Raw genomic sequence first — 81,754 nt, forward strand, 5'->3', positions numbered from 1 at the left:
CAAATTCTTCGCTTTAATTTTTAAAATTACCATATTGCCTTTTACTGTTCCACCGACAGCCTTGTCAACCGCGTCGTAAAAAGTGATGTTTTCCGAACCGGAAACCGTAAATTCTTTTCCGCCATAACTTACCGTATAATTCACTTCGGTAAAATCGTTTTTGGCCAAATCGATCTTAAAATTCTCGGGATCCCGCGTCAAAATCAAACCATCGCTCGTAATAATAACTCCGTTAAAGTTTCGGTTTTCAATGCTTGTTTTCGGCTTTACGCCGGCTTTTATTTTGGCAGCTGAAAGTTTTTCTCGAAATACGTAATTTGCCGTGATCTTAACCACCGATGGGCTCACTTTTCTGATGCTTTCCAAAATAGCCGAATCATCGGAAATTATTACATTGTTTGTTTGATTGATAATACTGGTGCGGTCGTTAACAGATTTGAAAAAAGCATAATTATTAAACGGCGCTTGCGCTGCCAACTTCGGCATTATTGATTGTTCCATCCAGACCCCGCCGGCTCCGCCAAGAAAAAAAATCAATAAAAAGAACGCCAGCTGATTCAATCTTTTTATCAGTCCTTGCGGCTTATATTGATTATCGGTCGGGATAAAGATCGGATTATTCGCCCCTCGGTTGTTTCCAACCAAAAACTCTTCCATTTTTTTATCTCTGTCTTCTTCTCCGGTGTTCTGTCCGAATTCTTCGCTCTTAACTGAAGTTATTTTTATATCGTTTGTATCTTTCACCCCGTTAGAAAATTTCTGTTTTTGAATATCCATAATAATTTATATGCTTAAATTTGATTATTCTAATCTTTGTTAAAAAATATAATTTCTAACGGGGTTCATAGAGGAAGCCATTTGGTATAATTAAAAATTATAATTATTATTAATGCTGCGAATGCCAATTCGGCTATCACATATTTTTTTTCAAACCGGCCAAAAAGATATTCTTTCAAAACAGATATGATCGTATAGTAAATTATAGTGATTATAAACGCCGCTGTCAAATAACCAAAAGGCCAAAAACCCACTATCCAGCTTATCTGACCGATAACCAATCCGCTCGTCCAGGCATAAAGCAAAAATTCTTGATTAAGATCGGCCTTGTCTGAAATAGAATAGACTTTTAAAACAAAAGAGGACAAAAAGAAAGTAATGGAAAAAATCACCAGCAGCGTAATATAAAAAGGCAGGCCCAAGACCGAATAAATAATAAAAGCATCGGTATACCAAATAAAAGCGACCAAAAAAAGAAGCGCTAAAATCAAGTTTCTTGCGAACTCGTATTTTTTAATAAAATCCTGCGAATCTTCTCCGGTAATATTCGGCAATATTTTATACAGCGAAGAAAAATAATTACTGACGCAAAAAGCAATAAAAAAAACTCCGCCGGTGACAAATAAAAATCCCTTGCCGATAATTTCGCCTGGCGTCAGATAGAAAAATAAAAACCATCCGATAATAAAAAGAAAAGGCAGCCGCGCCAAAGTAAAGCTTTGCCCCCCGACGCTCAAAGACAGGAAAAAGCTCGCTCCCAAAAACAATACCCCGATAAAAAAATCGGAAATATTGGTTATCAATAAGAGTTCAATGATCGCCACAAGCAAAACCGAGAAAAAAATATTTTTGATAATATAATTCATTGCTAAAAGATTTTGATGTTTGTCTTAAAACCCTTCAAAAAACTCGGTATAACATTAAATTGTCATGGTGAGCCTGTCGAACCATATTTCATTTTACTGCTTCTTTATTAAAATTACCCAATCCTCCTAAAATCAGTAATAATCCCCCGATTACATAAGACCATTTTTTAAGGATTGGCGGATCATACGTTATATATTTTATTCGGTAATAGATATAGCCAGATGCCACTATAAAAACTAAACCAAGAGGCCAAACAGGAGAAACCAACATAACAATACCCATAATTCCCCAAAAAATGATTAAAATTTTGAGAAAAGAACGCCCAATTCCCATAGTAGCTATTTTTTCTTTCTCAAGTTGCTTTTGCAAGAAATTTTTCATATTTTTTACATTTTTAAATTAATTAATATTATGAATATTCCAATTTTATTTCTTCTTCCTATGCCCCCCAATCGCCTCGTGCAGAGCTTCAACGGAGAGATAAAACATTTCACCTATTTATTAGACTCATTTTTTGCCCTATCGACCATAAACTTTACCGCTTCATTCATATTTTCTTCCTCAAGTTTGATATCCGGATGTTTTTGCTTAAATACTCTGAATATCTCATCGGCAAATGCCTGACCAACCATAGGTACCTTATCAAAATCAAATAAGATAACTTTAAATTTTTCCAAGCCTGACAAAATTCGGCGCGCCTGCGAACGAGAAACATGAATGCCGCCAACAACATAAAGCTTAACTCGTATTTCTGTTTTATCAAATCCATGATCGCTACCATTGCCAATATTAGTATATTCTTTAAAAATATCATTCAAATGTCGGCTTGAAGCTATGTTTATCTTAAAAATAACTCCAGTGCCTTTTTTAATTTTCTTTACTTTTTGGACAAATACATCGGGAAGCTTATTATTAAAAATCAATCTATAACCGTAACTATCTAAAATAAATTCATCGGCTGACCTCGAAGTGAAAAAAATTCCTTCGCCGGAATGCGACTTGGGCATAGTGGTTGTTTTACCTTTTAAAATATCTTGTATTGCTTCAAGCTCTGAATTTAAATGTTTTTTTTGCATCACGCTTCTCCAAACCCCCATACCTGAATCTTTCACCATAAAAGACAAAACGCCATCGCGAATCAAAACTTCTACTGTAATAATCTTAGATCGTGAATGTTCAATCGCATTATTCAACATTTCAGAAAAAGCATAAGTAAAAATGCTTCGCACGTTTTCCGGCAACTTAGAAAGCAGAGGCGATTTTTTTTCAACTTCATCCAGAACTTTGTGCTCTTCCAACGATACATTTTTAAATGATTTTATAAAGCGCACAGGAAAAATCTCTTGGTGTTTTTGGGCATATTCGGGCAATACATAAAAAGCCTTTCTGGTCGAACCGATCTTTATAAGTTTATTTTTCGATACGAGCAAACCTATGATGCTATTCACATATTGCCTGGAAACGCCAAAAGAAGCGGTTATATCCTTGCTTACCACTTTTCCCTTTGTTTTCGCTATTTCCAAGATCTTTTCTCCTGTTAACATATTTTAATTCAACTGATTGTAAACTAATTATAAACCAATAATATTTAATTGTCAAGTGATTGACAAGTGACCTAGAAACAATTGTCAAGTGATTGACAAGTGACATTTACCCAATAAAAAACATGGAAACTCAGTCTCCATGTTAGTAAAAAACTCTTTGTTATTTCTTCTTCCTGTATTCCTCTATCGCCTTATGCAGAGCTTCGGCAGCCAGATTTGAGCAATGCATCTTGATCGGCGGCAAACTGCCAAGCTCATCCGCCACTTGCATTCTCGTGATCTTCATTGCGTCTTCCAAAGTTTTTCCCATAGCCAATTCAGTCACCATTGAAGAAGTGGCGATCGCGGCCGCGCAACCAAGAGTTTCAAATTTGATGTCTTTGATAAACTCTTCGGTTTTGCTTGCTTCGACTCGTACTCGAGGCGAGCCGGCTACCTTTCTTTTCCCGATCTTAAGATAAATTGTCATTAAATCCCCGCAAACGGGATTTCCCGCCTCGCCCGCCGCGTCCGGGTTTTTCATTTTCCCAATATTACGAGGGTGGGTAAAATGATCGATGACTTTTGATGAATAAACCATAGGTTTAACAAATTTTCAATTTACAATTCTCAATTTTCAATCAAATCCCAATGAATCAATTTTCAAACATTCAATTAAAATTGAAAATTAAAACATTGAAAATTCATTGTAAATTGGTACTTGATGCTTGAAAATTAAATTATTACTTCTTCATTATCTCAATAAATACGCTTTGCGGGATTTCCACGCGACCCATCGCTTTCATTTTTTTCTTGCCTTTCTTTTGCTTTTCAAGTAATTTGTTCTTTCTAGTCACATCTCCGCCGTAAAGTTTTTTGGTCACATCTTTCCGGTAAGGACTGATCGTTTCGCGCGCGATGATCTTTCCTCCGATCGCCGCCTGGATCGGAATGACGAATTGCGAACGAGGAATTGCTTCTTTTAATTTTGCCGCCATGGCGCGGCCGATCTCCATCGCCGATTTTTCCACGACAATCCTCGAAAATGCCTCAACCTTGTCTCCTCCTACCAGTATATCCAAGCGCACCAGATCGCCTCTGCGCCAACCGATAATGTCGTAGCTCATGGAAGCAAAACCGGAACTGACTGATTTTAAATTATCGTGAAGATCAGTGATGATATTGGCCAGAGGAGCTTCATACTGGATGATCACATGAGCATCGTTGATATAATCGGTTTTTATATAAATGCCGCGGATAGATTCCATTAAGGTCATTACTTTCCCAATATAATCCGCCGGTGTGATCACGTCAACTTTCGCCCACGGCTCATGCATTTCGGCGATCACTTCGGGCAGCGGCAAATGGCTCGCGGAAAAGATCTCTTCCAGCTCGCCCTTCTCGCTATTCCTTCTCTTTATTTTATAAATTACGCTTGGCGCTGTCAAGATGAAATTAATATTGTATTCCCGCTTGATGCGCTCCGCCATAATTTCCAAATGTAACAATCCCAAAAACCCGCAACGAAAGCCTTTTCCCAGCACCGAGGAACTTTCCGGCTCAAAAGTAAAAGCAGCATCGGTCAATTTTAACTTGCTCAGCGCTTCCCGCAAATAAAAATAGTCATCACCTTCGGCCGGATAAAAACTGGCATAAACTACCGGTTTGGGCTCATGATAACCCGGCAACGGCTCGATTGTCTGATTGTTTTGAATATCTTGATCTTCCTTTTCTTCCTTATGTTTTCCGCTCTCCGCTTTCAAACTTGTGATCGTATCGCCGGCCCGGCACTTTTCGATCGCTTTCAACCCCGTCGCGATCCAACCAATTTCTCCGCTGGTCAAATTATCTTTCTTTTTTAATTCCGGAATAAAAATCCCGGTTTCCAAAACATCGCCCTTAGCGCCTGACGCCATCAAATAAACAGAATCTTCAGCGCGAACAACCCCGTCAACAATTTTTACGTAAGCAATCACGCCTTTGAAGGTGTCGTAATATGAATCAAAGATCAGCGCGCGCAAAGGCTTGTCGTCATTATTCTTTGGCGAGGGTATTTCCCGGATAACCGTTTCCAGCACCTTATCCACTCCCATACCGCTTTTGGCGGAAATTTTCAAGATCGAATCGCTCTCGCAACCTAATAATTTTACTATGTCTTTTTCCACCTGCTCCACGTTCGCCGTCGGCAGGTCAACTTTATTGATCACCGGAATAATCACCAAGTCTTGTTCCATGGCTAAATATAAATTCGATAAAGTCTGCGCCTGAATTCCCTGTGTCGCGTCTACTAAAAGTATCGCGCCTTCCACGGCTGCCAAACTTCTTGAAACCTCATAATTGAAATCCACATGGCCTGGAGTATCAATCAGATCCAAAATATATTCCGTGCCGTTCAAAGAGTAATTCATCCTGACCGGCTGAAGTTTAATCGTAATCCCGCGCTCTTTCTCCAGATCCATGCTATCCAAATACTGTTCGGACATTTTTCTTTTATCAACTGTTCCGGTAATTTCCAATAACCGATCGGCCAAGGTCGATTTTCCATGGTCTATATGGGCCACAATTGAAAAGTTCCTAATGTTATTTTTTACTTCTGTCATATAAGTTTTGTAAACACTCATTTAGATTTCTTAATCTTTTTTTGTGTTTTAAGTATTTTTTAACTATATTTAATAAAATTATCAAAGATTCCTGCTTGCTTACCCTAATTCTCCAAAGATCTTTATTGTATTTATAACCAAAGATTTTATTATAAATTTGATTTTTTACCGCTATTCTGCTTGGCGCCGGACAATAAATTTTATTTTTTATAAACCAATCATAAAACCAAAAAATTATATTTTTATCATAACTATCTATTTTCAACCTCGCTCTACCGTCATAAACGCCAATATTACCTTCGGCATCAATATAGCCAGCGGCAAAAGCTGTAGAATAATTATTATCTTGAGAAATCCAATCTTCAACCAAGTCTACCTTGGGCAATAAAAAATTAAAACTTTCATTTAAAAAACAATTTATATGATAAGATTTATTTTTTTTGTTTTCTGCGATGCTAACTTGTCCGTATTGGCAAAAAAGCGCCTTCATAATTTCAACCTGATCAATATTCGTAGTATGGCACCGAACAATTACCACCTCAGACAAATTTGTTGTTTTGTAAACATTTAAATCTCCTAATCTAAACCCAACGATATAGGCTTTTTCCTCGTTAGTGCCGGAAAAATTTTTCTTCTCATATTTACTCTGTATAATAGACCTCGATAATGGTTCCATTCCATATTCTCTCATTCTATTCAATACGGTTTTAAAACTACAATTATATATATCCCCAATTTTATACTTGGATTTTTTTTCTTTATAATACAAGTTCTCTAGCTCTTTTTTGGAAATTATAATTTTTTTTCTACTCATATTAAATTAATATAGCATAAATGTTTAAAATGTGCAACCATGCAAACCTACTATTGTTTTTACAGCTTTTGTGTTTTAAATTTGTAAAAACGCTTGGAATTTGATATTATAATTAAAAGTTGAAACCAGAAAGTTCGTATAATAATTGTTATCCAAGTATCGCTTCGATCACTAGCTAAACAAAATTATTAATTTAATTATTTTTTTATGTCACAAATTACATGGTACGAACCACTAGAAAAGATCACCCCTTTTGTATTTAAAATTAAAACGCCCAGCGGAATAGGCACAGGATTTCAAATTTCTTATATTGAAAGGAATGGATTTTGCGGGATTGCCACTGCTGACCACGTTATCGCTCATGAACATGAATAGGAAGAACCAATAAAAATTATCCATCACCAATCGGGTAAATCGCTACTTCTTAAAAGTTCCGACAGAGTAGTTTGGCGTTATCCAGACAAAGACCTTGCTTTCATTCTATTTCAAAAAAAGAGTTTGCCAATCTTACCTAAGCCCTTATCGCTAATTAGCAAAGGTCATACAGTGAAGCAAGGGGTAGAAGTAGGCTGGTGCGGATTTCCATCAGTAGCAATTGATCAGCTGTGTTTTTTTGCTGGCTACATTAGTTGTCCAATTCGACAAGAAGAATCTTATTTAGTAGACGGGGTTGCAATAAATGGTGTTAGTGGAGGACCGGCTTTTTATATTGATCCTCTAACCAAAGAACCCAAATTTTTTGGGGTCATATCTGCGTATCGCGCCAATAGAGCGACTGGTGAAGCTTTACCTGGATTATGTATAGTAAGATCTGTTAACTCTTACCAATCCACACTCGAACAGATAAATTCTATTGAAGAAGCGAAACGCAAAGAAGAGGAAGAAAAGAAAAAGTTGGAAGAAGAAGCGAAACGCAAAGAAGAGGAAGAAAAGAAAAATAAATCCGTAAAAATATAACATAACAAAAAAATAATTAAATTATTAATTCTATCTTGCCCTTTGGATTACGATACCTGAGATCTCTCGTTCACATTTAATACAGAACGAGCAACTTTACTTTTCCTTTCGATGGTTGCCCTTCACTCATACTAATTCTTCTTGCCAACATGTCGGCCGCAATATCAAATACACGCAAATATTATCTAAAAACATAAATTTAATCAATACAAAAAACCGCCTTCACCGGCGTTTTTTTTTGCCCAAGCGCACAATAGCAATTTTTAATATTTTGGCTATATTTTTCCGCTTCCTCCATCCACTTCCGACGCGCTAACGGTAAAAATATTAACCAAGCGCCTTTTGACCGCACGGACAAACAGCGAAAGTTCGCGAACCTGGAAAATCCAGGCAAAAAACGAAAAAGCCAGCGCCAGAGCTGCAAAGCCGGCCGTTAAACGAATCGCCAGCGCCAAACTGTTCATTTTATAAAAATCGCCCGGGAATAAACTCGTCAAAAACCAAACCGCGGCTCCGCCCAAGGCGCTGGCAACAAAAATTTTGCCAAACGATTTCACAACACGCGCTTCGTCCAAGTAATTTATTTTTCTTCTCAAGAAAAAATACAGCATAAAAAAATTAACAATATTCATCAACGAAAAAGCGATCGCAAGCCCCACCACGCCGAAACCGGAATAAAAAACAAACCAAGTCGCCGCCCCGACATTCGCCGCCAAGCCGAACAAGCTGGTGTAGAAAGGGGTTTTTGTGTCGCCCAGCGCCCAAAAAGTTCTCACTACTTGCGAGACCAAAGATTGCGCCGCGAGCCCCAAAGCCAGAAAAACCAAACTGGTTTCCGTGGTCGCATAATCGATATCTGCTCTTCTCCCGATAAAATGGACGATCTCGGATCTAAAAATAACAAGAAATGCCGTTGCCGGAATTATAAAAAAAATAATTTCCCTCATCGTGCGGGAAAAAACAGCGGTAAATTTTTCTTTCTCGCCATTGGCCAAAAAAGCGGAGAGCGCGGGAAAAGCCGCGACTGAAAAAGATATTCCAATAAGGCCGAAAAATATATTATGGATATTGCCGGCAAGATAAAAAATAGACAGGCTTCCTGAAGCCAAAAATGAAGCAAAGATCGTAATAATAAAAAAATTTATCTGATTCACGCCCAAGCTCAAGGTTCTGGGCAGCATTATCCTGAAAATCCGCCGGACATCCGGGTTTTTCCAGTTAAAAGAAATTTTGTATTTATATCCGAGAGAAATTAAAACCGGAAGCTGCACTAAAAAATGCAATATTGATCCCAGTATCACTCCCAGCGCTACGCCATAAATTCCCATTGATTTCGCAAAAAAAACCGCTCCAATGATTATTCCCGCATTATAGACGACCGGCGCGAAAGCAAACATCATAAATCTTTTGCTGGATTGCAAAGCCGCGCCAACAACACTACTGATAGTAAGAAATATCGGACTTAAAAGCATAATTCTCGTAAGCGCCAAAGTAGTTGCGAATTTTTCTCCGCTCCATCCCGGAACAATAAATTTCAAAAGAACCGGAGCGAATACCGCCAAAAGAAAACTGCCCAGAATCACGCTAAATAAAAATATATTCATCACGTCATTGATCGTCTTCCAGGCAAGAGCGTCTTCCTTCCTGTAAAAATATTTGGAAAGTATCGGCACAAAACTGGCCGACAAAGCTCCGATTATCAAAAGATTGAATATCGTGTCGGGGATCCTGAAAGCGGCGTAATATATATCCAATTGATCTCCCGTGCCAAAAGTGCCGAATAAAATGCGATCCCGCACCAAACCTAAAAACTTGCTGGCTAAAGAAAAAAAACCGAGGACAATCGCCGCAGAAGCCAGGCTATCGATTTGATTGAAAAATATTTTTTTTAATATGTTCATTTTATATAAATACAATTACGGCACATATTGAAAGCGAAGCCAATTTATTTTTGATTGTACAAGGGGATTCAGGGGTTCCCCTATACTCGCCTCGATTCGTCGAGTCGAAGCGGGCAAGAAAAAATAATTGGCGAGCTTTGCCAAAAAAAGATTCAAAATCCTTATTAATAAATTATTTTCCAAAAATAACACCAGAAAATTTATCGCTTTCCATGTCTATAACTTTGGATATTTTTCCGTTTTTTATCGTAAAATCGGCGTAATTACCGATTATTCTCCAATTTTCAGGAAAAGAAATTTCATGATTTATCGTTTTCAACCTCGCTCCGGATTGTTTTTGGAACAAAATACTGTAAGAACCGGTGGCTTGCGGAGCGTCAAAATCAACTTTGAATGGCAATCTGTAGCGGTACGAAACGGTAACGCTCTCGCCAAGGCTGACATAAACCCAGGAAGCAAAAACCGTCTTTTCCGCTTCGCGCAAAATTTCCACGTTATTTTTCAAATCAACTTCTTTGCTATTTTCTGTTTCTGTCAATAATTCATCTTTTACAAAATTACTGTAATCAACCGCGGAGTCTTTGACAAAATGATCATCCTTTGTCATTCCTGTCGCCTCGATAAGTTCACTGCCGCGGGGAACGTAAATCCTGAGATAATCGCTATTTACTCTCTTATACCAATCATCCATGCTTTCATCCCCTTTGTGCGCGCGCGTGATCGTCAGCGTATTAATTACGGAACCGTCTTCTTCTATCTCGCTCGTCAAAGTCGCGGCCTCATCCATCACCGCATCGGTCTTAAAGCCATTAATGCTCGAGTGCACGATGGCCAAATAATCTTTTTCGGAATAATTGGCTTTCCCCGCCCAATTATGGTCTTCAACAAATGCCTGCGCTCCGCTATCTTTAAAATTCACTTGAATATCTTTTTGATCCAGATTAACAATGAAATTTTTGGCAATGGAAATCTTTTTATACGCTGGCAAACTATCAAGCTTTTCTTTCAGCACCTTAAGAAAATCCGCCAAAAAAAGCTTGGGCTGATTGACGGTTTTGTCGTATTCGCTTTCCACCTGCCGCGATGTCAGCTCAATGAAATTCTTCTCGCTTAATTCAACGCCATATTTTTCAACCTTTACCGGTCCGATCGCTTTCAGCAGATCCAAAACAACTTTCGGGTTTATCGCGATTATGCCGTCCATCGTCTCTCCTCCGGCTCTCTCGTAAAACCAGTTTATTTTTTCCGACGAAGTGGGAAAATCAAAAAACCAATTAGAGTCATGCAGGCTCCAGGCAGCGCTTATTTTTTTTATCGGCCGCGGGGGCTCAATGTTCCCGATAAGCTGGCCATCGATATTATAAACATCGTTCAGTTTTATGCTTTCAACTTTTCCCCCGTCGATTTTTAAAACCCCGACGCTCCCGATAAATCCGCCGGTGGCTCTGGATTCGGACGGGTTTTGAAAGACGAGAAGATATTTCTTGGGCCAATCAAAACCCAAGATACTCTTGAATTCTTCGAAACTGCCCGCCAGCTCTTTTATTTTCTTGGTTTCCTTGGTTCCGGGAAGAAAATTTACCGCTTCCAAAAGCCTGCCAAGCTCCGCAATATTTTCTTCGCTCATGGCGCTCGCCGTCAGATAATTATTTTTTATTTCCCTAAAACTTTTGTAAAGATCCGTGCTGTAATTCGCGATGCTTAAAAACGCCGCGAGAATTATACCGGCGATCATTTTTTTAAAAGGAAATCTGCTTTTTACCGGTTGCGCTTCGCACAAGACTTCTTTCTCTTTTCTCGACAAGTCCAGCACATAAGGACCCAAATCATTGCCATTTTCCTTTTTATTCATTCCGTTGGAAATATTATATTTTTGCATTTTATAATTTTCTTTTAAATCTTATGGCTTCTCGGGAGATAAGTTTTTTTCTAAAATTTTGCGATAGATTTTATAAGTTTCTTCCGCCATGCGGCGCCAAGAAAAATCTTCCAGTCTTCTATGTCCACTCTTGATCATTTTTTCCCTTAAATCACTGTCGGTTAAAACTTTTTTCATCGCCTCTGCCATTTCTTGATGATCATTGGGATCAAAATACAATGCGCTTTCGCCCAATACCTCGGGAAGCGAAGTTATTCTAGAAGCAACTACCGGCGCGCCGCTAGCAAACGCTTCCAGTCCCACCAGCCCAAAACCCTCGTAAAAAGACGGGATGACAAAAAGCGAGCAAATATTATAAAACTGGCACAATTCGCCGGCAGGAATAAAGCCGGGACAAATTATATCGTTTTCCAAATTTAAACTGCGAATTGTTTTTTTAACCTCCGGATAAAAAGGATCTTCTTTGCCGCCAAGAACCAGCTGATAAGCGCTTCCAAAATCTTTTTTAAAAATCGCAAAGGCCTTGATCAGCCCAACAATATTTTTATGATTGCGCCAGACACCGGTATAAAAAATGAACGGCTTCGCGATGCCATATTTAGCGCTTAGCTCTTCTCTTATTTTATCACGATTTGGCAAAATCCTGAAATCGTCGCTAACCCCTTCATAGGTCACGGTTATTTTGCTTTCCTTGGCGCCAAAATGCCTTATTATATCACGCTTGGTGGAAGCGGAAACGGCGATAACCGCGCTGGCTTTTTTGATCGAGGCGGCAAAAACCAGCCTGAAAGCCAATCTTCTTATCAATGAGTTCATTTTATTTCCCGGAAAGAAAAAAGGAGTAATGTCGTGGATGGTCACTACGGACCTTCCGGGATATAAAACCGGGCTATTGAAATGCGGAAAATGCGCGAGATCCAGCCGCTCGCCCAAAAGGTCAAACGGCAAGGCGATTTGTTCCCGCCATGAATACCAATGAGACCCTGTTTTTATTTTTTTAAAATTCTTTCCGGGCAATTGGAATCTATCAAACTCTTTCTCCGATAAAAAAATCACATATTGATTATTTTTATCAATTTCCGCCAAATTGATGATCAAATTCCGGATATAATTGCCAATACCGGTCTGTTCCGCGCCATACATTCTGGCATCAATACCGATTTTATGCGGTTTAATCTTCTTATTAATCAACAGCTCTGTTTTATTCATACTTTGACGAAAAAATTGTTTTATTAAGTGATTTTAAGTTTTTTCTAATGGCCATTGATTTAAGCTGAAATATGTTCTTTGTATCATCCCGAACTTGTTTCGGGATTTATCGCGAATTTTCGGCTTGATCTAGATGCTGAAACAAGTTCAGCATGACAAAACTTAAAATGAGTTCTATTGTTTATATTATAACACGAGAAGGAATTCGAGAAAACGGCCAAAATAAAAAAGCGCTCTTTGGAGAAGCGTCAAAAAGTCTTTGTATAAAAGGATAATGAAATTTATAAGTGATGTTTGCTAAAACGCGCTTTTTTCCGCCAGCATTCCCAAAAGATTTTTTACCGCTTCCTGCGAATCTTTTTCGCCTGGGCTGTCAATAAATTTTTTCCACTGGGCTAAAATTTCCGCGTCGCCTAAATTCCGCACCGCATTCTCCAATTCCAAACGCGTTTCAATATCCACTGTGCCGTTCGCTTTCAGTATTTTATCAATAAACATCTTATTGAAATCCAAATACTTTTTATTGGATTGAACTGCTTCCAAAGAACTTTTTGCCTGATTCAATTCTTTTTGCTGAGAAAAATATTTAATGGCGAAATAAATGTTGCCGGCTAAGAGCAAAATAAAAACCATGAGGCATGCGAATTTTTGATTATTAGACATAGCTGTTGATTTAATTTAAAATAATAAATTTAAAAATAATTCAAAATGACTAATTTAAAAACTTTTAAATTTTCCTGCACAATTTTTTAATTTGTTTTAATATTTTTAATTTAAAATTTATCATTGTTTTTGAATTTTAAATTTTGAATTTGTTATTTACAGCTTTAACCTTTTCTTCTTCTATCTTGATAAAAATTATATGCCAGAAAATAAGCAAGGATAAGCGCGACAATAGCCAGTCCTGCTATCGCTATCATCTCCCAATCCCTTGCCAGCGAGAATTTAGGTTTCAATTCCAAATTCATATGAACATTGCCGGCTTCGGAAACGGCAAAATTATCGCTTTGATGCGGATAATAGCCCGGGGCTTCGGCTTTGAGATAATAAGAACCGGCCGGAACCAGGAAAGAATATTTGCCGGTAGCATCCGTGGTCTGGGGATTTTTTTGATCAAAGTTTTGAGCCGGCCAGAGTTCATACTGGTTATTGGCAGGATTTAATCGGTAAATTGAAACTTTCACATTCTTAACTCTCGTTTCTTCTTCATTGGCTTCTTTGCGATACACATACCCTTCCGGATCAATCACTGTGATTAAGCGGATTTCTTTGGCAGGAATTGATTGATTTTGGTAGCTGATTAAAGAAATAATTTCGTATTCACCGGTGACAGCCGGAGTTTGGATGTCAGCAGTCCAGATGCCGTCTTTGTCAGAGTCAGAGTATTGAAATTGAGCCAGGACAAATCGCTGCTCGACTTCTTGGGGTTTGGATTCTTGAGCAGAAGCGGAAGAAATTAGAAAAGAAGAAATATCATCCCAAAAAGAGAGACCTTCTGGCGCGGGATTGGCGGAATACGCGCTTTTTTTCAAAGCTATATAACCGCTGATGGAGCGGGCCGGTTTATCCGGCTTAAAAGCGATACTTAGATTGGTTGAGGAAGGAGCGGAGATTTTTTGCTTCAGGGAATTCTCATCCATCACCAAGGAAGAATCAAGATTGATTTTTCCCGAGGCGGCGGAAACAAAGACGACTTCCGAGGGTATTTGTTCCTTTAAATTGGCGGGAAGATCAGCTAAAGGCGTTGGATTGCTGTCCGCCGGCTGAAGCTTGAGAATTTTCCAGAGATTGGGAATGCTAAAGCTGACGGATGGAACGCGGGAAGCGATATCGGAAATTTGAGAGATGCCAAGCTTTTTAAAAGTTTCGGCCAAAGAAGAAAATTTTTCAGTGAAAAAAGATATTTCATTGGTTTGAGGAGAAAAGTTTTTAACTTCCGGCAATTTTATAAGGTTCCAATCGGGATTAACGGGCTCGGGCTTTTCCGGCGGGGTTTCAAAATATGGAGGAGGAGGAGCGGGCTGGGCTTCGCCCTCCGCAGCCTTTGGTGAAGGATGTGGAGTTGCTTCGCCTGCCGCGGCTTTTGGCGAAGACTGAGGAGAAACTTGAGGAATTACAGACGGCGCGGGAATAACCGGCAAAGAGGCAATAATAATTATGGAATCGGAATAAACTTGCGAGCTTACGCCATATTGGGTGTAAAATTTTGCGTATAAAATTCTTTTTATCCCTTGTTTGGGAATTTGGCTATTGGGAATTGGCAATAACTCCCATTTTATTTCTTGTTGAAAAGGAAACTGGCTGGCATTTTTAAAATCAGGAAATTCGGAAATTGCCATTCTAACAGTGTCCGAGCCGACAATTAAAGTAAGATTAACTGTGGAACTATTTGTATATTCAGCGCCTTGATTAATGGAAATTTTAAATCCGGCTTCGGGATTAGTTGGCGGATTGTAAGCCGCGGGAGGCAAGCCGCCGCCGGAAGAGCAAGTTTGGCTTAAAATCGGACTTCCTCCGCTGCATCCGGAAGGAGATGACGAAATAATAGTTCTGGTTTGCTGGCCGACAGAACAACCGCTCCAGTCGGAATATGTCCAAGATACACAAGGCCTCGCGCTTTGCGGCCGCCAGTCGGTCTTGACTTTATAGTCCCCGCCGAAAATAATCCAGCCGATATTTTCGCTCAAAGCCGATCCGGTGAATTCGCCCGATGAATTAATAATCACGCCGCCATTAGCCGGATTGAATTTTATCCAGCCGGTGTTTTCGCTCCATCCATAACCTGATAAATTTCCTTCGCCATCGTTAATAATATTGCTTAAATTTATCCAGCCGGCAGTTTCACTTAAAGCATATCCAGTCATCCCGGAATCCGTCACATGGACATTGCCGTTAGCGGTACCGAAATTTATCCAGCCAATGTTTTCTTCCCAAGCGTATTTATAAACGCTGTCAATAGTGCCGTCAGTGGTTGAAGCGGAAACGGGAAATGCAAAAATAGCGCTTATAAAAACAAGCCCCGTTAGAAACGCGAAGAAGCTTAGAGCGCCAGCACCAATGATATTTTTTAATTTATCTTGTTTTTTTACTTTCATAATTTCTAACGGGGTAAATGGTATAATGAAATAATGCATTAAGTTTTTGAAGCCTTTGTTTTTATTCATATTTATATTAATATCTAATGAAAATTGTATCACTAAATCCGAATACCGCAGAGAGAGAGAGAGAGAGAGAGAGAGAGAGAGAGAGAGTAAATCCGCGCTCGGATATTCCTGCCCCGTCAAATCCGCAGGATTATTCGGGGTTTTCTTTTGAAAATCTCCTAATCGCTTATTACCAATGCCGGAAAACTAAAAGAAAAAGCTCAAGCGCGGCAAAATTTGAAATAAATTTTGAAAAAGAACTTCTTGAAATGTCATTGCAGCTCAAAAACAGGAATTACCGGCTTGGAAAATATACTTGTTTTGCCATCACTGATCCCAAAATCCGCGAGGTTTGGGCGGCTGACTTCCGCGACCGAATCATCCACCATTTGCTTGTCGGCTATCTTGAGCCTATTTGGGAGAAAAAATTCATTTTCCATTCCTACGCTTGCCGTAAAGAAAAAGGCGCGCATAAAGCTATAAAAAATCTCAGGCAAGCACTTAATATTCAATCGCCGAATATCCATAAATTATGGTATTTAAAAATAGACATAGAAAGTTTTTTTATGAGCATTAATAAATTCGTCCTTTTCTCGCTCGTTCAAAAACATATCAATAATACCGATATTTTATGGCTCTCCAAGCTTATTATTTTCCAGAATCCAACCGACAATTATCTCATCAAGGGAGACAGAAAAATCCTAGCCTCTATTCCAAAAAACAAATCTTTTTTTCATGCCCCGCCAAGCAACGGACTGCCTATTGGCAATTACACTTCACAATTTTTCGCCAATGTTTATCTCAATGAAGCCGATCAATTTATAAAACATAATCTTAAATGCCGCCATTATTTCCGCTATATGGATGATTTCTTGCTGCTTCACGAGGACAAAAATATTCTCCTGAAATGGCGAGATAAAATTTCAAATTTTCTTGAAAACCGGCTAAAACTCACGCTTCATCCTAAAAAACAGTTTCTTCAGCCAGTTTCGCGCGGCATTGATTTTCTCGGTTATATCGTAAAACCCGATTATATTCTCAGCCGAAGAAGAATTATCGCTAATTTCAAAAAGAAACTGCATTATTTCAATAAACTGCTGAATAATGATGCCGAGCCTTGGCCAGAAAAACAAAATTTTCAACCCGCTCTACCCTTAATATTCCATAATCAAACGCCGGCTTTGGAATTTATCCTTGAAACGCAGGCAACTATCAATTCTTATTACGGACATTTCAAGCATGCCAATTGCTCATATCTTCGGAAAAATCTCTGCCAAAAATATTTTAAAGAGCTGAATAACTTTCTGGATCCTGCTGATAAAACTTTTTCATCTTTCATTATCAACCCCGCAATCAAAAAGTTCTACCAAGAAAAAAATAAAGAATATTAACGGACGGAAGACAGCGCGAAATCTGTTGCTATTGTTGACATTATTATTATTGAAGTTGGAACAGGCGTTATTGCCCGCTATCCTCGCATTATTGTTGTTGTGCTGCTCCGAAAGCAAATGTCCGTCCACTTGCTAAAATCCGGAAGCCATCGCAATAGTGTGCGTAGGCCGCCTGTCATATATCCTGTCTTCTGCATAAAACAGAGGAATGGACTAGAATCTCCATTTTCCACCCTCTCCCTTTTGCCGTGGCAAAAAAGGACTCTGGCAGGAATAGAATAATCATAATTTATTGATTAGCCCATTTCTGCCAGCCACCAAGCTGTTTCCCTATTTCTTCTATTTTTTCATTGAACACCCCCAATTGCCCTCTGCTTATAACTTTCAAATCAAACGCCAAACGCAGATGAATCCTCAGTACTTCTTTTTTATAATCTATCTCGGCTATTCCTGATAATTTTTCTTTCCCCGTCATCGCGTTGGTTTTCATCACCAAGTCCAAAATTCCATGAGCGGTATTTTTCAAGCGCTCTCCCAGCGTATATTTATATTCTTTGCTGAAATTTTTTGTTGTTTTGTATATTTCCAGCGTGAGAATATACGCAGATTGAAATATGGATATATGATCATAACGCGCCATAAAATTAAATCAAATAATTCAAATATCCAAATTGTCTAATCATCAAATTGGAAAATGGAGAAAACTTACGGACGGAAGACAGCGCGAAATCTGCTGCTACCGTAGACAAGATTATTATTGAAGTAGGAACAGGCGTTATAGCCCGCTATCCTCGCACCCTTGTAGTAGTGCTGCTCCGAAAGCCATTCCCAAGAACCGCTATTAGACAAATCTAAAAATTCATCAGTCCTGCCAACTTGCCCGCCATAATTACCATAGGTTTTATCAGCCGTGTATGCCCCTATAGTACTTTCATAATTAGAACCGCCGTCTTTATATCCGCAAAATCCGAAAAAATCGCTAGCCGTAGGCAATCTCGTGCCTTTCCAATTATTCAAAACCTCCTGTGTTAGCGGACCATTATTACCGTTTAGTTGGTCGTCAACATCTCCATCAACGATGGTTGTCGGGTTGTAAGTCGCATGCGGAACAAGATAAATAATCGCGAATGTTGAACCAATAGCCGGATCCCCGCCTGTCCAGCCAGCCACAGTGAGCGCCGTTGCCGTATTGCTTTCAATTCGACCATAACTGCCCAAACCTGTACCACCAGTAATAAGCGCTTTTTGCCCAACCCATGCATTGGCGTTTAAAGAAAGTGAGGAGTCGGTTATGCTTGTTGCGTTTGCCGCCGTGGCTGTGCTAACCTTGACCGCGCGACTTGCTTCAGTGGGTAGCAAATCTCGGATGCCGTCATAGCAATCAGCGGTAGCCAGAGCAATAGCGCCGACGCCGACTTGCGCCGAAGTTGGATAAGACCCCCAACTGGGCGCGCCACTTGGAAAACTGCCGGCGCATGTCCAGTCACCTATCCATGAATTATCATAAAGAGCAAAACCGTCATCTTCAACAGCAAAAACCGAAGTGGCATCCGGCGTGCCGCAATTTGAAGCATAGGCGGAAGAAAGCCACGAACCATACACGGTAATAGTATCAGCGGTATTTAATTTGACAACGCCCCAGCAGTTGATAGCGGTGCCGGCAGTGATTTTAACAATCATATTCGCGTAAGCGTTCGCCGTCCAAACCGCGCCTGTTTTAATAATGGAATCTGCCGAACCGCCAGTCGCCGCCTGAGCGGTAATAGGCGTTGAGCCAATCTGCTCTGAACCATTCCAAGATAATGAAGTGACAGCTGATGCCCGAACACAAACACCGTCTTCGGGATCAATGGTGTCGCCATCGCCGTTACCATCTTCAAACCAGTACCAAGCCGGGTTCTGGGCGTCGCAGGCGGCTTGAGTTATGCTAGTGCCAGACCATGCTGTGCCCGGATAGCCGGAATAAGCGCCTGTGGAAGAAACGCCAAAGGCCGTTCCTTTTTTAACCGTTGCTGTTGATAAATTATCAGCATTATAAGTGCCGGCTACGCCTAGATATGATGTTCCGAGTTTGACAGTGTTGTCGACAATAGTGGGAATTGAATTATAAATTTCGGTCAAAGTGCGGCCGGTTCCTTCCAAGTTATCCGAAAAAGCAAAACTATGACCGCCTTCAGTTGCCGTGGCATTAGTAGTTAGCCGCGTGTAAATTTCTGAAATAGTATAAAATTTCGCGGCAGGTTCGCTTCCGCCCGATGGCGGAGTAATAGTGCCGGCTTTAACAACCATAGAAATAATCAAAATCGAAATTAAAACGGTTAATCCGCTTTTAAACCCGCTGGATAAATTTTGTTTATTAAAAATTCTCATAGTTTTATTATTAAACCGATTAATTAAAGCATAGATTTAAAAAATCAAAAAAGCGTCATAAAAAAGACGCTATATTGATGAGTAATTTGAAAAAGATAAAACTCGGCGAGCCTTGTTTACTCTCTCTCTCTCTCTCGTAATTCAGCCCTGCGGCTGAAATATATTTATAGTTTTGTTTAATCATAATTATATTATAGCATAATAAAAACTTAATGCAAAAGCCAAAATTGAAAATTCATGATTATTGAACCCGGAATACGCTCTTATTATACCGCTTATACCGCCAAACTGGCTTGCTTTCAAACTTGATCCACCCGCGCCAATTCTACCACCTTAAAATAATTTTTGTCCGGCGTTTAAATATTCCTCCACCTGCAAAACAATTTTTTTCAGCCATTCTTTATAACTCAAAGACTCTTTTCTCGTAATCAAAACGCCTCCGCTATACAAATCAAAATTTCTTTTCTTTCTCATTTCATTGCCCATCGCGAAAATATCTTCATCGCCTAAATATTCGGATAATTTTTTAACTAAATCAATATGATGCCCGACCCGCGACCTGACTCTCAAATTATTCTTGGCGCAGACCGCAATCGCGATTTTAAGCAAACTATCATAGGAAAATTTAAAAATAATCTCAGGAATATCCGAATCGCGGGCAATTTTAAAATCCTTGAGCGCCGAATTAAAATAATTTTCAATTTGCCTATCGGTAAATTCTTGTTTTTTAAACATATTTATAAAATTTTAACTGCTTTACCGCTAAAAATATTAGTTATAAATTCATCTTTATTTTTTTTCCTTTTGGCAAATTCCTCTTCGGTTAAATCGACAACATTAATCTCGCGCCTGATTTTTTCCTGTACTGGCAGCAGCGCTTTTGCCGCTTCCATAACCTGATGATCGCCGATTATCAAAACATCAATATCGCTTTCCGCTTCAAAATCTCCTTTGGCGTATGAACCGAAAATATAAGCTTCTTTTATTCCTTTAATTTTCTTTAAGCTACAGGCAATCATATCTCCCAATCCGTATTTCAATTCAAAAGCTTTTTTTACTTCTTTAAGCAAAGGGTAATTCTTGTTGATAAAATAATACCTTTGCTCGCCTGAAAATTCCGAGCTTAAAATTCCCTCTTTTTCCAATTTTTGCAGTTTTCGGCTTAAATTTCCCGGGTCAGCTTCCAAAATTCGCGCCAGTTCGTTGATATAATTTTTCTTGCTCGGATTTATAAAAAAATATCTTAGCGCCTTAATGGTAATTTCTGATTTAAGGTTAAACATATTATTATAATTCTTATTGTTAATTCTTACAATAGTTATTGTAGCATTATACAATAATTTAATCAACTCGAAAATTTAGAAATTATTAAAATCCTGCTCTTATTATACCGATAAACTGGCTTGCTTTCAAACTATTCCGGCAAAGCTAACCTTTGTTTACCGACTCAAAAATCTCCAGCGTCTCTCTCGCGCATTTGTTCCAGGAAAATTTTTTAGCCTGTTCGCGCCCTTTTAAGATCATTTTTTCTCTTAATTTTTCATTGCCTAGAACTTCTTCCATTGCCCGGGCAAGCTGGCCGCTATTGTAAGGATTGACCATTATGGCCGAAACTCCGACCACTTCCGGCAAAGACGAACAATCAGAAGTGATCACTGGCACATCGCTTGCCATCGCTTCCAGCGGCGGAAAACCGAAACCTTCATAGAAAGAAGGGTAAACGAACAAACTCGCAAGATTATATAAATACGCCTTGTCCTCATCCGCGATAAAACCGGTAAAAATTATATCGTCTTTCCAGGCGGAATGGCCAGCGGCATAAAATATGTCCTCGCAAAGCCACCCTTTGGAACCGGCGATCAATAACTTATGGCTTAAAGCCGATGGCGAATGGCTTTTTTTAAATAATTCAAAAGCCCTGATCAGCCCGATGATATTCTTGCGCGGCTCGATCGTTCCCAAATACAGAATATATTTTTCCGGCAAATTATATTTAATTTTAATTTCCTTAATTTTTGACCCTTTATCCTCCGTAGTTTTACTGTGTCCTTCTGAAGCCTTTGGCGAAAGAGGAGCGCAGGAGGAGACTCCGGAATAAATTACTTTTATTTTTTCTTTCGGAATGCCGTAGATCTCCCGAAGATCGTTCTTCGTCGATTCGGAAACCGCAATGATAAAATCCGCTTCCCGGGCAATTTTTTTGGGATTGACAAAATTATGCCAAAAAATCTGCTTGGGAGAAAAAAAATTGCTGTATTTTTCAAAAGAAAGATCGTGGAAAGTAACGACTTTTTTTGCTTTAAAAGACGGGAGCAGGTTAATATTCGGCTCAAACACAATATCCGCGCCATTCATTAATTTATCGATTTTAGGCCAGGAAAAAACCTTGAATGAAGCGTTCAAAATACGATTGGGAATAGACGAGCGGCAGAGGTCAATGTTAGAATTATTTTTTTTCGCTTTTTGGGAAAAATCCAAATAACGATTGCTTATGCTCTGGCCGCTGCTAAATAACAGGTATTTATTTTTATGATCAATGCTAAAAAGAGCGTTAAGGAGATTTAAAGCATATTCTTCCACGCCCGAATATTTTCCCTGCCCGATTGCCCGTAAATCAATGCCGATTATCATAAAATAAAATTACTAGGATCATATCTGCCAATACTTATTTTTTCTGCAAAAGCGCATTTTATCGCCTTCGTAAAACAATTTATTATTTTTTTAGAAAAAAGGCGATAAAATTCGAGTGAAGCATGAAAAAAATAATTATTAGCAAAAGGTATCAGCTGAACGTCTTTAAAGAAAAAATAAGTATTGGCAGATAAATTAGAAAAATCAAGATACTGCTTTTGCTTTTTACTTCTCACCCGAAAAATAATTCTTCCCTAGCGCCATAAATATTCCCAAAAACAACCCCGCAACAACAGCTAAAACTCCATTTAGCAAAAGATCACTCTTCTTTTCGACCGAAAGCGGGTCGGAATAAATTACCTGAAAGCCAATCTGCTCGGCGCTGGAAGCGGAAAGCAGATCCGCTTTTTCCTGCAAAACATCCGTCATCGCGCGAGCCAAACTTTTTGCCGTTTCTTCGTCTTTAGTCTGATAACGCACCCTGACATACTGGCTGGAAAGCTTATCCGCCTTAAAAATTTTGGAATAGTCTTTCAGACTTCTCATTTCATTTTCCGCTTTGGCCCGAATATAAATTTCATTGGCGACTGAAGCGCTCGCGAGCCACTGGCTGATGTTGTCGGCGAAAACATCGGACGCCTGAACGGCATAATAGCCGTCATATTTATAATACTCCGTCTTTTGCGTCCCACTTCGGGAAATCAGCAAAAGCATATCATTTTCATAAGATACTTCTTTTAAAAGAGAGAACGCCAACACTAGAAAAAATAAAACCAAGATCGAAATGCTAATTAAGTTTTTTTCTTTTTTAAAAATTCGAATGTATTCTTTTAGTTCCATAACAATAAATTAAAATTTAAAATTATTTATTTTTTTAAATTCTACCCATTCCCTTTCCACAAATTCTTTTATTTTTTTCTTAAAAATTTCCTTATCAAAACTCCTGACGCTATCCTTTATTTTTTCACCATCGAAGTTTTTGTCCTTAAAATCGCGGACTGCGCCAACGATCGCATCCACAGTCTGTTCATCGAAGAATATGCCATTTATGCCTTCCTTGACGATCTCGAGCGCCCCGCCTCCCCGATACGCGATAACCGGCGTGCCGGAAGCCAAAGACTCCAGAGCGACAATGCCAAAATCTTCTTCCTGAGGGAAAAGAAAAGCTTTCGCCTTGGCGTAATGATCCCGAATCTCTTCATCGGACTGCCAGCCCAAAAATTCTATGTTCGATTTTGCCATTTTTTTCAATCTTTGCATTTCCGGGCCATCTCCGATTATTTTCAGCCGCAAGCCCAAAGTATTGAACGCTCCGACCACCAAATCGAACCTTTTATACGGAATCAGTCTTCCGACAATTAAAAAATAATCCTCTTTCTTGATTTTCTTGTCCGGATTGAAAAACGCCAAACTGACCGGAGGATAGATCACTTCCGCCGAACGGCGATAATATTTCGCGATGCGCTTGGCGACAAAATTTGAATTGGTGATAAATTTATCGACGCGATCGGCGGAAATCTTGTCCCAAAGCCTGATATAATTCATCGCCAGCGGAATCGCCTTCCTGATCAGCTTCGCGACGGAAAAATTTTCAGTATAGCTGTAATAATCATCCCACGCGTATCTCATCGGCGTGTGGCAATAACAAATATGCAGCGTTCCGGAATTAGAGATTATTCCCTTGGCATAGCTGTTTGAATCGGACAAAACAATATCGTAAAAAGAAAGATCAAAGCTCTCGATCGCCATGGGCATTAAAATCGGAAAAGAGCGATGATGCGATTTTGACAGCGGCAAGGATTGCAAAAAAGAAGTATAGATCTTTTTACGGCCAAACCTGTTTTTAAAAATATTTTTATCGTAAACCAAAGTATAGATCGGAGCATAAGGAAAAATTTCGCTAAAAACCTCCAGCACTCTTTCGGCGCCGCCATATTGCACTAAATAATCATGAACTAAGGCTATTTTCATTATTCCGCCTCTCTTTTGTTAATCACCGCCGGTATGGTCTTAAAAAGTATTTTCATATCGAGCCAAAAAGACCAATTGGACAGATAATAATTATCCAGATCAAGTTCCTCGTTCGTGCTAAGATCCGAACGCCCGCCAACTTGCGCCAATCCGGTAATACCCGGTTTGATCTCCAGGTTTTTTCTGTAATAACTGCCGTTTTTTTCCACTTCTCTGGCTTGATGAGGCCGCGGTCCCACCAAACTCATTTGTCCCAATAAAACATTAAAAAGCTGCGGCAGCTCATCAATGCTGGTGCGGCGTATGAATTTGCCGAAGCTTGTCACTCTCGGGTCGTCTTTGATTTTATAAATCGCTCCGTGCCTCGTGTTTTTTTCTTTAATTAATTTTTTCTCATACTGAAGCGCTTGTTCATTCTGAACGCCAAATTGCTTCCCCGTGCAATAAGCAAGTTTCATCGAACGAAATTTAAAAACATCAAAATTTCCTTTGGCACCGACTCTTTCGCTGTAATAAATAACCGGGCCTTTCGACTCAAGCCTTAAGATCAGAGCCGTAACGATCATCACGGGAGAAAAAATAATAATTCCAAAAATCGCCCCGACAATATCAAAAGCCCGCTTGATTATTTTTCCCCATCCGTCCAAGGGAGTTTTTTTAATTTCAACCAGCGTAATGCCTTTGATCGTTTCCACGTCCACGTTGATCGTTTTGGCCTGAAAAAGATCGGGAATAAATTTAAAATCAATATGATAAACCTGGCAATATTCCAGAAGTTCAACAAGGATATTCCGCGGTATGGCCAGATCAGCGACAATTACTTCGTCAAACCTGACGGCATTGTAGCTTTTTTTAAAAGAATCCATCGAAAATTGCTTCTTGTCAACGATCGACCGATACCCAAGCGAAAGATTTGTCTGAAATTCCCTTACCAGATCCGCGCTTGCCTGGTTTTGGCCGATCACCAAAACCTTATGAACTCCGTATCCATACTTTCCGATCATATGTCTTCTGGTTTTTTCCAAAATTATTCTGCCGGCGAAAACAAAAGTTATGGCGAAAAGCCAAGCGGCTAAAATAATAAAACGGGAAGAAAACAGGTCTCTTGTCAAAAAAGTAAAAAAAACCAGCGTCAATACGCCGAGCGTCACGCCTATCAATATTTTTGAAAAATCTTCTCTTAATTTTCTTTTTGTTTTAAAACTATAAAGCCCCAGCAAAGAAAAAATGACTATAAAAAAAAATGCCGCCGCTAGCGCGAGGACCGCATAACTGCCAAACGGCAGATCGAAAACAACTGGCCTGATATCGGTAAGACTTTTGTTAAAGCGCAAGAGATACGCAGCCACGCCGGCTAAAAAAAACATCAAAAAATCTACCGGCACTAATAACATATTAAATACTAGTTCTGCCTTTTTCATACAGTTTTATTATGAAATATTACCTCCAAAACGGCAATTACCATTAATTCCCGATAAGCAATGATCAAAGCAAGTCTATAAGCCGAGTTCTGTCCTCCGCCTTTTGCAAAACGGATGGATAGTAATCTATCTAGCCCCAAAATTGCTCATGGGGTCAAGCGAGCTACTTTTAATTCGCGCGAAGCGCGAACTTTGCTCTTGCTCCTGACAGGGTTTACCATCGCTTTACCGTTGCCGGTAAGGAAAAAATGTGGCATTTCTTGCGAAAAACCTCATTTAACTTTTCACCTTTTGCCAATGCCCTGCAACGGAAGCTCCAAGCACCAAATCCCAAATCCCAAACAAATCACAAATCTCATTTTCAAAACCAAATTATTTGGAGTTTGAATTTTTGTGCTTTGGAATTTGTTTGAAATTTGAAAATTGGGTTTTGGAATTTCCAGTGCAAGGCACTGGTTAGTATTGTCTCTGTGGCACTTTCCCTAAGGTTTCCCTTGGTCGACGTTATCGACTGTCATTTTTACATCCGTTAAAAAACGAATGCAGGAGCTCGGACTTTCCTCCCCTCATCTTTATAAAAAAGCGAGGGGTAACTATCCAACTTGCTTTAATTGTTGCCACTTTATTTTAACAGAAAATAGACTTTTGTCAATCCCAGCACCAAATTCCGAAATAAGTATAACGTATAAATTAGTTAAGCATCTCGGTATCGCCTTCGGCTTACTTTATCTTAAAGGCAAGATTATCTAAAGAATTGGTGCGGGACAAGCCCTTTTAAATGAGATATTAGAATCCATAGCTTAAAAGCATAACCATTTCCAGGTCGCGGGTCATTTTCTTTGCGGTAACTTTATTGAGGCCGACCCCTCCCTGTTCAAAAGGCCTATCAAGCATTTCATAAAAAGATCCTTTGTCAAAATCGCCGATCAATCGATTATATATCGCGGATTCCATTCTGATTATTTGCCTATCCGTCAGATCTCCTTTCAAGGGATCAATAAAACTGTATCTTAATTCCGTAATTTGACTCCAAATAGCTTTAAATTCGGGATGTTCCTGGTTCATGTTTTTTGCTAATAGCCCGTCTCCGGCCCCGCCTCTTCTTCCTTTGATAATAGTTTCGGTCTTGGCTATAACATCTTCAACCACCTTTCCCAGACGCATCGCGGTCATGCTGTTTAAGCCTGCGCCTCCTCTTTCATAATCCGCATCAAGCTTAAATCTCAACTCTTCCTTATTCATTCTTCCCGACAATCGATCATGAACTATATTTTCGATCCTGGCAATTTCATCAACATCATAATCGCTTAATAAATAATTCGCCAAAAGTTTCGACTTAAAAGGAATCAAAAGCATATTTAATTGCGTGGAAGACAAGCCGGGAAAAGATCTTTGCAATAACTCAAGCTCTTTGGTGATCTTTTCTTCAAAACCACTGGTCGCTTTTGCGCTTTCAGCCTGTTTCTCTTCCTTTAACACCATCTGGGGCCTGACTTCTTTATTTACCACTTCTTTCTCAACTCTCCCATCCTTAATATAAAATATGCGATTGGCATAAACCAGATGTTCCGGATTATGAGTGACCAAAATCAATGTTTTCTCTTCTTTTTCATTCAATTCTTTCAAAAGCTCCATAACCTTGACGGAAGAAACGGAATCCAAGTTTCCTACCGGCTCATCGCAAAGCAATATTTTCGGATCATTCACCAAAGACCGGGCAATGCCGATCCTCTGCTGCTGTCCGCCGGAAAGCTCTGTCGGAATCTTATCGGCATGCTCTAAAATTCCGAATCTCTCTAAAAAACTTTTCGCTCTTTTGACTCTCTCTTCCTTGTGCACACCCATAAAAACTTGCGGCAAAGTCACGTTATCCAGCACGGAAAGCGAAGGGATCAAATTATAAACCTGAAAAATCATCCCGATCCTGGTCCGGTGGAAAGCCGCTAATTCATCTTCGTTCATGGTAGAAATGTCCTTATCATCCACAAACACTTTTCCTTCTTTGTTCATTTCCAATCCGGCAATGCTGTTCAAGAGCGTTGATTTTCCGCATCCCGATGGCCCAAAAAAAATTATATATTCCCTGGGATAGATCTCTATGTTAATATTCTGCAACGCCCAAAACTCATTGGTAGTTTTTTTATTGTAAACTACATTTAAGTTCTCTATTTTGATAACCGGCTTTAGAGTATCCACAGTAATAAATACTTGTTAAATGATAAATTCAAAATTTTAAATTTTTCCTTTTACTTCGCTCCCATCTCTTTTTTGGCTCTTTCTATTTCCAATATCTGCTCGGGGTTGGAAGTGATAATTTGATCTTCGGAATATGAAGCGACCACCTTGATCGCGGCGTGTTTTGTTCCGGCAAAAAATATTCCTTCCCCCACATTGCTTTCCAGCAATAAGAATTTTTCTTCATCCGTCAAATAAAAAGTTTCCTTGATCATATCGATGGCGGCCGGGGATTGCCGCATCAGAAGCTGAAGCGAAGAATTGGTCACGATCGGTTTGCCGTATCGCGAGCTCAAAAAATCAGTAATATCCTGGGTAATGGTGGTAAGCCCCATATAATATTTTCTGCATCGCTTGGCGATGGCGTACATAAAAGCGGCGGCTTCTTCGTTTTGCATCATAACCCAAGCTTCATCAACCACTAAAATCCTCTTTTTCAACTGTCCCCTGATCAGCGTCCAAATATAGTGCAAAATAATATACATCGCCACCGGACGCAATTGCTCTTCCATATCGCGGATATTGAATACGACGAAACTTTTGTTTATTTTTATATTCGTCGGCTGATTGACAAATCCGCTAAAAGTCCCTTCCGTGAATTTTTTCAACCGCACAGAAAGAGATTCCGCTCCCTGCATATTGGCAAGAATTTCCCCCAGATCGCTCATAGTCGGAGGAATAGCTGTGGCAAAATCGGAGGTTGGAGTAATATCTTTTATCGCGTAAGTTTCGCTGATGGCGCGATCCAAAATCGCATCCTCCTCGGGCGTCAGGGCGCCGAACATTACCTTCAGCAATCCCGATATATGAATAATGTTTGTTTTTAAAACATCGGCGGGAGATTCGTCTTCCAGAGGAACAGGCAGGTCAAAAGGATTAATATGATGATCGCTGGTCAAAGAAATCCGCAAAAATGCCCCGTTAACGGTTTCCGCCAAATACTTGTATTCATTTTCCGGATCGATCACCAACACATCAATACCGAACATCAAAGTCCTTAAAATTTCAAGTTTGATCGCGTAGCTCTTACCGGCGCCGGATTTGGCGAACACCACCATATTGGCGTTTTCCATCGAGAACCGGTCAAAAAGAATCAAGCTGTTGTTATGCCGATTTATGCCATAAAGAATGCCTCTGTTTGAAGTCACATCGCTCGACACAAAAGGAAAGATCGTCGAAAGCGGGCTGGTATTCATATTGCTGCCGATGGACAATTTGTCCTGGGCTAAAGGTATCGTGGAAGCAAAAGCGTCTTCCATCTGGAAAACCGCTGGTTTCGCGTAAACCAGTTGCGCCTCAAACATTCCTTCCACCTCGCGCCCCATTTTATCCAATTCTTCTTTGGTATCCGCGTAAAAAGTGATATAAATCCCCAGCCGGAAAAATTTTTCCGATCCTTGCTGTAAATTATCGCGGAGGCTCTCCGCGTCCGCCAAAGCGGTTTCCAGCATCGGATCGCGGACTTTTCCCGCTTCTTCTTCCATCCTGATACGGGATGTGACCTGAGTGACGACTTTCAAAAGACTTTTTAAAACCGTAACGCTATCCACCGGATGGATGAAAAGCGCGACATCGAAGGTAATATCATAATTTATCACGGGTGAAAACCAATTCGTCTGCAAATACCGCGGATAAGTATGGATAAAATAAGTGGCGGCCATTTTCTTGCCGATAATCAGATAATCCGACATGATCTTGTATGCTGACGGGGCGATCAGATCTTTCACGGTTGATACTCCGCGCTGATAGTTTTTTTCCTGTTCCATCAGATCCTTGATCGCAAGGTCTTGAGACGCCGGTTTTTTAAAAATTTTGTCGAGAAATGACATAACATTATAATGATAAAAATAAATTCAAAAATTTACTTGGCAAAATTTACATCGCCACATCCAATTGTTCTATCGCTGTCAATCCGCCATGCTCGGAAATTTCCGGATTATAGATCGTATAGAATAATTCGATCAGCTCTTGAGTGTTAAGCGTGGTCATTTTCACTCCTACGCCTGATAAACCGCTGGCTACATGCTGAACTCTTTGCATCAATTGATTCCTGTTCTTGGCAAAATCCTCGGAACGGAACGCGCTGGGCTTTTTCGCGCCTGACTGGGTCAATCCGCTTAAAAAACTCTTTCCGGCCTGAGCCAGCTCTTCCGACGGAGAATACGGCACCACAATATAAAAAGTTTTATTGACGATGTTGGACATCTCGATCAATTCCTTGATAAAATTCCGGTACTCGCCGATCTGGACTTTCAATAATTCATTGGATTGCTCTTTCTCGCGGATCGTCAGTGTCTTATAATAATCTTCGATGTTCAGTTTTCTGGAGCTGACCACTATCTGTATGGAAAAATCCACGGAGTTTAGGAAACCCTGAAAATGATAAATGATAGCGTCCTGTTCTTCCTGGGATTTAAGGGCGAAATTAATGCTGGAGACCATCAGCACGGCTCGCAAAGCCTGATTTTTTAAAATTATCGTACCTTCCTTGATCTCGCTAATATCAAGATAACGCTGAAAACTATTGATATTTTTTTGTTTTTCTTCGTTTTCCCTGAAAAACTTATCCATGGTGTTTTTTTATAATATATTATTTCTGTACATTAAAAACTTTGTTTTTTAATGTTCGATTTTTTTAAATATCGGATATTTTAATAATTTTTAATTTCGAATTCTGAATTTCGAATCAAATTCGAATTTATTAATTTTGAAACATTCAATCATTCAAAATTCACTCAAAATTCAAAATTGGAAATTCAAAATTTTAAACTGATTCCCTTTCTCCTTCCGCCGCTATTGCTTGCTGAGTATCCAGCATCCACGCCAGTTCCTGGAGCCGATTGCGGGAAATAATTTTATACTCCGCGCTTATATTCTCTTTAAGCGCCTCTTTTTTGATTCCGCGTTTGATCAAAATTCCTTCCGGTTCTCTTCGCCAAATATATAATTTCGGCTTGAAATTGTAAGTAAAATAATTGGCGATCAAAACATACAACGGCCGGCCATTGGGTTTGTAGAAGGCAAATAAAATGGCGGCAATAATGGTCGGCAGAGCTATCAATACGGCGATAAAAGCGACGAATATCAGCGAGGACATAAAAATAATCATCGCGCCCAATCCAAGAATGACAGTCTGCTTGACTGTCAGCGGTCCAACTACCGTGTCTTCAACATCAATAAATTGCGGAACAGGATATTGCATAGTTTTAAACGAAGTTTAAAATAAATTTTTAATTTCGAATTTTTAATTTCGAATGAATGACTTAATTTTGAAACATTAAAACATTCAAAATTCAAAATTGGAAATTTGTCATTCTATTACGGGTTCTCTCTTCAGCCATTCATATAATTTCAACAGTTTTCTCAAAGTATCCGCCTGGCTGGTGTTCAAGCGCGCGCTAATCGCGTTTTTTTTCGCGTAATCGAGCCAGGTAAGGTCTTTCTGGGGCTCGGTGCCATGCGTTCTGTCATAATCCAAAAGCCAATTTTTTATTGTTGGCATCTCGGGATTATTCGCGCCAGTGACAAATATTTTTCCTCCGCCGATCTGCTCATTGTTTTCATGCAGCGCTTCCATAATCGGCTGATTGACCATTTCAAGCCTTGTTTCTCTGGGAAATAATAATTGCCGAGTTTCAATTCTTTCCATTATATTTATTTCCTCTACATTTAGCGCGCCGACAAGAGATTCTTTTATAAATCTAGTCATTTCAGTATCTTTCAAAAAAGGCAATCTTACCAGTTTTAAACAAATCAACAAATTAGAATATTCTTCTATTCCTTGCTCATTATTTTCTGGCAATTCTAACAATTTACTTAAATTAAAATTAACTTCTTCTGTAATCTCTTCCGCTGAGCTAATATCTAAATCATCAACCGCCTGCTTAACCTTTTGTTTAATTTGTTCAATTTTATTAGTTTCTTTTTGTTCCATATAAATAATTTTATTCCCAATCTATTTATATATTATTATATTTATTAAACACTTTACGGGAAAAAATGAACAATATCTGCATAAAGACCCGCTTCAGCTGCAGATAAATGTTGAGGGGGAACCAAGGCTGCCAATCTTGTTTCTTTCTTTAGAAGTCCTATTTTCATTTGTTCTGCTTCTTCTGGTTTTAACTTTTTAATATGACTCTTTGCTTCTACTGTTTGCAAACTTGGAGCCAAAGCCGCTCCCGTTTCATTCCAGTCTCCATTTTCATTAATAAAAGTTGATGCTCGTAATTCTTTCATTGAGCTCAAAGCATTGCTTCTTCTTACTGATTTAACAATATCCTCCCTATGCCATTCTTCTTGAGTTTTCGTTATACCATTTTTTGTAATATCAGGAGCGCTATAATTATAAGTATCCCATTTTTTGCTTCCTTTATCGTAATGACCTAAATCCGCTAATCCCATATTTCCTTTCTTCTTTTCCAGATCTCCGATATCTTCAAAAAGTTTAGCCGCTTCTTCTGAATTCATATGCGGTATTATATGATCATGAACAAATTTATTATAACCTGCAGCGTCTGCAGTATATTTATTACCAGTTGATTTATCTGTTTGCGTTGCGGCCATCGCGTATGACTTGCCTTCTACTGCCCCCATTCTTAATAATACCTGCTTATCCGTAATATTAGTCGCACCTTGAAACATATCAACAATTTCATCCCCATTCGTTGTGGCAAAATCTTTTATTCTTCGTGCTACATCATTTCGATTGGCAATATCCTTATAATGAGTTTCCTTGCCTCCAAGTCTTTTCGGCGCACGTATATCGCGCATTTGTCCTACCGCTACATCGTAATCATGTTCTTGCTCAGATGTTTTAGCCTTCCATCCTCGTTTTATTGCTCCAGGCGATAAATACGCCCTTGCTCTGTTGAATTTACCTTTCCACCCACTTCTTTGATCTTGTGCACCTCTCGCCAACCACCTATCCGTCGCCCCCCCAGCATAACTCATCGCTCCTTTCCCAATCCTCTCCCCCAACCCCGTCGTATTCTTCATTATCGTATCGGTCCCGGCTAAACCCAGCGATTTTGTAATTGGAATTATTGCCAAAAGAAAAACCAAGGGAATTGCATTTTGAATAATTATAATAATAATATCGCTAAACCAGCCAAGATTCGGATCACCGGCAGAGATCGGCGGAACAACAATCCTTATCCGAGCGAGTTCACCGGAAATATAGAGCATCAAGGCAAAAATCGGGCCAAAAAGCGTATAACTCCAAATATTATCCCACCATTTTTTTGATAAATTTTCCATCCCCGGCATCACTTCACCAAAATAGGCAAGTGGCGCGAGAATTAGAAGTATTGCCAATCCGGCTGTCCTAACTATAAGAAACAATGCCAATGCCAGCAAAATAAAAGCATAAATAAAAGTATAAACCAAAGCAATCCCCGCCCCTATCGCCATCTGCGCTGTAACTCCTGAAAAACTAAAATAACTGCCTACATTTAAAACGTTGTATTCATTGACAAAATTACCTGCTATCCTCATCAATCCACCCGTAAAATCAGTAAAACAAGACTCCGGGATAGCGCACATCCATGATAATATCCCGTACATCAGAATATTGCCAAAATCTATGATCACACCGGCGATAACATTGCTGAAATTTATCAAAAAAATCGCCAGGATTAGCTTGGGCAAAGATTTTTTAATATTATATCTGTCGCTTTGTACGATTGTCCCAAAAGCCACCAAAAGCATCAGGAGAAGAAAAAGCAAATTGCAAATATCTCTAATAATTGTCCATCCTTGATATATACCCGGATTGGAAAAAACTTGATTCATAATCGCCGGATTCAAAACAGCATTAAGAGTATAAGCGGCGATTCCAACTATCACCCAAGCAATCATAAGCAAAACCGAAAAAATTACATATATAATAGGAAAAAGTGTGTGGCCTAAAATAGCATCTTCCCAACCGGCGTACACCAATCCCTTCGGCAACGCTAAACCGACAACTATCAAAACCGCCAAAACTGAAAAAAGTTTAGTATGTTTTTTTAACTTAAACTCCTTAATATTTTTTAAACTAAATTTTTCACGCAATCTTGATAAAAATATTTTTAACATAAAAAATTATTTTAATGTTTAGTTTTGTGTAGCTAAACAATTTTATTTAATTATACCACCATTAAAATTATAACGCAATATAAATTTTAACAAAAAAAGAAGCAATAGAATGATATCTATTGCCATGAATTTTTTAAATTAATTTATAGCGTGAATGTACTATATTCACGCTACTTATTTCTGTGGTATTACTTAAGCTCTGTTTCGAACTCAAAACTATTGGATACCGCATATACTGCTGCGGAACATCCTTTATGTATGATGTGGAAATTTTTTCCAGTCCTACATAAAAATACGGATCTTCTACGTCGAAGACCTGCGTCAACCGCAACCAGTTTGTACCGAACCACAATTGTTCCGGCGCCATTCCAGTGGGAACCGCCACTGGATAACAGTCCTGATATCTCGGATTACCGTTATAATATATCACCGCGCGATGATATATTGCATCTTTCTCGGAGTAAGTGCATTCCCCTCCAAGGTCTTTAATATACCCTTGCGAATATTCCACAAGATATAAACCTGCGGATATATCCAGTTCCCTAATCGGATTTGAACCGGGGTTAACTTTCACGCTCCCGATGGTGGTCAGATTAGAGGAACCCGCGATTGTTATCGTGAACGGCCCTGTGCAGACAAGGCTTTCACCTTGAACTTTACAATTTCCAACAGTAAGGTTTTTCAACTCAGTCGCCCCAAGTACCCTGTCCGGTACCTCCAGAATGCCATTATAGACCATAAAAAATCCAAGCAGGATTACAATGGTCCATGCGACAATCCCTATAATGCTTATTTTTGGTCTTTTTATCTTACCTCCAAACCATCCTGTCGTTGTCGGAGCTCCTACCTGTTGTGCTGCTCTTGCCTTTAAAAATTTGTAGATAACAACTAAAACCACAATTACGATTGGTATTAGCGCTATCCACAAAGGCAAACTCATTAACAAGCTGATGCCTAAAACAAACAGTGTCAAAGGAATTAAATAAACCTTCTTAAAGTCCATTTCAACCTCCTCTATTTTTTATTCTTGTTTTTCGGCTTTACCCTTGTCTTTTCCTGTTCTGCTTTCACATCTTCAGGCTTTTTTTCAGGTGCTTTTTCAGCTGCTTTATTTTCATTATCGCTTGTCGCATCTTGACCAACGCCCATTCCGATTCCGGTCATTACAGGCATAGACATTTTTCCATCGGAGCCCATGGTAATTATCTTAACATTTGCTCCTTTTTGGGCCGCGTCTGCCCACTTTTGCGTGGCAAGAAATTCTACCGCTTCCTTACTGGTAAGACCTTGATCTTTTAATTTCTTCATTTGTTCTTCAAAGAAGGATCCTGCGCCTTTTCCTTTTTGAACTTCCTGAGCAGCTTTCTGAACTTCTACTTGTACCTGGGCTTTTTCAACTTTCTCTTGCAATACAGCAATTTTTTCATTTTGAACTGCTGTAAATTTTTGCTGAAGTGTCGATAAAATCGAAGTATCAAGCACTTCTACTTCCGGAATTAAAACCTCTTCTAAGTCAACCCCATATTCTGCTAATTTTTTGTCCCCTTCACGCTGAAGTTGATCAGTTAGGTCTTTTCTTGCCACTACGCCCACTGTTCCTTCTTCCGATTTATCCAGCTCAAGAACTTCTTCTATACTCAAAGCGGCCAAACGACTTCTCACAAATGCGGTCAAAATTTCTTCCAAACCATAGAAATATTTCTCGTCACTTCTATATCTTACATTAATTGCTTCAAGCTCGGCGACATAAAAGTCGTGAACGCTTAAATTGTATGTGACTGCATATGCATCCATGATTCTAATTTTAGCAACCACGACCGGCTTAATTTTTACGCCGCTTAATAACAAAACCGGTTTGCTTTCATCTCTAAATAAATTAAGAAACTGGGAAGAATCTACTTTTACCCTGCTTACAACCCTAGTTAATCCTGGTATTGTAATATAAGGTCCCGGTTTAGCCAGATCATTGAATTCACCCATGCAGCTAATAACATATTCATATGGTCTTGGTACAAAATGTAATGTCATTATTCCACCACCAGTGTTGTAATAAACACAGCCCAAATTATCGCGGTAACTCCATATATTATATTATTTCCAAAGCCTGAATAATAAGCTGCCGCGCTTATCGCCCCTGAAGAAATCACAAGGAATATTAACGGCGCAAGTATTACTTTTGGGTATTTTGATATCTTAATACCCTCTTCTTCCGCTATTTGCTGAACAGACCTGTGCCGCACAAGAACACTGTTTTCTTCTCCATTTTTTGGTTTCTCCGCCTTCTTCGCTTCTCCTTGCTCCCTGTTCAGTCTATCCAGTTCGCTTTCTTTTTCTTTTTCAGCCATATTTCTTCCTCCATTACATTCATTTCAATTATTTTCATTCTTTTCCTAATCAATTCCAGCATTTTTTCGAATGCCAACATTCTTTCTTTTGCATCCTCTAAATTGTAAAGAGCATGATTTTCCCACTTTCTGCCGGTTTTTGCTTTAAAAATAAGCAAATAAAAACTGGCAGTTTGTGGACTTACCAGTATAGCATAAAATAGCGATTTGTCAATTAGTTTATGAATTTTTCGCGCATTTTCAGCCAATCTTCCATGCCTAACTCCTGCGCGCGGGTTTTATCGCTAAAACCAAGCGTTTTTAGCGATTCGCGGACTTCGGTTGGTTTAAGGCGAAGTCCGGCCGCTAAATTATTCGCCAAAGTTTTCCTCCGGCTGGAAAACCCGATTTTCACCAATCGCCAAAAAGATTTTTCTCCTTCTTTACTTGCGGCTTGCCGCAAAAATAAAGGGGGGAACCCTTCGGAGCCTTGCTTGTCCGCCGAAACTTTAGTGAAGGCGGGGCGAAGGAGGGTGGATTGTTTTGATAAAACTTTACTGTCTTTATTCACGACAATTTTCAAGATCGCTGATTCCACTTTTGGCGCCGGCCAAAAAGACTCCGGTTTCACGATCTCTACCACGCTTGGCGTGCCATAGAATTGGACAAAAACAGAAATGACCGACATTTGCCCCGGCTCGGCGGAAATTCGCTCCGCCACTTCGCGCTGGACCAGAAAAACTATTTCCTCCGGCCTCGTCTCCGCCGTAAGAATTTTTCTCAATACCGGCGAAGTGATGTAATAAGGGATGTTTGATACGACTTTATACTTGCTTGGACATTCAATGTCCAAGTTGGACTTGGACATTGAATGTCCAAGCAGCAACTTTTCAAGATCAACCTCCAAAAAATCATCATTGATAATCTTCAAACTTTTAAATTCTTTTAAATTTTCTTCCAGCACGGGGATCAGGTCTTTGTCTTTTTCGATCGCCACTACATTCGCGCCTTTGGCAAGCAGAGCTTCTGTCAAAACTCCCAATCCCGGGCCAATCTCGATCACATTGTCGCCTTCCTTGATATTTGCGGTGGCAATAATTTTTTCCAAAACTTTTTCATCAATCAAAAAATTCTGCCCAAGAAATTTATTGGGAGCGAAATTATGCTTTTTAAGCAGGCTTTGAATTGTATCGGGATTGGTTAAATCGAACATAGTTTAAAATTTTCAATTTTCAAATCCCAAATCTCAATGAAATCACAATGAACTAATTTTCAAATTGAACATTTAATCATTGAAAATTCATTGTAAATTGGTACTTGGTGCTTGAAAATTACAAAAAATCAATTTATATTATTTTTACTAAAAGACTCATTAATTTACCATACGACGACATAACAATCTTATCCTCGATCAAGCCCTTGACTTTTCCCTTAATTTACCCTAACCTATCAATAATAGCAAGGAGAAAATCGTGAATCTTTGCACATTACAACATATAGGAGGTGAAATTATGAAAATTTTAGAAAAAGGAAAAGATGTCGAATGGAAGCGAGAAATTGTGTGTACACACTGTAAATCTAAGCTAGAAATAAATGCCGATGATATTTTCTACTCTAGCCGCTATTCACCAATTGGAAGTAACGGTTGCCAAGAGTACAGTATAAGCTGTCCTACTTGTAATATTCCCAAACTGTTACTTTTTGACAGCGAGAATGGTGTAATTATAATAGATATTCCTGCACACATAAGGCTCCGCGCTAAAAATCGCTACCTCAAAGCCAAAAATATAGAAGCAAAAAATATAGAAGCAAAAAAAGAAAGCACCACAGGAAACCGACTCGTGTACTTCGTGGTACTAGTGATATTTGTTATATTATTCATCGCCTTCTATGCAAATGGTTTTGCAATATAGAAAAATATAAGTTATCTCATTAAACCTAAGCCCCCAACTTAGGTCTTTTTTTTATCCAATTTTTACATCATCTGTCTTCCCGAACTTGTTTCGGGATCTATTGTTTTTTAGCATTAAATGCCGCCACACATCTTAAAAGCGAAGCCAATCATTTTTGTATGCATTAAAAGAAGCCCTATGCAGACAGAAATGGTTGACGAGCTTGAAACATCAAATAAATATTGAAATTCTTTATCAACTAATTAGTTTCTGTTGAAATAGTCCTTGTTTTCTGTCATTCCGATTTGCCCGCAGGCGAAGAGGAATCCCTTGGACATGTAAAATAGCAAGTATAAGCGATTTCTCTCCGCCCACTGGCGGATCGAAATGACAAATTTGTTTATTTTTGCCATAACAGAAAAAATTATCACTATTTCAACAGGAACTAATTAGACACTGAAACAAGTTCAGCATGACAAAAATTTAAAATAATTCAAATTTCAGGCTTAATAGTTAATTTGGGTGCCTAAAAACTTCAATTTATGGCATACTATAGATAAAAAGTTAATCTAATCTATAATTAATTTTAAATCTATAGTATGTCATTTAAAAAAAGTGTATATATTGCGGCTGTTCCAAGGCAATTAAAAAGGGTAAAAGAAATGGAGTTTGGCGATATAAATGTTCTGTTTGTAACAAAAATTTTCAAAGCAAACGAAGAAAATCCAGATTGCAGAATAAGCTTTGGAAAGAATATGTTTGCGGAAAACAAACCTTAAAAGATTTATCAGCCAAATATCATCGAGGTAAAAAATGGATAAATCGGCAATTAAATTCAGTAAAAATTTCTCCAAATGATTTGCCAAAACCTCAACCGATTGTAATCATCGCCGATGTCACTTTTTTTGAAAGAAGCTACGGAGTCGCGGTGATCAGAGAACCGAATTTAAAGAAAAATATTTATTGGAAAGAAGTATCAACAGAAACTCCGGAAATTTACTGGCAAGCCAGAACTCAAATCGAACAGCTGGGTTTTATTCTAAAAGGAGCGGTAATCGACGGTAAAAGAGGCGTTAAAGAGGTGTTTTTGGATCTTCCGGTGCAGATGTGCCACTTCCATCAAATAGCCATTATCAATCGATATTTAACCAGAAAACCAAAACTGGATGCGGGCAAGGAATTAAGAAAAATTACACTAACGCTAACCGATTCATCTGAAAAAAAATTTACTGCCTTATTGGATAACTGGCATGAAAAATGGAAAGATTTTTTAAGAGAAAAATCATTCAATCCTGAAACTCAAAAATTGCATTACACTCACAAAAGATTAAGATCGGCCTTTCGAAGCTTAAAAACAAATCTGCTTTACCTTTTTACTTACCAAAAATATCCTGAATTAAAAATCCCAAATACTACCAATTCCTTAGACGGAACATTTTCCTATTTCAAAACTTTACTGAGAATTCATCGAGGAATGAACAAGACCAAAAGATACAAAGCAATATGCGAGATACTTAAAAATTAAGCACCCTAATTGACCATTAAACCAAATTTCATGATTCATGCTTCATGATTCTATTTCCTAAAACCCTAACTCTTCCTCCACCCTCTCCATCAAATGATCCGGGATCTCGCGCAGGAAGCGCGACGGCGCGTTGGCCTGCATAATATCGCCCAGGTTCCGGCGCTGGCTAAGCAACAAATAAAGTTTTTCTTTGGCGCGGGTTATGCCGACATAGAGCAATCTCCGCTCTTCCTCGAGCTGGTTAATATCGGCGAGGCTTCTCGAGTGCGGCAAAATGCCTTCCTCGAGCCCGACAATAAACACCACCTTGAACTCCAAACCTTTCGCCGAATGCAAGGTCATCAGATTGATCGCGTCATCGTGGATTTTGCGCCCTGTTTCTTCAAAAAGCGACGCTTCCGCCAAAAATTCCACCAAAGCTTCTTTCAAAGGCAGTTTGGCGTATTTTTTCGCCACCGCGATCAATTCTTTCAAGTTTTCTATTTTTTCCTCGCTCGAGGGCGAGGCAGCCGCCAAATATTTCGCGTAATCTATTTTTACTAAAATTTTCTTGATCGCTTTTTCCAAATTTAAGTCCTCGCTATTCTTGATCTCCGAGATCAAACCGGCAAATTTTTTCACGCTCTCCGCAACTTTCGCGCCAAGCCCAAGCTCTTCCAGATCGGTTTTCTTAACCCAAGAGGTCAGATTTCCCCCGCTTTTCTCCAAACTCTTGAATATTATTTTCTCGCTTTTTTCGCCGATGCCGCGCGCCGGCACATTGATCACCCGCGCCAAGCTGACCAAATCGCTGGGATTCTGGATAATTTTCAAATACGACAAAATATCTTTTACTTCGCGCCGGGAATAAAATCTCACTCCGCCCACGATCCTGTATGGCAAAGCTTCGTTGATAAAAGATTCTTCGATTATCCGCGACTGGGCATTAGTGCGATAAAAAACCGCGCAATCCCTGAAACTGATCTTTTCCTCTTTGGGTTTTTTAGCTGACTCGATGATCAGGCTTTGGATAGTCCGGGAAATAAAATTCGCCTCGCCTCTCGAGTCCGCAGCTTCATAAATAAAAAGCGGATGGCCTTCGATCTTCTGCGAATAGATCTTTTTGTCATGGCGCAAGACATTTTTTGAGATCAGCCCTTGAGCCGCGTCGAGTATGCGCTGGGTTGACCGGTAGTTCTCTTCCAGGAAGATCATCTTGGCTTCCGGCCAGTCTTTTTCAAAAGCCAGGATATTCCTGATATCCGCGCCCCGCCAGGAATAGATCCCCTGATCCGTATCGCCGACCACGCAAATATTCCTGTTCGCGCCGGCCAGCATCTTGATCAAAGTATATTGAGCCAGATTGGTGTCCTGATATTCGTCAACCATAATATGAAAAAATCTGTCCTGATATTTTTTTAAGATATCTTTGTTATCCTTAAAAAGCTCGTGGAGCTTGCAGATCAGATCGTCAAAATCCAAAGCATTATTTTTCTTGAGATTTTCCTGATAGCGCGCGTAGATCTTCGCCACCTGCTCCTGCCAAAGCCCGTGCGCCTGCTCCTGGAATTGTTTTTCGCCGATCAGCTCGTTTTTTGCCCCGGAAATCGCATATTTTATCGAAGTCGGACTGAATTGTTTGGGATTGATCTCGAGCGCCTCCATTGTCTTCTTGATCTGAGATATCGAATCGTCCTCGTCATAGATCACAAAATCCGATTTCATTCCCAGATGCTTGGCTTCCCGGCGCAAAACCATATTGCCGAATGAGTGGAATGTCCCGATTACGGGCATGCTGTCTTGAGCGTCTTCATTTTTTCCGCCACTAAGCAATTTCCTAAGCCGGATCCTCATTTCTTCCGCCGCCTTATTGGTAAAAGTCACTCCCAGAATTTGATCCGGATTTATATGCTGCTCTTTTATAAGATAAGCAACCCGGTGGGTCAAAACCCGGGTTTTACCCGAACCCGGACCGGCCACGATCAAAAGAGGTCCGCTTGGGTGCGTCACCGCCTCGCGCTGTTTTTCGTTCAAGCCTTCCAAGATATCTGAAATTGGCATAATAAATATATTTTATAATTTTCAAACAATATTCTAATTATAGGCTACTTTCAAATATTATTCAACTACCCTCTATATTATCAGATTTCCTGTTTTTACTATTGACAGAATTAGCTTTTTATAGCGTAATATGCTTTTTGGTGGATAACTTGGGCACTTTCCGTGGTTAAAACCCGTTAAATTTATTGTTTTTATGTCTATTCTTCTTTTATCCAAAAGGAAAACAGCGCAATAATGGTTTTCTCCTTGACTTCATTTTCCCCTATGGTATACTAATTGACATTGGGAGTTGCTTATACATTTTAGAGATCAAACGCCCCTATCCTATAAGATAAGGATAAAGAGCGGCGCATTAATCTGATATAATTAATCTTATAATATCTTATCGGCTATCTGACCCCGAACCGATCATACATTTCTGGATTATTTAAAAAAATAGATAGACTTTAAGATAAAGAAGGACTTAAAAGTATCGGTATTTTATTTTTAGCGAAAAAATTAATAAAAAATATAGTTAACGCCTCGATTAGCCTTCTCCAAAGAGGGGTCTTGAAGATAACTGTCGCAAGCATGGCAATCGGCGTTATTTTAGTTAACCAAGGACTGGCTATGAATCCCGCGGGAAACAATAGTCTTTTTAATTATACCGGTTCCGGATTGGGCGGATCGGAAGAGCAGATCACCGAAAGCGGATTGATCAACACTATAAATTATTATGTCGGCTTGTCTTCAGGAAAAGAATATGTCGGCTTCGATGCTTCCCTTATCCCTCCTGATTCCGAGCTTAACAGCGCCGCGAATTCCGGTACGGATAATTTTTATGACGATGTGGCAATAGTAATAATAAATAATCACTCGCTTATTGCTTCGGCAAATTTTTCCGAAAGCGTGAATGCAAAGAAAAGGGAAGTTTTTGTTTACGAGGTTAAATCCGGCGATACGCCGAGCGCCATCGCGGATTCATTCGGTATTTCCACCAATACCATGCTCTGGGCCAATAATCTTGATCTGTCCAGCGCCACCAAGATCAAACCGGGCGACAAACTGGTCATTCTTCCGATAAGCGGAGTGCGTCATGTAATTAAAAAAGGCGAAACCGTCGCCACGATCACCAAAAAATACTCCGCTGATAAAGAAGAGATCCTGGCTTACAATTCTCTCAAGGAAGGGGATGCCTTGGAAACTGATTCTATCCTGATCATACCCGATGGCAAGATGCCGGCTCCTCCGGCGCCAAAAAAACCGAAAGTTATTTTGGCTTCTATCTCAAAAAACAACGAGGATTTAAATAATATCAATACTGTCGCCGGCGATGATTATTCCCCGGCCCAAGGCCGTCGTTTCCCGTGGGGTCAATGCACTTATTATGTCGCTATCCGCCGCTATGTACCATGGAACGGACACGCTAAATACTGGCTGGCGAACGCCAGAGCTTATGGGTTCAAAACCGGTAATACCCCGCAAGTAGGCGCTATCGTAGCTACCACGGAAAATCCGCGCTATGGACACGTGGCTTATGTAGAAGCGGTCAATAACGACAAAATCACGATCTCCGAAATGAATTTTGTTGGTTTGGGAATTAAATCAGTCAGAGTTATGTCGGTCAATAATCCGGTGATCAGGGGTTATATTTACGACAAAGAATAAGTCATCCTTATTTATCAAAATATTTTGCGAATTTAAAAAATACACCTCAAAAGGTGTTTTTTGTTATTTTAAAATTTAGATGTTTTGAGCAAAAAAATAAGCCGAAATTATTGTTCTTTTAATTCAGCTTTTCAAATGTTTATTTTTACTTGCTTGTTGCTTTTCTATTTTTCACCTCTGCTAATTTCTAGTTTTGCCATTTATTCATCAGCGGGTATCTGTCTCTGCTGCTGCCTCCGGGTATTGGATATGGAGTATTGCCAATGCCGTCGCCATTCAAATCTATGCCTGTATAATCGCTGTAATAGTTGCCTACAGTGCCATTGTCCCATTGATTGCTGCTTGTGTCATAACCATTATAGCTATTGCTAACAAGATTATTTTGGTAAACTTTGTTGTAGATAGAAGCTTCCAAAACGATCCCATAGCTATTATTCGAGGCGCTGTTGCCATTCACTGTATTGTTGTTGCTGGAATACCATATATAAATACCGTTACGGTGGTTATTCGATACATTGTTGTCAATCAATGTGTTGTTGCTGGAAGAATACAGAAAGATACCGTCAACATTGTTTGAACTGACATTATTACCGATCAATGTATTGTTATTGTTTCCGCCTTCCATCAGAATGCCGTGGGCATTGTTTGAACTAACATTATTGCCAATCAGCATATTATTGCTGGAATACGCCATATAGATACCAAAATGATTATTCGGGCCGGCATTGTTGCCAAAGAGCGTATTGTTGTTTGAAACAATCCAAATTCCTGCTCCTGAAGAGCTGGTATTAGTCGCGGTAAATCCTTCAAGAGTGATTCCGTCCGCGGAAAGCGTGATCGCACTTCCACTGCTATGGGCATCTACGACAGGATTTCCAATTCCCTTCAATGTTAACTGCTTATTTACATTCACGTTTTCATAATACGTGCCGCTGTAAACATCAATCTCATCTCCCGTGTTCGCATCATTGATGGCTGCCTGAATACTTGCGTAGTCAGTATTTTTATTGACATTATGCACAGGTCCGGTGGGTGCTGGTGTGGGCGTTGGTGTCGGGGTCGGTGTTGGAGGCGGTGCTGGCGCGCTGATGGTGAAATATCCATCGCTGGTATCGGTACGTTTTGAGTTTTCCATACTCGTAACAATTACCTTGTAGTCTGTTCCTGTCTCATGGGTGGCAGGAATAGTCCAAAGATACGAACCATCGCCGTTATAGTCTGTTGGGACAAATATAGCAATGAGTTCGGTTAACAAGGGAGAAGAACCTTTTTGAAGTTCAATTTTTACTGATGTTGTCTGCTTTCCTGTATACTTCCACTGGATCTTTTGCTCGCTTTCAACCGGCCAGTTTTCTCCGCCGTTGGGAGAGAGAACTACAATCTTTTGTTTTGGCGGGATTGGAGGTGTTTTTGGCATTACCACAACAACAGAACCACCAGCACGTCTGGCATTACAATTTTCTGCACTTTTGCAAGTCATGGCATCCCAAAACTCGCTATTAAGATAATATTTACTACTGCCCTTAGATGTTCCTGGATCATTAACTATTATATGAGTGGCATTATATCCCGTTACTACGACAAAATGCCCATCTGCATAATTATATCCTCTGTTTGAAAGATATTTTGCTGTTATAGATACAATAATAGGATGACCACTATCAATTTCTTGTTTAATCTTGTCTATTGTCCATCCTTTGTCTTGGTAACTATCCGTGAATCCTCCATATTCTTTAGCTAAAACTTCTAGTATTGAGGTAGTTGTAGCTGCCCCATTGTAGTTGTTTATTGGCTGTTTTTTGCCATATGTTTTATTAAGCCAATCGTCTATATCTTTAATTCCCTGTTCGGTTGGAATAGTGCCATTATAATATGAGAACACCATCAACGAGGAAGTTTGTCCGCAGTTTTGAGTTCCTGTTGTTCCTGGTGGAACTTGTGCTTTAAATAGCACTTCAAGTGGATTACTATACGCCGCTCCTACCATAGAAAGCAGTATTAATACAGTTATGGCATAAGCCAATATTCCTATTCTTTTTCTAATCAATTCTTTCATCTTTTATCACCTTTTTCTTATATTGTCTTTTGTTCGTCTGTCGATACCATCGGAATCTATTAGATTCGTCATTTTTTGTTTCTTGATTGTAGGGTACATTTTCCTCTTTTTATCACTTTTTACTCTTCAATTTAGTGATAATGAATATCGTACCACAATTTTCTGTAATGTCAAGCAAAAGACAGATGTTACTAAGTTGATAGTGTTTAAAATCCACAAATTAAAAAAGCGAAATTGTTTCGCTTTTTTAAAAATCATTATAATATTAGATAAAGTTTTATTTAGTAAATTCAAAAGTAAAAAGAATTTGATCAAAAGTTTTATTATATCCTAAGTTTGAATCAAAATGATATAAAATATTTTCTTTCGCAACAAACCAATGAGGTGTGCCACAGCCCAGCTCAAAACCATCACAAATAGAAATTATTTTTAATCCCTGGGTACCTCCGATCATTAATAATTCTTTAGTAAAATTTATTCCATCCTGGCCAAACTCGGGTTTTATTAATTGAAGGAGATCGGATCCTGCTTTAATAGTTATAATTTTTATTCCCAGAGCGCTTGCATATGGACCAGGTACGCTTTCTGGTATTTCTTCGTTCGGCTGAATAAAAATATCTGAGGGACTATCAGAATAGAGATACCATCCTACTGGATATTTTATTTCAAACCCAATATCTTCATTCCTATAAGTCTTCCAGTCCGAAATATCAACAACAGGCGTTGGTTCTACTGTCGGTTGCACAACAACCGGCGAATAATTTTTAAACGCAGGAAGATAGACGACAATAATCAGCGCTGTAATAAAAGCGAATAAAATAATGACAAAAATTAATAGTGATTTTATAGATGATAATTTATTTTCAGCCATAAATTATTTTAACAATTATGTTTTCATTCTAGCATAGGAAAATTAGAATATCAATAACTTGATAACTCTAATTATAGCTTAGATTAAAAACACTTGCTTTAAAAATTATTTAAAAACGAATAGTTGTTTGCCGGATTCCAAAGCATCCACCCTGTCCCGCCAGCCTCATCGCTGGCTTTTATCTGAATCTTGATCTTGTCTACGGTATAGATATCGCCCATATTAAAAGCTTGGATCCAGGGGCGAATTTTGGCATTGCTTAATTCTTTTTCCCGAGGGCCAAAAACTTCTTTTGTGCTATTATATTCTTCGAGTTTTATTACCGCCTTCTCGATCGCATATTTTACCACTTCATAAGGATGCCTGGCCGGCTCCGCAAAACCCAAAAAACCTACGGCGTAATGCGACGGATAAACCATCGGGGCTACGGCATCAAAATTTTGATAAGCATTCTCTATGATTTGGCCGATTCCCAGATCATCCTTAGCCGAAGTTGTTAATCCGAAAACATCAGCGGAAATTCTGACACTGCCCATTTTTTCCCGAAGATAAGTAAAAAATTCTTTTATGCCTTCTTCTTTGGTGATCTTCTTTTTATCAAAAAACGGAAAACTCATCGCGCTGAGCCGCCCGTCGGAAGGAAACCTGATATAGTCATAATTTATCTCGTCAAACCCTCGGCTGGCGGCATCTTGGGAAATTTTTACAATATAATCCCAAACATCTTGCGAACCGGGATCAAGCCAGGCTAAATTCAAATTATCCCTCCACACCCCTCCGGTGATTCTATTCTTGACCGCCAATTCCGGCCGCGCGGCCGCCAATCTCGGATCCTGAAAAACCACCACTCGCGCGATCACATAAATATTTTCATCATGCAGTTTCTTGATCAAAGTGTTGATCTTGGGGATCATTATTTTTTCCGCTTTGTATTTGGCGACATCTTCTATCCCGGAGTCGTAAAACACATAACCGGAATAATCCTTGATATCGATAACTATGGCGTTCAAATTGGCTTTTTTGATCAGCTTGATAAAATTATCTATTTTAGCAGGGTTTCCGGCGGATGTACTGGTGGCATAAAGCGCTTTTATCGCTTCCGGCGGATCAGCCAAAGGTTTTTCCGGTTCAATATCCCCTTTTTCATGCACTTCCGGCTTTTCAATGCTCATCGCCGGTTTTAAATTATCAAAATCGCCGCTGATGAATTTGTCTTTGATCGCCGGCTTGAAAAATAAAAGAAACAAAATTAAACCCGAAGCTAGGGTAAAAAATATTGTCAAAAATATTTTGCGATCTTTGCTTTTCATATTTTAAAACACTAAAGAAAAACTATTTATTCGTTTTTCTTACGATGCACAGCGGCGTTTGTTCATTGGTCTGGCCGAGAGGATTGTCGCGAAAAACTTTCCTGGCCCAATCATCGGAAATATTCTTGCTGGATTTTCCCAGCACCGATACGCCCAGATCATTGGCGTCAATGATCATCACGTCATAGCCAATCTTTCCTTTTAAAAATTCCGCGACTGCGGCCGGATTTTTCGGCCCAAGTTTGGCATATTTGTTATAGGGAGGCAAAGTATAATCGCAAGGACCGTCTATCGCGGCGACTTCCTTGCCGGCAATCCTGTAAAACATACCCTTAATGCCAAAAGGTTTCGTGATCGCGGCAACCAAAGCAGCCAAAAATATCTTTATTGTTCCCGCCTCTCGAACAGCCAGTTCCATTGTCCAGGGGCTGCCGATGCCGATCCCGCTCGGAGTTTTATGGACAAATTTTACCAAAATTTTCGCCAAGAACGACGGCTTGATATCTTTGATCGGATAAGACCTGCCTTGCGTGATCGCCACGATCTTCTCGCTGATAAATATCACATCGCCTTCCTTGAGATAAGGCTTCAAATATTGCGATAATATTGTTTTTAAATCGTCTTTTTCCAAAATTACGTGCGTTTTAACCGGCATCCGCGCATACTGCACGCCATCAACGCTGATAAACAGGTTTTTGTTTTTATTTGGCGATAAAACATCCATAATATTTTTCTAATTACAAACTACGCAATGAAGATACTCAACCGTTTTACTTGCTTTATAATTTCTATTTTTCGCCTTGTCCGCCTTAAAACGGTTATAATCTTTGGTAAAAAAACTATACTTACCTCTCAAGCTCATTATTTCTTTTATGTCTGCCAACGTTAGCAATCCTTCATTATTATAACTCAAAAAAATATATCTTGCCTTTGCCTTTAAAATCAAATCCTTGAACGCTTTTTTTACCTGAACTCTTGAACAATAAAGAGATTTTTGTTTTTGATATTCTCGTAAACCAGTTTTTCCGTGAATTTTTGGATTATCATATTTAGCAATTGTTTCAAGTAAATGATAATTCGTTGCATACTGCCGCTGATTGTATGGGGGATCTAAATATAAAATATCACCTTCAACTTTCTCTATTACTGTATTTATATCTTCATTTAAAACTTTATGCTCTTGATCGTTTATTATCATTTCTGCCGGCTTTAAAACTAAACCGTTTTGAGCGGTTTTCTTTAGTTTTTTAAGAAATGCCCCATAAACAGAAGCCGTATTAGCGTTTTTATCAACTGATTCTAGTAAGCTTGTAATTAAAAAATAATATTCATTGTCGGAAATTAATTTTTCTTTTTTCCATTTTTCAATTTTCTGGCGTATGGCATCACACCTCATGCCATTTTCATCGGAAAAATATTGCCGCGGCACTTTTTGTTTTTTCGTGCCGCCCAAACAATAATTTTTATAAATAAATCCTTTCTCGCCTTTTAGATTCGATAAGTAACCGCAAACAAGATTTTTCCGATCTTTTGTTTTAATATTTCTCAAATTTGGAATTTCTTTTAATAATTTAGAAAAGGTTAATTCTTTGTGATTACCAATATAATGCCTATTCAAAACATAACTATAATATTGAATATCATTAGCGATTATTTTATAGCCCTTTTTCTTAAAATAACTTCCCACGATTCCAGTTCCCGCAAACAAATCGCAAAAAGTATCGCAGTTTTTATCAACTACTTTTTCTATGGATTCTTCCAAGAACTTCAACAGTGATAATTTTGAGCCGATATAATTCATAGCTTGCCATTTAATAATGATTCAAACTCGAGTCTACTAATATAATGTCCGATACTAATAAAATCTTCCTTTTTATTTTGTTTTATTAGATCATCTATTGCTTTATAACTAGATGAATATTCTTTGCTTAAATTTAACTTAGGTAATTTATTTTGCAGAGAACTAAACAATTTATCCATTTTTTTAGAATTTTTATTCCAAACCATTGTTGCTATATGTAGCGAAGCGTAAAAACTCAATTCATCATCTTGTTTTCTCCTCCCAAAACAATATTTATAAACCAAATAAGCAAGCAAAAGTTTTTTAGGATCTTGCTCAAATATTTCTGTATAATATTTATTAATATTAAACATATCGCCTTCTCTGTTCCTCATCGCAACAGATGGTTTCCGACAAATTAAAGATAGCGATATTTGAGCAAGAAGTCTGCTACTAATTATATCAATAAATTTCTCTGGTCTTCTTTGTTCTCTTTGTCTTTCGTAAAATATATCGAACTTGCCAAAAAATTCTGCTATAGCCAATTGTTTAGGGTCGTTTGACATCAAATCTCTATTACCAACAGATATTTGATTATTCGTTGCTTTGGCTATGCTATTCACAAAACCTTCGCCACCACCAGTATATACTCTACATAAAACCTTAACTTCTTCCTTTAATTCTTTCTTTTGGAAAGCTTCGTATAATACACGAGCGGTTTGTTGACCATTAACAATTTGTAAATTTTTTATTTTAATAACTCCCTTATCGCTATTTGGAGTAGCTGAATCACCAACAATAGTTATTCCATTATTTAAAAACCAAAATAAATTAGCTTTATCGCTCTTGCAAGTTTCGTATATTTCATTATTGCTTTTTTTATATTTAAACCAACCCCTAACATTCTTTTCAAAAAGTTTTTCACCATTTTCATGTACCAATTTAGCAATTGCACTACCTTTAACCGTCAACAAATAACCAAGCACACCATTACTAATCACTTCCGGCTTTAAAATTCTTTCCTTGTCATAATATTCAATTTCAATTTCTTTGTGCTTTAAAGATTCCATTAAAGATAATTTTTTCTTATATAAACTTGCCCCATTTATTATATTTATAGATAACTTAGCTTTCGGATATTCAAAAGAAATAAGCTTAGAAAATTTCTTTTCAATGCTTTTTCTTTCCCTTTCTACTTTATCGTTAATTTTTGAACCATTAAATACGCTATAAAAAATATTTATATATATTATAGAATCTTTAATATCTCTTATGTCTGCTATCCTTTTAACTAGCTTGAAATTTTTTAACTTCTTATAAACATTTTCTTTTTCTTCAAAAACATATTCTAACCCTCGTCTTAATTTTTTTAAATCATTTTCCGAATAATTATCTTTTCCTGACTTACAGTTAATTATAGTAATAATACTATCTTCGTCTAATTCGTTAACATTTATTACATCAATGCCATTTTCGTCATTGCCATCAACAATATCTGATTCCTTAATATCTTCATAATCTATGTTTGACAATATTGACATACATAAATAATGAAAGGCATTTGCCCTTTTCTTTTTTATTTCTTTGGAGAAAAAATTGTTTTCAATTTTTTCTATCTCAATATTTAATGCGCTTTTTTCTGGCTTCATAATAATTATACAATAAAATTACGAAACAAATCGCTTTCTAATTTTTAAAATATTATTACCTTTTTTATTTTCCTGAAATAAATCTCTCGGATCAACATTGAAAAACTTAGCCAATTCAACAACATTGCTTTTTATTGGATTATATTTATCCGATAAAATATTAGAAAGCTGATTTTTGGAAATACCAAGCATACGAGCAAGTTCAGAAAAATTGTCAATTTTCTTTTTCGCCATAAGTTCTTTAATTTTATATCTATCTATCCTCATAATCATTCTAACATACAAATTAACTTTATACAAGTATTTTATTAACTATATACTCTCTATGATTTTATTTAATTCATCCCTCCACTTATAAGGATTATTCCAAAAACACCCTCTACAACCTTCTTTATCATGTTTATCAATTTCTTTATCCCATTCTTCGCCCCCTTCAAACCAATAGTATATTCCTGGGAAACGGCCTCTTTTCCCAGTTTTATAACAATTCTCACAATGTCTAGACTTCAAAAGATTGCTACTTCTTGTCAGGAGAATAAACTTGTCCTTAATTTCATCTTCTAACATATCTCGATTGTTTGCATCTTCATTTTTATTCCATCTTACTTGTGGAAATTTATGATCTATCTCCAACTCTTTTGGCATCATTTTTCTCAAAAACAAGGCATCCTCAAATTTCAAAACTTCTTTAATTCTTTTCGCTAGTTTTTGCGGCAAACCAGAGCGCGTTTTCGTATCATCAGAAATTTTTAATGATTTTAATTTTCTGTGGATAGTTTTATTTTTGCATTTTTCACAAAATATTTTTTTAAATAAATTTCCCTTTTCGTCCTTGTCTAATTGTATTCCTTGATGTCGCCACATTTGCCAAGTTTTCGCCTGACCGGATTTTAATTCACATTTTGTGCAATGCCATTTTAAATCTTTCAATATTTCAAAATCGTGATGAGATGTTGTGTTTGGTTTAAAAAAATTCATATTCAATTAATTCTTAAAAATTAAAATGTATTCGTGTTTAAAAATATAATAGTCGCTTGTAAGCGCGCGATATCGCCAAATCGCTTCCTTGTTTTGTTTAGCTCGATTACCCGCCATATTCTTAATAATAACACTTTTAAGCGTTAAACCTAGCTTGTAAGCCTCATTCATACAATAAAAACCCAACGGAATCCACTCTCCTTTTTCATATTTATCTCCCATAACAATAGCCAAATATCTATTTTTTTCTAAAACCGAAATTGTATTTTTAACTACCAAAGAAAATTTTTCTAAAAATTCGTGAAGATCTTTAGCGTTTGATAAATCGTTTTTGTCTGAACTAAATTTTATAATATTTGCGTATGGTGGATGTAAAATGGCCAGCTGAACTTTTGTGCGTCTATGCCTCTTTAACGCTTCATTGATTTTTAAAAAAGTTTTTTCATTGGAACTATCGGCTGTTAAAATTTCAAAAAAGTTTCTTTTGCTGTCTAATTTATCTTGTGTGTGTTTTACTAGCTGAGGTTGAATTTCGATCCCAATGCAGTTTCGTTTTAGCGTCTCGCACTCATACGCAGTCGTACCGCTGCCTAAAAATGGGTCAAAAACAATATCGTTTTCTTTTGTATATCTTGAAATTAGCTGTCTTGGAATTTGTGGCACAAAATTACCGTGAAAAAATCCACTATGTTTTCCTGAATTATCTCTTTCTTTAATAATCCAAAGACTATCAGTCCAAATTTCTGATTCTTTCCAATTATCCAAATTTAAATCATTGAAAATTGGCATATAAGCTATATTATTAAATTGTTAACGCGATCCTCGGACGCTTTAGCAGTTAAAAAGCTTTTGGTCTTTAATTTTATCTTTCCTGCGCCCTAACCCGATACTGCAGCGCTTCGGCAATATGCTCTACCTTGATTCTATCGCTTCCGGCCAAATCCGCAATAGTCCGGCCGATCTTGATAACCCGATGATAACTTCTCGCGGAAAGGTGAAATTGCTCCATCGCTCTCGATAATATCGCCAAAGCGTCTTCTTCCAGGCGCGAGAACTTTTTCAGTATTTCCGGGGTCATTTCGGAGTTAGTGCTGATTTTTTTATTGGCAAATCTTTTCTCCTGGATCAGCCTCGCGCGCACCACCCGCTCGCGGATGCGCTCCGAAGATTCTTCCAGCGCATCGCTGGCCAGGCTTTCTTTTTTTACTTCCGGAACTTCGACGAAGAGATCCACCCGGTCAAGCAAAGGTCCGGATATTTTTTTCTGATACTTATTTATTTGGGAAAAACTGCAGCGGCATTCGTGATGAGGATTGCCAAAAAATCCGCACGGGCAAGGATTCATGCTGGCGATCAGCGAGAATTTGGCGGGGAAAGAAAGCGATCCTTGCGCCCGGGAGATCGTTACCGTGCCGTCTTCCAAGGGCTGGCGCAAGCTTTCCAGAAGCTGCCTGGGAAATTCCGGCAATTCATCAAGAAAAAGAATTCCCCGATGCGCCAGACTGATCTCGCCGGGCCTGGGAAATTGTCCGCCACCGACCAGCGCGATCGCGGAGGCCGAATGATGAGGGCTGCGGAAAGGCCGCTCGATCGCAAACGGATCGGTTGAGGACAAAGTTCCGCTGATGCTATAGATCTTGATCACTTCAATCGCCTCCTTTTCGTTGAGAGGCGGCATGATCGAAGGCATTGAACGGGCAAGCAGGGTTTTACCCGATCCCGGCGGACCGCTCATGATCACATTGTGCGCGCCGCTGGCCGCAATTTCGAGCGCCCGCTTGGCATGCGCCTGGCCTTTTATAAAAGCCATATTGGTATCGGTGTTTATCCTTTGCTTAAAAGAAAATCTTGGAGCTTTAAAAGGGCTGATCTTCGCCTTGCCGATCAAATGCGCTATCAATTGTTGAAAATTTTCTATTGGATAAATCTCAAGCCCGCTGATCAAGCTCGCTTCCAAGGCGTTGATCTTGGGAATATATAATTTTTTAAATCCTTTGCTTTTGGCAAAAATCGCAATCGGCAGCACTCCGGCCACGTGGCGCAACGCGCCATTTAAAGCCAACTCTCCGACAAACACGCTATCCTCTAAATTTATTTTTCCGAGCTGGCCGCTCGCCGCCATCACTCCGATCGCGATCGGCAAATCGTAAGAAGGCCCTTCTTTTTTTATATCCGCCGGCGCAAGATTTATCGTAATCCTCGAATGAGGAAATTTAAATCCGGAATTTTTTATGGCTGACTTTATCCGCTCTTTCGATTCCTGCACCGCCGTGTCCGGAAGCCCGACGACTGTGATCGCCGCGAGTCCCGGAGTAATATCCACTTCCGCTTCGATCTGTATCCCGTCCAGCCCCCAAACCGCGCTGGAATTTATTTTTGAGATCATAGATTTAAATAATTATATTTTTTTAAATTTACCCTTTCCTGTATCGGGCAAAAATTTTTCCAGCAATTTTATCACTCCTATCGCGATAAACACATCCGCCAGGTTGAAGATCACGATATCTTTAAAATTTATAAAATCAATGATGTATCCGAAACTGACCCGATCAATTATATTTCCCAAAGCGCCGCCCAAAATAAAACTGACTGCCAGGATCTCTCTCTTCCCCATTTCCCTGAAATTTAATAACTTGCCGCTCGCGAGCCACGCAAAAAATAAAATAATAATAATATAAAAAACCCCGGCATTTACCGGAAGGCCAAAAGCAATGCCGTAATTTTTATAAATTTCCAATCTGAAATAATCGCTAATATAAAACGGCGAAGCCGATAACCAAAATACGGCTATTTTTTTTACCGCCTGATCCAATACAACAAAGCCAATCACTAATAAAACAATGATTGGCAAAAATATTTTTCTGCTAATATTAATTTTCATGCTCATAATTACCGTAAATTAAAAATGTCATCCTGAACTTGTTTCAGGATCTTTAGTTTTCTACAAATGGCTCATATTATAGATTCTGAAATAAATTCAGAATGACAAAACTGATTTTTCATAATCAAGCCCCATTCTAATTTTATTTACATTCATGGCCCCAACACCAAATTCCACAATAAAGTATGATTTTATATGTAAGATAATTTCTCGGAATCGCCTACGGCTTGCTCTTTTTTATTTACAAAAATTTTCTTTAGAATTGGTGCGGGGTGAACATTTAATACAGGTCTTTGCTTCAGGGAACGCTTTCAGGCGCTTAATATCGATGGTCTGGGGCGCGCCGCAATTTGTACAAATTCCATAAGTACCGTCATCCATTTTTTTCAAAGCTTCGTTGATTGCCGCCAGATCTTTTTCCAGCGTATGTTCTACTCCTAAATTATCTTCATACATCTCCACTTCGCTGGCGTTTTCTTCCGGCCGGTCGCCAACTTGCTCGAATTTAGTGTCAAAATCCCCTTTTAAGTCCTTGCTCTTGCCGGCAAATGTCTCCAGTTGAGCGGTTATTTTGCCCTTTTTTTCAATCAGAGCCTTTTTTAATTCTTCTAAAGTCTTTGCGTCAATATTCGCTTTATTTTTTGCCATATGGATCTTTTGATAAATTACTTAAATCAAATTTTAATTACCCTATCATTTTATCATACTTACAATTAAAATCAACACCGGAAGCGAACACGGGATGTTGACCCTGTTAAATCCGGCAGAGCCGGAATTCTGCTTATGGCAGAATTATTTAACGGGGTTGACAAAATAAAATTTTTAAAGTAAAGTTTACTTAACTTGTTCTTTAAAATTTATATAAAATTAAAAGGAGGTAATAATCTTGATACAGAAAAAACTTAACACTTTCTTCAAAGAACCATTAGATCCTTTAAAAACAACCAGAGGAAGACAATTCGGGCGTAATGGCGATGAAAAATATCTAACAGGTATTCCTTGGCCAATTATAGCCGAATCAGAACTGTGGGAAAGCAAAGCGATAAGAAGAATGCCGTTTAAAACCCAGGTTTTTTGCCAGCCGGAAAATCCCCATATTAGAAATCGCATGATTCATACCTTTGATGTGATTTCAGTAATTGTGCGAGCTGCTGCTCAACTTGGTTTAAATATTGATTTTTGCCGAGTAATAGCAATAGCTCATGATTTTGGACACGGACCATACGGCCATCTTTTCGAAACAATTACCGGGATCAAGCACCCTTTGAACGGCGCGAACATATTGCATCATATCGAAAGAAAAGGGATCGGATTAAATCTAAACTATGAAATATATAAAGCGGTAATGAACCACTCAAGAGACAGAGCCGATGTACATATGGATGAAAAAGAAATAAGCGAAATAAGTCTGCTTGTTTGGGCAGACAAAATCGCTTACACCATGTCCGATACAAACGACCTCAAGAGAGAGGGGCTGATCCTCGAAAAAGATATGCCAGAAGGTATTTTAAAACTCGGCAACGGCATAAATGCTCAAAGAAAAAGAGAAGAGTCTTGCATTATCGCTTTAGTTGAAGAAAGTCTGGAAAAAGGGAAGATTTCTTTTACAGAAAGCGAGGAAGCGAAAATTTTTAAGGAAACCAGAGATTGGCTGTACAAAAATATTTATACACAGCTGGATTATAAGGAAGAGAGAATAATTATGGGGGAAGAACTTAAAATAGCTCTCGAACATATCAGAGATAACAGTCTATGCGGAAATCTAGCGCCGGAATTCGCACTAAGCCTTGCAACGGATCCGGAGGTAAGAAATCTGATTAAAAAACTTAACAAAAAAAACCTATCGAAAAAAAAACGTGAAAAAATAAATATCCCCTCTTTATCCGAAATAATCCCATCATTAAACGGCAAAGAAATCGACCACACCAAAAGTCCGCTATGGTGAAATAAAATTTAAAAAACTTATCCGTCAAAATCGTTTGACGGCTTTTTTCTTATTTTACCTAAATAAAAGAACAGGGTTGATACCCCGTTCTTTTATTTATAGTTGACGTCAGCACTCTACGACTTGCCATAAAGCAGATTTAATATAGCCGACGAAGACGCGAGGCCTTGATAAGCCGATTAAATACTGTGCTTTATGGAAATGAAACGGACCTCCATTTCTTGATCGAATCCATTTCCTCTTACTATTTTTATCGTATTTATAGAGTGCGAAGATTTTTTAGTTTAAAATTAAATTGATCTTAAACTCGATTTTAAACAGTAAGAGAAAAATACCGGCCTCTTTCCCATTTCAATATTTATCTAAACCGTGAAGCGGGCAAATTTCTATTACTCTTTATTGGCAAATATGATTATACCACTATATTTTTTAATTTTCAAGGGCAATAAGTGTATAACTTTTTAAATAAATACTTCTTGGCTTATCCTCAAACTCTCAAATATCAGTTTAAAAGCAACGGAAGGCCTTTCTTTTTATGACAATATAGTATATAATGGATAAATTGATAATTTCTTAATCAGCGAAGCTATGTCTTCGGACTCTATTTTTTTATTAATGGCAAACCCCTTTATTCAATTGATCTTTTTCCTGTTTTTATTTTTTTTAAACATAACATTGCTGATAACGTTCCTCTCGCTTAAAAAAAAGATCGGTTTTTTCTTGCAAGGAAAAGACGCCAAGAACCTGGAAGAATCGATAGGCAACCTGATCGGCGATACCGCCTTTTTACAGCTAAAACTAAAAAAAATATCTCAAAAACAAGACAAGCAAGAAAAAATACTCTCTACGGCTATTAAAAAAATTGGCATTGTCCGGTTTAATCCTTTTAACAACACCGGCGGAGACCAGAGTTTTGCCATTGCCTTTTTAAATTCAGAAAATTCCGGAATTATAATTTCCAGTTTATTCTTAAGAGAAGGAACCCGCATATACGCAAAACCGATCAATAGATTAAAATCTTCTTACCTCTTATCAAAAGAAGAGGAAGAAGCGATCAAAAAAGCGACTGAAAGCGCCATCTAAAATATTTAAGCATCCCTGAAAACATGGCCGTAAAAAAAACCAAAACCAAACAAACAAACAAAAGTGTTTTATCTCCGCGCCCGCCTATCGTAGTGGTTATCGGGCATGTTGATCATGGAAAAACCACTCTTTTGGATTATATCAAAAAAACAAATCTGGCCGCCAAGGAAGTGGGCGGGATCACGCAAAAGATCGGAGCCTATGAGGCGGAAATAGAAAAAAAGGACGGGAAAAAAGCGAGCATCACCTTCCTGGACACTCCGGGGCACGAAGCTTTCTCCGGCATGCGAAAACACGGGATAAAAGGAGCGGATATCGCTATCCTTGTCGTGGCGGTGGACGATGGCGTCCAGCCTCAAACAAAAGAAGCGATAAAGTTCGCGGAAGAAGCCAAGCTTCCAATGGTTGTCGCTTTAAATAAAATTGACCGGCCCCAAGCCGATATCGCCAGAACAAAAAGCCAGCTATCCGAAGCGGGGGTTCTTACCGAAGACTGGGGAGGACAAACTCTAAGCGTAGAAATTTCGGCCAAAAGCGGCCAGGGAGTAAAAGAACTCTTGGAATCTGTTCTGCTTTTGACGGAAATGAATGAAATAAACGCAAATCCCGACGATAAAGCCACGGGAATAGTTTTGGAAACAAAGGCTGATCCCAGAAAAGGGATTTTAACGACTTTTTTGGTTAAAAACGGAACATTAAAATTAAGAGATACTGTTGTTTCTGGCGTATGCATTGGGAAAATTAAAAGAATGGAAAACTTTCTTGGGAAAAGCGTCACAATGGCTCCCCCTTCAACCCCGGTGGTGGTAATGGGAATGGAAAATATACCCCAACCGGGACAGCTTTTTACCGCTTTTAAAAATTCCGATGACGCGAAGAAAGCCGTCTTGGGCGCTCGCCGCGAACTGACAGAATTGGAGCAAGCCGAAAAAGAAGAACTCGCAAAAAGAGAAGAGGCTTTTGCTAAAGAACAAAAGGAAATGGCTCAATCGCCGGAAACGGGAAAAGCTGAGAAAAAATCCGCCCAAGATGGATCCGCCTCAGACGGAGAAAAGAAATCCGCCAAACCTCTTAATATTTTATTAAAAGCCGATTCCCGAGGAACAATGGAAGCCATTGATTCGATATTAAGCAATCTTAGTTTTAAAGAAATAGACTTGCATATAACCAAAAAACCTGTTGGCGATATCAATGAAAACGATGTAAAAGAAGCGAGCATTACCAATTCGGTGATAATCGGGTTCAATTCTGCCGTTCCAGCGTCGGTAAGCGATCTGGCAAAGCAAAAAAAAGTAAAAATAGTTACCGATACGATCGTCTACAAACTGATCGAGGAAGTTAAAAATTTAGCCGCTTCGCTTTTACCGCCTAAAATAATTAAAACAACGATCGGAAAACTCCAGGTGGTAGCCATTTTTAAAACTAAAAAAGCGGCCGGGGATAACTTTGAAATCGTTTTTGGCGCCAAAGTGCTCGACGGAAAAATAATAAATGGAGCGGGCATAGAAATATTCCATAATAAAATTTCCACCGGCACCGGCAAAGTGGTAGAATTGCAATTCAATAAGGAAATTTCAAAAGAGGTCGCCAAGCCCAACAATGCCGGCATTCATTACCGGGGAAACGCCAACGTTGAAATGAATGATCTTATTGAAGCTTACACTGAAGAATCCATCAAGCAAAAATTAGAATAACGCGTTTGATCCGTTATTTAAAAAACGCGTAAATATTTTTATAATGCCTATAGTTTTATGACCAGAAGAATAGAAAAAATCAACAAGCTCTTGGCCCAGGAAGTTTCTAGGCTTTTTTTGACTGAGATCGATTTCCCGGAAGGAATTTTCGTTACTGTCGGCAGTGTTGACACTTCGCCGGATTTAAAGTATGCTGATATATTGGTCGCTATAATTCCGGACAACAAAACCGGCACCGCGCTGGGCATAATCAGAAAAAAAATTTATAAAATACAAAAAGCCCTTGATCGCCGGCTGGAAATGCGGCCCGTGCCGAAACTGAGATTTTCTCCCGCCGCCACGGAGCCGGACAGAATAAGCGAGCTTTTCCAAAAGATCAAAGAAGAAGAAAAACCGGAAGAAATAAAAGAATAGCGATTCCAGCGACATAATAAACCAATCAGTTAATATGGATTTTTTATCAAAACCTGTCCTGGCCGAAAAAGACAGCTTACTGTTAGAAAAAATAAAACAAAAAATATCCGATTTTCAGAATTTTAATATTTTCACCCATAAAAATCCGGACGGCGATGCTGTCGGCTCGATCCTTGCCCTGTATCAGATCCTGGCCGCGAAAGGCAAAAACGCAAGAATGTTTATTTTTGACTCGGCGGACGAACGTTTTTCTTTTTTCCCAAACTTTGAAAAAATAGAAATCACAAAAAAACCGGAACTTTTGGACAACGCTTTGACAATTTATGTTGACTGCGCCGGGCCTGATCGCACCGGATTTGAAGAAAAATTTTTCTCCGGCAAGGAGGCTATTGCCATAGACCATCACCTGACCAACGTCCAAAAAAAGCCTGATATGGTCAAGCTCATCAACCCCGGCGCATCTTCGTCGGCCGAAGTTATTTTTGATCTGGCAACACAATTGGACTGGCCGATGGGACTGGAAACTTCTACCTGTCTTCTGGGCGGATTATTGGCAGACACCGGCACTTTCCGGCATTCGAACACCTCGCCAAAAGCTCTCCAGATCGTATCCCTTCTGATTAAAAAAGGCACTAATCTAAAAAAAATAGCGGAGCAATTATTCAAAAAAAGAAAGTTCGGCGGCTCCTTAAAAATATGGGGAGAAGTTCTGAGCCGGGCAGCCGTGGACCCTCAAACCAAGATGGCTTTTTCTTTTGTCTCGCAAGATGATCTGAAAAAATACGATTCCGATGAAAACGAGCTAAGCGGATTGATAAACTTGCTGGCGGAAATACCGGAAAGCAGATTCTCGCTTCTGCTGACAGAAACCAGGTTGGGAAAAATAAAAGGAAGCATGCGCTCGGAGCTTTACAAAGGCGTGGATGTGGCAAAGATCGCCCAGGCTTTCGGCGGAGGCGGCCATAAATTAGCTGCCGGATTTGAAGTAGAAGGAAAAATCGGGGAAAAAGAAAAGGAAATAAAAGAAAAAATTCGGGAAGAATTGCTGAAACAATAATTTATTTTTTACGGATACGGCGCAAGGCGCATCTTGAATTTTTTATCAAATAAGCTTAGAATATAGAATATTGTAATCAAGGCCACGTAGCCAAGTGGTAAGGCAGGAGTCTGCAAAACTCTTATCGGCAGTTCGATTCTGCCCGTGGCCTCCAAACACAAAATCATATGTAAATTTGCCGCGGTGGCGGAACTGGCAGACGCAATGGACTTAAAATCCATCGATCGCAAGGTCATGAGGGTTCGATTCCCTCCCGCGGCACAAAAATAATCATGGCTAAAAACAATCCAGTCGACACAACCGCTTCAATTTGCCCGGAATGCCTAAAAAACATACCGGCTGACATCGTTGAAAAGGCGGGAAAAATACTTTTTAAAAAACATTGTCCCGCTCACGGCGACTTCGAAGACATTTATTGGTCCGATTCCGCGCTTTATAAGAAATATAAAAAATTCGCTTGCGACGGGGAAGGCGTATCCAATCCCAATACTAAGAAAAAAAAAGATTGCCCAAACAGCTGCGGTCTCTGCGCCGACCATAAGACCGGCACGCTTCTGGCAAACATAGATCTGACTAATCGTTGCAACCAAAAATGCCCGATCTGTTTTGCTAATTCCGCCGTTGCCGGATATTTATATGAACCGAGTTTTCAGCAAGTTAAAAAAATGATGGAAACGCTGCGAAACGAAAAACCCGTTCCCTGCGATGCTGTTCAGTTCTCAGGAGGAGAACCGACTCTCTACCCCGATTTTATAAAAGTTCTTAAGCTTGCCAAAAAAATGGGGTTCGAGCAGATCCAAGTCGCCACTAACGGGGTAAGGGCGTCGCAGGATTTGAATTTTTGCAAAGAAATGGCCAAGGCCGGAATAAATACGATCTATTTCCAATTCGACGGCCTAAAACCGGAAACTTATCGAAAAATAAGAGGATATAATGCCTTGCCGACCAAGTTAAAAGCTTTGGAAAACTTCCGCTTATCCGGCCTCGACAGTGTTGTCCTGGTGCCTACTATCGTTAAAGGCGTCAACGATGACCAGATCGGCGACATTATTGATTTTGCTAAAAAAAATTCTGACATAGTGACAACTGTAAATTTCCAGCCGGTTTCATTTTCGGGCCGAATCGACAGCAAAAAGCTAAAAAAACAAAGGGTTACCGTTCCCGATGTTCTGGACTTAATTGAAAAACAAACAAAAGAACAAATACAGAAAGAAGACTTTTATCCTATCCCTTTCGTCGTCCCAATTTCTTCTTTTACTGAAATATGGAAAAAATCTCCCCAGGTAAAGTTCACCGTTCACCCGCACTGCGGAGCAGCCACTTATGTTTACATACGCAACAATAAACTCTTGCCTATTACCAGATTTATCAATGTTGAAAAATTTTTAAACTTGATCAAGAAAACAGCCCAAAGCCTCAGCAATCAAGGGTTTATAAACCGAATGACCAATAATGATAAATTTGACAAAGCGGCAGCAGTCGCAAAAATCACCAATCATCTTCCTGAAATGATCAGACCGGGAATGTATTCCGAAGGATTGAAGATTTTAAACGAAATAATCGAAATCATCCGGTCGGGGTCGTCTCCCGCTTTGAAAAAATTCCACCGAAACACGCTCTTTATCGGCATTATGCATTTTATGGATCCTTATAATTTTGACGTTGAACGCGTCAAGCGATGCGGCATTCATTATGTTACGCCGAATATGAAAATAATTCCCTTTTGCGCTTATAATATTTTCTACCGGGAAAAAACCGAAAAACTTTTTTCAAAACCAATTAAAAAATAAACCTGCCGACATGTTCTAAAAAGATAGCCAAATAATTTGATATTATTATGCTACAATTGCTTACTGCTATTATTTTTTATATTTTTACCGTTTTATCCGTTTTTTGGGAACCGGTGATCAATAAATTCGGTTCTATCCAGTGGGACGCGGTTAATGTCCATTTTTTTAATTTATTTTTTTCTTCGGAAACATGGAACAAAGGATTTCTCCCTCTGTGGACGCCTTATATCTTCGCCGGTTTCCCGCAAATTGCCGACCTTCAAGTCGCCTTTTTTTATCCCATAAATCTCCTTATAGGCATATTCTCTATTTTTACCCCGGAGCTGATTATGCACCAAATAATTCTGCATTATTTTTTCGCCGGCTTTTTTGCCTTTCTCCTGGCCAGATATTTAAGCAAAAATTTTTGGTTCAGCCTCGCCGCAGGAATAGTTTATTCTTTCGGCGGATTTATGGCGGCGCACGCTTCGCATGTCGGCATGCAGAACACCGCTTCATGGCTTCCTTTGATCTTTTTATTTTTAATAATCGCCTTAAAAAAAGCGAAAACTTCCTATGCCGCGCTTGGCGGATTATTTTTGAGTTTTGCGATTCTCGCCGGACATTTTCAAATGTCCCTCTATATCGCCTACGCTATCGCTTTTTATTTTATCTTCGACGTCGCATGGACAATTGCCGGCAGTGATGATAAAACAGACAATAAAAAAATCCTTTATTCGGTTTTACACAAAGTCCAGATTGTTTCGATAATTTATATTATCGCTTTTCTTATTTCAGCCATACAGCTTTTACCCACCTATGAACTGACGCAGCAATCAAACCGCGCCAAAATTACCCTGGAAATGTCTCAAACCGAAAGTTTAAACCCCAAGAGCCTGAAAAGCCTTATCGAGCCGAATTATAACAATGTATCCTATGGCGCGCCTTATACGGGACCGTGGGACAGAACGCAAAATTATCTCTATCTTGGCAGCGCTATAATTATGCTGGCCGCTCTGGGAGCGATCATTGGAATTTTTTATCGCAGCACGCGCAAAATGACGCTTTTCTGGCTTACGCTTTTAATTCTTAGCCTATTCTATAGTTTTGGCGAATTTGGATTTTTACAAAAATATTTTTACCGCTTTGCGCCGTTTTTTGACAAAATACGCGCACCAGCCAATATGATGCTGCTTTTTAATCTTTCCGTTATCGGGCTTGCGTCATCTTTTTTTGCGATAATCAATAATTTTTTTTCAAAACTCGAAAATCCTCCGGCAGCGGAAAAAACACGATCAACGCATAATTTTTTATATGTTTTCGGTAAAATATTCTTTAAGCGCGCGCCCGCTTTTTTGGGAATAATATCCTTCCTGATAATTGCGCAGGAAATTTTACCCGCTGCCGAACTTAATACTTTGCTTTATAGCCGCCAAAAGACCAGCGAGGTTTTCGCCGTCCCGCCCATCGCCCTGAAAATAGCGGATGAATACAGCCGCCTCGATGAAATTAATAAATTCAGAATTTTCAAAGTATCCGGACTCGATTCCAACTCAACCCAGATGCGCCATATTTTTGCCTTTGACGGATACAACCCCCTTTCGCTCAGGCGCCACGCGAACTACACGGACGCCATGGTAAAAAACGCGAGGTTGATCGACCTCGCGGGCATAAAATATTTACCCTGCGAATTCATAGCCAGTCGGGCGACCGATCTCGAAAAAATCGGAACGCTCTGCGTAAATAAAAATTATTCCAAACTTGCATTTTTTATCGATGATTATATACTCGCTGAAAACGAAACGGAATCTTTACAAAAGACACAAGAGGTTGACCTGGAAAAAATCATCGTACTGGAAGAAACCCCCGAGAAAAAAACCAATGGCGAGAATTATCCCAAAAATGACCTGCCGGAAAAAACCAATGAAATATCGGTCGTTGAGTTTCACCCGGGTTTTTGGCGCTTGGCGGTAAAAAACGACAAAAGCGCTTTTTTGTTCTTAAGTCAGGCAAACTATCCGGGGTGGACCGCAAAAATAGACGATCTACCGGTAAAAATATATCAAGCGGATTATCTTTTCCAGGCTGTCTTTGTTCCTGGCGGAAAACACGAAATAATCATAAAATATGAACCCAGGCCATTGATAATTGGAACAATATTGACTATAATTGGTCTATCGTCTGTTTTCCTCATCGTGCTATATGATTTCTGCAAAAAAAGAAAATCCCTTAAAAGACTCAGCGGAAACTAACCGTTTGCACAGTCCCTTATTAATAAAACAATAAGCATGAAAATTTCCAGCCAATTCAATAAATCATTGTTTTTTACCGTTACTCTGATCGTCGGAGGATTTCTTTTTATTACCATTATAGAAAAGGTCGGGGTTGAAAATATCATTAAAACCGTTTTAACCTTTCAACTCTGGCATTTTTTTGTCCTGGTGGCGCTAGGTATGATTTCGGCTCTTATTTCCACTACGCGCTGGAAACTTATCCTTGATGCTACGGGTAACACCACGCCTTTCGGAAAAGTTTTTACCGCCAGAATGATCGGCAACGCCATCAATTACCTTACCCCTTCCGGCTTATTGCTGGGCGAACCGTTCAAAGCAATGGTTCTTTCGGGAAAAACAGGATTAAGCTTGGGATCAACCATGTCTTCAGTCATAATCGAGGGGTCCATTTTTCTAAGCACTATGCTTCTGTTCATTATTGTCGGTATTTTGGCTTTTCTTTCCTATTCGGATGTTTCCCGGAAAATATTCGCCATCACTATCGGAACCTTGATCATTCTCCTGGGCGTTTTTTACCTTTTCTTTACCAAAATGGTAAAACCATCCGGCACTGCAGCCGAAAAAGGCTTTTTTACCTACCTTATCGATCTCCTGCGTTTGCATAAAATTTCCTTTATCGACAGTTTGAAAAATAAAATTATCCGCCGTGAAAATGAAATAAAAAACTTTTTCCAGCTCCACAAAAAAACGGTTTTTACCGCGATCTTCTTATCTGCTTTGGAAATAATGATTACGCTTGCCGCCTCCTGGCTGACACTTTACTTTTTAGGCTTGATCGTCGAATTAAAAGCCCTGCTTGGACTTTTTTCTTTAATGAATATTTCCTATCTGGTCCCATTGCCCGGATCGCTGGGAGGGTTCGAACTTTCTCAAATCTTTGCTTTCGGATTTTTTAGCCTGGGCGGACAAGCTACCGCTCTGGCCTTTACTTTGATCACCCGCCTAACAAGCTTAGTACTTGTAGCGATAGGTATCGGCTATCTGATCCAGTTTGAGTTAATCGTCATTTTGAATAAAACCGCTGATTTTTCAATCAAATTAAAACAAAAAATCAGAGGCTTTTTACAAAGCCTCTGAAATTCCAAGCGCCTCTAACGCTTTATCGCTCAAATTTTGCCGAATTATAAACCACGTTTCTTGCATAGATCTGAGCCATCTTACCGCCACCATTGTGTCTGGAAATGGCATAAAGCCTATCTATCTTATAACCATTGGTTATAAGATTTTTTACTGTCCACTCGGTTGAACATTCGAAATCCATAGCGCAGGCATCGGAAACTTTATGCAATTTGGTCTGAATGTGGTACCAGCCTCTGCTTTTGCCGCCGTCCCCGGTCATTGCTTTACCGTCAAAACTTTCTTTCTCGCGCATCGCTTTTAGATCCTGCCAGCAAGGCAAGGCATATATCCCGGCAGCTTCACAAATCTTTTTGGCTAGATTATTCTTTCCTTCTTCTGAAATAGCGGTAAATTCTTCTTCTGCAACCTTTTTAGTTAAAGTCAAAACAATAACTTTATTGACCTTGTTGCTTTTTTCTATTGCTGGTTTAACAGGAACCGCGACTGTCTTATAATTTTCTTTATTTTTGCTGTCCAAATCGGCAATATTAACAAAAGAAAGATTATTTTTCCCTAAAACAAGCGGTAAAACCTCTGCTTTTTCAGAAAAACTGAAATTAAAAACATTATTCTTGCCAATATTGCTTGCAAGCGCTACTTGAGGAAAAAACAAACCGAGCGCTAAGCCTGCCAATGAAACAGTGGCTATTGACAATTCTACGATTTTATGGTATATACTCATTTTAAATTATTGCGGACTAGTGTTGCTTAATCCTTTATTAGAAACATTATTGGCCTTCCTGTGTTTAAGCTTAATTGAACCAATAAAAAAACAGCTTTTAAAAGCCTGTTATGCAACTATCAAGTATAGCATATTATAGATTTTTGTCAAGAAGAAATAGGCATACACAAGGAAGGTAAAACTCAACAAAAAAGCAAAATTAAAAGGAGCTTAAAGCTCCTTTTAATTCATATTTAGTGGACCTAGACAGAATCGAACTGTCGTCTCCGCAATGCGAATGCGGCGTCTTACCACTGGACTATAGGCCCAAATCCGCTGAAAGCGGATTAACCACATAACCAATAACCATAACTAATAACAATTTGGTTATCGGTTATAAGTTATCGATTATTAGTTATTTTGGTCGCAATTGCTGAACGAAGCTCGAACCTTTTTTGAACAAAAAATGCTTGATTAGCTCCGCTCCGCGTTTCCGCCCGCCGAACTTCGGCAAGCAAAGCAAAACAATTTTCTTTCAATTTTTTAACGCCCGCCCGCCAAATTTTTCTTAAAAGGAATTGAAAATTGTTTTGCTTTGATGTCTTGATACCAAGACGGCGGGAACGCTTCACTTCGGCTCGGGCGTGGCGGAATTCCTCCCCCCAACCCCCTCCTTCCGCCACGCCCTCGCTCGGACTGCCCTTTTTTTCGGCGGAATTGGAGGCCGTGCCAATTTCATTGGCGCGCCGCCTCAAATTTTCAATCTTTTCTGTATCCTACACGAATTATCGGAATATATCCAGCATTAGCACATTGCCGTTGCCATTCGGCAATCTTTATTAAAAATATCAGTGATTTGATTTCCGATATTTTTTTTATTTCTGTCTGTCTATCAAAAATGAGCCAAAGACAAATTTCTTTTGGCTTTATTTCTTGATCATTGATTTGGATTGTTGATGTTTGACTTTGTAAAATTTTTATCGTAGCAAGGGCTTGGTCTACTACATACCCCAGTTTTTGCGGAGTGCCAATTTTTACAAAATATGCAACATTATCTTTGTATAAATCCATTTTTTCTATTTTGTATTGCTGTTGAAGTGTTGCAATATCTCGATCTAAATTTTTGTAGCCTTCATTTTCTCGCAAAGAATTAAAATAATACTCGGCGTAGCCATGCGATGTTCTTTCTTTATCAGATAAGGCATTACGCCATTGTGTAAATGCTGAATTGGAAAAATTGATGTCAGAAATTTCGACTTTAATTCGCTCATCAATTTGTTTTTTTAAAAATTCAATATAATTTTGATTGAAAATGTGCCATTTGCCGTCAAGCAAAAAATGTCTATCATCATCAACATAATCAAGAAAATATTTTAATGGTTTTGTATATCCTTTGTTATGCTCATCTGAAACTTTAACTTTGATGTCATTGATACTTGTCGTCAAATTTATATTTTGCTGATTAACAAAATTTCGGAGAGTAGCAAGATTAAGCTCTCCGTCAATGTCTTGACGCTGACGATTGAAAATAAAGCGATATTGATTTTTATCAAGAAATACAAAATCAACACCAGAAACTGTTGCCTCTGATGGTTGAAGCCCAGCATTTGTGCTATTTAAAATCTCCTGTGCTAACTTTTGATCTAATTCCGCAATTTTTGTTTCATCGTTTATGGTGGTAGCGCGTGGCAAAACAATTTTTGCTTCTTTCTGTAATTCTTCTTCGACAGATTTTATCAACTCCGGCAAGTCGTCAGGGATAATTTCAAGGTGTAATTGAGCAGAATTTCCAAAACTGCCAACCTCGCCCCATTTTTCATCATCTATTGTTTTTGCTTTTACATAGTGAATTGACTCGCCACTATCATATTCAAATTCACTATTTTCTTGATACGAAATAATTGTCTTGCTTTTCTTCCCGCCAAACAATTTTGAATTTTTAAGTTTTAGGTTGTTGTTATCTGCAATTCTCTCCGCAAGATTTATTCCAAAATCAGTATCACAAAAATCTTTTAGATAGAAATGCGACTTACCCATACTGATTGCATAAAGCAAAGAGGTATTTGAAATAAGAAAAATCGCAAAATATGCTTTATTTGTTAGCTTTTCATCGGTGCCAAGATATTCGGCATATAAATCCGTCCACCAAATATCAATATCTTCTGGCTTTTTTGAGAGATAAAGCGAAAGAGTAAAATCATTTATTATTTTTTGACCGGAACGCGAAAGACCGACGGCTTCTAATTTTTCCAATAAAGCCGCTTCTTTTGTTTTATCAATTTTGTAGATATTGTATTTCGCCATAATTTAGTTTAAATCCTCAAACTTCTTCCAATTCTTATCTAACTTACCCGGAATGTATTTATAATCTTTTGAATCGTTATAATGCCAAATTCCACCCTCTTTTAAAACTATCCCGCCTACAAAATTTTTACCAAGCTCTTTTAATTTTTCTGCTAAAGCCGGTGCCCGACCCTCGGTGTCGGTAGCAGTTCTTCCGCTCTTTGTATCAAAAATGCCAACCTTGCCGTCTTTGAATTTTATAATCCAATCGGGATAGAAAAGAGAAAATTTTTGATCGGCAGTATTGAAGTATTTTATCGCAAAATATTCTTGGCCGATTTCTTGTTTAAACCACCAGTCAATTTTATTTTTCTTGCCATCAATATAACTGATAAATTCAGTTTCATTTGGTTTTCCGTCATATTCTTTTCTTATGTAAAAATTTTCTAAAACATTAAGCGTCACAGACGAATTTTCATAATCTTCTGTATAACTATAACTTTCTTGAATAGTAAAAATTGGAGCTTCCTTTTCCTCGCCCTTTTTCGCTCTTTCAGCCAATATCTTTTCTAAAATTGGTCTATAATTTTTTAGGGAATGTGTAAGGGCTGGACGAAAAACGCTAGTTGCACCTTTTTGTATATCCTTTATAAAAACACGATAATAGTAATCACAATTTTCACCTAAAACGCTTTTGAACCAAACTCTAACCGCCTTTTTCAACGGACTCCAAGATCGAGCAATGTTCGTTATTTTTGCCTTATCTTCCGTTTGTTCTTTCAGTAGTTGGAAACATAAATAATTAAAAGTTTTTTCAACATCATTTTGGGACATTTCCAAAGATACATCATGTCCTTTTTTCTGGAATTCAAAATTGATTCTGTCGTAATCTTCAAATTGTGCGTCAACAATTATCTGGTTAGTAATTGAAGAATCTAAATCAAATCCTTTTTTGGATAGTTTTTTTTCCGCTTTTCCAAAGATATCATCTTTATCAATTACAAAATAACTATTCATTGATTTGATAAAACTTGCTTGAAATTTTGCGGAATTACTTAAATCTCCATAATCAACGCGCGAAACATAAGCAGATTGAAGTTGGATATTCTTTATTCCCTTTTTTCTTTTTGAAATATAAACTGCCGGTTTATTTTGTGTTTTATCAATCCAATTGTCGGTTATGTCTTTTCTGTTGTAGTTTGTGTATAGGTAACCAATTCTTAAATTTGGGCTACTTTTATAATCTTCTTTCAGATTTGGCTCTGGCATTCTCAAAATTCTGCCAACTGTTTGGATATAACGCTGTTCAACTCTAACATTTCTAAACATCACTAACACATGAGCGCGCGGGCAATCCCAACCTGTGCCAGCGGCAAGTTTAAAGAGTAAAATATCATAATCGTCTTCGTTATCCTCGATTCCATCCGGTTTAGGAAATTTATCAAACCATCGCCCTATCTTATTTTCTTTTATCCCCTTCTTTTTTAAATAGTCGCTTGTTATTTGTTCTTTTGTTTTCTCGCCTACCTGCACGCGTTCTTTGTCGTCATTCGGCAGTTGAATAAGTAGTAAGGGATTAACTTTTTTGCCAAGTTTTTCAAATTCCTCTTTCAACTCCTCTCTTTTTGCTAAACCAATATCTAAAAGCGCTTCGTCCAAATCTTTACCTTGAAATTTAGGCAAATCTTCTTTTGTTTGGGTAACAATTTTTTCTTTTATCAATCCTTCTGCAACGACTCGCTTTCTATCAACATCAACAAATCCGCCATCTCTTCTCGCGATTAATTCGATTTCATCATTGGGCGTTGCTGAAATGTGGACAACGATTTTTGGATCAATATAATCCACAATTTGTTGAGCCAACTCAGTTTTTACATGGGTATGTGCCTCGTCAATAATTAAAATTATTGCCCTGCCATTCTTTTTGGTCCCATCAATAAAGTCCTCAAAATATTTACCGCTTTCTTTCCGCATGTTCTCATCATCTGGTCTTCGCAAAATCCTACTCTCGGCTGATTTTGCAGAAACTTTTTGCCAATTCAGAAACAAAATATCATTTTTAAACATTTTGCCTCTGTTAATGTTATTTACGGTTAGCAAATTATTTTCAAGCGTATTTTCAAAATATTCTTCAAATTTTTTCTTGCTTTGCATTGCAAGATCATCGCTAAAAGTAATCCAAACAAATGCCTTATCCATATCCCAGTTAGGTAATTTATTAAGACCACGGACAAAATGCGCCATCATAAAAGTTTTACCGCTTCCTGTTGGCGATTTGAAAACTAAAGGCAATTGCTTGCCGTCTTTTTTCCATAGCTCCGTAAGAGTAAAAAGCAATTTGTCTATGGTATCTCTTTGAAATGGTAAAGGATTGAACATAATTAGTTAGTACTAATATTATAAATTTGCTTATATATTTCTAAAATCGGCAGAGGAATTGTTTTAATTTTTATTTGTTCTATATCGTCAAATTCTTCAATTTCTGCCTCATCTCCCCAGCTAAAAATATAAACCGCCGTTTGCTTTTTTAATTTCTTAATCATTTCTGCAAATTCATCAAACTTATCTAATTCTTCGCGGAAATATACAGCAGTATATTTTTCTTTATTTCCATCCTTAAATAATTGATAAAATTTATTCTGTTTTGTTAGCTCTAAAGTGTTTTCAGCAATCGCTAATAATTCACCGGCATTGTGTGCAAGTTCAATTTTATCTTGATCGGTTGCGTTTAGGATATTGTTTTTACCAATGAAGGCGGCTTTATAATACTTGAGCGAATTGCCAAGAGCGTTATATTTTTCTTTCTGTTTATTTGTATATCCGCTTATTACCCTTTTAATTCTTGGATAGCAAACACCTTTTAAAATATTATTTTCATTGTTAGTTATTAAAATGAATTGCCTCTCTCCCTCATCTTCGGTATTAAGCTCTAATAAAGCCTGACCAGTAGTCCCCGAGCCAGCAAAAAAATCTAATATTATTATTTTTTTATTTAAAACCGTATCCAAGAGAGTCTTTATAAGTCCAACCGGCTTTGGATATTCAAATTTATCTTCGAGATCAAACTTTCCAAGATCATTTTTGCCAACTTCCGACAAATACCCTTGGATTATCGTGTACATGACTTGTCGCATACTTCCCACTTCTTCTGATCTGCAAATATAATGCATTCCGTTCTTTGCTTTTTTTAAAATATACTCACCATCAGCCAATTTTTTATCAACTTCGTCTTTTATCTTTTTACCTTTGTACTTCAAAAGATTTTCATACTCGCATCTTCTTTCTGTTCCTTTTTTATATTTTCCAAAAACGCGACGAATCACATCGTCATTAATAAAATAAAGTTTCCCTTCTTTCATTAAATACCTGTCTTTAACTTTTCCAGATTGAAACTTCCGAATATGCTCGATTGCCTTATCGCCTTTTTGGGTTAAAGTGAGATCGTCACTATTTGAATAACAAAGTACATAATCGTGACCCCTTACAACCTTCTTTGAATTGCCACCGCCCTTTGCTCTTTGCCAAATCAAGGTACCCATGAACCCCTTGCCAGAAGTGTTGCTAAAAATATCATCCATCAATAGTTTTAGTTGAGCCAATTCATTATCATCAATTGAAACAAAAATTATTCCTTCTTCGCTTAATAAATCTTTAGCTAATTCAAGACGCTTCCGCATAAAAGAAAGCCAATAACTGTGACGGAATGGATGATCTTTCGGGACCTCCGTTCCATCAGGAAATTTATCTAAAATTCTTTTGTCTTTATAGCGAAAACCATCAGAACCAGTATTGTATGGCGGATCAATATAAATAACATCAATTTTCCCTTTGTGAGTGTAATTTAGACAGGTTAAAGCGTGATAATTGTCGCCTTCAATTAAAATATGAGTTGGCTTGCCATCATTGTTTTTTATAGCAAGCTCCGGCACCTCTTTAAGAATTGGTAATTTATTTTCAACATCGTCTTCAAACGCTTCAGGAACATCCATCCAAACTAAACCATAGCGCTGTTTTTTTACAGATTTTTTTAATCTTTCTATTTCCTTTTTTAGTTTTAAAATTTCTTCGCTCATATTTATTTTATTAAATCCTCAATTGACTCATTAAAACGAATAAAAACATCATGTTCACCCAAACTCCTCTTGGCGCGGCTTACTTCCTCGCCACCCAACATTGAAACCACTTCGCACTCGCCATTGTGCTTACTATCCCACAAAAAATAGCACACTCCACCCTTAATTTCTACTCCGGGAAAACAATCTTCAGCGTTAGGGTGATCCACTAAAACTTTAAGTCTTTTGTCAGACAACATTCTGGCCCGAAAATCATTTAATCCCATACCGCCAGCAAACCATCTTGACGGAACAATCATTGAAAGATAACGAGGATTAAGCTCCATCGCTGTTTCTATAAATTTTTGATAAATAGGCGTTGCTTGTGCGCCTACACCACCAGTATCTAATTGATATGGAGGATTTCCAACAATGACATCAAATTTCATATTATTAAATAAATTATTTAAATGAATAAATTGATAAGCGTGACCTTCCAAACTTTCGCCTCTGCTTTGTATGCTTTCGGCGGCGCCGCAATAAATACATTTTTTATTTTCAAAAGTGTGTTTAATATTTTCATAAATGATATTGCCTTGTTCATTTTCAAATTTGACGACAGAGTGCTTGCTGTTAGCCGACTTTGAATAATACAAAGATCTCCGAGACATTAAGCTGGTAATATCGGTGATTGCCAAACCATAAAGCATGTTTTTAAAAATATGCTCCCGTCTTTTGTTTTCATCCGGTATGGCTTTTTCCAACCCAGCCATCAATCTTTTGGCGCATTCACGCAAAAATATACCAGTCTTACAGGCAGGATCCAAGAATTTTAAATCAGGATTTTGCCAAACTTTGTCAGGCAAGAGATTAAGAATATTATTTGCAAGTTGCGGCGGTGTAAAAACTTCATCGCTGCTAAGATTAGCAATGCAATCTAAAATATCGGGCATTCTTTTTTTAAAAATATTATTTACGAGCATAGTTTTAAATAATTACAGATTTTATAGTTCTTAAGAGGTTTTTGGGTATTAAACAAGGTATTAAATTCGTTTTTATTTTTTAATTGATCTGTTAATCTAAATTCTTGTCTTTTTAAATTTGGTCTTTTGCCAACCGCATTATATTCGACCAAAATAATATCTTGAATTTTGTTCAGCATATCCCCAACAATAACATTTCTTTCCAATATCCAGTTTATTGAATTATAAAACCCCTCATTCGGCTTTTTAGTGTTAAACTTATATGAATAAAAATTCTTTATTTCATTAAGCATTCGCTCTCTCGCCTCTAAAACATTTTCTTCCGATATATCAACGCCATAAATAGAAGCTACCGCTTTAACAACATAAAACTCGACATCAATTTGATTTTTATATTTCGCTTTAACTGTATCCAGCTTTCTTTTTAAAATAGCTACTAAAAAATTACCATTACCGCAAGACGGTTCCAGCAAGGTATTTTCGATATTTTCCGAAAGATATTTCACAAGATCTAGCATGGCATTCACTTCTTTGTCTGCGGTAAACACCTCAGCCAAATCTCGCACTCTTTCTTTAGATTTTATTATATTGGAAATATTCGCCATACTCTTATTTAATTAAATCATTAACACCGACCTCAAGCGCTTTGGCGATTTTGGTCAGCGTTTCGATTGTTGGGTTCTGATTAACACCATTTTCAATTTTTACGATAGTATTGATCGATAAATCAGCAAGACGAGTTTTTATTGCTTTAATATTGTAATAATAGCTAATTTTAACGATTTTGTAAATAAAAATAGACCGTCTTGTGAACGGCTATCTTGAAAGAGATAAATCTCGCTTGCAAAGGAGAGAGTAAGGAATGAGCCTCCGAACGAGGCTTTAAATCAATTTTAGTGGACCTAGACAGAATCGAACTGTCGTCTCCGCAATGCGAATGCGGCGTCTTACCACTGGACTATAGGCCCAAATCCGCTGAAAGCGGATTAACCACATAACCAATAACTCATAACTAATAACAATTTGATTATCGGTTATGAGTTATCGATTATTAGTTATTTTGGTCGGGGTACTGGGAATCGAACCCAGTCTACATCCTCCCGAAGGACGCGTACTACCGGTATACTATACCCCGCTATTTCTATTCTAAAACAATTCTTCATTTTACACCAAAACGGCTCTTCTCCGCAAGCTCCACCTCCTCTTTTTTTTCTTCAATGACTTCCAAGCTTTTAGCTTTTAACTTATCCGGGCTTAACTTGGATAGTTCCTTAACTCTTCCGGTTAAATATTTTTTCGTATTCAGTTTCGGATCTTCCAGCACTTCCGCCAGCAAAACATTTAATATCGCGCCGATTATCGGGCTTGGCTTGATCTTAAGGATTTTTATTATATCATTGCCGTTTAGTTTAAGCATTTTTACGGAAATAGGATCCCGGGAAACCTTATCAATGAGATATTCCAAATGCCTTAATTTATAAGGCTTGGCTTTGGGCACGCCGCTGCCCAAGCGATCGGCAATTCGGAGGTCAATCAAATCTTTCAAATTTTCTTTTCCCGCTCTTTTTATCAATCGGCGAATGCCGGCTTCGCTCACTTCGTCCACATTATAGAAAAACATATGATTCCTGACCAAATGGCTGGTTTTCTCGATAGCTTCATTGGAAAATTTCAGTCGGGACAAAATTCTCTTAACCGCGTTTGCCCCCATAATATCATGGTTGTAAAAAGTAGCATCCAACCCTGCGCCTCTTTTAGCTTCAGGCTTGGCAATATCATGAAAAAGCGCCGCCAATCGCACTTCGAGCTTTTCACTCGGGCAATATTTCAGCGAGAGGATCGCATGCTCATAGATCGTATAGATATGGTGGCGATTTTGGCTTACACCAATGCCTTTTTCCAGCTCCGGTACAATATATCCCAAAAGTCCGGTTTCTTTCAGAAGTTCAACCCCTTCGGCCGGATATTCGGATAAAATTATCTTCGTAAATTCATCTCTGGTCCTTTCCAACGAAATCATCGCCATAGACTTAGAATGTTTTTTTATGGCGTTAAAGGTTTTTTCCTCGATTTTCCAGGAAAGCGGAGACAACTTGTCCTTAAAATCTTTATCCGCCAGCTGGCGGATTTTTCCCCCGACCGAACTAAGCTGGCAAGCAAACCGGATCGCCCGCGCGAGGCGCAAAGCATCTTCGTTAAATCTTTGGTCCGGATCGCCTACCGCCTTTATTATTTTTTTCTCAATATCTTCCGCTCCGCCAAAAGGATCGATAGTTTTCCCTTTAGCATTCATGGCAATCGCATTGATAGTAAAATCGCGGCGAGCCAGATCATCTTCCAGCTTCCCGACGAATTCAACTTTTTCCGGCCAGCGCTTGTCCCGATAAGCGCCTTCGGTGCGGTAAGTAGTGATCTCAATTTCTTTTAGCGATTCTTTTTTTGCGCCCGTGACCGCTGTCACAGTACCGAATTTATTATTGCAAAAATTATGGGGAAAAATCTTCTGAATCTCTTCCGGCCTGGCATTGGTGGTAATATCCCAATCATGCGGTCCGCCAGCTGGCGGATTTCCGGTCAATAAATCCCTAACGCACCCGCCGACGACAAAAGCCTCGAATCCGCCGGATTCAAGTTTTTTAATTATTGATTTTACTTCTGTGGGAATTTTCATAATATATAGTATAGCACAATTTTTCCATTGACTAAAATGAAATTTTTGGATACTATACTTAAATGAGATTAATATAGGATACGGTAAATATCGCGACTTGTAAAGGGCGGTTAGCTCAGTTGGTGGAGCACTTCATTTACACTGAAGGGGTCATAGGTTCGAGTCCTATACCGCCCACATTAAAATAAAATTATTAAATTTTTAACTAAAATAAAAAAATATGGAAAATTTAATTCCAGTACCACCAAAAAAGAAAGATTTTTGGTCCGGATCTTTTGACAAAATAGAAACGAAAGAAGATGCATTGAAAGTCATAAAAGAGTTTTCGCATGGACTTTATTTTTTGGCGATTATTCATATTGCGGCATACTTTATTCTGGCAGTTCGGTTGGCAGTACTGCTTGATGGTATTATGTATGTAGTTTTAGCTTTCTTGCTTCATAAATTTAACAGTAAAATTGTAGCAATAATCCTTTTGCTGATTGGCATCGTCAATTTAATTGTTTTTGTAGTGGTTAAGGTTTACAATTACGACAATGTCGAGGGACCGCATCCGGTTCTTGTTTTTATTATAATCTATTTTAGCATTCGTGCTGTACAGGCAACTTTTAGATTACAAAAATTACAATAATTTTAAACAGTGCGCCAGTTTCACTGACATAAAATTCGGAAGCAATGTACATAAAACTTCCACCAACTTTTAAAACCCTGCTTTGCGGGGTTTTAATAAACTTTATAAAGTTTATTAAAATTGACAAACTTTATAAAGTTTGATAGTATTATGGTGTAAGCTTAAAAATATGACTATCCGAGAAAAATTGCAAATTATCCAGAAAGCGACCGGATTGACTCAAACCAAATTGGCCGATCGTTTTGGCGTGTCTTTTGTTGCTTTTAACAGCTGGTGGACCGGCAAATCTTCCCCCCGGCCGAAAATGCTGGCGGCAATCGATGAATTATTTTTAGAAGCAACCGGGCAGAAAATAGTTCCTACCGAACAACTAATTGCCAAAAAACAAATATTGGCTAAAAAATCCCGGGAACACAAAAATATAATTGCCGAGATATTGAAAAATCCGGATATTCGGGACACCTTCCTGTTAAAACTAACTTATAACAGCAACAGCATTGAAGGCAGTACCCTGACCGAGCTGGACACGGCAGCGATTCTTTTTGACAATGCCGCTTTGCCGAATAAAAGCATAACGGAGCATTTGGAAGCAAAAAATCATCAGACTGCTCTTAATTATCTTTTTGATTATCTGGCGCAAAAAGGCGCTATCAATGAAAATCTTGTTTTAAAGCTTCACGGTATTTTAATGAACGGCATTTATCCTGATGCCGGCGCATACCGCAATCATGCCGTCCGAATTCTTGGCGTTAACTTGTCAACCGCCAATTATTTAAAACTTCCGGATTTAATTCCTGCTATCATCAACGAAGCGGCTAAAAAAACTGATGACATTATCGCTTTGTCGGCCTCAATCCATAGCCGTTTTGAACAAGCTCATCCTTTTTCCGACGGCAATGGTCGAATTGGCCGGATTTTAATGTGCGCCATGCTTTTAAAAGCCAATTTGGCGCCGGCTATTATCAGGCAGGAAAATAAACGGCTTTATAGCGCTTATCTCTATAAAGCGCAAACCAAAAATGACACAAGCCAGCTTGAGGATTTTTTATGCGATGCGGTACTGGATGGATTTAAAGTTTTGGAACGAATTAATATATAATAAAATTTCCACCGAATTTTAAAAACCCCGTTTTTGCGGGGTTTTTGCCAACTTTAGGTTTAATAGTAAATTTGTGAGGCTATTTCTTAAGTATTTCACATATCATCTTGTATCTTTTAGCTCTACTCATTCCTCGATGAATTCTCAACAAGGTTTTGAAATAGGAAAATGTTCCGTCTAAAGAATTGGTAGTATTGGGGATTTTTAATTTAGGATATTTCTGGTAAGTAAAAAGATAAGGCAAGTTTGTTTTTAAACTTCGATAGGCTGATCTTAATCTTTTGTGAGTGAAATATAGTCTTTGAGTTTCAGGATTGAATGATTTTTCTTGCAAAAAATCTTTCCATTTTTCATGCCACTTATTCAGTAATTCAGTAAATTCTTTTTCATTTGAAGTAGTCAATGATAAAGCAATGCTTCTTAACTCTTTACCTGCATCCAGTTTTGGTTTTCTGGTTAAATACCGATTGATAATAGCCACCTGATGAAATTGGCACATCTGCACAGGAAGATCCAGAAATACCTCTTTAACCCCTCTTTTACCGTCAATTACCACTCCTTTTAGAGTAAATCCTTGCTGTTCAATCTGAGTTCTTGCTTTCCAATAAATATCCGGAGTTTCAGTTGATACTTCTTTCCAATAAATATTTTTCTTTAAATTCGGTTCTCTAATTGCCACAACTCCATAGCTTCTTTCAAAAAAAGTAACATCGGCAATGATTACAACCGGTTGAGGATTTGGTAAATTATTAGGAGAAATTTTAACTGAATTTAATTGCTGGTTTATCCATTTCTTGCTTCTGTGATATTTTTCTGATAAATCTTTTAGAGTTTGTTTTTTACAAATATATTCTTTCCAAAGTTTATTTTGTAATCGGATTTTTCTTCGCTTGCTTTGAAATTGCAATCCGCATTTTGTGCATTTATATCGCTGTACCAGTCGAAATTTTCCATTCTTTTTTACATAACCGTTGCCGCATTTTGGACACTTTTTTTAAATGACATACTATAGATTTAAAATTAATTGTAAATTAAGTTAACTTTTAATCTACAGTATGCCATAAATTGAAGTTTTTAGCATCACAGATTTACTATTAAGCCAAATTTTATAATATTTCTAAATTTCCACTGTTAAATTCGGACCAACAATCTCTGCTTTTATTCCGATATCGCTAATCAATTTCTGAAGCGCTTGCGACCCTTCCTGTTCGCCGTGATTCAAATAAACTTTTTTCGGCAAAGTTTTACCGCTAGCTAGCCAGCCGAGAAGTTTTTTCTGGTCGCCGTGAGCGGATAAAGCGCCGATCGCCTTGACTCGGCAATTCACCGGAACTATTTTCCCGTCGACAGAAACCGGAGATTCGCCTTTCAAAATCCTCCGGCCCAAAGTGCCATTCGCCTGATAACCAATAATAAGCAAAGTGTTTTTTCTTTTTGAAAGATAACGCTCGGCGTGGCGCATGATCCGCCCGCCATTCATCATGCCGGATCCGGCAATGATTATTTTAGGAGCGGGAGCATCGTTAATAAGCTTGGAATCTTCCGTAGTCTCGGAAAGAATAAGGCCGGGAAACTGAAACAGGTCATCGCCTTTTTTAAAAAACCGATCCGCTTCTTCGTCGTAATAATTCGGATACTTGCGATAAACTTTGATCGCCTTGATAGCCAAAGGACTATCCAAATAGATCGGTACGCGCGGCAGCAGGCGCTTGCGGTCGATCAAATCGTTTAAGTCATAGATCAATTCCTGGGTGCGCTCCAGAGAAAAAGAAGGGATCATTAAGACTCCACCCCTGCCAACCGCTTCCATCACCACAGTTTCAATGATCTGCTGGCGGCTTTCGGCTGATTCGTGCAAGCGGTCGCCGTAAGTTGATTCGCACACCACGGCATCGAGATCGCGAGGCAAAGGATCTGTTTCTCTCAAAATCGGCACATTTATATTGCCAATATCGCCGGAAAAGACTATTTTTTTGCCCTCGGTTTTAATTTCAATAAAAGCTGCGCCGAAAATATGTCCGGCATCATAAAATTTTATCATCACTTCCGGCGTCAATTCAAAATCCTGATAATAGTCAATTGATTTGAACTGCCGCATCACCATATCAATATCATTTTTTTCAAACAAAATCGGCTTCTTGAATTTTTTGTTATCATAGGTCATTACCGCCAAAGCATCTTCCATAATCAGTTTGGCCAAATCCATCGTCGCCGGCGTAGCGTAAAAAAATCCATTGTAGCCTTTTTTTACCAAAAGCGGCAAACGGCCGACATGATCCAGATGCGCATGAGTGACCAAAACCGCAGAAATTTCTTTCGGATCGTAAGGCAATGGATCAAAATTCTTATTCGCGTTAAATTCGCTCCCTTGCCACATTCCGCAGTCTATTAAAATTTTCTTGCCTCCAATTTCCAAAAGACTGTTTGAACCCGTAACTTCGCCGGCCGCTCCGTAAAAAGAAATTTTCATATGATTATTATAAATATTCTCTTCTGTCATTGCGAGCGACTAAAGGGAGCGAAGCAAGCTCGAACCTAGATTGCTTCGTCGTTGCTGCTCCTCGCAATGACAAAAAATGTTTTATACTTAAATATTTATATTATTATAACACAATTGCCGCAAAAAGAAGTCTTTAGTGTATTAAATAAAAAAAAGGCGGTGACACAATGTCCCCGCACTCGGAGTATTTCTACTCCAAAATTGTTTTTAGCTTCGGGGTCGCTTTATATATTTCGTTCTGTACTACCTCTGGATTGACACCGAAACTGTATTGCACTATAAGCAAGGCTTTTGACCCTGCCCCCGTAATGCTTATCTTATGGCTTATAGTTGTAATGACCACGCTTGTGGGTAAATCTATACCCGACTCAATAGTCAGGGTTTCAGCAGCGCCACGAATCGTAGCTGCCATAGCTGCAGAAGACTCAAGCCCTTCGTCAGAGCTTACTATTACCAGTCCACCTCGACTGATTATTGCGACTCTCTCAACGCCTGCAATATTTGCGATGTTTTTTAAAACCGCATTTAAACTGTTTTCCTTTTCTAAACTCAAGCTTTCATCTCCTTTTTGTTTTATCTACGACCCTCAGGGTTTTCGACTTTACAATATAGCACAAAAAATACCGAATGTCAAGAATATGTATAAGTCCACCCTTTTTTGCACTCCTCGTTAATTTTTAAATTTCTTGGCAAGGATAGGAGATATTGCACCGGCGATAATTTGTTTTGAAAAGCACAATGCGGTCTTTCGGTATTATACCATAAAAGATAATCAATAA

At 38.6% G+C, this 81,754-nt stretch carries 73 protein-coding genes, 6 tRNA genes and 1 other RNA gene (1 of these 80 cut by a window edge); 20 read left to right on the forward strand and 60 right to left on the reverse strand.

Annotation, left to right across the window (positions count from 1 at the left end; genetic code table 11):
• The 7 genes from Q8N37_02470 to Q8N37_02500 all read right to left on the reverse strand — a co-directional run.
• On the reverse strand, window positions 1-777 hold the 5' portion of the coding sequence (locus tag Q8N37_02470) for a hypothetical protein (protein MDP3057362.1). 282 nt of this gene lie to the left of the window's left edge; the window shows 777 of its 1,059 coding nt (coding positions 1-777); it begins with the start codon at window positions 775-777; its stop codon lies off the left edge, out of view.
• A 65-nt stretch (window positions 778-842) separates the two neighbouring features.
• Window positions 843-1,643: a hypothetical protein gene (locus Q8N37_02475; protein MDP3057363.1), complete on the reverse strand. Its 801-nt coding sequence runs from the start codon at window positions 1,641-1,643 to the stop codon at window positions 843-845.
• Window positions 1,644-1,731: 88 nt separating this feature from the next.
• Window positions 1,732-2,025 carry a hypothetical protein gene (locus Q8N37_02480; protein MDP3057364.1) on the reverse strand — a complete coding sequence of 98 codons (294 nt, stop codon included), beginning with the start codon at window positions 2,023-2,025 and terminating at the stop codon, window positions 1,732-1,734.
• Between the two features lie 113 nt (window positions 2,026-2,138).
• Entirely contained in the window at window positions 2,139-3,188 is a 1,050-nt protein-coding gene (locus tag Q8N37_02485) for a DUF4325 domain-containing protein (protein MDP3057365.1), read from the reverse strand.
• A gap of 160 nt (window positions 3,189-3,348) precedes the next feature.
• Complete coding sequence (locus tag Q8N37_02490) at window positions 3,349-3,768, reverse strand: iron-sulfur cluster assembly scaffold protein (protein MDP3057366.1); 420 nt, start codon at window positions 3,766-3,768, stop codon at window positions 3,349-3,351.
• Between the two features lie 142 nt (window positions 3,769-3,910).
• The gene (lepA, locus tag Q8N37_02495) at window positions 3,911-5,767 is read right to left on the reverse strand and encodes a translation elongation factor 4 (GenBank protein MDP3057367.1); all 1,857 of its coding nucleotides are present in this window, start codon (window positions 5,765-5,767) and stop codon (window positions 3,911-3,913) included.
• A complete protein-coding gene (locus tag Q8N37_02500; GenBank protein ID MDP3057368.1) occupies window positions 5,748-6,581 on the reverse strand; it encodes a hypothetical protein in 834 nt (277 codons plus the stop codon). The genes lepA and Q8N37_02500 overlap by 20 nt, the downstream gene beginning before the upstream one ends.
• A gap of 207 nt (window positions 6,582-6,788) precedes the next feature.
• Here Q8N37_02500 and Q8N37_02505 point away from each other — a divergent pair, with 207 nt between their 5' ends.
• The gene (locus Q8N37_02505) at window positions 6,789-6,956 is read left to right on the forward strand and encodes a hypothetical protein (protein MDP3057369.1); all 168 of its coding nucleotides are present in this window, start codon (window positions 6,789-6,791) and stop codon (window positions 6,954-6,956) included.
• A gap of 123 nt (window positions 6,957-7,079) precedes the next feature.
• The gene (locus Q8N37_02510) at window positions 7,080-7,538 is read left to right on the forward strand and encodes a hypothetical protein (protein ID MDP3057370.1); all 459 of its coding nucleotides are present in this window, start codon (window positions 7,080-7,082) and stop codon (window positions 7,536-7,538) included.
• A gap of 275 nt (window positions 7,539-7,813) precedes the next feature.
• On the opposite strand, the gene murJ is transcribed toward Q8N37_02510, so the two are convergent.
• The 5 genes from murJ to Q8N37_02535 all read right to left on the reverse strand — a co-directional run bounded on the left by murJ (window position 7,814) and on the right by Q8N37_02535 (window position 15,622).
• Window positions 7,814-9,439, reverse strand: coding sequence for a murein biosynthesis integral membrane protein MurJ (gene murJ / locus Q8N37_02515; protein MDP3057371.1), 1,626 nt, complete (start codon window positions 9,437-9,439; stop codon window positions 7,814-7,816).
• Window positions 9,440-9,611: 172 nt separating this feature from the next.
• A complete protein-coding gene (locus Q8N37_02520; protein ID MDP3057372.1) occupies window positions 9,612-11,318 on the reverse strand; it encodes a DUF4012 domain-containing protein in 1,707 nt (568 codons plus the stop codon).
• A gap of 21 nt (window positions 11,319-11,339) precedes the next feature.
• A complete protein-coding gene (locus Q8N37_02525) occupies window positions 11,340-12,527 on the reverse strand; it encodes a glycosyltransferase family 1 protein (protein MDP3057373.1) in 1,188 nt (395 codons plus the stop codon).
• A gap of 297 nt (window positions 12,528-12,824) precedes the next feature.
• Window positions 12,825-13,190, reverse strand: a complete 366-nt coding sequence (locus tag Q8N37_02530; GenBank protein ID MDP3057374.1) for a hypothetical protein — start codon at window positions 13,188-13,190, stop codon at window positions 12,825-12,827.
• 164 nt (window positions 13,191-13,354) lie between these two features.
• Window positions 13,355-15,622, reverse strand: coding sequence for a carboxypeptidase-like regulatory domain-containing protein (locus tag Q8N37_02535; GenBank protein ID MDP3057375.1), 2,268 nt, complete (start codon window positions 15,620-15,622; stop codon window positions 13,355-13,357).
• 86 nt (window positions 15,623-15,708) lie between these two features.
• On the opposite strand from Q8N37_02535, the gene Q8N37_02540 reads away from it, so the two are divergent.
• On the forward strand, window positions 15,709-17,061 hold the full coding sequence (locus Q8N37_02540) for a reverse transcriptase/maturase family protein (protein ID MDP3057376.1): 1,353 nt from the start codon (window positions 15,709-15,711) through the stop codon (window positions 17,059-17,061).
• Between the two features lie 289 nt (window positions 17,062-17,350).
• On the opposite strand, the gene Q8N37_02545 is transcribed toward Q8N37_02540, so the two are convergent.
• From Q8N37_02545 to rsmA, 20 genes are all read right to left on the reverse strand, one after another.
• On the reverse strand, window positions 17,351-17,701 hold the full coding sequence (locus Q8N37_02545; GenBank protein ID MDP3057377.1) for a four helix bundle protein: 351 nt from the start codon (window positions 17,699-17,701) through the stop codon (window positions 17,351-17,353).
• A gap of 65 nt (window positions 17,702-17,766) precedes the next feature.
• A complete protein-coding gene (locus Q8N37_02550; protein ID MDP3057378.1) occupies window positions 17,767-19,431 on the reverse strand; it encodes a hypothetical protein in 1,665 nt (554 codons plus the stop codon).
• A 333-nt stretch (window positions 19,432-19,764) separates the two neighbouring features.
• The gene (locus tag Q8N37_02555; protein MDP3057379.1) at window positions 19,765-20,166 is read right to left on the reverse strand and encodes a hypothetical protein; all 402 of its coding nucleotides are present in this window, start codon (window positions 20,164-20,166) and stop codon (window positions 19,765-19,767) included.
• Window positions 20,167-20,168: 2 nt separating this feature from the next.
• Window positions 20,169-20,714, reverse strand: coding sequence for a nucleotidyltransferase domain-containing protein (locus Q8N37_02560; protein ID MDP3057380.1), 546 nt, complete (start codon window positions 20,712-20,714; stop codon window positions 20,169-20,171).
• Window positions 20,715-20,859: 145 nt separating this feature from the next.
• Entirely contained in the window at window positions 20,860-22,062 is a 1,203-nt protein-coding gene (locus tag Q8N37_02565; GenBank protein ID MDP3057381.1) for a glycosyltransferase family 1 protein, read from the reverse strand.
• A 225-nt stretch (window positions 22,063-22,287) separates the two neighbouring features.
• Window positions 22,288-22,902, reverse strand: a complete 615-nt coding sequence (locus Q8N37_02570) for a hypothetical protein (protein MDP3057382.1) — start codon at window positions 22,900-22,902, stop codon at window positions 22,288-22,290.
• Window positions 22,903-22,911: 9 nt separating this feature from the next.
• Complete coding sequence (locus Q8N37_02575) at window positions 22,912-24,033, reverse strand: glycosyltransferase (GenBank protein ID MDP3057383.1); 1,122 nt, start codon at window positions 24,031-24,033, stop codon at window positions 22,912-22,914.
• A complete protein-coding gene (locus Q8N37_02580) occupies window positions 24,033-25,454 on the reverse strand; it encodes a sugar transferase (GenBank protein MDP3057384.1) in 1,422 nt (473 codons plus the stop codon). Before Q8N37_02580 ends, Q8N37_02575 begins: the two co-directional genes overlap by 1 nt.
• A 62-nt stretch (window positions 25,455-25,516) precedes the next feature.
• Window positions 25,517-26,063: RNase P RNA component class A (gene rnpB, locus Q8N37_02585), an RNA gene on the reverse strand.
• 177 nt (window positions 26,064-26,240) lie between these two features.
• Window positions 26,241-27,650 carry an ABC transporter ATP-binding protein gene (locus Q8N37_02590; GenBank protein MDP3057385.1) on the reverse strand — a complete coding sequence of 470 codons (1,410 nt, stop codon included), beginning with the start codon at window positions 27,648-27,650 and terminating at the stop codon, window positions 26,241-26,243.
• A gap of 50 nt (window positions 27,651-27,700) precedes the next feature.
• Entirely contained in the window at window positions 27,701-29,518 is a 1,818-nt protein-coding gene (locus tag Q8N37_02595) for an ATP-binding protein (GenBank protein MDP3057386.1), read from the reverse strand.
• Between the two features lie 46 nt (window positions 29,519-29,564).
• Window positions 29,565-30,260, reverse strand: a complete 696-nt coding sequence (locus Q8N37_02600; protein MDP3057387.1) for a hypothetical protein — start codon at window positions 30,258-30,260, stop codon at window positions 29,565-29,567.
• A gap of 193 nt (window positions 30,261-30,453) precedes the next feature.
• Window positions 30,454-30,891, reverse strand: a complete 438-nt coding sequence (locus Q8N37_02605; GenBank protein MDP3057388.1) for a PrgI family protein — start codon at window positions 30,889-30,891, stop codon at window positions 30,454-30,456.
• Window positions 30,892-30,999: 108 nt separating this feature from the next.
• Window positions 31,000-31,623, reverse strand: a complete 624-nt coding sequence (locus Q8N37_02610; GenBank protein MDP3057389.1) for a hypothetical protein — start codon at window positions 31,621-31,623, stop codon at window positions 31,000-31,002.
• A 53-nt stretch (window positions 31,624-31,676) separates the two neighbouring features.
• Window positions 31,677-33,767 carry a hypothetical protein gene (locus Q8N37_02615; GenBank protein MDP3057390.1) on the reverse strand — a complete coding sequence of 697 codons (2,091 nt, stop codon included), beginning with the start codon at window positions 33,765-33,767 and terminating at the stop codon, window positions 31,677-31,679.
• A 133-nt stretch (window positions 33,768-33,900) separates the two neighbouring features.
• Window positions 33,901-34,506, reverse strand: coding sequence for a hypothetical protein (locus Q8N37_02620; GenBank protein MDP3057391.1), 606 nt, complete (start codon window positions 34,504-34,506; stop codon window positions 33,901-33,903).
• A 275-nt stretch (window positions 34,507-34,781) separates the two neighbouring features.
• On the reverse strand, window positions 34,782-35,747 hold the full coding sequence (locus Q8N37_02625; GenBank protein ID MDP3057392.1) for a hypothetical protein: 966 nt from the start codon (window positions 35,745-35,747) through the stop codon (window positions 34,782-34,784).
• Between the two features lie 47 nt (window positions 35,748-35,794).
• Window positions 35,795-36,112, reverse strand: coding sequence for a hypothetical protein (locus Q8N37_02630; GenBank protein MDP3057393.1), 318 nt, complete (start codon window positions 36,110-36,112; stop codon window positions 35,795-35,797).
• Window positions 36,073-36,270, reverse strand: coding sequence for a hypothetical protein (locus tag Q8N37_02635; GenBank protein ID MDP3057394.1), 198 nt, complete (start codon window positions 36,268-36,270; stop codon window positions 36,073-36,075). The genes Q8N37_02630 and Q8N37_02635 overlap by 40 nt, the downstream gene beginning before the upstream one ends.
• Window positions 36,271-36,326: 56 nt before the next feature.
• Window positions 36,327-37,304 (reverse strand): 16S rRNA (adenine(1518)-N(6)/adenine(1519)-N(6))-dimethyltransferase RsmA, encoded by a 978-nt coding sequence (rsmA, locus tag Q8N37_02640; GenBank protein ID MDP3057395.1) that lies wholly within the window; start codon window positions 37,302-37,304, stop codon window positions 36,327-36,329.
• Between the two features lie 298 nt (window positions 37,305-37,602).
• On the opposite strand from rsmA, the gene Q8N37_02645 reads away from it, so the two are divergent.
• The 3 genes from Q8N37_02645 to Q8N37_02655 all read left to right on the forward strand — a co-directional run bounded on the left by Q8N37_02645 (window position 37,603) and on the right by Q8N37_02655 (window position 39,508).
• On the forward strand, window positions 37,603-38,004 hold the full coding sequence (locus Q8N37_02645) for a hypothetical protein (GenBank protein MDP3057396.1): 402 nt from the start codon (window positions 37,603-37,605) through the stop codon (window positions 38,002-38,004).
• A gap of 578 nt (window positions 38,005-38,582) precedes the next feature.
• Window positions 38,583-38,762, forward strand: coding sequence for a hypothetical protein (locus tag Q8N37_02650; GenBank protein ID MDP3057397.1), 180 nt, complete (start codon window positions 38,583-38,585; stop codon window positions 38,760-38,762).
• An 80-nt stretch (window positions 38,763-38,842) separates the two neighbouring features.
• A complete protein-coding gene (locus tag Q8N37_02655) occupies window positions 38,843-39,508 on the forward strand; it encodes a hypothetical protein (protein ID MDP3057398.1) in 666 nt (221 codons plus the stop codon).
• A gap of 57 nt (window positions 39,509-39,565) precedes the next feature.
• Here the strand turns inward: Q8N37_02655 and Q8N37_02660 are convergent, their stop codons facing one another.
• Entirely contained in the window at window positions 39,566-41,548 is a 1,983-nt protein-coding gene (locus Q8N37_02660; protein MDP3057399.1) for a UvrD-helicase domain-containing protein, read from the reverse strand.
• A gap of 570 nt (window positions 41,549-42,118) precedes the next feature.
• Between Q8N37_02660 and Q8N37_02665 the strand changes: the two genes are divergently transcribed.
• A complete protein-coding gene (locus Q8N37_02665) occupies window positions 42,119-43,195 on the forward strand; it encodes a LysM peptidoglycan-binding domain-containing protein (protein ID MDP3057400.1) in 1,077 nt (358 codons plus the stop codon).
• Window positions 43,196-43,382: 187 nt separating this feature from the next.
• On the opposite strand, the gene Q8N37_02670 is transcribed toward Q8N37_02665, so the two are convergent.
• From Q8N37_02670 to Q8N37_02725, 12 genes are all read right to left on the reverse strand, one after another.
• Window positions 43,383-45,251, reverse strand: a complete 1,869-nt coding sequence (locus Q8N37_02670; protein ID MDP3057401.1) for a NosD domain-containing protein — start codon at window positions 45,249-45,251, stop codon at window positions 43,383-43,385.
• A 277-nt stretch (window positions 45,252-45,528) separates the two neighbouring features.
• Window positions 45,529-46,122: a hypothetical protein gene (locus Q8N37_02675; protein ID MDP3057402.1), complete on the reverse strand. Its 594-nt coding sequence runs from the start codon at window positions 46,120-46,122 to the stop codon at window positions 45,529-45,531.
• A 98-nt stretch (window positions 46,123-46,220) separates the two neighbouring features.
• Complete coding sequence (locus Q8N37_02680) at window positions 46,221-47,432, reverse strand: putative glycoside hydrolase (protein ID MDP3057403.1); 1,212 nt, start codon at window positions 47,430-47,432, stop codon at window positions 46,221-46,223.
• 22 nt (window positions 47,433-47,454) lie between these two features.
• Window positions 47,455-48,156, reverse strand: coding sequence for a coenzyme F420-0:L-glutamate ligase (locus Q8N37_02685; GenBank protein MDP3057404.1), 702 nt, complete (start codon window positions 48,154-48,156; stop codon window positions 47,455-47,457).
• A 9-nt stretch (window positions 48,157-48,165) separates the two neighbouring features.
• Window positions 48,166-49,233, reverse strand: a complete 1,068-nt coding sequence (locus Q8N37_02690) for a DNA adenine methylase (protein MDP3057405.1) — start codon at window positions 49,231-49,233, stop codon at window positions 48,166-48,168.
• Complete coding sequence (locus Q8N37_02695) at window positions 49,230-50,861, reverse strand: AIPR family protein (protein ID MDP3057406.1); 1,632 nt, start codon at window positions 50,859-50,861, stop codon at window positions 49,230-49,232. The genes Q8N37_02690 and Q8N37_02695 overlap by 4 nt, the downstream gene beginning before the upstream one ends.
• An 18-nt stretch (window positions 50,862-50,879) precedes the next feature.
• Complete coding sequence (locus Q8N37_02700; GenBank protein MDP3057407.1) at window positions 50,880-51,128, reverse strand: helix-turn-helix transcriptional regulator; 249 nt, start codon at window positions 51,126-51,128, stop codon at window positions 50,880-50,882.
• Between the two features lie 45 nt (window positions 51,129-51,173).
• Window positions 51,174-51,839 carry a restriction endonuclease gene (locus Q8N37_02705; protein MDP3057408.1) on the reverse strand — a complete coding sequence of 222 codons (666 nt, stop codon included), beginning with the start codon at window positions 51,837-51,839 and terminating at the stop codon, window positions 51,174-51,176.
• 6 nt (window positions 51,840-51,845) lie between these two features.
• Window positions 51,846-52,628 carry a DNA methyltransferase gene (locus Q8N37_02710; protein MDP3057409.1) on the reverse strand — a complete coding sequence of 261 codons (783 nt, stop codon included), beginning with the start codon at window positions 52,626-52,628 and terminating at the stop codon, window positions 51,846-51,848.
• 73 nt (window positions 52,629-52,701) lie between these two features.
• Window positions 52,702-54,225, reverse strand: coding sequence for a YifB family Mg chelatase-like AAA ATPase (locus Q8N37_02715; protein ID MDP3057410.1), 1,524 nt, complete (start codon window positions 54,223-54,225; stop codon window positions 52,702-52,704).
• A gap of 12 nt (window positions 54,226-54,237) precedes the next feature.
• The gene (locus tag Q8N37_02720; GenBank protein MDP3057411.1) at window positions 54,238-54,726 is read right to left on the reverse strand and encodes a signal peptidase II; all 489 of its coding nucleotides are present in this window, start codon (window positions 54,724-54,726) and stop codon (window positions 54,238-54,240) included.
• Window positions 54,727-54,957: 231 nt separating this feature from the next.
• The gene (locus Q8N37_02725; protein MDP3057412.1) at window positions 54,958-55,368 is read right to left on the reverse strand and encodes a hypothetical protein; all 411 of its coding nucleotides are present in this window, start codon (window positions 55,366-55,368) and stop codon (window positions 54,958-54,960) included.
• Between the two features lie 238 nt (window positions 55,369-55,606).
• Between Q8N37_02725 and Q8N37_02730 the strand changes: the two genes are divergently transcribed.
• The 10 genes from Q8N37_02730 (at window position 55,607) to Q8N37_02775 (ending at window position 66,053) form a co-directional block, all read left to right on the forward strand.
• On the forward strand, window positions 55,607-56,665 hold the full coding sequence (locus Q8N37_02730; protein ID MDP3057413.1) for an HD domain-containing protein: 1,059 nt from the start codon (window positions 55,607-55,609) through the stop codon (window positions 56,663-56,665).
• 615 nt (window positions 56,666-57,280) lie between these two features.
• Window positions 57,281-57,748 carry a DUF4446 family protein gene (locus Q8N37_02735; protein ID MDP3057414.1) on the forward strand — a complete coding sequence of 156 codons (468 nt, stop codon included), beginning with the start codon at window positions 57,281-57,283 and terminating at the stop codon, window positions 57,746-57,748.
• A 23-nt stretch (window positions 57,749-57,771) separates the two neighbouring features.
• Entirely contained in the window at window positions 57,772-59,442 is a 1,671-nt protein-coding gene (gene infB / locus Q8N37_02740) for a translation initiation factor IF-2 (GenBank protein MDP3057415.1), read from the forward strand.
• A gap of 57 nt (window positions 59,443-59,499) precedes the next feature.
• On the forward strand, window positions 59,500-59,856 hold the full coding sequence (locus Q8N37_02745; GenBank protein ID MDP3057416.1) for a ribosome-binding factor A: 357 nt from the start codon (window positions 59,500-59,502) through the stop codon (window positions 59,854-59,856).
• Between the two features lie 34 nt (window positions 59,857-59,890).
• On the forward strand, window positions 59,891-60,913 hold the full coding sequence (locus Q8N37_02750; GenBank protein MDP3057417.1) for a bifunctional oligoribonuclease/PAP phosphatase NrnA: 1,023 nt from the start codon (window positions 59,891-59,893) through the stop codon (window positions 60,911-60,913).
• 80 nt (window positions 60,914-60,993) lie between these two features.
• A tRNA-Cys gene (locus Q8N37_02755) sits at window positions 60,994-61,067 on the forward strand.
• Window positions 61,068-61,090: 23 nt separating this feature from the next.
• A tRNA-Leu gene (locus tag Q8N37_02760) sits at window positions 61,091-61,174 on the forward strand.
• Window positions 61,175-61,185: 11 nt separating this feature from the next.
• Window positions 61,186-62,703 (forward strand): radical SAM protein, encoded by a 1,518-nt coding sequence (locus Q8N37_02765; GenBank protein MDP3057418.1) that lies wholly within the window; start codon window positions 61,186-61,188, stop codon window positions 62,701-62,703.
• A 47-nt stretch (window positions 62,704-62,750) separates the two neighbouring features.
• Window positions 62,751-64,934 carry a YfhO family protein gene (locus Q8N37_02770; GenBank protein ID MDP3057419.1) on the forward strand — a complete coding sequence of 728 codons (2,184 nt, stop codon included), beginning with the start codon at window positions 62,751-62,753 and terminating at the stop codon, window positions 64,932-64,934.
• Window positions 64,935-64,970: 36 nt separating this feature from the next.
• Window positions 64,971-66,053 (forward strand): lysylphosphatidylglycerol synthase transmembrane domain-containing protein, encoded by a 1,083-nt coding sequence (locus Q8N37_02775; GenBank protein MDP3057420.1) that lies wholly within the window; start codon window positions 64,971-64,973, stop codon window positions 66,051-66,053.
• Window positions 66,054-66,075: 22 nt separating this feature from the next.
• Here the strand turns inward: Q8N37_02775 and Q8N37_02780 are convergent, their stop codons facing one another.
• The 12 genes from Q8N37_02780 to Q8N37_02835 form a co-directional block, all read right to left on the reverse strand.
• The gene (locus Q8N37_02780) at window positions 66,076-66,777 is read right to left on the reverse strand and encodes a hypothetical protein (protein MDP3057421.1); all 702 of its coding nucleotides are present in this window, start codon (window positions 66,775-66,777) and stop codon (window positions 66,076-66,078) included.
• 237 nt (window positions 66,778-67,014) lie between these two features.
• Window positions 67,015-67,085 (reverse strand) — tRNA-Ala (locus Q8N37_02785).
• 72 nt (window positions 67,086-67,157) lie between these two features.
• A complete protein-coding gene (locus tag Q8N37_02790) occupies window positions 67,158-67,511 on the reverse strand; it encodes a hypothetical protein (protein MDP3057422.1) in 354 nt (117 codons plus the stop codon).
• Window positions 67,512-67,515: 4 nt separating this feature from the next.
• A complete protein-coding gene (locus tag Q8N37_02795) occupies window positions 67,516-69,060 on the reverse strand; it encodes a TIGR04141 family sporadically distributed protein (protein MDP3057423.1) in 1,545 nt (514 codons plus the stop codon).
• Window positions 69,061-69,063: 3 nt separating this feature from the next.
• On the reverse strand, window positions 69,064-71,418 hold the full coding sequence (locus Q8N37_02800) for a DEAD/DEAH box helicase family protein (protein MDP3057424.1): 2,355 nt from the start codon (window positions 71,416-71,418) through the stop codon (window positions 69,064-69,066).
• Window positions 71,419-71,420: 2 nt separating this feature from the next.
• Window positions 71,421-73,112 (reverse strand): site-specific DNA-methyltransferase, encoded by a 1,692-nt coding sequence (locus tag Q8N37_02805; protein MDP3057425.1) that lies wholly within the window; start codon window positions 73,110-73,112, stop codon window positions 71,421-71,423.
• Window positions 73,113-73,114: 2 nt separating this feature from the next.
• Entirely contained in the window at window positions 73,115-74,074 is a 960-nt protein-coding gene (locus Q8N37_02810; protein MDP3057426.1) for an Eco57I restriction-modification methylase domain-containing protein, read from the reverse strand.
• On the reverse strand, window positions 74,065-74,679 hold the full coding sequence (locus Q8N37_02815; GenBank protein MDP3057427.1) for an SAM-dependent DNA methyltransferase: 615 nt from the start codon (window positions 74,677-74,679) through the stop codon (window positions 74,065-74,067). The genes Q8N37_02810 and Q8N37_02815 overlap by 10 nt, the downstream gene beginning before the upstream one ends.
• A 4-nt stretch (window positions 74,680-74,683) precedes the next feature.
• A complete protein-coding gene (locus Q8N37_02820) occupies window positions 74,684-74,794 on the reverse strand; it encodes a helix-turn-helix transcriptional regulator (GenBank protein ID MDP3057428.1) in 111 nt (36 codons plus the stop codon).
• 177 nt (window positions 74,795-74,971) lie between these two features.
• Window positions 74,972-75,042: transfer RNA gene (locus tag Q8N37_02825), tRNA-Ala, on the reverse strand.
• A 93-nt stretch (window positions 75,043-75,135) separates the two neighbouring features.
• A tRNA-Pro gene (locus tag Q8N37_02830) sits at window positions 75,136-75,209 on the reverse strand.
• A gap of 24 nt (window positions 75,210-75,233) precedes the next feature.
• A complete protein-coding gene (locus tag Q8N37_02835) occupies window positions 75,234-76,745 on the reverse strand; it encodes an HD domain-containing protein (GenBank protein MDP3057429.1) in 1,512 nt (503 codons plus the stop codon).
• Between the two features lie 104 nt (window positions 76,746-76,849).
• Here Q8N37_02835 and Q8N37_02840 point away from each other — a divergent pair.
• The 3 genes from Q8N37_02840 (at window position 76,850) to Q8N37_02850 (ending at window position 78,475) form a co-directional block, all read left to right on the forward strand.
• Window positions 76,850-76,922, forward strand: a tRNA-Val gene (locus Q8N37_02840).
• A 43-nt stretch (window positions 76,923-76,965) separates the two neighbouring features.
• Window positions 76,966-77,376 carry a hypothetical protein gene (locus tag Q8N37_02845; protein MDP3057430.1) on the forward strand — a complete coding sequence of 137 codons (411 nt, stop codon included), beginning with the start codon at window positions 76,966-76,968 and terminating at the stop codon, window positions 77,374-77,376.
• A gap of 169 nt (window positions 77,377-77,545) precedes the next feature.
• Complete coding sequence (locus tag Q8N37_02850) at window positions 77,546-78,475, forward strand: Fic family protein (protein ID MDP3057431.1); 930 nt, start codon at window positions 77,546-77,548, stop codon at window positions 78,473-78,475.
• Window positions 78,476-78,554: 79 nt separating this feature from the next.
• Here Q8N37_02850 and Q8N37_02855 read toward each other — a convergent pair whose 3' ends face one another.
• The 3 genes from Q8N37_02855 to Q8N37_02865 all read right to left on the reverse strand — a co-directional run bounded on the left by Q8N37_02855 (window position 78,555) and on the right by Q8N37_02865 (window position 81,528).
• A complete protein-coding gene (locus Q8N37_02855) occupies window positions 78,555-79,382 on the reverse strand; it encodes a hypothetical protein (protein MDP3057432.1) in 828 nt (275 codons plus the stop codon).
• A gap of 210 nt (window positions 79,383-79,592) precedes the next feature.
• Window positions 79,593-80,945 carry an MBL fold metallo-hydrolase gene (locus tag Q8N37_02860; protein ID MDP3057433.1) on the reverse strand — a complete coding sequence of 451 codons (1,353 nt, stop codon included), beginning with the start codon at window positions 80,943-80,945 and terminating at the stop codon, window positions 79,593-79,595.
• A 220-nt stretch (window positions 80,946-81,165) separates the two neighbouring features.
• Window positions 81,166-81,528, reverse strand: a complete 363-nt coding sequence (locus tag Q8N37_02865) for a roadblock/LC7 domain-containing protein (GenBank protein MDP3057434.1) — start codon at window positions 81,526-81,528, stop codon at window positions 81,166-81,168.
• Between the last annotated feature and the right edge of the window lie 226 nt (window positions 81,529-81,754).

Source organism: bacterium (assembly GCA_030693205.1).
GTDB lineage: Bacteria > Patescibacteriota > Minisyncoccia > JAHIHE01 > JAHIHE01 > JAHILZ01.

Excerpts from the sequence above, each read along its gene's own strand:
- Q8N37_02475 (MDP3057363.1), bottom strand. The coding sequence starts at position 1,643 with ATGAATTATATTATCAAAAATATTTTTTTCTCGGTTTTGCTTGTGGCG.
- Q8N37_02480 (MDP3057364.1), bottom strand. The coding sequence starts at position 2,025 with ATGAAAAATTTCTTGCAAAAGCAACTTGAGAAAGAAAAAATAGCTACT.
- Q8N37_02485 (MDP3057365.1), bottom strand. The coding sequence starts at position 3,188 with ATGTTAACAGGAGAAAAGATCTTGGAAATAGCGAAAACAAAGGGAAAA.
- Q8N37_02490 (MDP3057366.1), bottom strand. The coding sequence starts at position 3,768 with ATGGTTTATTCATCAAAAGTCATCGATCATTTTACCCACCCTCGTAAT.
- lepA (MDP3057367.1), bottom strand. The coding sequence starts at position 5,767 with ATGACAGAAGTAAAAAATAACATTAGGAACTTTTCAATTGTGGCCCAT.
- Q8N37_02500 (MDP3057368.1), bottom strand. The coding sequence starts at position 6,581 with ATGAGTAGAAAAAAAATTATAATTTCCAAAAAAGAGCTAGAGAACTTG.
- Q8N37_02505 (MDP3057369.1), top strand. The coding sequence starts at position 6,789 with ATGTCACAAATTACATGGTACGAACCACTAGAAAAGATCACCCCTTTT.
- murJ (MDP3057371.1), bottom strand. The coding sequence starts at position 9,439 with ATGAACATATTAAAAAAAATATTTTTCAATCAAATCGATAGCCTGGCT.
- Q8N37_02520 (MDP3057372.1), bottom strand. The coding sequence starts at position 11,318 with ATGCAAAAATATAATATTTCCAACGGAATGAATAAAAAGGAAAATGGC.
- Q8N37_02525 (MDP3057373.1), bottom strand. The coding sequence starts at position 12,527 with ATGAATAAAACAGAGCTGTTGATTAATAAGAAGATTAAACCGCATAAA.
- Q8N37_02530 (MDP3057374.1), bottom strand. The coding sequence starts at position 13,190 with ATGTCTAATAATCAAAAATTCGCATGCCTCATGGTTTTTATTTTGCTC.
- Q8N37_02535 (MDP3057375.1), bottom strand. The coding sequence starts at position 15,622 with ATGAAAGTAAAAAAACAAGATAAATTAAAAAATATCATTGGTGCTGGC.
- Q8N37_02540 (MDP3057376.1), top strand. The coding sequence starts at position 15,709 with ATGAAAATTGTATCACTAAATCCGAATACCGCAGAGAGAGAGAGAGAG.
- Q8N37_02545 (MDP3057377.1), bottom strand. The coding sequence starts at position 17,701 with ATGGCGCGTTATGATCATATATCCATATTTCAATCTGCGTATATTCTC.
- Q8N37_02550 (MDP3057378.1), bottom strand. The coding sequence starts at position 19,431 with ATGAGAATTTTTAATAAACAAAATTTATCCAGCGGGTTTAAAAGCGGA.
- Q8N37_02555 (MDP3057379.1), bottom strand. The coding sequence starts at position 20,166 with ATGTTTAAAAAACAAGAATTTACCGATAGGCAAATTGAAAATTATTTT.
- Q8N37_02560 (MDP3057380.1), bottom strand. The coding sequence starts at position 20,714 with ATGTTTAACCTTAAATCAGAAATTACCATTAAGGCGCTAAGATATTTT.
- Q8N37_02565 (MDP3057381.1), bottom strand. The coding sequence starts at position 22,062 with ATGATAATCGGCATTGATTTACGGGCAATCGGGCAGGGAAAATATTCG.
- Q8N37_02570 (MDP3057382.1), bottom strand. The coding sequence starts at position 22,902 with ATGGAACTAAAAGAATACATTCGAATTTTTAAAAAAGAAAAAAACTTA.
- Q8N37_02575 (MDP3057383.1), bottom strand. The coding sequence starts at position 24,033 with ATGAAAATAGCCTTAGTTCATGATTATTTAGTGCAATATGGCGGCGCC.
- Q8N37_02580 (MDP3057384.1), bottom strand. The coding sequence starts at position 25,454 with ATGAAAAAGGCAGAACTAGTATTTAATATGTTATTAGTGCCGGTAGAT.
- Q8N37_02595 (MDP3057386.1), bottom strand. The coding sequence starts at position 29,518 with ATGTCATTTCTCGACAAAATTTTTAAAAAACCGGCGTCTCAAGACCTT.
- Q8N37_02600 (MDP3057387.1), bottom strand. The coding sequence starts at position 30,260 with ATGGATAAGTTTTTCAGGGAAAACGAAGAAAAACAAAAAAATATCAAT.
- Q8N37_02605 (MDP3057388.1), bottom strand. The coding sequence starts at position 30,891 with ATGCAATATCCTGTTCCGCAATTTATTGATGTTGAAGACACGGTAGTT.
- Q8N37_02610 (MDP3057389.1), bottom strand. The coding sequence starts at position 31,623 with ATGGAACAAAAAGAAACTAATAAAATTGAACAAATTAAACAAAAGGTT.
- Q8N37_02615 (MDP3057390.1), bottom strand. The coding sequence starts at position 33,767 with ATGTTAAAAATATTTTTATCAAGATTGCGTGAAAAATTTAGTTTAAAA.
- Q8N37_02620 (MDP3057391.1), bottom strand. The coding sequence starts at position 34,506 with ATGGTCTATAATGGCATTCTGGAGGTACCGGACAGGGTACTTGGGGCG.
- Q8N37_02625 (MDP3057392.1), bottom strand. The coding sequence starts at position 35,747 with ATGGGTGAATTCAATGATCTGGCTAAACCGGGACCTTATATTACAATA.
- Q8N37_02630 (MDP3057393.1), bottom strand. The coding sequence starts at position 36,112 with ATGGCTGAAAAAGAAAAAGAAAGCGAACTGGATAGACTGAACAGGGAG.
- rsmA (MDP3057395.1), bottom strand. The coding sequence starts at position 37,304 with ATGTTCGATTTAACCAATCCCGATACAATTCAAAGCCTGCTTAAAAAG.
- Q8N37_02645 (MDP3057396.1), top strand. The coding sequence starts at position 37,603 with ATGAAAATTTTAGAAAAAGGAAAAGATGTCGAATGGAAGCGAGAAATT.
- Q8N37_02650 (MDP3057397.1), top strand. The coding sequence starts at position 38,583 with ATGTCATTTAAAAAAAGTGTATATATTGCGGCTGTTCCAAGGCAATTA.
- Q8N37_02660 (MDP3057399.1), bottom strand. The coding sequence starts at position 41,548 with ATGCCAATTTCAGATATCTTGGAAGGCTTGAACGAAAAACAGCGCGAG.
- Q8N37_02665 (MDP3057400.1), top strand. The coding sequence starts at position 42,119 with ATGGCAATCGGCGTTATTTTAGTTAACCAAGGACTGGCTATGAATCCC.
- Q8N37_02670 (MDP3057401.1), bottom strand. The coding sequence starts at position 45,251 with ATGAAAGAATTGATTAGAAAAAGAATAGGAATATTGGCTTATGCCATA.
- Q8N37_02675 (MDP3057402.1), bottom strand. The coding sequence starts at position 46,122 with ATGGCTGAAAATAAATTATCATCTATAAAATCACTATTAATTTTTGTC.
- Q8N37_02680 (MDP3057403.1), bottom strand. The coding sequence starts at position 47,432 with ATGAAAAGCAAAGATCGCAAAATATTTTTGACAATATTTTTTACCCTA.
- Q8N37_02685 (MDP3057404.1), bottom strand. The coding sequence starts at position 48,156 with ATGGATGTTTTATCGCCAAATAAAAACAAAAACCTGTTTATCAGCGTT.
- Q8N37_02690 (MDP3057405.1), bottom strand. The coding sequence starts at position 49,233 with ATGAATTATATCGGCTCAAAATTATCACTGTTGAAGTTCTTGGAAGAA.
- Q8N37_02695 (MDP3057406.1), bottom strand. The coding sequence starts at position 50,861 with ATGAAGCCAGAAAAAAGCGCATTAAATATTGAGATAGAAAAAATTGAA.
- Q8N37_02700 (MDP3057407.1), bottom strand. The coding sequence starts at position 51,128 with ATGAGGATAGATAGATATAAAATTAAAGAACTTATGGCGAAAAAGAAA.
- Q8N37_02705 (MDP3057408.1), bottom strand. The coding sequence starts at position 51,839 with ATGAATTTTTTTAAACCAAACACAACATCTCATCACGATTTTGAAATA.
- Q8N37_02710 (MDP3057409.1), bottom strand. The coding sequence starts at position 52,628 with ATGCCAATTTTCAATGATTTAAATTTGGATAATTGGAAAGAATCAGAA.
- Q8N37_02715 (MDP3057410.1), bottom strand. The coding sequence starts at position 54,225 with ATGATCTCAAAAATAAATTCCAGCGCGGTTTGGGGGCTGGACGGGATA.
- Q8N37_02720 (MDP3057411.1), bottom strand. The coding sequence starts at position 54,726 with ATGAGCATGAAAATTAATATTAGCAGAAAAATATTTTTGCCAATCATT.
- Q8N37_02725 (MDP3057412.1), bottom strand. The coding sequence starts at position 55,368 with ATGGCAAAAAATAAAGCGAATATTGACGCAAAGACTTTAGAAGAATTA.
- Q8N37_02735 (MDP3057414.1), top strand. The coding sequence starts at position 57,281 with ATGGCAAACCCCTTTATTCAATTGATCTTTTTCCTGTTTTTATTTTTT.
- infB (MDP3057415.1), top strand. The coding sequence starts at position 57,772 with ATGGCCGTAAAAAAAACCAAAACCAAACAAACAAACAAAAGTGTTTTA.
- Q8N37_02745 (MDP3057416.1), top strand. The coding sequence starts at position 59,500 with ATGACCAGAAGAATAGAAAAAATCAACAAGCTCTTGGCCCAGGAAGTT.
- Q8N37_02750 (MDP3057417.1), top strand. The coding sequence starts at position 59,891 with ATGGATTTTTTATCAAAACCTGTCCTGGCCGAAAAAGACAGCTTACTG.
- Q8N37_02765 (MDP3057418.1), top strand. The coding sequence starts at position 61,186 with ATGGCTAAAAACAATCCAGTCGACACAACCGCTTCAATTTGCCCGGAA.
- Q8N37_02770 (MDP3057419.1), top strand. The coding sequence starts at position 62,751 with ATGCTACAATTGCTTACTGCTATTATTTTTTATATTTTTACCGTTTTA.
- Q8N37_02775 (MDP3057420.1), top strand. The coding sequence starts at position 64,971 with ATGAAAATTTCCAGCCAATTCAATAAATCATTGTTTTTTACCGTTACT.
- Q8N37_02780 (MDP3057421.1), bottom strand. The coding sequence starts at position 66,777 with ATGAGTATATACCATAAAATCGTAGAATTGTCAATAGCCACTGTTTCA.
- Q8N37_02795 (MDP3057423.1), bottom strand. The coding sequence starts at position 69,060 with ATGGCGAAATACAATATCTACAAAATTGATAAAACAAAAGAAGCGGCT.
- Q8N37_02800 (MDP3057424.1), bottom strand. The coding sequence starts at position 71,418 with ATGTTCAATCCTTTACCATTTCAAAGAGATACCATAGACAAATTGCTT.
- Q8N37_02805 (MDP3057425.1), bottom strand. The coding sequence starts at position 73,112 with ATGAGCGAAGAAATTTTAAAACTAAAAAAGGAAATAGAAAGATTAAAA.
- Q8N37_02810 (MDP3057426.1), bottom strand. The coding sequence starts at position 74,074 with ATGCTCGTAAATAATATTTTTAAAAAAAGAATGCCCGATATTTTAGAT.
- Q8N37_02815 (MDP3057427.1), bottom strand. The coding sequence starts at position 74,679 with ATGGCGAATATTTCCAATATAATAAAATCTAAAGAAAGAGTGCGAGAT.
- Q8N37_02835 (MDP3057429.1), bottom strand. The coding sequence starts at position 76,745 with ATGAAAATTCCCACAGAAGTAAAATCAATAATTAAAAAACTTGAATCC.
- Q8N37_02845 (MDP3057430.1), top strand. The coding sequence starts at position 76,966 with ATGGAAAATTTAATTCCAGTACCACCAAAAAAGAAAGATTTTTGGTCC.
- Q8N37_02850 (MDP3057431.1), top strand. The coding sequence starts at position 77,546 with ATGACTATCCGAGAAAAATTGCAAATTATCCAGAAAGCGACCGGATTG.
- Q8N37_02860 (MDP3057433.1), bottom strand. The coding sequence starts at position 80,945 with ATGAAAATTTCTTTTTACGGAGCGGCCGGCGAAGTTACGGGTTCAAAC.